Annotated in this window: 104 protein-coding genes and 1 pseudogene (1 of these 105 running past the window's edge); 61 read left to right on the top strand and 44 right to left on the bottom strand. The window is 55.3% G+C overall.

Annotated features, from left to right (window positions below):
- Positions 1-157 precede the first annotated feature (157 nt).
- The 8 genes from G7064_RS01255 to G7064_RS22055 form a co-directional block, all read right to left on the bottom strand.
- Positions 158-976 (bottom strand): 2,3,4,5-tetrahydropyridine-2,6-dicarboxylate N-succinyltransferase, encoded by an 819-nt coding sequence (locus G7064_RS01255; RefSeq protein WP_166072125.1) that lies wholly within the window; start codon positions 974-976, stop codon positions 158-160.
- 192 nt (positions 977-1,168) lie between these two features.
- On the bottom strand, positions 1,169-2,248 hold the full coding sequence (locus G7064_RS22065; protein ID WP_240935647.1) for a hypothetical protein: 1,080 nt from the start codon (positions 2,246-2,248) through the stop codon (positions 1,169-1,171).
- A gap of 8 nt (positions 2,249-2,256) precedes the next feature.
- Positions 2,257-3,852 (bottom strand): M14 family metallopeptidase, encoded by a 1,596-nt coding sequence (locus G7064_RS22060; protein WP_240935645.1) that lies wholly within the window; start codon positions 3,850-3,852, stop codon positions 2,257-2,259.
- 94 nt (positions 3,853-3,946) lie between these two features.
- Complete coding sequence (locus G7064_RS01245; RefSeq protein ID WP_166072124.1) at positions 3,947-5,332, bottom strand: PDZ domain-containing protein; 1,386 nt, start codon at positions 5,330-5,332, stop codon at positions 3,947-3,949.
- Entirely contained in the window at positions 5,329-7,275 is a 1,947-nt protein-coding gene (locus G7064_RS01240; RefSeq protein WP_166072123.1) for a PD40 domain-containing protein, read from the bottom strand. The genes G7064_RS01245 and G7064_RS01240 overlap by 4 nt, the downstream gene beginning before the upstream one ends.
- Before the next feature lie 126 nt (positions 7,276-7,401).
- Complete coding sequence (locus G7064_RS01235) at positions 7,402-9,750, bottom strand: ATP-binding protein (RefSeq protein ID WP_240935644.1); 2,349 nt, start codon at positions 9,748-9,750, stop codon at positions 7,402-7,404.
- 13 nt (positions 9,751-9,763) lie between these two features.
- A complete protein-coding gene (locus G7064_RS01230) occupies positions 9,764-10,768 on the bottom strand; it encodes a sensor histidine kinase (protein ID WP_240935643.1) in 1,005 nt (334 codons plus the stop codon).
- A gap of 17 nt (positions 10,769-10,785) precedes the next feature.
- Complete coding sequence (locus G7064_RS22055) at positions 10,786-11,958, bottom strand: hypothetical protein (RefSeq protein WP_240935642.1); 1,173 nt, start codon at positions 11,956-11,958, stop codon at positions 10,786-10,788.
- Between the two features lie 269 nt (positions 11,959-12,227).
- On the opposite strand from G7064_RS22055, the gene G7064_RS01225 reads away from it, so the two are divergent.
- The 6 genes from G7064_RS01225 to G7064_RS01200 all read left to right on the top strand — a co-directional run bounded on the left by G7064_RS01225 (position 12,228) and on the right by G7064_RS01200 (position 19,126).
- Positions 12,228-13,097 carry a glycerophosphodiester phosphodiesterase family protein gene (locus G7064_RS01225; RefSeq protein WP_166072122.1) on the top strand — a complete coding sequence of 290 codons (870 nt, stop codon included), beginning with the start codon at positions 12,228-12,230 and terminating at the stop codon, positions 13,095-13,097.
- A complete protein-coding gene (locus G7064_RS01220) occupies positions 13,097-14,260 on the top strand; it encodes a glycosyltransferase (RefSeq protein WP_166072121.1) in 1,164 nt (387 codons plus the stop codon). Before G7064_RS01225 ends, G7064_RS01220 begins: the two co-directional genes overlap by 1 nt.
- A 94-nt stretch (positions 14,261-14,354) precedes the next feature.
- A complete protein-coding gene (locus tag G7064_RS01215; RefSeq protein WP_166072120.1) occupies positions 14,355-15,365 on the top strand; it encodes a 3-oxoacyl-ACP synthase III family protein in 1,011 nt (336 codons plus the stop codon).
- A gap of 101 nt (positions 15,366-15,466) precedes the next feature.
- Entirely contained in the window at positions 15,467-16,126 is a 660-nt protein-coding gene (locus tag G7064_RS01210) for a metal-dependent transcriptional regulator (RefSeq protein ID WP_133272989.1), read from the top strand.
- A 132-nt stretch (positions 16,127-16,258) separates the two neighbouring features.
- Positions 16,259-17,647: a tRNA uridine-5-carboxymethylaminomethyl(34) synthesis GTPase MnmE gene (mnmE, locus tag G7064_RS01205; RefSeq protein ID WP_166072119.1), complete on the top strand. Its 1,389-nt coding sequence runs from the start codon at positions 16,259-16,261 to the stop codon at positions 17,645-17,647.
- 192 nt (positions 17,648-17,839) lie between these two features.
- Positions 17,840-19,126 (top strand): citrate synthase, encoded by a 1,287-nt coding sequence (locus G7064_RS01200; protein ID WP_133272990.1) that lies wholly within the window; start codon positions 17,840-17,842, stop codon positions 19,124-19,126.
- 87 nt (positions 19,127-19,213) lie between these two features.
- Here G7064_RS01200 and G7064_RS01195 read toward each other — a convergent pair whose 3' ends face one another.
- The 8 genes from G7064_RS01195 to lepA all read right to left on the bottom strand — a co-directional run bounded on the left by G7064_RS01195 (position 19,214) and on the right by lepA (position 26,330).
- On the bottom strand, positions 19,214-19,573 hold the full coding sequence (locus tag G7064_RS01195; protein WP_133272991.1) for a hypothetical protein: 360 nt from the start codon (positions 19,571-19,573) through the stop codon (positions 19,214-19,216).
- A 323-nt stretch (positions 19,574-19,896) separates the two neighbouring features.
- A complete protein-coding gene (locus tag G7064_RS01190; RefSeq protein ID WP_133272992.1) occupies positions 19,897-20,265 on the bottom strand; it encodes a hypothetical protein in 369 nt (122 codons plus the stop codon).
- 292 nt (positions 20,266-20,557) lie between these two features.
- Positions 20,558-22,150, bottom strand: a complete 1,593-nt coding sequence (locus G7064_RS01185) for an OmpA family protein (RefSeq protein WP_240935641.1) — start codon at positions 22,148-22,150, stop codon at positions 20,558-20,560.
- A complete protein-coding gene (locus G7064_RS22050; RefSeq protein ID WP_240935640.1) occupies positions 22,147-22,503 on the bottom strand; it encodes a hypothetical protein in 357 nt (118 codons plus the stop codon). The genes G7064_RS01185 and G7064_RS22050 overlap by 4 nt, the downstream gene beginning before the upstream one ends.
- Before the next feature lie 16 nt (positions 22,504-22,519).
- Positions 22,520-23,101, bottom strand: coding sequence for a 7-carboxy-7-deazaguanine synthase QueE (locus G7064_RS01180; RefSeq protein ID WP_166075000.1), 582 nt, complete (start codon positions 23,099-23,101; stop codon positions 22,520-22,522).
- A 220-nt stretch (positions 23,102-23,321) separates the two neighbouring features.
- Entirely contained in the window at positions 23,322-24,233 is a 912-nt protein-coding gene (locus tag G7064_RS01175) for a bifunctional 5,10-methylenetetrahydrofolate dehydrogenase/5,10-methenyltetrahydrofolate cyclohydrolase (protein WP_133272993.1), read from the bottom strand.
- Positions 24,234-24,249: 16 nt separating this feature from the next.
- Positions 24,250-24,438 (bottom strand): hypothetical protein, encoded by a 189-nt coding sequence (locus G7064_RS01170; protein ID WP_133272994.1) that lies wholly within the window; start codon positions 24,436-24,438, stop codon positions 24,250-24,252.
- 104 nt (positions 24,439-24,542) lie between these two features.
- Positions 24,543-26,330, bottom strand: coding sequence for a translation elongation factor 4 (lepA, locus tag G7064_RS01165; protein ID WP_166072118.1), 1,788 nt, complete (start codon positions 26,328-26,330; stop codon positions 24,543-24,545).
- A 308-nt stretch (positions 26,331-26,638) separates the two neighbouring features.
- Here lepA and G7064_RS01160 point away from each other — a divergent pair, with 308 nt between their 5' ends.
- From G7064_RS01160 to G7064_RS01065, 20 genes are all read left to right on the top strand, one after another.
- Positions 26,639-27,052 carry a GlcG/HbpS family heme-binding protein gene (locus G7064_RS01160; RefSeq protein ID WP_133272995.1) on the top strand — a complete coding sequence of 138 codons (414 nt, stop codon included), beginning with the start codon at positions 26,639-26,641 and terminating at the stop codon, positions 27,050-27,052.
- 146 nt (positions 27,053-27,198) lie between these two features.
- Positions 27,199-28,392 carry a formaldehyde dehydrogenase, glutathione-independent gene (gene fdhA / locus G7064_RS01155; protein WP_133272996.1) on the top strand — a complete coding sequence of 398 codons (1,194 nt, stop codon included), beginning with the start codon at positions 27,199-27,201 and terminating at the stop codon, positions 28,390-28,392.
- A 163-nt stretch (positions 28,393-28,555) separates the two neighbouring features.
- Positions 28,556-28,900 carry a carboxypeptidase-like regulatory domain-containing protein gene (locus tag G7064_RS01150; protein WP_166072117.1) on the top strand — a complete coding sequence of 115 codons (345 nt, stop codon included), beginning with the start codon at positions 28,556-28,558 and terminating at the stop codon, positions 28,898-28,900.
- Positions 28,901-28,990: 90 nt separating this feature from the next.
- Positions 28,991-29,437 carry a hypothetical protein gene (locus tag G7064_RS01145; protein ID WP_166072116.1) on the top strand — a complete coding sequence of 149 codons (447 nt, stop codon included), beginning with the start codon at positions 28,991-28,993 and terminating at the stop codon, positions 29,435-29,437.
- An 82-nt stretch (positions 29,438-29,519) separates the two neighbouring features.
- Entirely contained in the window at positions 29,520-29,873 is a 354-nt protein-coding gene (locus G7064_RS01140; RefSeq protein WP_166072115.1) for a hypothetical protein, read from the top strand.
- A 95-nt stretch (positions 29,874-29,968) separates the two neighbouring features.
- Positions 29,969-30,514: a Uma2 family endonuclease gene (locus G7064_RS01135; protein WP_166072114.1), complete on the top strand. Its 546-nt coding sequence runs from the start codon at positions 29,969-29,971 to the stop codon at positions 30,512-30,514.
- A gap of 494 nt (positions 30,515-31,008) precedes the next feature.
- Positions 31,009-31,350, top strand: coding sequence for a hypothetical protein (locus G7064_RS01130; RefSeq protein ID WP_166072113.1), 342 nt, complete (start codon positions 31,009-31,011; stop codon positions 31,348-31,350).
- Between the two features lie 75 nt (positions 31,351-31,425).
- Positions 31,426-34,923, top strand: a complete 3,498-nt coding sequence (locus G7064_RS01125) for a methylmalonyl-CoA mutase family protein (protein ID WP_166072112.1) — start codon at positions 31,426-31,428, stop codon at positions 34,921-34,923.
- Between the two features lie 76 nt (positions 34,924-34,999).
- The gene (locus G7064_RS01120) at positions 35,000-35,671 is read left to right on the top strand and encodes a DUF6000 family protein (protein ID WP_166072111.1); all 672 of its coding nucleotides are present in this window, start codon (positions 35,000-35,002) and stop codon (positions 35,669-35,671) included.
- Positions 35,672-35,922: 251 nt separating this feature from the next.
- Positions 35,923-36,471, top strand: coding sequence for an REP-associated tyrosine transposase (locus tag G7064_RS01115; protein WP_166072110.1), 549 nt, complete (start codon positions 35,923-35,925; stop codon positions 36,469-36,471).
- Between the two features lie 29 nt (positions 36,472-36,500).
- Positions 36,501-37,694 carry an MFS transporter gene (locus G7064_RS01110; RefSeq protein WP_166072109.1) on the top strand — a complete coding sequence of 398 codons (1,194 nt, stop codon included), beginning with the start codon at positions 36,501-36,503 and terminating at the stop codon, positions 37,692-37,694.
- Positions 37,695-37,880: 186 nt separating this feature from the next.
- Positions 37,881-39,008: an alpha/beta fold hydrolase gene (locus G7064_RS01105; protein WP_166072108.1), complete on the top strand. Its 1,128-nt coding sequence runs from the start codon at positions 37,881-37,883 to the stop codon at positions 39,006-39,008.
- Positions 39,009-39,162: 154 nt separating this feature from the next.
- Positions 39,163-40,962 (top strand): peptidoglycan D,D-transpeptidase FtsI family protein, encoded by a 1,800-nt coding sequence (locus G7064_RS01100; protein WP_166072107.1) that lies wholly within the window; start codon positions 39,163-39,165, stop codon positions 40,960-40,962.
- A 92-nt stretch (positions 40,963-41,054) separates the two neighbouring features.
- Positions 41,055-41,831 (top strand): DUF1349 domain-containing protein, encoded by a 777-nt coding sequence (locus tag G7064_RS01095; protein WP_205711154.1) that lies wholly within the window; start codon positions 41,055-41,057, stop codon positions 41,829-41,831.
- 128 nt (positions 41,832-41,959) lie between these two features.
- The gene (locus tag G7064_RS01090; RefSeq protein ID WP_166072106.1) at positions 41,960-42,379 is read left to right on the top strand and encodes a pyridoxamine 5'-phosphate oxidase family protein; all 420 of its coding nucleotides are present in this window, start codon (positions 41,960-41,962) and stop codon (positions 42,377-42,379) included.
- 250 nt (positions 42,380-42,629) lie between these two features.
- On the top strand, positions 42,630-43,034 hold the full coding sequence (locus G7064_RS01085; protein WP_166072105.1) for a hypothetical protein: 405 nt from the start codon (positions 42,630-42,632) through the stop codon (positions 43,032-43,034).
- A gap of 72 nt (positions 43,035-43,106) precedes the next feature.
- Positions 43,107-43,472, top strand: coding sequence for a hypothetical protein (locus tag G7064_RS01080; RefSeq protein WP_166072104.1), 366 nt, complete (start codon positions 43,107-43,109; stop codon positions 43,470-43,472).
- Between the two features lie 116 nt (positions 43,473-43,588).
- Positions 43,589-44,872 carry a M20/M25/M40 family metallo-hydrolase gene (locus G7064_RS01075; RefSeq protein ID WP_166072103.1) on the top strand — a complete coding sequence of 428 codons (1,284 nt, stop codon included), beginning with the start codon at positions 43,589-43,591 and terminating at the stop codon, positions 44,870-44,872.
- 60 nt (positions 44,873-44,932) lie between these two features.
- Complete coding sequence (locus G7064_RS01070) at positions 44,933-45,970, top strand: methyltransferase domain-containing protein (protein ID WP_166072102.1); 1,038 nt, start codon at positions 44,933-44,935, stop codon at positions 45,968-45,970.
- 487 nt (positions 45,971-46,457) lie between these two features.
- Positions 46,458-47,363 carry a glycosyltransferase family 2 protein gene (locus G7064_RS01065; protein WP_166072101.1) on the top strand — a complete coding sequence of 302 codons (906 nt, stop codon included), beginning with the start codon at positions 46,458-46,460 and terminating at the stop codon, positions 47,361-47,363.
- 44 nt (positions 47,364-47,407) lie between these two features.
- On the opposite strand, the gene G7064_RS01060 is transcribed toward G7064_RS01065, so the two are convergent.
- Together G7064_RS01060 and G7064_RS01055 are read right to left on the bottom strand one after the other, a co-directional pair.
- Entirely contained in the window at positions 47,408-48,184 is a 777-nt protein-coding gene (locus G7064_RS01060) for a cupin domain-containing protein (protein ID WP_166072100.1), read from the bottom strand.
- A gap of 36 nt (positions 48,185-48,220) precedes the next feature.
- Positions 48,221-49,462, bottom strand: coding sequence for a PmoA family protein (locus G7064_RS01055; RefSeq protein WP_205711153.1), 1,242 nt, complete (start codon positions 49,460-49,462; stop codon positions 48,221-48,223).
- Positions 49,463-49,681: 219 nt separating this feature from the next.
- Here G7064_RS01055 and G7064_RS01050 point away from each other — a divergent pair, with 219 nt between their 5' ends.
- The 7 genes from G7064_RS01050 to G7064_RS01020 all read left to right on the top strand — a co-directional run bounded on the left by G7064_RS01050 (position 49,682) and on the right by G7064_RS01020 (position 55,491).
- Positions 49,682-50,737 (top strand): OmpA family protein, encoded by a 1,056-nt coding sequence (locus G7064_RS01050; RefSeq protein ID WP_166072098.1) that lies wholly within the window; start codon positions 49,682-49,684, stop codon positions 50,735-50,737.
- A gap of 108 nt (positions 50,738-50,845) precedes the next feature.
- The gene (locus tag G7064_RS01045) at positions 50,846-51,673 is read left to right on the top strand and encodes a polysaccharide deacetylase family protein (RefSeq protein WP_166072097.1); all 828 of its coding nucleotides are present in this window, start codon (positions 50,846-50,848) and stop codon (positions 51,671-51,673) included.
- A gap of 142 nt (positions 51,674-51,815) precedes the next feature.
- Complete coding sequence (locus tag G7064_RS01040; protein WP_165963573.1) at positions 51,816-51,953, top strand: hypothetical protein; 138 nt, start codon at positions 51,816-51,818, stop codon at positions 51,951-51,953.
- Positions 51,954-52,233: 280 nt separating this feature from the next.
- A complete protein-coding gene (locus G7064_RS01035; protein WP_133273014.1) occupies positions 52,234-52,878 on the top strand; it encodes an FKBP-type peptidyl-prolyl cis-trans isomerase in 645 nt (214 codons plus the stop codon).
- A gap of 106 nt (positions 52,879-52,984) precedes the next feature.
- Complete coding sequence (locus G7064_RS01030; protein WP_166072096.1) at positions 52,985-53,152, top strand: hypothetical protein; 168 nt, start codon at positions 52,985-52,987, stop codon at positions 53,150-53,152.
- Positions 53,116-53,496 (top strand): hypothetical protein, encoded by a 381-nt coding sequence (locus G7064_RS01025; RefSeq protein WP_166072095.1) that lies wholly within the window; start codon positions 53,116-53,118, stop codon positions 53,494-53,496. The genes G7064_RS01030 and G7064_RS01025 overlap by 37 nt, the downstream gene beginning before the upstream one ends.
- 60 nt (positions 53,497-53,556) lie before the next feature.
- The gene (locus G7064_RS01020; RefSeq protein WP_166072094.1) at positions 53,557-55,491 is read left to right on the top strand and encodes a KUP/HAK/KT family potassium transporter; all 1,935 of its coding nucleotides are present in this window, start codon (positions 53,557-53,559) and stop codon (positions 55,489-55,491) included.
- Between the two features lie 81 nt (positions 55,492-55,572).
- Here the strand turns inward: G7064_RS01020 and G7064_RS01015 are convergent, their stop codons facing one another.
- Positions 55,573-57,384, bottom strand: a complete 1,812-nt coding sequence (locus G7064_RS01015; protein ID WP_240935638.1) for a M61 family metallopeptidase — start codon at positions 57,382-57,384, stop codon at positions 55,573-55,575.
- Positions 57,385-57,587: 203 nt separating this feature from the next.
- Between G7064_RS01015 and G7064_RS01010 the strand changes: the two genes are divergently transcribed.
- From G7064_RS01010 to G7064_RS01000, 3 genes are all read left to right on the top strand, one after another.
- Positions 57,588-58,169 carry a C40 family peptidase gene (locus tag G7064_RS01010; RefSeq protein WP_166072093.1) on the top strand — a complete coding sequence of 194 codons (582 nt, stop codon included), beginning with the start codon at positions 57,588-57,590 and terminating at the stop codon, positions 58,167-58,169.
- 713 nt (positions 58,170-58,882) lie between these two features.
- On the top strand, positions 58,883-59,326 hold the full coding sequence (locus G7064_RS01005; RefSeq protein WP_166072092.1) for a DUF2147 domain-containing protein: 444 nt from the start codon (positions 58,883-58,885) through the stop codon (positions 59,324-59,326).
- A gap of 126 nt (positions 59,327-59,452) precedes the next feature.
- Complete coding sequence (locus tag G7064_RS01000) at positions 59,453-59,923, top strand: DUF2147 domain-containing protein (protein WP_166072091.1); 471 nt, start codon at positions 59,453-59,455, stop codon at positions 59,921-59,923.
- Between the two features lie 26 nt (positions 59,924-59,949).
- On the opposite strand, the gene G7064_RS00995 is transcribed toward G7064_RS01000, so the two are convergent.
- Positions 59,950-60,417, bottom strand: coding sequence for a hypothetical protein (locus tag G7064_RS00995; protein ID WP_133273021.1), 468 nt, complete (start codon positions 60,415-60,417; stop codon positions 59,950-59,952).
- 123 nt (positions 60,418-60,540) lie between these two features.
- Here G7064_RS00995 and G7064_RS00990 point away from each other — a divergent pair, with 123 nt between their 5' ends.
- Positions 60,541-61,176 carry a hypothetical protein gene (locus G7064_RS00990; protein WP_133273022.1) on the top strand — a complete coding sequence of 212 codons (636 nt, stop codon included), beginning with the start codon at positions 60,541-60,543 and terminating at the stop codon, positions 61,174-61,176.
- Positions 61,177-61,243: 67 nt separating this feature from the next.
- Here the strand turns inward: G7064_RS00990 and G7064_RS00985 are convergent, their stop codons facing one another.
- Together G7064_RS00985 and G7064_RS00980 are read right to left on the bottom strand one after the other, a co-directional pair.
- Positions 61,244-61,711 (bottom strand): hypothetical protein, encoded by a 468-nt coding sequence (locus G7064_RS00985; RefSeq protein WP_166072090.1) that lies wholly within the window; start codon positions 61,709-61,711, stop codon positions 61,244-61,246.
- Entirely contained in the window at positions 61,699-63,282 is a 1,584-nt protein-coding gene (locus tag G7064_RS00980) for a M1 family metallopeptidase (protein ID WP_166072089.1), read from the bottom strand. Before G7064_RS00980 ends, G7064_RS00985 begins: the two co-directional genes overlap by 13 nt.
- Positions 63,283-63,444: 162 nt before the next feature.
- Between G7064_RS00980 and G7064_RS00975 the strand changes: the two genes are divergently transcribed.
- Both G7064_RS00975 and G7064_RS00970 read left to right on the top strand, forming a co-directional pair.
- A complete protein-coding gene (locus G7064_RS00975; protein WP_166072088.1) occupies positions 63,445-65,688 on the top strand; it encodes a gliding motility-associated C-terminal domain-containing protein in 2,244 nt (747 codons plus the stop codon).
- Positions 65,689-65,772: 84 nt separating this feature from the next.
- Complete coding sequence (locus tag G7064_RS00970; protein ID WP_166072087.1) at positions 65,773-66,189, top strand: TonB family protein; 417 nt, start codon at positions 65,773-65,775, stop codon at positions 66,187-66,189.
- A 75-nt stretch (positions 66,190-66,264) separates the two neighbouring features.
- On the opposite strand, the gene G7064_RS00965 is transcribed toward G7064_RS00970, so the two are convergent.
- From G7064_RS00965 to G7064_RS00950, 4 genes are all read right to left on the bottom strand, one after another.
- Positions 66,265-66,909, bottom strand: coding sequence for a heme-copper oxidase subunit III (locus G7064_RS00965; protein WP_133273027.1), 645 nt, complete (start codon positions 66,907-66,909; stop codon positions 66,265-66,267).
- 181 nt (positions 66,910-67,090) lie between these two features.
- Positions 67,091-67,609 (bottom strand): GNAT family N-acetyltransferase, encoded by a 519-nt coding sequence (locus G7064_RS00960; RefSeq protein WP_166072086.1) that lies wholly within the window; start codon positions 67,607-67,609, stop codon positions 67,091-67,093.
- Between the two features lie 3 nt (positions 67,610-67,612).
- Positions 67,613-67,945: a hypothetical protein gene (locus G7064_RS00955; protein WP_166072085.1), complete on the bottom strand. Its 333-nt coding sequence runs from the start codon at positions 67,943-67,945 to the stop codon at positions 67,613-67,615.
- The gene (locus G7064_RS00950; RefSeq protein ID WP_166072084.1) at positions 67,938-68,291 is read right to left on the bottom strand and encodes a hypothetical protein; all 354 of its coding nucleotides are present in this window, start codon (positions 68,289-68,291) and stop codon (positions 67,938-67,940) included. The genes G7064_RS00955 and G7064_RS00950 overlap by 8 nt, the downstream gene beginning before the upstream one ends.
- 108 nt (positions 68,292-68,399) lie before the next feature.
- On the opposite strand from G7064_RS00950, the gene G7064_RS00945 reads away from it, so the two are divergent.
- The 5 genes from G7064_RS00945 to G7064_RS00925 all read left to right on the top strand — a co-directional run bounded on the left by G7064_RS00945 (position 68,400) and on the right by G7064_RS00925 (position 72,672).
- On the top strand, positions 68,400-69,185 hold the full coding sequence (locus G7064_RS00945) for a hypothetical protein (protein ID WP_166072082.1): 786 nt from the start codon (positions 68,400-68,402) through the stop codon (positions 69,183-69,185).
- 220 nt (positions 69,186-69,405) lie between these two features.
- Positions 69,406-69,765, top strand: a complete 360-nt coding sequence (locus G7064_RS00940; protein ID WP_240935636.1) for a DUF4920 domain-containing protein — start codon at positions 69,406-69,408, stop codon at positions 69,763-69,765.
- A 158-nt stretch (positions 69,766-69,923) separates the two neighbouring features.
- Positions 69,924-72,089: an NAD-dependent DNA ligase LigA gene (gene ligA, locus G7064_RS00935; RefSeq protein ID WP_166072081.1), complete on the top strand. Its 2,166-nt coding sequence runs from the start codon at positions 69,924-69,926 to the stop codon at positions 72,087-72,089.
- Positions 72,090-72,262: 173 nt separating this feature from the next.
- Positions 72,263-72,403, top strand: a complete 141-nt coding sequence (locus G7064_RS00930) for a hypothetical protein (RefSeq protein WP_166072080.1) — start codon at positions 72,263-72,265, stop codon at positions 72,401-72,403.
- Positions 72,400-72,672 carry a rhodanese-like domain-containing protein gene (locus G7064_RS00925; protein ID WP_166072079.1) on the top strand — a complete coding sequence of 91 codons (273 nt, stop codon included), beginning with the start codon at positions 72,400-72,402 and terminating at the stop codon, positions 72,670-72,672. The genes G7064_RS00930 and G7064_RS00925 overlap by 4 nt, the downstream gene beginning before the upstream one ends.
- A 78-nt stretch (positions 72,673-72,750) precedes the next feature.
- On the opposite strand, the gene G7064_RS00920 is transcribed toward G7064_RS00925, so the two are convergent.
- Positions 72,751-73,941 (bottom strand): glycoside hydrolase family 2 TIM barrel-domain containing protein, encoded by a 1,191-nt coding sequence (locus G7064_RS00920; protein ID WP_166072078.1) that lies wholly within the window; start codon positions 73,939-73,941, stop codon positions 72,751-72,753.
- Between the two features lie 503 nt (positions 73,942-74,444).
- Here G7064_RS00920 and G7064_RS00915 point away from each other — a divergent pair.
- Positions 74,445-76,829 (top strand): glycosyltransferase family 2 protein, encoded by a 2,385-nt coding sequence (locus G7064_RS00915; protein ID WP_240935635.1) that lies wholly within the window; start codon positions 74,445-74,447, stop codon positions 76,827-76,829.
- Between the two features lie 117 nt (positions 76,830-76,946).
- Here the strand turns inward: G7064_RS00915 and G7064_RS00910 are convergent, their stop codons facing one another.
- Complete coding sequence (locus G7064_RS00910) at positions 76,947-77,855, bottom strand: polysaccharide deacetylase family protein (protein ID WP_133273034.1); 909 nt, start codon at positions 77,853-77,855, stop codon at positions 76,947-76,949.
- Positions 77,856-77,980: 125 nt separating this feature from the next.
- Here G7064_RS00910 and dapA point away from each other — a divergent pair, with 125 nt between their 5' ends.
- Positions 77,981-78,871: a 4-hydroxy-tetrahydrodipicolinate synthase gene (gene dapA, locus G7064_RS00905; protein WP_166072076.1), complete on the top strand. Its 891-nt coding sequence runs from the start codon at positions 77,981-77,983 to the stop codon at positions 78,869-78,871.
- An 81-nt stretch (positions 78,872-78,952) separates the two neighbouring features.
- On the opposite strand, the gene G7064_RS00900 is transcribed toward dapA, so the two are convergent.
- Positions 78,953-79,687: a (Fe-S)-binding protein gene (locus G7064_RS00900; protein WP_166072075.1), complete on the bottom strand. Its 735-nt coding sequence runs from the start codon at positions 79,685-79,687 to the stop codon at positions 78,953-78,955.
- Positions 79,688-79,821: 134 nt separating this feature from the next.
- Positions 79,822-80,679, bottom strand: a complete 858-nt coding sequence (locus G7064_RS00895; protein ID WP_166072074.1) for a hydroxymethylglutaryl-CoA lyase — start codon at positions 80,677-80,679, stop codon at positions 79,822-79,824.
- Positions 80,680-81,161: 482 nt separating this feature from the next.
- Between G7064_RS00895 and G7064_RS00890 the strand changes: the two genes are divergently transcribed.
- Positions 81,162-82,295: a M23 family metallopeptidase gene (locus G7064_RS00890; RefSeq protein ID WP_240935634.1), complete on the top strand. Its 1,134-nt coding sequence runs from the start codon at positions 81,162-81,164 to the stop codon at positions 82,293-82,295.
- A 112-nt stretch (positions 82,296-82,407) separates the two neighbouring features.
- Here G7064_RS00890 and G7064_RS00885 read toward each other — a convergent pair whose 3' ends face one another.
- The 3 genes from G7064_RS00885 to G7064_RS00875 all read right to left on the bottom strand — a co-directional run bounded on the left by G7064_RS00885 (position 82,408) and on the right by G7064_RS00875 (position 85,666).
- The gene (locus G7064_RS00885; protein ID WP_133273038.1) at positions 82,408-83,007 is read right to left on the bottom strand and encodes a hypothetical protein; all 600 of its coding nucleotides are present in this window, start codon (positions 83,005-83,007) and stop codon (positions 82,408-82,410) included.
- A 155-nt stretch (positions 83,008-83,162) separates the two neighbouring features.
- Complete coding sequence (locus G7064_RS00880) at positions 83,163-83,894, bottom strand: hypothetical protein (protein WP_166072073.1); 732 nt, start codon at positions 83,892-83,894, stop codon at positions 83,163-83,165.
- The gene (locus G7064_RS00875; RefSeq protein WP_166072072.1) at positions 83,891-85,666 is read right to left on the bottom strand and encodes a S8 family serine peptidase; all 1,776 of its coding nucleotides are present in this window, start codon (positions 85,664-85,666) and stop codon (positions 83,891-83,893) included. Before G7064_RS00875 ends, G7064_RS00880 begins: the two co-directional genes overlap by 4 nt.
- Before the next feature lie 255 nt (positions 85,667-85,921).
- Here G7064_RS00875 and G7064_RS00870 point away from each other — a divergent pair, with 255 nt between their 5' ends.
- Positions 85,922-86,728, top strand: coding sequence for an OmpA family protein (locus tag G7064_RS00870; RefSeq protein WP_133273041.1), 807 nt, complete (start codon positions 85,922-85,924; stop codon positions 86,726-86,728).
- A 246-nt stretch (positions 86,729-86,974) separates the two neighbouring features.
- Here G7064_RS00870 and G7064_RS00865 read toward each other — a convergent pair whose 3' ends face one another.
- The 4 genes from G7064_RS00865 to G7064_RS00850 all read right to left on the bottom strand — a co-directional run bounded on the left by G7064_RS00865 (position 86,975) and on the right by G7064_RS00850 (position 90,939).
- Positions 86,975-87,457 carry a 2'-5' RNA ligase family protein gene (locus G7064_RS00865; RefSeq protein WP_166072071.1) on the bottom strand — a complete coding sequence of 161 codons (483 nt, stop codon included), beginning with the start codon at positions 87,455-87,457 and terminating at the stop codon, positions 86,975-86,977.
- A gap of 295 nt (positions 87,458-87,752) precedes the next feature.
- Positions 87,753-89,150 (bottom strand): M20/M25/M40 family metallo-hydrolase, encoded by a 1,398-nt coding sequence (locus G7064_RS00860; RefSeq protein WP_166072070.1) that lies wholly within the window; start codon positions 89,148-89,150, stop codon positions 87,753-87,755.
- A gap of 177 nt (positions 89,151-89,327) precedes the next feature.
- Positions 89,328-89,885, bottom strand: a complete 558-nt coding sequence (locus G7064_RS00855; protein WP_166072069.1) for a histidine phosphatase family protein — start codon at positions 89,883-89,885, stop codon at positions 89,328-89,330.
- Between the two features lie 52 nt (positions 89,886-89,937).
- A complete protein-coding gene (locus tag G7064_RS00850) occupies positions 89,938-90,939 on the bottom strand; it encodes a DUF1028 domain-containing protein (RefSeq protein ID WP_166072068.1) in 1,002 nt (333 codons plus the stop codon).
- A gap of 181 nt (positions 90,940-91,120) precedes the next feature.
- On the opposite strand from G7064_RS00850, the gene G7064_RS00845 reads away from it, so the two are divergent.
- From G7064_RS00845 to G7064_RS00830, 5 genes and pseudogenes are all read left to right on the top strand, one after another.
- A complete protein-coding gene (locus G7064_RS00845) occupies positions 91,121-92,206 on the top strand; it encodes an ABC transporter ATP-binding protein (protein ID WP_166072067.1) in 1,086 nt (361 codons plus the stop codon).
- Positions 92,194-93,759, top strand: coding sequence for an ABC transporter permease/substrate-binding protein (locus G7064_RS00840; RefSeq protein WP_166072066.1), 1,566 nt, complete (start codon positions 92,194-92,196; stop codon positions 93,757-93,759). Before G7064_RS00845 ends, G7064_RS00840 begins: the two co-directional genes overlap by 13 nt.
- A gap of 396 nt (positions 93,760-94,155) precedes the next feature.
- Positions 94,156-94,928 (top strand): annotated as a pseudogene (locus G7064_RS22045) (DUF4394 domain-containing protein); the annotation flags it as partial.
- Positions 94,929-94,949: 21 nt separating this feature from the next.
- The gene (locus G7064_RS00835) at positions 94,950-95,690 is read left to right on the top strand and encodes a DUF4394 domain-containing protein (protein ID WP_410505560.1); all 741 of its coding nucleotides are present in this window, start codon (positions 94,950-94,952) and stop codon (positions 95,688-95,690) included.
- A 223-nt stretch (positions 95,691-95,913) separates the two neighbouring features.
- Positions 95,914-97,515 carry a DUF4394 domain-containing protein gene (locus tag G7064_RS00830; RefSeq protein WP_166072065.1) on the top strand — a complete coding sequence of 534 codons (1,602 nt, stop codon included), beginning with the start codon at positions 95,914-95,916 and terminating at the stop codon, positions 97,513-97,515.
- 77 nt (positions 97,516-97,592) lie between these two features.
- Here the strand turns inward: G7064_RS00830 and surE are convergent, their stop codons facing one another.
- Positions 97,593-98,447 (bottom strand): 5'/3'-nucleotidase SurE, encoded by an 855-nt coding sequence (gene surE, locus G7064_RS00825; RefSeq protein ID WP_166074995.1) that lies wholly within the window; start codon positions 98,445-98,447, stop codon positions 97,593-97,595.
- A gap of 139 nt (positions 98,448-98,586) precedes the next feature.
- Between surE and G7064_RS00820 the strand changes: the two genes are divergently transcribed.
- The 6 genes from G7064_RS00820 to G7064_RS00795 all read left to right on the top strand — a co-directional run bounded on the left by G7064_RS00820 (position 98,587) and on the right by G7064_RS00795 (position 105,712).
- Complete coding sequence (locus G7064_RS00820; RefSeq protein ID WP_166072064.1) at positions 98,587-99,288, top strand: hypothetical protein; 702 nt, start codon at positions 98,587-98,589, stop codon at positions 99,286-99,288.
- Between the two features lie 114 nt (positions 99,289-99,402).
- A complete protein-coding gene (locus tag G7064_RS00815) occupies positions 99,403-99,840 on the top strand; it encodes a DoxX family protein (protein ID WP_166072063.1) in 438 nt (145 codons plus the stop codon).
- 297 nt (positions 99,841-100,137) lie between these two features.
- On the top strand, positions 100,138-101,736 hold the full coding sequence (locus tag G7064_RS00810) for a DUF4394 domain-containing protein (RefSeq protein ID WP_166072062.1): 1,599 nt from the start codon (positions 100,138-100,140) through the stop codon (positions 101,734-101,736).
- Positions 101,737-102,017: 281 nt separating this feature from the next.
- Positions 102,018-103,760 (top strand): M14 family metallopeptidase, encoded by a 1,743-nt coding sequence (locus G7064_RS00805; protein WP_166072061.1) that lies wholly within the window; start codon positions 102,018-102,020, stop codon positions 103,758-103,760.
- Positions 103,761-103,993: 233 nt separating this feature from the next.
- Positions 103,994-104,890 carry an ABC transporter ATP-binding protein gene (locus G7064_RS00800; protein ID WP_166072060.1) on the top strand — a complete coding sequence of 299 codons (897 nt, stop codon included), beginning with the start codon at positions 103,994-103,996 and terminating at the stop codon, positions 104,888-104,890.
- A 54-nt stretch (positions 104,891-104,944) separates the two neighbouring features.
- On the top strand, positions 104,945-105,712 hold the full coding sequence (locus tag G7064_RS00795) for an ABC transporter permease (RefSeq protein ID WP_166072059.1): 768 nt from the start codon (positions 104,945-104,947) through the stop codon (positions 105,710-105,712).
- 88 nt (positions 105,713-105,800) lie between these two features.
- Here the strand turns inward: G7064_RS00795 and G7064_RS00790 are convergent, their stop codons facing one another.
- The 6 genes from G7064_RS00790 to G7064_RS00765 all read right to left on the bottom strand — a co-directional run bounded on the left by G7064_RS00790 (position 105,801) and on the right by G7064_RS00765 (position 111,425).
- Complete coding sequence (locus tag G7064_RS00790; protein ID WP_133273053.1) at positions 105,801-106,619, bottom strand: hypothetical protein; 819 nt, start codon at positions 106,617-106,619, stop codon at positions 105,801-105,803.
- Between the two features lie 44 nt (positions 106,620-106,663).
- Entirely contained in the window at positions 106,664-107,908 is a 1,245-nt protein-coding gene (locus G7064_RS00785; RefSeq protein ID WP_166072058.1) for a bifunctional 3,4-dihydroxy-2-butanone-4-phosphate synthase/GTP cyclohydrolase II, read from the bottom strand.
- Between the two features lie 187 nt (positions 107,909-108,095).
- A complete protein-coding gene (gene proC / locus G7064_RS00780) occupies positions 108,096-108,911 on the bottom strand; it encodes a pyrroline-5-carboxylate reductase (RefSeq protein WP_166072057.1) in 816 nt (271 codons plus the stop codon).
- A gap of 119 nt (positions 108,912-109,030) precedes the next feature.
- Positions 109,031-110,203, bottom strand: coding sequence for a glycosyltransferase (locus G7064_RS00775; RefSeq protein WP_166072056.1), 1,173 nt, complete (start codon positions 110,201-110,203; stop codon positions 109,031-109,033).
- Positions 110,204-110,214: 11 nt separating this feature from the next.
- Entirely contained in the window at positions 110,215-110,574 is a 360-nt protein-coding gene (locus tag G7064_RS00770; protein WP_133273057.1) for a glycosyltransferase, read from the bottom strand.
- Complete coding sequence (locus tag G7064_RS00765) at positions 110,520-111,425, bottom strand: glycosyltransferase family 4 protein (protein WP_166072055.1); 906 nt, start codon at positions 111,423-111,425, stop codon at positions 110,520-110,522. The genes G7064_RS00770 and G7064_RS00765 overlap by 55 nt, the downstream gene beginning before the upstream one ends.
- Positions 111,426-111,670: 245 nt before the next feature.
- Between G7064_RS00765 and G7064_RS00760 the strand changes: the two genes are divergently transcribed.
- Complete coding sequence (locus tag G7064_RS00760; RefSeq protein ID WP_240935903.1) at positions 111,671-112,516, top strand: alpha/beta hydrolase; 846 nt, start codon at positions 111,671-111,673, stop codon at positions 112,514-112,516.
- A 1,111-nt stretch (positions 112,517-113,627) separates the two neighbouring features.
- Positions 113,628-115,343: the 5' portion of a SusC/RagA family TonB-linked outer membrane protein gene (locus tag G7064_RS00755; protein ID WP_205711151.1), read on the top strand. 702 nt of this gene lie beyond the right edge of the window; the window shows 1,716 of its 2,418 coding nt (coding positions 1-1,716); its start codon is at positions 113,628-113,630; the stop codon falls past the right edge of the window.

Genomic DNA, 115,343 nt, shown 5'->3' with positions numbered 1-115,343 from the left:
ACGAGCAAGCGGCACGAAAGAAAATTACCGCTTCCTGCTCCTGCTGGCTCTGATTTAAATCATGGGTTTCTTTGATAGAAAGCACAAAAGCCCCCCAGAGCTATTCTGGGGGCTCCTGTGCTTTCCTCTCTTCGGAAGTCAGCTGACACTTATTAAGCTAAACGGCTACGTTGTGCTCGCGCAAAGCGTCATTCAGCGAAGTTTTCAAATCGGTGCTAGGCTTGCGCTGACCGATGATCAGGGCGCAGGGCACGTGGAACTCGCCGGCCGGAAACTGCTTGGCATACGAGCCCGGGATAACTACCGAGCGCGCCGGCACGTGGCCACGATACTCCTTCGGCTCAGAGCCCGTTACATCGATGATTTTGGTGCTGCCCGTGATGGTAACACCCGCGCCAATGACGGCTTCTTTCCCAATGTGGCAGCCTTCTACTAGGATGCTCCGTGAACCAATGAAAGCACCATCTTCAATGATGACCGGCGCAGCCTGCACGGGTTCCAAAACGCCCCCCAGGCCTACACCACCGCTCAAATGCACGTGCGCGCCTACCTGCGCACACGAGCCCACCGTCGCCCACGTATCGACCATGGTGCCCTCGCCTACCCAAGCGCCGATGTTCACATAGCTGGGCATCAGGATAACGCCGGGGGCCAAAAAGCTGCCGTAGCGGGCCGTAGCGGGCGGCACTACGCGCACGCCTTGCGCTTCGTAGCCGGTTTTGAGGCGCATTTTGTCGCGGTACTCGAAGGGCTTCAGTTCCAGCGTTTCCATCTGCTGAATGGGGAAATACAGGATGACGGCTTTCTTCACCCAGTCGTTTACTTGCCACTGGCCGTCAGCGGCGGGCTGGGCCACGCGCAGCCGACCTTTATCAAGATCCTCAATAATAGCGTGAATAGCCTCGATGGTGGCAGCGTCGCGCAGCAGGTCACGGTTGTCCCAGGCGGCTTCGATAGTGGTTTGTAGGTCGGTCATGTAAATTGGAAAGAAGGATTCTAGCCAGCAAAACTACACCATAGAGGTGTTTTGCGAAGCATAATGATCAACAAGAGTTGCCTTACAATTTGCAACGAGTTGGGAAGGCTAGGCTAGGCGAAAAGATGCATGTCGGATGCCGCACAAGCGCCACAGTGACTAGCCCCAGGTCGGCTCATTAGTATTCGGTGCCTATTCATCGCTTGGGGTTGGGCTGCCGGCCCGCATGAATTGCCCGAAAAAGATGCTGTTGAGAAAGAATTTATTGGTACCGTACCAGAACGCCCTGAAATTGGGATTATCAACTAAGGAAATAATTCGGCCAGCGCCCACGTCGGTAATATCGACGGCGGCCGTACTACGCAGCTTTAACTCATTCGCTTTTGATATAAAACCGCTGGCTAACGGCTGGGCCGTGTACATAAGCGGGTTAGCGTACGGGCTCGCCGAGCGTTCCATAAACAGTCTGTTGTCGCGAAACAGGTGCACATCGGGATTCTCATAGCCGTAGCCCAAAGGGTGAGTCAAATCGAGGCGAGCATTAAAAATGGCCCCCGATATTTCCTGGGCGCTAGCAGTGTTGCGCATACCCACGTATGGCTGCTGCGGTAGCAGGGTGGGACTAGGGGCGCTGGGGCGCGTTGAAGCCGAGGGAGCCGGCGCAGCATTCGGCTGATTAGCTGTTGCCGGAGGGGCTGCCGTTTCTGGGGCTAGGGGCGTGGTTGGGTTTCTAGCCGCCTTAAAGCGAGTGGTCGACAGGCCATTGTCAGCCACCCATTTGGCTCCTCCTCCAATGGCTAACAAGGTATTGCCGCGCTGCACCCAAGCCCGCAGCTTATCTCGACTCGCGGGCGTAATACCGCCATAGATGCCATCGGACACGACAATGACTGTGTAGCGGTCTATGTTCACCCGGTCTAATGCTTCGGGAGCTACTAAGCTGGGAGTCATGTCGAAGCGGTTATCCAATAAATGCCACGCCTCGCCTATATCTGTGGGGCTGACGCCCTGACCAGCCAAGAGCATAATCTCAGGCTTTTTCAACGCGATGAAGTTCACGCTGCCCAGCTTCAGACCCTGGGGCGACAAGCCCGTCGTGATGGCTACTACATCGAGCCCATTTTGCACCGCAACGCGCTGCATCAAAGCGTATAATGAATCGGGGGGCAGTGTCTGGGCGGCTACGGGCACCATGATGCTGCCATAGTCCATTTTGGTGTCGCCAATATAAAAGGGCTCCGTGGCGACCTTTACACTTACTTTTCGGGCCAATAGTGTATTCAGCGCTCGGGGGCATAGTAGCCATGCCAGCTAAAAGCATACGCGTAGGCACTTTTGTCCCCCAGAATCTTCCCTACTGGGAAACTAATGCTGTCCAGACGTTGCCCCAACAGCCCCGCCTTTGGAGCTTTCGTCACCGCCGCGGTGTTCAAGCCAAACGCGTAGGGCAAGGTCCAGGCAGAGATGTCGTAAAAGATGCTATCCTGAAACTTCGTGCGCGTCTCGAACATGGCTTGTATGAGTCGAAACTGCGGCTGGTCGGTGGGCACGACGTAGGCATTGGCGGGGCTAAACGTACGCCCCCCGACCGTGAGCTCGCTTTTGGGGCGATACACCGCAATTTGATGCTGCCGGATTATCCGGGCCAACTCATAGCTGCGAGCAGGGTCACGGTCGGTGCCAAATACGTAAGCTCGGACGCCCTGGTCACGGGCTTCGCCAGCGACTTTTTGGTAGAAGTCGCGCTGGTAAGCGAGCAGGTCTTGCCGCAGGGCCTGCACCGCCTCTATCGAAGACAGCGTAGTAACAACCTGATTGCGAATTGTGAAGGGAAAGCGCAATACTCCGTTGACGGTTTCCTGGGCATGCCCCCGCGAGCTGGCTTGCTCGAACAAAATGCCGACTGCCCCATTCACATCGGGATAAGTAGAGCCCTTGCCATAGTAAAAGTCGTCGTAGTTCTCCTCCGTAAAGTAGAGGGAACCGATTTTGTCTAAAGCTTTGGCGTGGTAATTACCGATGCTCTTGGTTAATTCGAAGTTGCGGTTTGGAGTGAGCGGGTGCTTTCGAGAAGGCACCCCCGGCTGGAAGAAAAACGAAGAGTTGCTGCTCATCTCGTGGTGGTCGGTCAGCAAGTTGGGCTTCCAGGCATGAAACTGCTGCAAGCGACCGCGCGATTCGGGATGCTGCAGGGGCAGCCAGTCGCGGTTTAAATCAAACAAATAGTGGTTGAAACGACCTCCTGGCCATACTTCGTTTTGCTCCACGTTGTAGGGGTCCGTAACGAGATTCTTGCCGCGCCGAGAATTTACCCAACCAGCAAAACGGCTCATACCATCGGGGTTGATGCTAGGATCTACCAGAATCACGGTATTGCGAAGCGTCTCGTCAATGGCTGGACCTTGAGCAGCCGCCAGATAATACACAGCCAGCAGCGAGGCATTGGTGCCACTGGGCTCATTGCCATGCACACTGTATCCCATCCAGAGCACGGCTGGCATCTTACTGATATCGAGTCGGCCCGATACAGCAGGGTCCGTTAGTTGGTGGTGCTCCGCCTTGATTTGCGCAATGTTGCGCTGGTTTTCGGGCGAGGTAATCGTCAGGAGTACTAGCGGCCGGTGCTCGTGGGTGCGGGCGTATTCCGTCAGCGTAACGCGGTCGGAGGCAGCGTCCACGGTCCGCATATACATGAGCAACTGGTCGTGGCTCACGTGCCACTCCCCCACTTCAAAGCCCAGCACCGAAGCCGGCGTGGGGATGGCTGGGTTGTACGTCACCGTCTGGGGCAGGTAATACGCCAGATTGGATTTGGTTTGGGCCAAGACCGGTAGCGTTGCCAGCAAGAGTAGCAGCAAACCGTAACACTTTTTCATAGTTGAGTAGAAAGGAAAGTGAGCGTAAAATCACCAGTGAGTTTGCACGTAGGGCGGGGGGCAAAATTTGCCCCCGCCCTACGTGACTCGTTCATTACTCTTTCCCACGTTCGGGGTATTGCGTTGGAATGGGCACGGCCTTGAAAGTCTGTTTTTTCAAATCTGCCATGATCACCTCCACGGCCTTACCAAGCTGCGGGTCGGCACCGTTTTGAGTCGCGTTGGGAAGTATATCCACTTCAATATCAGGCGCTACGCCTTCGTTTTCAATTTCCCATTTCCCCTCGGGGCTGTAGATGGCAAAGCTGGGCGAAGTTACCGTGCCGCCGTCCATCAGCACGGGGTAGCCCGAAATGCCCACTAAGCCGCCCCAAGTACGCTTGCCCACAATAGTACCGAGCGAGCGGCGCCGAAAAAACGCGGGCAGGGCGTCACCGCCCGAGCCCGCAAACTCGTTCACCAGCATCACTTTAGGCCCATAAATGGACGCGCCGGGCGAGGTAAACGCTTTTCCCTCCCGCGGAGCCCAGTAGCTAAGCAGCGGACGATTGAGCAAGTCAAGAATATAGTCGGCCACAAAGCCCCCGCCATTAAAGCGTTCATCTATAATCACCGCCTCTTTATCTAACTGGCTGAAGTAGTAACGGTTGAAAAACTCGTAACCCTCAGAGCTGGTGTTGGGCAAGTACACATAAGCCACACGCCCGCCCGTCAGCTCGTCTACTTTGCGCCGATTGCCTTCCACCCAGGCAATGCGGCGCAGGGTGGCTTCGCTGGCCACGGGCACCACCGTTACTTCGCGCGCACCGCGTAGCGTAGGCTTATCATTTACCGTGAGGGTAATCTGCTTGCCCACCGTGTTTTCAAAAAAGCTGTACACGTTATCTGTGCCCTTCAGAGGCCGATTGTTGACCGCCAGCAGATAGTCGCCAGCCGCCACACTTACTCCCGGCCCCGTGAGGGGAGCGCGTAGCCCCGGATTGAAGCTTTCGCCGTTAAACACTTTTTTGAAACGGTAGTGGTCATCTACTACTTCGTAGTCGGCCCCGAGCAAACCCACGGGGCTGGCAGTCAGAGCAGGGAGGTCGCCGCCGTTTACGTAGTTGTGGCCGACTACCATTTCGCCCATCATCTCGGCAAACAGGTAGTTGAGGTCGGCGCGGTGTGCTACGTGGGGCAAGAAAACAGCGTACTTCTTCTTAGTCGCGGCCCAGTCCAGACCGTGCATCTTGGGGTCATAAAAATAGTCGCGCTCCAGGCGCCACACTTCATTAAACATCTGCTGCCATTCGTGGCGCGGGTCGATGTACGCATCCAAGGCAGTGAGCGTGAGTTTGCCATCTCCAGCCGCGGGCTTGCCAGCCGCTTCCACAATGCCATAGCTATCCTTGGGCCCCAGGTAGAGGATCTTTTTGCCGTCGGCGCTCAGGGCGTAGCCTTTCAGGTCGCTAAGATACACCTCATCTTTGCGGTCCTTCAAATCGAAGCGGTGTAGGCGCTGGGTTGGCTCCGGAGCAGTAGTCGAGGGCCCAGCGGCGGCGCTGGGGGCATTTCTTCCAGATAAAAGAGTTTGTCGGCGTCGGCAACCTGCACGTTGCTCAGTTCGCCTACTGCCGAGCCGGGCACCACCAGCACACGCTGGCTCAGCCCCGCCGTGTCGATTACAACCTTCACAGCATCAGGCTTCTTGCCGCGCAAATCCTTCACGGCTACTTTTGGGGCGGCGCGGTTGCCGGTGGGCTTTCCCACTGCTACCGAGTCGGGTTTGTTCATCGCCTCCTTTTCTTCGTCGCTCTGGGGGGCAAAAGGCGAGTCGTCTTTCTTATTGAGCACGGCCACGTACAAGGTGCGCTTGCTGACGCGGTCGTAAGAGCTCATATCGAGCCAGGTGGTGCGCAAGCCTACATCGGTGCTAGCCGTGAAGAAGAGGTATTTGCCGTTCCGGCTAAACGCGGGCGAGGTAGCATCGCTGCGGCCGTCACTAATGGGGAAGCGCCGACCCGTGGGCAGGTGGTACACATACACAGTCCGCAAGTGGTTCGGCATCTGGACAGAGTACGCTAGCCACTGCGCATCCGGCGACCAGGCTGGTGCCATCACCGACTCGTCCAGCAGTGGACCATACGCATCGGCGGCCACCCGCACCGGCTTTTTCTTATCTAAGTCTAAATACCATAAGTTCAGCTTTTTGTCGGTATAAGCAATCTTCTTGCTGTCGGGCGACCAAAGCGGATGATAGTAGAACGAAGGCGGACCCAGCGAGTAGGACTGCGCCGGCTTGATGCCGCGCTGATCATGCACCTGCAACTCGTACTCGCCCGAAGCATCCGACACATAAGCAATCTGCGTCCCGTCCGGCGACCAAGCGGGGTAGCGCTCGTGCGCACCATCCGAGTGGGTCAGGTTACGACTTTCTCCTTTCTTGGCGGGCACCGTAAAAATGTCGCCGCGCGCCTCTACCACGGCCCGCATACCGGTAGGAGAAATGGCGGCCGAGCGCACCATCGATGCCACGTTGCGGTATTGAGGCCGCAAGGCTAATACCTCGGGTGAAATACTGATTTTGATACTTTTAGCTTCGCCCGAAGCGGTATTGAGCAGGTACAATCGGCCGGCCTGCTCATACACGAGCTCTGAGCCATAGCCACCCAGCGACTTCACATCATAATCGGTGTGGCGGGTAAGCTGCTCTACTTTTTTCGCGGCCACATCATACACAAATACGTTGTTGGTGTGCTGCCGGTCACTGAGAAAGTAAACTTTGCCCCCCAGCCAGAGCGGACTGGTATCGGTGGCATTTTCGTGTGGCACTTCCTCCGTGGCCAGCGTTTTCAGGTCCGTGAGCCAGATAGGACCCGTGCGGCCGCCCCGGTAGTGCTTCCAGGTAGCGGTTGCATCCATAATATGGGTATAGGCCAACCGTTGGCCATCAGCCGAATAGCTGCCCTTTTCGCCCATGAGCAACGGCAAGCGAGTAGGCAATCCACCTGCCACCGGCACCGTAAACAGCTGTAATGGCCGTGCATAGGCCTCCTGCGAGCTGCTGAACAAGATATTCTTACCATCGGGCGTCCAGTCGCGCACCACTTCGGCCGAAGGGTGCCAGGTAAGCCGCCGAGGCTGCCCCCCATTGATCGCCACTACATAGATATCAGAGTTGCGGTCATAGTCGCCGGTGTAGGCAATCCACTGGCCGTCGGGCGAGAAGCGCGGACTAGTTTCCACGCCCGGTCCCACCGTTAGCCGCTGCGGGTTGCTCCCATCGCGGTTCGCCGTCCAGATATCACCGGCGTAACTGAAGGCTAGCTTATCACGACTTAGCGCAGGTTCGCGCAACAATAGCGTTTCGGCCGGGGAAGTTTGAGCCTGCGCAGCACCGCTGAGCAGCACTGCTACAGACAACAGTTTGTAGGGTTTTGGCATAGAGTAGTGTTCAGGAACTTGGCGAGGTGAGAAACTATATCAGAGCCTTTAATATAGCAGGTTGGCAGATGTATCAGTAGTGAAAATAGCAGCTGCAGGCCCTGCACACTTAGTTCTGGGCACAAGCTAAATGGGCAGGGTGATAATTAATGTTGTGCCGTGGCCTTCTTGGCTGTCGACGCTGAGCGTACCACCATGACCCTGGGCAATAATGTCATAGGAGAGCGAAAGCCCCAAGCCCGTGCCCTCCCCCGTAGGTTTAGTAGTGAAAAAGGGCTGGAAGATTTTGGCCTGCACATTCTCGGGCATACCGGAGCCGTTGTCTTCTACCCAAATTTCCACATGTTTCCCCACGTGCTTTATACTCACCCGGATCGTCGGCGTAAAGTCTTGCTTGCCCTCCTGCTGCCTCGCATGTAGAGCGTAGAAGGCATTACTGTAAAGGTTCAGGAGCACGCGCCCAAAGTCGGCGGCTACAAGGTTTACCAGTGGTAGCTGGGGGGCAAAATCAGTGATTAGTTCGGCCTCAAACAACGGTGTTTTCGTGCGCTGCCCCTGATAGGCCAAGCGCAGGTACTCTTCGCACAAAGAATTGACGTTGGTTGGGGTTCGCTCGCCGGTGCTGGGACGGGCGTGCTCGAGCATGCCGCGGATAATGCTCGAGGCGCGCCGCCCGTGCTGGCGAATTTTGGTCAGATTCTCGGTTACGTCGCCGGCCAGAGCACTCACCTCCTCTCCATCTCCCGCCTTTTGAGCTTCTTGCAGCTCCAGCATCAACTCCACGCTCACGTCCGAGAAGTTGGTGACGAAGTTCAACGGGTTCTGAATCTCATGGGCGATACCGGCTGTCAACTCTCCCAAACTGGCCATCTTTTCTTTCTGAATTAACTGGGCCTGGGTCGTGCGCAGCTCTGTCAAGGAGGTGTCGAGCTGGTCGCGTTGGCTTTGCAAATCCTGCTTCTGCTCGGTGACCAGCCGCTTGAGCCGCTCGGAGCGACGGAAGGCGTAGTAGAGTACTCCGGCTAAGCCTACCAGCAACGCGGCGCCACCCAGCACGGCCCACAACACCTGGCGCTGACGTCGTGCCCGGGCCGCGTCCTGTTGTTGGGCTTGGCGCAGGCGGGTGATGCGCGCCTGTTGGGCGCGGTCGGCCCGCTCAAACTCGTACTGAGCTACGCGAAAGGCTCCGGCCTTGGCCTCGAGCGAATCTGTTAAGGCCAGCGCGGCCTGGGCGTAGCGGCCAGCCGGCGCGGCCTGCCCTTGCCGGGCGTAGAAGTCAGCCAGCCCGCGCAGATAAGCCAGCTGCAAGGGTACGCGCTTAACCTGCCGGGCTTTCCGATAGGCCGTGCGCCAGTAGGTTTCGGCCCGCGCCGGCTCGCCCCGAATGGCATAGTAGCGCGCCCAACTGGCATCCAGCTCTAGGTTGCCGCCTACGGTGTTGTAGAGGGCCAACTGGAGCGAATCGGCCAGCTGCTGCGACCGCGCTAGTAGCGGCCGGGCTTCACCCAGACGGCCAAGGTCGAGCAATAGCGCACCTTTAAGCGCCAAGGAGTGGGCGTAATCCGCTGGCCGGCTGGCGGCGTAGCTGCGAGTCGTGTCGGTGGGGGTGCCTATTAGAGCCAGGCTGGCATAGCGCAGGGCGGCGGGGTATTTGTGCAACTGGCGGTAGGCCTGGGCCATGCCGCGGTAGGTGTAGTTTGCCCTGTCGTACCCGTTGCGCCGGGGCACGGCCGCGCTCACGGCCAGAGACTGACGCAAGAAGTGCAGGGCCTTAGTTGGGTTGCCCCAGTCCGCGTATGTGCTGCCCGCAACTTTTAGCTCGTTTGCCTGCTGATAGCGGCTGAAGGTGCCAGCCAAGTCGGCGCCGCGCAGCAGGTAGCTGATGCTTTGGTTATAATCTCCCTGGCGCACATAATGCCCCCCCAGGATACGATAGCACATGTACAGGTTCTCCCGCGCGCCACGCCGTTGGTAGAACGCCGCCTGGGCTTGAACGAAGGCTAACAACGCCTCCGGTGGCTGGAGTGTCCTCATCAGCTGAGTTATCCCAAATAGCACTCCAGGCACGGGCCGTCCCACCTGGTCAAACGCAGCGAGGGTTACCCGGGCCGAGTCGAGTTGTTGGGCCGGCGGTGCTTTGGACTCGGATAAGGTTAACCAAGCATAGGACAGCCGATAAGCACCGGCATCGGGGCGCTGGAGCCGGCGCGTGAGCTGCACCAATTCCTGACTTAGCTGCATGTACTCGGCCGAGGTAGAGTTTCCTAGGTCGTACAGGTGCATCAAGATACGCAAGCGAGCCGTGTCGGCGTGTTGGGTGGCGAGCACCTGCCGTAGAGAATCGGCGTTAGCTTCCCAGTAGCGGCGCGAAAAGGTTTGGGCCGCTAGCGGACCGCTGGATAGGAGTAGAAACGTTAGCAGCAGGCTCAAAAGCCCAACGGCCTGTTTCAGCAGAGGTAGCGGAGAAGTTGACATAGATACTAAAGAACTAAGCGGGCAGGATAATAGTAAACGTCGAGCCTCCACCCTGCTTACTTTCGACGCTGAGCGTACCGCCATGTCCCTGAGCAATAATATCGTAGCTGAGCGAGAGACCCAAGCCCGTGCCTTCGCCGGGGGGCTTTGTGGTAAAGAAGGGCTGGAAGATTTTCTCGCGCACCGCTGGGCTCATGCCCGTGCCATTGTCTTGCACCCGAATATGCACCTGCTCCTCCACTCGCTGAGTTGAGACCCGCACCGTGGGCTGGTAGCCGGCCTCGCCCACCTGCTGACGCTCGCGCACGGCATAGAAGGCATTAGTAAATAGGTTGAGCAACACCCGGCCCACATCCGGGCCCACCATGGTTACGGGCGTTAGCTCGGGTGCGAAGTCCGTAGTCAACTCTACGTTGAAGGCTTTGTCTTTGGCCCGCAGCCCCTGGTAAGCCAGGCGCAGATACTCCTCCGTTAAGCCGTTCAGGTTGGTAGGCCGACGCTCACCGGCGCTGGTTTGGCTGTGTTCAAGCATGCCCTTGACGATGCCCGCCGCGCGCCGCCCGTGGTGGCCGATCTTATCCAGGTTCTGGGTCAAGTCCTCGAATAGCTCCTGCTGTAAGGCCGCATCCGCAGTTACGCCTTTGGCCTGCTCCTCGCGCAGCTCCGCTACCAGTTCGCTGCTCAGGTCCGAGAAGTTGGTCACGAAGTTCAGAGGGTTCTGAATCTCGTGCGCTATACCAGCCGTCAGTTCGCCCAGGCTGGCCATCTTCTCCTTCTGAATGAGTTGAGCCTGCGTGGCGCGCAAGTCCGTCAGGGAGCGTTGTAGCTGCTCGGTGCGCTGCTGGACCTGCTGTTCCAAGGTCTCGTTCTGGGCAGCTAGCAGGGCTTGCTTTTCCTGCTCCTGGGCCAGAGTTTGGGCTGAGAGGTGCTCGACTTCGCTTAGCTTGACTTGCAACAGCTGACTATCCAGGGCAAACTCGCGGGCCAGGTACAGCGAAATGCCTAGCGCCGGGGACAAGAATATCAGCAATACCACTAATCCCCCCAACCACTCCGAAATACTAGGGGTGTGGGATCGGGAACATTCAGTAGGGCGCTGACCACCACGAGCCCCAATATGAGCACGAATATCAAGAGCATCACGGCAAACCCAGCCCCGATTATCCAGGCCCCGCGGTGCTGCTGGCGCAGGGCCCGCCCGGTCAGGCGCAGCAGCTCGACAACACTTATGACCATGAGGGGTAGTGTGGCAAATCCAAAGTAGCTACCTCCATATATAGAAAGTAATACTACCCCAAAGAGCGCCCACAACCCCCGATATACCCAGCCGGGCCGGAAGCCGAACAAAGCATAAACCGCCCGCACGACCCACGGGTACGCGCTCAGGATTAGGGGATTCCTAATCCACCCCAGGAGCAGCCGCGGCGCTGGGGTCGAGAAGGCCAGTGCCCACTGACTAAAGGCGGCCAGAAAGCCTAACGCAAATGTGCCGGTGAAGAAAGCAAAGTACAGGTTGGCCCGCTGGGCCGGGTAGTAGCGAAAAAAGACCAGGTGCAGCAGCGTGAGTAAGCCAAATATCCCGCCCATCATACTTTCCCTTAATACAACCTTCACCCGTGCGTCCACCCGCTGCTGCACCTGGGCTTCGCTGCGCAGGTACACGTTCAGCAATTGCTTCCCACCAGCCAGCCGCAGCAATGGCGAATGCCAGGGCGCGAAGCGGATAGCCAGCACCTGCTCGGCGGGGCCACCACGCGGTACGACCACCGGCGGGAGTTTGTCGGAGTCGGGAACGTAGGTGGGGTTGGCCTGAACCCTACCGTGGCGTTGTAGTAGCCGCCCGTTGAGATAAATTTCCCAGGCCCCGTACCCAGCTACTTGGAGCATTATCGCCCGTTGGCGTAGGCTGTCGGCGAGGCGAAAGCGCAGGCGCAGCCAGCTGATGTCGGTACGTAGGCGGGGGGGCAATTCTTGCCTCGGCCGGGCGGGGTTGATGGTGTCCCAGGCGCTGTCATCAAAATCGGGTCGCGCCCACTGCGAGTTGTCACCCACCTGGTAGCGCCAGCCATTTTCGAGGAGCAAGCCGCTTTGGGAGCCCTTTGGAGACAAGCTGTTTACGCGTAGCACGGCAGTGTCGGCGGGCAGCGGGGCGGCTGCGGCAGACAAGAACAGCAGCCCGCAGGCCACCAGCAAGAGAAGAAATCGCATAGTAGAGGAAAAACCACGCAGCGAACTACTTCTCGTGGCTGGAATTAATCCAAGTTATAGTTGGGCTTTAAGGGAGCAAGCTAAGCATTTACTTACTGCTAATCAGTAGAATAAACACCTATTTAAAGCCCTCGAATGTTGGCCAAGAATAAATGTATAAGCGGGCTAAAAGCGGGCAAAGCGGTACACAATCTCCATATTTGGGCGCGCGTTTAGTAGCTAGGCAGGCTCCCCTTTGGCCGCTTACAAAATTGCATCCCTTATTGATCATGAAAAAAATCAGCCTGTTTGTTTTCGGTCTATCGGCTCTCCTGACTGGTTGCCAGCCCAAAGCCGACACCTTCGCCGGCCGCCTATCCGTAGTCGAGACGCCGCAGGTATTCCGGTATCGCCCAGGCCTACCGGCCCGCGTGAGTGCTCACCGAGGTGGCGGCAACTACCCCGGCTACCCCGAAAATGCGGTGGAGTCCTTTGCTTACCTGGTTGGTCAGACGCCCATGATTATTGAGTGCGACATCGACCTCACCCGCGACAGTGTGCTGGTGCTTTTGCACGACAAAACGCTAGACCGCACGACCAACGGCACCGGCCCCCTTATCAATAAAACGTGGGCTGAATGCCAGGAATATCGCCTGGAGGACAACTTCGGCACCGCCACAAATTTCCGCATTCCGACCCTCGAGCAAGCCTTGCGCTGGGGCAAAGACAAATGCTTGTTTACCCTGGATGTGAAGCGTGGGGTGCCCTTTACGAAGGTGGTAGACATGATTCATCGGACCAACGCGGCCAGCTATGCCGCCGTTATTACCTACAATGCGCCTGATGCGGCTACTGTGTATCGGCTGGATCCTCAACTGATGATTTCGGTGTCCATTGGCGGTCAGGAAGACTACGAGCGACTACGCGCGGCCGGTGTGCCCGACCAGAACATGATAGCCTTCGTGGGAACCGCCGAGCCCGATCCGGCGCTGTATCAGTTTTTGCATACCAAAGGAATTGCCTGCATCCTGGGCGTTTTGGGCAACCTCGATAAACAGGCCGAAGTCCGCGGCGACCAACAGTATCGCACCTTCGTACAGAACGGGGCCGATATTCTGGCCACCGACCGCCCCCTCGAAGTCGCCCAGGCGCTGCGTTGATGCCCACATCAATCTCAAGCGGCCGAGTGGTGCTGCTGGCCTCCGTGCTTAAGCCGCTGAATGACACCCGAATGCTGGGCAAATTTGCCCGCACCCTGCTCGCCCACCCCGGCGTAGTGGTGCACGTAGCGGGCCGGCGGGCAACTGCTCCCAAAAAAGCCCCCCACAACCTCCACACTCATGAATTGCTGGCTGGTTCGCGCCTGAGCTGGCAACGGTTACTAGCTCAATGGCGTTACTGGCAGCTCCTGCGTCGCCTCCGCCCCAACCTTGTTTTCGTGCACGCCCCCGAACTGCTGCCGCTTACGTTGCTGTGGCAAAAGCTGACGCCTGGGGGGCTTTTTATCTATGATGTGCGTGAGAACTACGCGCTCAATATCCAAACGCAGGCCGTGTATCCAGCCTGGGTTCGCGATTCGCTGGCTGGCCTCGTGCGGCAGATAGAAACCTGGGCGGCGCAGCGGGCTTCCGCTGTTGTGCTGGCCGAGCGCAGTTATGCTAATGAGCTGCCTTTTGCCCAGTCGAACCACACCGTTATTCTGGAAAACAAATATCAGCCTGCCCAAGCCGAAGCGTCCAAATTTGCCCCCCAGCCTCTGCCCCAGCCTGGCCAAGAGCTACGACTGCTTTACTCAGGCACCATTTCGGAGCTGAATGGCGTGATTGACGCCTTAGAGCTGGCTCGCCAGCTGCGGATCATCTGGCCCCAAACCCGGCTAACGATTATCGGATTTTGTCAGCAGCCGGAATTACTTCAGCGCCTACAGGAGGCTATTGCTGCCAGCGGCGACGGCGTCGTGTTGATTGGCGGCGATACGCTGGTGCCCCACGAGCAAATTGTGGATGCCATTCGCCAAAGCCACCTTGGGCTGCTGCCCTACCGCCCCCATGCCAGCACCTGGCGTTGCCGCCCGACAAAGCTTTTTGAGTATCTGGCTCATGGCCTTCCGGTGCTGATTCCGCCTAATCCACTTTGGGCAGAGCTGGTTAATCAGCACCAAGCCGGTGCGGTAATTGACTTTTCTAAACTTACTGCCTCAACCGTGACAGATACCATTCATACGATGGCCGGCCACCGGTTTTATCCGAATGGCATTCCGACGGAAGTATTTTGGGACACCGAAGCCCAAAAACTAAATCAGGTGATCGATTCTATTTGGTAACTGCTGACCTTTGCGCCCCGTTTAGGAAACCGGGACCTATTTTTTTTAACTTCGGCCCCTTTTTCTCCGTTCTTCGCCCAAAATCCCCCTTCCTATGAGCACCCTCCGCCAAACCGAAATTGCCGGCGTCGGCCACTACGTACCCGACCGTGTGGTAATGAACGCTGAACTCGAACAACTCATGGAAACCACCGACGCCTGGATTCAAGAGCGCACGGGTATCAAGGAGCGCCGTTGGTTCGAGGAAGGCAAAGATACTACCGCCAACATGGGCGCGCAGGCCTCTCGCCGCGCTTTGGAGCAAGCTGGCCTGCAGCCCGACGACGTGCAACTCATCATTTTCGCCACGCTCTCCCCCGATTATATCTTCCCTGGTTCCGGCGTGCTTTTGCAGCGCGAATTGGGTATTAAGGATAACATTCCGGCGCTCGACGTGCGCAATCAGTGCTCCGGCTTCGTGTATGCGCTTTCAGTAGGCGACCAGTTTATTCGCACCGGCATGTATGATACCGTGCTCGTGGTGGGTTCCGAGATTCACTCCTCCGGTCTGGATAAAAGCACTCGGGGTCGCGCCGTATCCGTCATTTTCGGCGATGGCGCTGGTGCGGTAGTGCTGCGCCCTTGCACACGGGAAGGCCATGGCATTCTGAGCACCCACTTGCATGCCCAAGGCGAATTTGCGGAGGAGCTCATTGTGAAAGAGCCCGGCTCGAACCGCGAAGACCGCGTTCGGGTAGCCATGGAAAACCAAGAGGAGATGTATCCTTACATGAACGGCACCAACGTGTTTAAGCACGCTGTGGTCCGTTTCCCCCAGGTCATCAACGAAGCGTTGGCGCAGAATGGCTTACAGCCCCAGGACATCGACATGCTGATTCCGCACCAAGCCAACTTGCGCATCACGCAGTTTGTGCAGCAGAAAATGCAACTGCCCGACGATAAAGTATACAGCAATATTCAGCGCTACGGCAACACTACCGCCGCTTCTGTGCCTATAGCTTTGAGCGAAGCCGTGGGCGAAGGCAAAATCAAACGCGGTGACCTGGTGTGCCTGGCTGCTTTCGGAAGCGGCTTCACCTGGGCCTCTGCCCTAATTCGCTGGTAAGCTGAGCTACGAACCAGGAAGTGGGAAGTAACCATTTCCCGTTTCCTGGTTCGTAGCTCATTTAATATTGAGTTAAACCTTTCATTCTTCAATCGACCAAAGTGCCCAGTCACACCGAGGAAAATTATTTGAAGGCCATTTATAAGCTGTGGGAAGCGCAGCCCGGCGTGGAGGTGAGCACTAACCGCATTGCCGAAGTGCTCCAAACTCGCCCCGCCTCGGTGACTGATATGCTGCGCCGCCTCGGCGAAAAAGGACTGTTGCACTACGAGCGGTACCGTGGCGTGTCGCTTACCCACGACGGGCGGCGCGTAGCCCTGCTCACCATTCGCAAGCACCGACTTTGGGAGGTTTTCCTGGTGAATAAGCTAGGCTTCAATTGGGACGAGGTGCACGACGTTGCTGAGGAAATGGAGCACTTGCAGTCTCCGCTCCTCATCCGTCGCCTTGATGAGTTTCTGGGCTTTCCCCAATTGGATCCGCACGGTGACCCTATCCCGGCCGAAGACGGTGCGATAGTTCGGCCGCAGCATCGGCTGGTTTCAGACCTCCAACCTGGTGAAGAAGGGACTGTAATGGCTGTTAAAAACACCTCTGTCCCCTTCCTCCAATACCTCGACAAAGCTGGGTTAAGTCTGGGTGCTAGAATTGAAGTATTGGATAAAGTAGCATTCGATAATTCATTAGAAATCAGAATAAACAGCAATAAGGTTACACTGATCTCTAATGAGATAAGCTGCAATTTATTTGTAGCTGACTAAGCCAGTACTGGCACTTCGTGCAGCCACTTGTGTGTTAGCAGAAACGCCCCTAGTCACCAGTGACGCGGCCTGAACTATCTGGCATCAGCCTGCGGAAAGCAGCGCTAAAATTTGCCCCCAGTACTCCTATTTATGCTGCTTCCCCCTTCCCTTTCCGATACTATTATTGCCTTGTCTACGCCGCCGGGCGCCGGGGCAATTGCAGTCATTCGCCTCTCCGGGCCAGAGGCATTCTCTCTCACCAACGGCTTATTTCGCGGCAAAAATCTCGCTGAGCAGCCCAGTCACACCTTGCACTACGGCACCTTGCGCGAAGCGGATGGTCGCATTCTTGACGAGGTAGTCGTTTCCTTGTTTCGGGGGCCAAATTCCTACACCCGCGAAGACGTCGTAGAGATAAGCTGCCACGGCTCCGACTACATTGTGCAGCAGGTGCTGACCGCCTTTACGCGGCGCGGTGCCCGCTTAGCCGAGGCGGGCGAGTTCACCAAGCGGGCCTTTCTGCACGGCGCCTTCGACCTAGCCCAAGCTGAGGCCGTCGCGGACCTTATTGCCGCCGATTCGGCCTTATCGCACCAGGTAGCCATGCAGCAGATGCGGGGTGGCTTTTCGCGGGAGCTGCGCGACTTGCGCGCCCGCCTAGTGCAGTTTGCTGCCCTGCTAGAACTGGAGTTGGACTTCGGTGAAGAAGATGTAGAATTTGCCGATCGAAACGGTTTGGTAGTTCTGCTACAAGAAGTACAGGCATTGGTTCGCCGCCTTCTCCGTTCATTTGAGTTAGGCAACGTTATCAAAAACGGCGTTATCACCGTCATTGCCGGACGGCCTAATGCGGGTAAATCGACTCTGCTGAATGCCTTGCTGAATGAAGAGCGGGCCATCGTATCGGCGGTAGCTGGCACCACCCGCGACCTCATTGAGGATGAGGTCAGCATTGAGGGAATTCGCTTCCGGTTTGTCGATACGGCCGGCCTGCGTGAGACCACCGATGAAGTCGAATCTATCGGAGTAGAGCGTACTCGCCAGCGTGTACGACAGGCGGCTCTTCTAATTTATCTATTTGATTTGACGACTAGTATTCCTAGTGAAGTTCAAGCAGAGATTGAAGCATTGAATCCTGGGGGGCAAATTCCGATGCTGGCGGTTGGCAATAAACGCGACGTTGCTTCTGCGGCTCAGTTACAGGCCTTCCGCAATCAGCCCAATACCGTTCTGATTGCGGCTAACACGGGCGAAGGTCTTGAGGAGCTACGCGCTGATTTGTTGGCTCGGGCCCGCGGCACTGGTCTCGATCAAACAGATGCCTCGACTATTGTCACCAATTTGCGCCATGCCCGCAGCCTTGAAAAAACCAATACCGCGTTAGACGCCGTGTTGGTAGGGCTGGCTACCGCCGCAGGTACTGAGTTAGTGGCTGCTGATCTACGTCAGGCCTTGGCGGCGCTGGGTGAGATTACCGGAGAAATATCCTCCGATGATTTATTGACCAGCATTTTCACCCAGTTCTGTATCGGCAAGTAGTGGCTTATTCCCGCGCTTTTTGGTTTCGAAGCGCTAAATTGAATAAAACCGCGTCTGGGGGGCAAATTCCCCGTTTTCACCTGAACAACATAAGTCGCCAAGTTGTAGTATAGTGTTCAAACATCGATTATCCTTTCTGGCTTGCTAGTTATTCTTTAGTTTCGCCCCGCAACCACCCTCTAACCCACGCTTATGGCAGAGTCTGCTGAACTTATCCTCGACGGTAAATCCATTTCCTTACCCGTCATTGAAGGCACCGAGAACGAAAAAGCATTTGATATTGGCAAGCTGCGTGATCAGACGGGTTACGTAACCCTCGATTCAGGCTACAAGAACACCGGCGCCACCAAGAGCGCCATTACCTTCCTCGATGGCGAAGAAGGTATCCTGCGCTACCGCGGCTATCCTATTGAGCAGCTCGCCGAGCGGTCGAATTTCCTGGAAGTAGCGTATTTGCTGATCTACGGCTCTTTGCCTACCCAAACGGAGCTAGACAACTTTGCCCACCAAATCACGACCCACACGCTGGTGCACGAAGATGTGCGCAAGATATTCGACGGTTTCCCATCGGCAGCCCACCCCATGGGCATTCTGTCCAGCCTGATTTGCTCACTGACTGCTTTTTACCCCAAAAGCCTCGACCCCAATCAGAGCCCAGAGGAGACTAATCTGAATATCATTCGTCTGATTGCTAAAATCTCGACGATTGCGGCTTGGTCGTATAAGAACTCGGTGGGTCATCCGCTCAACTATCCTCGCAACGACCTCGACTATTGCTCGAACTTCCTATACATGATGTTCGCCTTCCCAACGGAGAAGTATGAGATCAATCCAGTGGTTGTAAGCGCTCTGAATAAACTGCTGATCCTGCACGCCGACCACGAGCAGAACTGCTCTACCTCTACGGTACGTTTGGTAGGCTCGGCTAATGCTAGCTTGTATGGTTCGGTTTCGGCCGGTGTGAACGCTCTATGGGGCCCACTGCACGGCGGAGCCAACCAAGAGGTGATGGAAATGCTGGAGGCCATTCAGCAGGACGGCGGCAACACCCAGAAGTGGGTGGATAAAGCCAAGGACAAGAACGACTCTTTCCGCCTGATGGGTTTTGGCCACCGCGTGTACAAGAATTTCGACCCACGCGCTAAAATCATCAAGAAGGCTGCCGATGACGTACTCAAGGCACTTGGTATTGATGATCCACTGCTCAAGATTGCTCAGGAGTTGGAGCAAGCAGCCCTCACCGATCCGTACTTCGTGGAGCGCAAGCTGTATCCGAACGTTGACTTTTATTCCGGTATTATATATCGCGCTATCGGTATTCCCACGGAGATGTTTACAGTGCTCTTCGCAATGGGTCGCCTGCCCGGCTGGATTGCTCAGTGGAAAGAGATGCGTGAGAACAAGGAGCCTATTGGTCGTCCCCGCCAGATTTATACCGGCGAGTTGGAGCGCGATTATGTCGGCATTGAGCAACGCTAACTGATTCGAGTTCACTAGCCACAAAAAAGCCCCCAGACCTATCTGGGGGGCTTTTTTGTGGTTGCTTGGTAAGAATAGTTGGTAGCTTTAATTCTTCACAGCCGTCATTGTGGCTTTCGACTGATTGTAAGCTACCATTTGCTTTGGCCATAGGATGGCAGCCAGATCCCACTCATAGTGCGACTGTACCTCCGCCAAATACTGGTCAAGAGCAGCAGGATCAGACGATAGGCGAGTCTTGGCCTCTTCCATTTCGGCGAGCATCTGCAGATTCAAACGTTTGATCTTCACATACTGACCTTCGTCGAGGCGAACCTTCTGCGCCATCTGACGGGTAAGTTGCGTAGCACGGGCATTCAGTGACGTTCCATTGTCAGCTAGCGCGGTAACGGACAGCGCGGAAGCTAAGCTGATCATGACACAAACCAGAGTATAGATTCTTTTCATAAAAGGAGGGATTTAGGAGTGAAAAGAGAACGGTTGATTACTACTATTCTGCCATGGCCCGAAATGCTATTAAGTGCATATCACGCCGACAAGAATTAGAACACCTAAATATAAACTGATTTAGATAAAAATCAACACATTTTATTGATTAATTACCATTTAATAAATTTAAATATAAATTTTACTATAAAAACAAATCTTTAAATGAGTGAGCATCACACTTAGCTTAAGTAGTAGATAAGCTCACAGATGCCACTTAAACCCTAAAATAGACCGGTATAATCAGGCTATTTTAAGGGAATAAGAATAGTCTAAAACCTAGATTAATTAGAGGCATTCATTAGTGCAGTCATAGTACTCCGCGACTGCTGATACATAGCAAACTGATCAGTACGCATCACTCGGGCAAGTGCAACATCATAGTCAATCTGAACTTCCGCCATTTTCTGATCCAAGCTCAAGGGATCGGCAGCATAGCGAACTTTCAAATCGTCCATATCCGAAAGCATTTTCACATTGAGCTGCTTCACCTTTAAGTATTGACCTTCGTCCAGTCGTGCTTTATTAGCAATAGCGCGAGTGAGCGTAGTTGCGCGAGCTTGAATGGCTGTAGATCCATCAGCAGCCAATACAGTGGACGATGCCCCCTGCAAGCACAGGATTAAACAGGCAAAAAAATATACTTTTTTCATAATGGTAGGTAAAAGAAGGTAAAGTGGAAAAGAAACATTTGATGGGTTTTGCAAAGTGTCAGCCTCACATGCTCAAGCGGATCACAGTTACATCACGTCTCAAATGTATATGGAAATATTTAAAAAAAAACATAATTTTTATCACTATTCTACTTCTTTACTTTTACCACAAATAGATAATTCATTCACTGGAAAGCTTTTAATGATTCTATAAGCAAGAAATACTACAACACAAAAAACCCTAGATTTTATAAAATCTAGGGTCGTTTTTGAACTATTTATACTTAGAGTGCTAGAGTATTCGGAATTCGATCCTTCTATTTTGTTGGCGATGAGTATCAGAATCATTTGGCTGCAATGGCTTGGTTTCGCCATACCCTTTGAAACGAAGTCGGCTTGCTTTCACTTCATTTGCCACCAAATAATTATACACAGCTTTTGCTCGGTTTTGCGACAAAACCATGTTGTCGCTGTCTGCTCCTACATCATCGGTATGCCCTGAAATCTCTACTTCTATATCCTTATACTGCCGCATAAATTGGATCAGCCGATTTAATTCTGTTCGGGATTTAGGCTTGAGGTCATACTGATTGGTATCAAAAAACAAGTTATTCAGCACAATACTGCGTCCTGCCCGCACAGGCTCCAGATAAATATCTAGGGTCAGCGGGTCGAAGCGTCTCTTGTCAGTGTAGTCAAAGCTTAAGCTCTTCATCAAATACTTGTCCGCGACGGCGTACATCGCGTATTGCCGCCCTTCGTTAAGCACTACGGTATAGTCACCCGATTCGCTATCAGACGTTACGTACTGCACCAATTCATCCGTTTGCAGATCATAGAGCTGCACATCAGCCCGCAACGGCTTTTTGGTTGTCGCATCGAATACACGACCTTGAGTGTAGGTACTGGTTTCACGGGCTCGAACTTCTGCGGGAACCTCAAACCCGAATAATTCTACCGGCCGGTCGCGCTCCTGTTTTACGCCCGGCTCAGTAGCGCGTGAGCGGGAGCAGAAGCCACGACGATTGTCGGAAGTAATAAAAAGGGACGCTTCATTTTCGAAGGTATTTAGTGGGTAGCCAAGGTTGCGGGGCTCACTCCAACGGCCGGGCGCCTGCATCTCACAGCGATATACATCTAGGCCCCCCATGCCAACAAGGCCATCCGTGACATAATACAGCGTGGTTCCGCTGGCATGAATAAAGGGTGCCATATCCTTGCCGGGCGTATTCACAGGCTCTCCCAAGTTGCGAGCAACACTCCACGTATCGTCGGGCTGCAGAGTGGTCACGTAAATGTCTTCCTGGCCTTGTCCTCCCCGGCGGGTAGAAGTGTAGTAGAGAGTGCGTCCATCGGCCGAAAGAGTAGGTTGTGAGTCCCACTCAGGCGAGTTAACGTTGCGGCCTAAGTTCTGTGGCTTGCTCCAGTTGTTGCCCGTTCGACGCGAGATATACAAATCGCAACTTCCCACGGAACCAGGTCGGTCGCAGGAGGTGAAAACAAGGGTCTTGCCATCGCCTGAAATAGTGCTGGCTCCCTCCTTGTACTGTGTATTAATGAGGGGAGAAATAGAAACTGGCTGCCCGAAAGACCCATCATCATTACGCTTAGCAACAAAGAGATTTTCATCGCCTGCATCCTGAATGGTATAAAGCAGAAAGCGGTTGTCAGCCGTCAGAGCAGGAAAATACTGATACCGAAACGTATTCAGTGGCTCACCCAGCCGCTCTGGTGACATACCCACGGGATTGGCTATGGCCTTGAGGGCAAACTCACAATTCTTGAGTTGGCGCTGGGCCCGGCTGACATTGCGTTGGCCTTTGGGGGCCATTTTCACATAATTTTTGTAACCAGTGGAGGCTGTTTTGTAATCACCAAAGGTCATCGCCAATTCCCCCAAGGTATAATAGTCAGCGTAACGCGTAGCGCTGGGGGCAATATTGCTAAGCCGGCCCGGTAAGCCTCAAAAGCCGCCTGGTTTTCCCCCATGGCTTTGAGCAGAGAGCCCTTTAAAAGGAAGGGTTCACCCTGGGATGGAAACTTATCATTGAGAATCGAAAGCGTCTCAAGGGCTTTTGTAAAATCGCGCTCTTTGGCCTGCTCCTGGGCTTTCTCAAACAGGTGGCGGGCCTTCGTATTCGTCGTGGAGAGTTTGGCTTGCGCCAGCGCAACGGTTGTAGGGAGGATGGCACCTACTAACAGCATCAACAGCACGAAAACAGGTAGCAAACGGCGCATAAGCAGAAGCTGAAAGCTACGGTATATCGAGATACTTATGCGTCTGTAAAGACACCTGCCACTGCGGATTTTGCTTCACATAGTCCACGATTAATGGGGTCATCTGTGCGGCACGGCTCCATTCAGGCTGCAGATAAAGGCGAGTGTGCGTACCTACTTGCGCGGCGTGCTCTTCGGCCCATGCAAAATCACTCTTGTTGAACACAACTACCTTCAATTCATGGGCCAACTGAAGCACGGAAGGCAGTGGTGCCTTAAATTTCTTGGGCGAAACACAAATCCAGTCCCAATCGCCGGTAAGTGGATACGCACCCGATGTTTCGAGCCAAGTTTGGCAGCCGGCATCTTTTAGGTTGGCCGTGAGCTGAGTTAAGTTGTGCATCAAGGGCTCTCCACCCGTCACCACCACGTTGCGGCCCGGATGCTGCTTCACAGCCGCGACCATGTCAGTCAGTGCCACGGGCGGATGTTGACTAGCATCCCAAGATTCCTTCACATCACACCAGTGGCAGCCTACATCGCAGCCGCCCAGGCGAAGAAAATAAGCAGCCCGACCAGTATTATAACCCTCTCCCTGAATGGTATAGAATTGCTCCATCAGGGGCAGTGAGGCATTGAGATATGCCGCCGCCGCCGAGCCGGCTATAAGGGGAATTGTATGCAGCAAAACAGTAGAATATGGTAAAATAAACAGTAAGCGAGGCCCACGGCCCGGATCTTCAAACGCTATAGCGCTCGACTTCCGTTCCGCGTACCCACTTTTTAAAAGTAGTCGAACTACCCGGACTTTAAAAGCTTTATTTCGGCTGAATAGGATTCTACCGGGCGTATATGTCTCCTTTAGCGGCGCGCAACGTATTAAGCAAGAGCATGGCAATAGTCATCGGGCCCACTCCACCAGGTACAGGTGTGATGTAGGAACACTTAGGCGCTACCCCTACAAAATCAACGTCACCCTTCAGGGTAAAGCCAGACTTCTTGCTAGCATCGGCCACCCGGGTAGTACCTACATCAATAACGATGGCACCGGGCCGTACCATGTCAGCCGTCACGAATTCAGGTCGGCCAATGGCAGCCACTACGATATCGGCCGTGCGAACAATCTCAGCCAGGTTGCGCGTGCGTGAATGACACAAAGTAACAGTGCAGTTACCCGTATCTAAGTTCTTGGCAAGCAATATACTAACCGGAGTCCCTACGATGTTGCTGCGGCCAATCACTACGCAGTGCTGCCCGCTGGTTTCAATGCCGTAGCGGCTTAGCAATTCCACTATACCGGACGGGGTAGCTGGCAACAAAGCAGGTAAGCCAGCCACCATGCGCCCCATATTCATTGGGTGGAATCCATCAACATCTTTCTCCGGCTTGATGGTTTCGATAACCTTATCAGCCGAGATGTGGGCCGGCAGTGGCAGCTGCACAATGAAGCCATCTATGCGGTCGTCGTTGTTGAGTTCCTCCACCTTGGCCAGCAACTCAGCTTCGGTGATATCATCCTCGTAGCGCAACAGGGTTGACTCGAAGCCTACCCGCTCGCAGGCCAGCACCTTGTTACGCACGTAGGTTTCAGAGCCACCGTCGTGGCCCACCAGAATGGCGGCCAAGTGGGGAATTTTGCCCCCCGCGGCCTTTATTTTTTCAACCTCGGCGGCAATTTCTACTTTGATGTCTTCGGCAGTTTTCTTGCCGTCGATGAGTTTGTAGCTAGTAGCTTCGGGGGCAGTGGTCATGCGGGTATCAGCGATATTATTCGGAAGAAGTGGTAGTGGTCTTACGTGCCTCATTATGCGCAGCAATAGCAGCGGCGCCGGATTCCTGTAGCTCTTTCTCCATCGTGGGCCAATCGTCGCGCCAACGAAACTTGCGCTCTTGTCCTTTAATGATCTTGTCTAACTGTACTTCGGTCGTACAGTTCTCGGTGAGTTTGTTAGCCATTGGTTTGAGGTAGTCATACAACGGCTTGTCAGGAAGTGTATGAGGTGAAAAAAGTAAGACAAGCATAAAAAAACGCGCCCCAAGAGGCGCGTTTCAATCTTTAATCAATCGAGTTTCAACACTGCCAGGAAGGCTTCCTGTGGGATTTCCACGGAGCCTACTGAGCGCATCCGCTTCTTGCCTTCCTTCTGCTTTTCAAGCAGCTTGCGCTTCCGGCTGATGTCGCCGCCGTAGCACTTGGCAATTACGTTTTTGCGAAGGGCTTTCACTGTTTCGCGGGCGATGATCTTCTGGCCTATACTGGCTTGAATAGCGATGTCGAACATCTGGCGCGGTAAGAGCTCCCGGAGCTTTTCGCAGATGCGCTTGCCCCACTCATAGCTTTTGGAACGGTGCACAATGGCCGACAGGGCGTCGACCTTCTCACCATTGAGCATAATGTCGAGCTTTACCATGTCCGACTCGCGAAAGCCAATCAGCTCATAGTCAAGGGAGGCGTAACCGCGGCTGATGGTTTTAAGCTTGTCGAAGAAATCGAACACGATTTCTGACAGGGGCAGCTCAAAGTTCATCTCTACCCGCTCGGAAGTTAGGTAGCTCTGGCCTTTGATAATGCCACGCTTTTCCATGCACAGAGTGATGATAGGCCCTACATAGTCAGCCGCAGTAATAATCTGCGCTTTAATGAAGGGCTCCTCAATGTGCTTAATCAGGTTCGGCTCCGGCATTTCGGAGGGAGCGTTGATGGTCAGCAACTGATCCTTGGTGCCAGTGGCGTGAAACTGAACGCTGGGCACGGTAGTAATCACCGTCATGTTGAACTCGCGCTCCAGACGCTCCTGCACGATTTCCATGTGGAGCATACCTAGAAAGCCGCACCGGAAGCCGAAACCCAGCGCCGCTGAGGTTTCGGGCTCCCACACCAGCGAGGCGTCGTTGAGCTGCAGCTTCTCCATGCTAGAGCGCAACTCCTCGTACTCCGTGGTATCGACGGGATAAATACCGGCAAATACCATCGGCTTTACGTCCTCGAAGCCGACAATAGCCTCTTTCGTGGGCCGCGCTACGTGGGTGATTGTGTCGCCTACTTTTACTTCCCGAGCCTCCTTGATGCCTGAAATCAGGTAGCCTACGTTGCCGGCACCCATTTCCTGGCGAGGCTCCTGGTTAAGACCCAGAATACCAATTTCATCGGCGCCGTACTCCTTGCCGGTAGCCATAAAGCGCAGCTTATCGCCCTTGCGCATGGTACCGTTCTTGATGCGGAACAGAACCTCAATGCCGCGGTAAGAATTAAAAACGGAGTCGAAAATCAGGGCTTGCAGCGGGGCTTCTGGGTCGCCTTTGGGAGCCGGTATCCGCTCGCAGATGGCGTTCAGAATGGCCTCGATGCCGATACCGGATTTGCCGGAAGCCGGGATAATATCCTCCCGGTCGCAGCCGATGAGATCCACGATCTCGTCGCTCACCTCTTCCGGCATGGAGTGTGGCAGATCGATCTTGTTCAGCACTGGAATAATTTCCAAGTCAGCACCAATAGCCAGGTACAGGTTAGAAATCGTTTGAGCCTCAATGCCTTGCGAGGAGTCGACAATGAGCAGCGCGCCTTCGCAGGCGGCAATGGAGCGACTTACTTCGTAGCTGAAATCGACGTGGCCGGGAGTATCAATCAGGTTGAGCGTATACATTTCCCCTTTGTAGGGGTACTGCATCTGGATGGCGTGGCTCTTGATGGTGATGCCCCGCTCCCGCTCCAGATCCATGTTGTCGAGTAGCTGAGCCTGCATGTCGCGCTTGGCCACAGTGCTGGTGAACTCCAACAGGCGGTCGGCCAGGGTGCTTTTACCGTGGTCGATGTGGGCGATGATGCAGAAATTGCGGATATGCTTCACTGGCGAGGGTTTTACAACTACAAAGGTAGGCAACAAGGGGCGGAAAAGCTATCTGAGTGATGCCGCCGCCCTTAACTGAGGCAGAGAATGCGCTGGGGGGCAAATTTTGCTTCAAGCCCAACCGTATGAGGAAATCCGGCTTCTCCGTTTCGCTAGTGCTAATCATACTGGCACGCAAGCAAAAGTCTACCCTGCTATCCTCTCATTTCATACCCGCATCATCTCATTCTAGTTCACTAGGTATGACAAATGGCCGGAAATGCTGTTGTTGAAGTACTCAAACTAATTTTAACCTCAACACCTCTCCCATGAGCATTACCCTGAAGCAAGCCCAACGAGCCCTCACCGCCGCCCACGAAGCAGCCGTGGCGCACAACGTGAAAATGAATATTGCCATTGTAGACAGCGGCGCCAACCTCGTGACGTTTCTGCGCATGGATGACGCCTGGCTTGGCTCCCTAGATATCTCCATTAAGAAAGCCAAAACCGCTCGGTTTTTTGATATGAATACTGGCGAAGTTGGTAAGCTTTCCCAGCCCGGCGGCCCGCTTTATAACATTGAGCACTCCAACGGCGGCCTCATTACCTTCCCCGGCGGCATCCCGATTCGCAACAATCAAGGCGCTGTCATCGGGGCTATTGGCGTATCGGGCGACACCGTGGAGAATGACCACACCGTAGCCCAAGCTGGCGCCGACGCAGTGCAGGCCGTGAAGGAGTAACACTCAGCTCGATCTAGTAAGCCAGTAAAAAAGCCCCCCAGAGCATGAAATAGGTACACTGGGGGGCTTTTTTTACTGATTGTTGATGAACCCACACCGGCGCAACGTTTCTGGCGCCTTTCCTCCAACCACAACCTTATCTAACTATGGCAAACAATCGCGGCGTCGTGTACTTGGGGCCGGGCAAAGTAGAAGTGCAAAGCATCGACTTTCCCGAACTAAAGAACCCCAAAGGACGCAACATCACTCACGGAGTGATTCTGAAAGTAGTGTCAACCAACATTTGTGGATCCGACCAGCATATGGTGCGCGGCCGGACCACGGCTCCCGCCGGCCTCGTGCTAGGCCATGAAATTACGGGCGAGGTTATCGAAGCCGGAGCTGACGTCGAGTTTTTAAAGAAGGGCGACTTGGTATCGGTGCCCTTCAATGTAGCGTGCGGCCGCTGTCGTACTTGTAAGGAGATGAAAACCGGTATCTGCCTGACTGTGAACGAAGGCCGCGCCGGCGGCGCCTACGGCTACGTGGATATGGGCGGCTGGGTAGGTGGCCAGGCCGAGTACGTGATGGTGCCCTACGCCGACTTCAATCTGCTGAAGTTTCCGAATAAGGATCAGGCCATGGAGAAAATCCGCGACCTGACCATGCTGAGCGACATTTTCCCGACGGGTTTTCACGGTGCCGTGAAGGCTGGCGTCGGTCCGGGCGCTACGGTATATATAGCAGGCGCGGGGCCTGTAGGCTTAGCCGCGGCAGCTTCGGCGCAGCTCCTGGGCGCGGCCGTGGTTATCGTGGGCGACATGAACAAGGCTCGTTTAGCTCACGCCCGTTCTTTTGGTTGCGAAACCGTGGACTTAACGCTTGATGCTACCCTGACCGAGCAAATCACCCAGATTCTGGGCGTGCCCGAGATTGACTGCGCCGTCGATTGTGTGGGCTTCGAAGCCAGCGGTCACGGCACCGACTCGAAGAAGGAAGTGCCGGCTGCCGTTCTCAACTCCCTTATGGAAATCACCCGCGCGGGCGGCTCCATCGGCATTCCGGGCCTGTATGTAACCGAAGACCCCGGCGCCGAGGACAAGGCCGCCCAGAAAGGCAGTCTATCTATTCGCTTCGGCTTGGGCTGGGCCAAAAGCCACTCCTTTCACACCGGCCAAACGCCCGTAATGAGCTACAACCGCCAGTTGATGCAGGCAATTCTCTACGATAAAGTGCAGATTGCCAAAGCCGTGAACGTGGAAATTATCAGCCTCGATGACGCTCCCAAAGGCTACGCTGAGTTTGACAGTGGCGTGGCTAAGAAATTCGTCATCAACCCCCACAACATGATTCCGGCATGACCGCCTTTTCTCTAAATACAATTACACTGTAGTTAGAAGAATAGAAAAAGGCCCGCCAGGATACTCTGGGGGGCCTTTTTGTGCTTGGGAGAATAAGTAATGCAACTGTACCCTACTCCACTTCTATCTACAATGTAAATGATACTCAATTTCTACAAAGTTTATGTCCTTTCCCTCTTATCCTCACCTTATTGCGTCCTTATTATTCGTGCTTGTAGCACCTTCTATTGCCTCAGCCCAAAGCGCTTCACCTGGTCGCGTGACCAACGCTGCGGGCGAACCATTACCCTACGCCTCGGTGGGCGTACTGGGGAAACCCATCGGGACAGTAGCCAATGGCAGTGGCTCGTTTTCTCTAGCGCCCTTGGCCACCGCTGCGGCTTCCGACACAGTTGTCATCTCCTGCGTTGGGTATCTGCCTCAGCGTTTGACCGTGGCTCAGCTTGGCAATTTGGCTGAAGTGAAACTTGTGCCTCAAGCCCATACGCTGAAGGAGGTAAAAGTGTGAGCCACCGACCGGAAACGTCACCGCATCGGCAACGATGGCAGCTCCAGTCTGACTGCCTACAATTTTCAACTTCGTCAGGATGAGGACCCGGTGCATAAGCCTGGGCGCGAGGTGGGCACGGTGCTGCGCGTGAAAGCCAACAGCCAACTGGAGGACGCCAATTTTTATATTCGGCACAACCACTTCCGCGACCTGCGCTTTCGGCTCAATGTGCGCGCCCTGGACGACAATGACCAACCCACGACTTCTCTGCTTACCCGCGACGTACAGTTTGGCGTAGCCGATGGTGCCACCGGCTGGCAACACATCGACCTGAAACCCTACGATGTGCAGGTGGGCAACAATCAGCGGGTAATCGTAACGCTTGAGTGGCTGCAGGGAAGGCCTGACAGCAAGCACGATTGGTACTTACTTACCATTCCGGGCCCCATATCACCCTTGCACCGCACCATGTTTCGGGATAAGTCGGAGGACCGCTGGATCACCATGCCCGCCAGCCTGAGCATGTACGTGACGGCCCTGAGTCTACGAAGCTGAGCATGAACCTCGCAGGGTGGCGTGCGTAGGTATTGGGGGGCTTTTTCGGCCGCGCCTTATTTATCTACCTATCTCTCTAGCTATGAGCCTTACCCTGAATCCGACCGCTGTTACCTTTGCCAAACATCTTATTGAGGAAGGCAAATTCAAAAACGACCAGGGCCACTGGGGCCAGCACAATCCCCATACCTCCGCCCAGAATACCTACCTCAGCAAGCATGAGATGGAGGAATATGGGCAATGGCACTTGGGCCTCGATATGAGCAAGGCCGAAGACACCAAAGGTCGCTACCACTTCCCTTACGGCGACTTCAAAACCGTGCACCGCGACGGCCTGATTGCCGCCAAGGAGCGCGCCGCCCAGCAAGGCTACACCGATATTGAAGAGGCCGCTGATAAGTTGCTGCAATTACTCGAAGAACAGACTGACAAGTAAGCGGGGGCTTTTTCAGCGCATAATTGCTACTTTTAGACTATGCAGAATCTATTCGAATCCGGCGGCATACTTCTGGGGGCTCTTACTTAGAGCGCATGACCGATGACGAGTTTTTCGACTTCTGCCAGCAGCACCCCCAATTGCGCATCGAGCGCACCGCCAACCATGAAATCGTCATTATGTTGCCTACCGGCAGCCGCTCAGGTAAACGCAACTTTCGCCTCAATCTTCAACTTGGTAAATGGTGGGAACAGCACCAGTCACTTGGCGAAGCTTTCAATTCTAACACTGGCTTCACCCTCCCCGACGGCTCCGTACTGTCGCCGGATGCTTCCTGGGTTTCAGCTGCTAAATGGAACGCGCTGACCGTAGAGCAGCAGGATAAGTTTGCGCCCGTGTGCCCAGAATTTATAGTCGAGCTGAAGTCTGCCACTGATTCGACCAAAATGCTGCAAGCTAAAATGTTCGACTGGCTGCGCAACGGCGCGCAGTTGGCGTGGCTTATCGTGCCCGAAACGGAAACGGCTTATATCTATCGTCCCAGCCAGTCGGAGCCGGAGTTGGTGCAGGGCTTTGACAACGAGCTTTCCGGTGAAGCGGTGCTGCCGGGGTTTCGGCTGCGGCTGGCGGAACTGCGGTAAAAACTTTAACTAGCTTATTAACTATACTTATGCTTGACTTTAAGCTCTGGCTGGAATTCGAACACTTTGATTCATCTGAATGGGATGCACAGAATGAGTTCTGTAATATTAAAGTAGAGCTTTCCACTGGCCAGACCTACGGAATCAATGTCTGAACTTATGCTTTGTTAAAAACTGCCGTTAGTCACGATTTCAAGGCAAATAATAATTTAGATGGAGCTTACATCATGCCTCCTGATCTGTTTGTAAAGGAGTTAACCAGAGAATGTATAGAGGCAACCATAACAGACTTACTAAGCATAGGACAGTTAGATAAAGTGCTTAATCCTAGTGTGCTGATTAAACAGTCAGCTTAGCTTTGCACCTCACCAAAAAGCCCCCAGCATGCCGCGCCAGGGTTTCGGCGGCTGACGGCATTGTGAGAGTGTTTAGATTTAGTTAGAACAAGAGCTATTCTGATAAACTTAAACAAGCATCCAATACCCTTAACAATTATGTCTGGCATAAAAACCATAGGCTTTTCTTTACCTGACTGGTATTTAGCTCTGATGAGCCATAAGCACGAAAAAATCTATGATTTTGAGCAAGAGGAAGGAAAGTATTTACACTTATGGCCGATAGCTGAGGTTTCAGAAATAAATCAGGGGTACAATGCCGATGAAAACTTCCCAGGTTTCTTCTTGGTAGGAACTTATGAAATTGGCGAGGCCTGTGCTATTGAAAAGGAAACAGGCAACATTTATACTGTTCCGTTTATTGGTGCTATTCCGGATGATGCGATTTATGTTGGTAAAACCTTAGAAGAGCTGACAGCATACTTGCAGGAACCTTGGTAACAAAAAGCCCCCCGCTGCTGCGCCGGGGCTTTTTTCGTACCTTAGCCCCACGTACCCCACCCCATTCCACCCGCTATGCAAGTTGCTCCCGTAGCTCCCTATAAACCCCAGCATCATATCCGCATTGTGACGGCGGCGGCCCTGTTCGACGGCCACGACGCGGCCATCAACGTGATGCGCCGCATCATTCAGAGCAGCGGCGCCGAAGTCATTCACCTGGGTCACAACCGCTCAGTACAGGAAATCGTGGACTGCGCCATTCAGGAAGATGCTCAAGCTATTGCCATTACCTCCTACCAAGGCGGCCACAACGAGTACTTTAAGTACATGCACGACCTGCTGAAAGAGCGCGGCGCGGGCCACGTGCGCATCTTCGGCGGCGGCGGCGGCGTGATTCTGCCCAGCGAAATTGCTGAGTTGCAAGCCTACGGAATCGAGCGCCTCTACTCGCCCGACGACGGCCGCGCTATGGGTCTGCAAGGCATGATCAATGACCTATTGCAGCGCTGCGACTTCCCCACCGGCCAGAACCTGAACGGCGAGGTGAGCCACGTAAAAGAGAAAGACGCCCGCAGCATTGGCCGCCTGATTTCGGCCGCCGAAAACTTCCCCGAGGAGTTCGAGCGCGTGAAGAGCCAGTTGGTCGCGGAGTTTCAACAGCAGGAAAAAGCTCCCCACAACGGCAATGGCGCTACCCAACAAGCTGCTACCGGCGATACGGAAGTCGCAACAAGCTCCGCTCCTATTCTCGGCATTACGGGTACGGGTGGCGCGGGCAAGTCCAGCTTGGTAGATGAGCTGGTGCGGCGCTTTTTGATGGACTTCCCTGAGAAGACCATTGCTATTATTTCCGTAGACCCCAGCAAGCGCAAAACCGGCGGAGCCCTGCTCGGCGACCGGATTCGGATGAACTCCATCAACTCGCCGCGGGTGTACATGCGCAGCCTGGCCACCCGCCAGAGCAACCTCGCCCTGAGCAAGTACGTGCAAGACGCCGTAGACGTGGTGCGCGCCGCCAACTATGACCTGATCATCCTCGAAACCAGCGGCATCGGCCAGTCCGACACCGAAATTATCGAGCACTCCGATGCCAGCCTCTATGTAATGACGCCGGAGTACGGCGCGGCCACCCAGCTCGAGAAAATCGACATGCTGGACTTCGCCGACGTTATTGCTCTCAACAAATTCGACAAGCGCGGCGCCCTCGACGCCCTGCGTGACGTGCGCAAGCAGTACCAGCGCAACCACGGCCTCTGGGACCAGCCTCTGGACTCGCTGCCTGTGTTTGGCACCATCGCATCGCAGTTCAACGACCCTGGCATGAACCGCCTGTACCGGGCCGTGCTGAGCATGTTGGAGAAGAAAACGGGAGCCACTTTTGCCTCCCAGCTGGAAACCACCACGGAGGATTCGGAGAAGATTTACATCATTCCGCCCCACCGCACGCGTTACTTATCTGAAATCGCTGAAACCAACCGCAACTATGATATTTGGGTACAGAAGCAAGCCGAAGTGGCCCAGCAGCTTTACGGCCTCGACCAAAGCCTCAACGCCGTTAGAAGCCTCCAGTCCGGCGGATCTGGTGGAGGCGGCGGGAGCAGCAGCAACGGAACCGACCCCGGATCACTCGTGGCCGGCTTGGAGAGCACATTCCAGGAAATCAAGCTCCGGCTCGATGGTCAGAACTGGAAACTCCTGGAGACCTGGCCGCAGAAAGTAGCCGCCTATAAGGCCCCCGAATTCGTCTTTAAGGTGCGCGACAAGGAAATCCGTATCCTAACGCACACTCAAAGCCTGTCGGGTCAGCAGATTCCGAAGGTGAGTATGCCGCGCTTCACGGCTTGGGGCGACTTGCTGCGCTGGCAGCTCCAGGAAAACGTACCCGGCGAGTTTCCTTACACGGCTGGCGTGTTTCCGTTTAAGCGGGAGGGCGAAGACCCCACTCGTATGTTTGCGGGCGAAGGTGGCCCCGAGCGCACCAACCGCCGCTTCCACTACGTGAGCATGGGCTTGCCCGCCAAGCGCCTGAGCACGGCCTTCGACTCGGTGACGCTCTACGGCGAAGACCCCGACCACCGGCCCGACATCTACGGCAAAATCGGCAACGCCGGGGTGAGCATCTGCTGCCTCGACGACGCCAAGAAGCTATACTCCGGCTTCAACCTGGCCAACCCTAGCACGTCGGTATCCATGACCATCAATGGTCCGGCCGCTCACTTGGCTGCGTTCTTCATGAATGCCGCCATCGACCAGCAGTGCGAGCTCTATATAAAGGAGCACGGACTGGAGCAGGAAGTGGAAGCCAAGATCAACCAGATTTATCAGGACAAAGGCGTGGTGCGCCCCAGCTACCAGGGCGAGCTGCCCGCCGGCAACGATGGCCTCGGCCTGATGCTGCTGGGCGTAACCGGCGACCAGGTTTTGCCCCCCAATGTGTATGCCACAATCAAAGCGCGCACGTTGAGCCAGGTGCGCGGCACCGTGCAGGCCGATATTCTGAAGGAAGACCAGGCCCAGAACACCTGCATCTTTAGCACCGAGTTTGCCCTGCGCCTCATGGGCGACGTGCAAGAGTACTTTATTAAGGAGAAGGTCCGCAACTTCTACTCAGTGAGTATTTCGGGCTACCACATTGCCGAGGCTGGCGCCAACCCTATCACTCAGTTGGCCCTCACCCTGAGTAACGGCTTCACCTTCGTGGAGTACTACGTGAGCCGCGGCATGGACGTGAACGACTTCGCGCCCAACCTGAGCTTCTTCTTCTCCAACGGCATCGACCCCGAGTACGCGGTGATTGGCCGCGTGGCGCGCCGCATCTGGGCCAAGGCCATGAAGTTGAAGTACAACGCCAACGCCCGGAGCCAGATGTTGAAGTACCACATCCAGACGTCGGGCCGCAGCCTGCACGCTCAGGAAATCGACTTCAACGATATCCGCACCACGTTGCAAGCCCTCTACGCTATCTACGACAACTGCAACTCTCTGCATACCAACGCCTACGATGAGGCCATCACCACGCCCACCGAGGAATCGGTGCGCCGGGCCATGGCTATTCAGCTCATCATCAATCGGGAGTTGGGCTTGGCTAAAAATGAGAACCCGCTGCAAGGCTCCTTCATCATTGAGGAGCTAACTGACCTGGTGGAAGAAGCGGTGCTGCTGGAGTTCGACCGCATCACGGAGCGCGGCGGCGTGCTGGGCGCCATGGAAACCATGTACCAGCGCGGCAAGATTCAGGAGGAAAGCCTGCACTACGAGATGCTCAAGCACACGGGCGAGTACCCCATCATCGGCGTGAACACGTTCCTCTCCTCCAAAGGCTCGCCCACGGTGCTGCCCGCCGAGGTTATCCGCGCCACGGAAGAGGAAAAGCAGTACCAAATAGCGATGCTCAACAACCTCCACGCCCGTAACGAAGGCACCACGGAGCAGCGCCTGAAGCAGCTACAGCAAGTAGCCGTGCAGAATGGCAACCTGTTCGAGGAGCTAATGGAAACGGTGAAGTTCTGCTCGCTGGGGCAGATCACGAATGCACTGTTTGAGGTTGGGGGGCAATATCGGCGGAATATGTAATTGTCTTTCGAATCAAAATTTGAAGGGCACTATCTTGCTGGGATAGTGCCCTTTTTAATGCTTCATAAACTATTGTATGACAGGTTCGAGCCTTTGGAAAAAGCTATTTAGCCGCATCGACGAAGCTACCGAGCTTGCTTTGCATATGGCGGGTGCGACAGTTCGACACAGAAATCCTTTTGAACAGCTTGAAGCGTTTAGAAATGATGAAGAGCTTTCGGAGGAGTTTATTGAGAAGTGGGTACTGAAGTTTTACATGACCTCATTAAACAAACTCGATGCTCAAACAATGGAAGCATTTGTCACAGCTTCCAAGGAAGTTACCCCAGATGTTGTAAGACATTTACTAGGCGACTTTGATTGGCGGCCAAGAATTGTTGGTGCCTACTTCGCTGCAATCAAAGGTTATACTGAGCTAACCGATATTATAGGTGTTCATCTCTTGAAAAGTGAAGTGTGTTATGCAGGTTCAGGATACGCCTTGGCCTTAGCTACGTTTGGAGGAGACCAGTCAATCGAATACCTAAAAATGTATCTTGACTTTTATCTAAACCGAAAAGATTTGTGGTTTGACCAAGGCTCAGTTCTAGCTGCGCTTTATACAATCTCTCCTACTGAACATAATCAATACTTAAATAACTGGCGTAAGTATAAAAGTGATAAGCCTTATTCAAACTTAGATAACTCAATCGCGCATATGATACGCAGCAAAGAGGTTGTTAAACAGCTTGGCGAAGCTTCAAGCTAATCTCTCAATGACCGTTAAACTGGCGCGAGCTTGTAGTTCGTGTCTAGCCTTGAGGTGGAGGTTGTACCTCCACTGCCGCAGTAGCGGCAAACTCTGACCGCGCCGCCTAGGTAATCTGGGCGGCGTTGTCGTTCTGGCGGGGGAGGCGCAGCCTCCCGGCATGGCTGGTCACGAGTTACGCTGCGCTAAACTCGCGCCAGTGGAGAGTCATTGCGTTATGTGGTGTTTGGATAATCCTGCATCTTGCTGGCATGAGTGAGAAGTATAAGATTCAGGATTCGCAGAAGCTCTACTTTGTTTCCTTCGCTACCGTTAACTGGATTGACGTGTTTACGCGGCGGCTTTACAACGACATTTTCGTGGACAGTCTGCGTTATTGCCAGCAGCACAAAGGGCTGGAGCTTTACGCATGGTGCCTGATGACTAATCACGCTCACCTGATTATCAGCAGCGCCCATGATAACCTGTCGGCTATTCTTCGTGATTTGAAGCGCCACACTTCTAAGAGTATTCTGAAAGCTATTCAGGAAAACGACCAAGAAAGTCGCCGCGAGTGGATGCTGTGGATGTTTAGCCGAGCGGGGCAGCGCAATGCCCACAACGAGCAGTATCAATTCTGGCAGCAGGACAACCACCCTATCGAGCTACACTCCAACCAGCTTCAACAACAGCGCCTCGATTACTTGCACCGCAACCCAGTTGTAGCCGGTTTTGTGGACGTGCCGGAGGATTTCCTCTACAGCAGCGCCCGCAATTATGCCGACCGGCTCGGCTTGCTGGATGTATTGTTTATTGGTTAAAAAAGCCCCCAGATTCCACCCACTCCCCTATGCCCCGAATTCTACCCGTCATTGTGCTGGCCCAGTTCTTATGCACCTCACTCTGGTTTGCAGGCAATGCCATAGCGGCGGATTTGGCGGCCACCTTGCAGCAGCCACCCACCTTTGTAGCCCATCTGACCAGCGCTGTCCAGCTAGGGTTTATTGCCGGCACGCTGGTATTTGCCTTACTAGCCATTGCCGACCGCTTTTCGCCGTCGCGGGTGTTCTTCTTCAGCGCCTTAGCTGCCGCGCTGTGCAACCTGGGTATTAACCTCCCCGGTGTGGAAGCGGGCAGTTTGCTCGCCTTCCGCTTTTTGACTGGCTTTTTCCTGGCGGGCATTTACCCAGTGGGAATGAAAATAGCCGCCGATTACGCGCAGACGGGCTTGGGCAAATGGCTGGGTTTCTTGGTGGGGGCGCTGGTGCTGGGCACTGCTTTCCCGCATCTGCTAAAGAGCGTTACGGCGCAGCTGCCGTGGCAGTTTGTGGCGCTGGCTACCTCGGGCCTGGCGGTGCTGGGCGGCCTGGCCATGCTGCTGCTGGTCCCCGATGGCCCGTACCGCCGCACCGGGCAACGCTTGCAACTCACCGCTTTTCTGAGCGGCTTTCGGTTGCCGCGGTTCCGCGCCGCCGCCTTCGGGTATTTCGGCCATATGTGGGAACTGTACACCTTCTGGGCCTTTCTACCGCTGATACTGACGACCTATAACAACGCCCACCCCGGTGCCAATTTGCCGGTGTCCTTCTTGTCGTTTTTGCTGATTGGAGCGGGTGGTTTGGCGTGCATGGGCAGCGGGCTGCTCTCGCGGATAGTTGCCCCCCGCACGCTAGCTACCACGGCGCTGGCCTTGTCGGGGCTGTGCTGCTTGGTGTCGCCGCTGGTGCTTCGCAGCCAGTCGGGGGGCTTTTTTCTGAGCTTTTTGTTTGGTTGGGGAATGGTAGTCGCCGCCGATTCGCCTATGTTCTCCAGCCTAGTGGCGCAAAGCGCGCCGGACGCTTCTCGCGGCACCGCCCTGACCATCGTGAACTGTATTGGCTTTGCTATTACTGTAGTCAGCATACAATTCACGAGTTGGCTTAGTGGCTTTGTGCAGGTCCAGGACCTTTACCTGCTGCTGGCTGTGGGGCCGGCGTTGGGGTTGCTGGCGCAGCTGAGCGGCAGGGCGAGGCTAGCTCCGGCTCCAACTGGCACAAAATCGTAGCACTCAACTATCCTCTTGAAGAGACTACGTTGCCTCTGCTGCACTAGGGGCATAATAAAACCGCACCGCTTGAAGCAATCTGAGTATCAGTTATTTTCAGGCAACGCTAACGGCGCTACTTCCATCTTGCGCTGTAGTAATTGCTGTGGCTTCCATTGCCTCTGGGGGCTTTTTCACTTGCCTTGTATGAGAGTTTCTTTCCTTATCCGAAGCTTCGCGGGTCTGCTGGTACTGCTGCTTAGCGGAACTGCCTCTTTCGGCCAGAGCAGCCCACCCGACCCGTATGCCAAAGCCCACAAGATCATAGCCGACCGGGACTCGATTGTGGCGCCAAACGGGGTGCAGGAGTCGTACGCGGTGCCGGTAGGTGGCGTGCAGCAGTGGGTATACGTGCGGGGGCAGGATAAGCGCAACCCCATCATCCTGTTTGTCCACGGCGGGCCGGCCTCGCCCATGGCCCCGGTGACGTGGATGTTTCAGCGGCCGTTAGAGGAATATTTCACCATTGTGCAATACGACCAGCGTGCCTCGGGCAAGACTTACGCCACCAACGACACCACCGGCCTTGGCCGCACCATTCGCGTGGAGCAGTACGTGCAGGATGCAATTGCGCTAGCCGAAATTATCCGCAAAAAATACGGTCAGCAGAAGCTCATTCTGATGGGCCACAGCTGGGGCACTATCGTGAGCATGCACGCCGCCCTCAAGCGCCCCGATCTGTTTTACGCCTACGTGGGTATCGGGCAGGTTATCAACTCCCAGGACAACGAGCGGCTGAGTTTTGAGTACGCTCTGCGCGAGGCTACAAAGCAGAAAAACGAAGTGGCCTTGCGGGAGTTGCGCTCTTTTGCCCCCTACCCTGGCAACCAGCCCATCACCCGGGAGCGAATTATTATTGCCCGCAAATGGCCACAGTACTACGGGGGCTTGTCGGCGTACCGGGCCAATTCTGTGTACTACTTCAACGCCCCGCTCCTTTCTCCAGCTTACACACCAGTTGAGGTTGAGGCCATTGATAAAGGCAGCCTATTTACGCTAAGCCGCCTGCTGCCGGAGTTTCTGCGTGTTGACTTCAAGCCGGTGAAGTCATTTCCTATCCCCGTGTTTATGCTCATGGGTCGCCACGATTATACGACACCCTCGGAGCCCACTGTGAACTGGCTGGCCGCACTAAAAGCCCCCCTGAAAAAAGGCATTTGGTTTGAGAACTCCGCACACTTACTGCCGCTGGAAGAGCCTGGCAAACTGCTGCTTACATTGGTGAATGAGGTCAGACCGCTAGCCACCTTGCCGGCAAACAGCCGCAAAAAGTAGCTACCGGGCGTAGAACGCGTACCGAGAGCACGCCAGAAGGTTGTCGCTTATGAAACCGACGAGGAGCGCGGCTGTCGCGATAAGCACGTCTAATTGAGGGGCAAATGCGTACATTACCCTGATGCGCAAATTTTTAAATACTTGTATTTGGGAAATGAGTTTACTAGCCATGCTTTTCGTGCTGGCTGCCTGTTCTTCACCCGAACAGCAGACGAGCATACAGACTCAGGAACCAGACACGAGTGCGCGCTACATTCGCCAGCGCGTGGTCTTGCCGGACGTGCCGCAGCGGGGGCGGGTGCTCGACCGTAACGACTCGGTGCTGGTAGCCACGCGCACCCAGTATCTGCTGAAGCTGCCGCGCAAGCCCCCACTCGATACGGTAGCGCTAGGCCAATTGCTCGGCTGGGGGCCGGTGGCTACGCGTAAGCGCATTGCCGATGCCCTGCCGTATGAAGATATGCCGGCCGGCTACCCAGTTGAGCTTAGCCTCACGGCAGGCGAAGCCAAACGGGTGCGCCGCCAACGCAAAGACTGGCCCCAGCTAACCCTGACGGAGCGCCCCCAGCGCACCTACACCACCAGCGTGGGTGCCCACTTCCTGGGTTATATGGGCGCAGAGGCCCAGGCCTTTTACAAACAAGCCAAGCGCTACCGGCGCGGCCGCTTTTATGAGCTTCGCAATGGCGGACTCGAAACCTACTATAATGGCCTGCTCAACGGAAACCGGGGCTACCTGCATCCCTTAGTAGATTCGTTGGGCCAGACGCACGGCAATTGGGCTCCCGACACAGCTTTTCAGCAAGGCCAAGACTTAAGGCTGACCATCGACGTGAAACTACAGGCCTACGCCGAACAGATGATGGGCCGCCGCAAAGGCTACCTTGTTGCGCTCGACCCACGTACTGGCGAAATCCTGTGCTACGTGTCGGGGCCCACTTACAGGCCGGCTACTATCACCGCGCCCGACCAGGCCCTAGTGCGAGGTAAACTGCTGGAGCACGAGAAAATGCCGCTGATTAATCGGCCGTCTACACTGGCTAATCCGCCCGGCTCGGTATTCAAGCTGGTGAATGCCGCCGTAGCCTTGCAGTTGGGTGCCATCACCCCCGCCACCTCGTTCCGCTGCGACCAGACGCTGCTTAGCTGCGTGCATAAACATCCCCAGCCCAAAAACCTGACTTTGGGCTTGCAATACAGCTGCAATCCTTATTTCTACCAGGTGATGCGGAACGTTATTAACTACGTGCCCGACAGCCTTGCTCAGGATTCGGTGGCTGCCCGCCACGTAAACCTGGCCGAGTGGCGCCGCTACGTCCGCTCGTTTGGGCTGGACTCCGTAATGGGCGTGGACTTACCGCGCGAAGCTCCCGGCTTTCTGCCCAACCCGGAATATTTTGATAAGGCCCGCGGCACGACCAAATGGACGTATCGCTCCATCTATTCCCTCAGTATCGGGCAGGGCGAAATCAACCTTACGGGCCTGCAAATGGCCAATATGGCGGCCATTATTGCCAACCGCGGCTGGTACTACACGCCCCACCTGGTGCGGAACGTAGGTGACGGCGGGCCGCTACCCCGCTTCACCGAAAAACACCACACCCTCATCGACAGTGTACATTTCGAGGCGCTGCTGCCAGGCATGATAGCCGTAATGGAGCGCGGTGGCACTGCTGAAACCTCCAGCCTGGCTGATGTAGGCATTACGATAGCCGGCAAAACCGGCACGATAGAAAATGATGGCGACGACGACCACGCCGCCTTCGTGGGTTTCGCGCCGGCCGAGAATCCTGAGATAGTTGTAGCGGTTTATCTGGAAAATGCGGGGTTTGGAGCTACGGCCGCCGCGCCCTACGCCGCGCTGGTGATAGAGAACTATCTGGTTGGCAGGATTGCGCCTAAGCGCAAAAAATGGGAAGCACGCATTCAGCAGCGGGCCCGGCGCGGGTATTAAGCGTAACGGCGCGTGCGTTATACCCTCGCTTGCGCTTCAGCAGCACGTCGGTATGGCGCTAAACAACACAGCATTTTTCCTAACTAGTGTCTATGAAACCCAACCTTACTGTTTTCCCGGCGATGCTAAGTATGCTTCTTCTTGGAAGCTGCTCCGACAACAAAACGCCTGATGTTGCGGCCACGGATACGTCGTCTGCATCAGCCTCACCGAGTGGCGCGGCCGGCGACTCTGCGCGGGTGAGTGGCGAGCCTTGCGATATCAAGCTGGCCAATATCCACTTTACCAAAGCCGTGAATGGGGCTGATACGTTGGCGAAGGTGGATCCAAATGGTAAGATAGCCTTTCGGGTTGGGGCCAAAAAAGACTTCTTCAGCGACCCCAACGATAACAAGCTGTCTAATAATACCGCCCCTATTCTGCTGGCCAGGGTGGATAATACCAAGCCCTTTACATTGGAGTCGAAAGTCATGCCCGGCTTCACGGCGAAGGGGCTGTATAATGCTGGGGTGCTGTATATCTACGTGAACGACAGTTTTTGGCAGAAGCACTGCTTTGAGCAGGATGAGCGCGGCAACCAGCGCATTGTGTCGGTGCGCACCATTGGCACCTCCGACGATAATAACCACGACGTGGTGAAAGGCGGCTCGGCCTACATGAAAATATCGTCGGATACGCGCACGGTGGCCAGCTACTATTCGCTCGACAAGAAAACCTGGCAACTGGTCCGGCTCTACAAAAACAACTATCCCAAGGAAATCTGGATGGGCGTGAGTGCGCAGTGCCCCGTTGACACGGGCACGATAAGTCATTTTGAGGAGATAAGCCTTACCCAAAATAGCGTAAAGGATTTTCGGCTGGGCAACTAACGTATCGCTGTCGTGTCGGCTGGTTGGGCAGACGGACAGAGTGAAGCAGCGCCAAGCAATCCGGGGGGCATTTTAACAACTACTACCCTGACTGCGCGTACTATAAGCTCATCTATTTACCTACTCCCATGGCCACCAAAACCCTCAAGGAGATTGCTACCAAAATGGCGAATCTCGACATTGCCATGCTCACGACGGAAACCAGTCGGGGCCAGCTGAGCAGCCGCCCGATGAGCAACAACGGCGACGTGGAGTACGATGGCAACTCCTATTATTTCACTTTCGAGCAGTCGCGCACGGTGCACGACATCAGCGAGAATCCGCACGTCAACCTTGGCTTCAGTGGCCCGAAGGGACTGTACGTATCCATTGTGGGCACGGCGCATCTTATCCGGCACAAGCCCACCATGCAGCAACACTGGCTTCCTAGCCTGAAACAATGGTTTCCGGAGGGAGTAGATACGCCCGGCATTGTGTTGGTGCGCGTAGAGGCTAAGCGTATTAAGTACTGGCAGCAGGAAGACGAAGGCGAGTTACACGTTAAATAAGCCCCCCACAAGCTTTTGCAAACCGCCCCGGCCACTACCTTGGCTGGGGCGGTTTCGTTTTGAGGTAGTTACCAATTGGCGTGTGATACCTACACCTGCTGGGCTGAATTAAGAAGGACTGGTATTTCGGCCTACGAGTTTGTATTGAGTGTCGAAAAAGCCCCCCAGAACTATCCAGCCGTTCCTGCGTTATTTGCAACCTACGGCTCTCAGGAAGCTGGGAGCGGCTTCCCACCCTATCTCATAGTTTATGATTACTACGCTGCGCCGTGGCGACGGCAGCACTTACCTCACGGTGCGCTACGACCAGAGCGAAAACTGGATTCATGCCCATTGGATTGGCCGTCAAACGCTGGGAACTATCATGGACGGCGGCCTGACTTACCTGGAAATGCTGCGCCACCAACCCTGTCCGAAGCTATTGAACGACCACCGCGACCTGGTGGGCACGTTTACGGAAGCCAACGACTGGATTCAGCAGGTTTGGACGCCGCTCATCATGGCCGCCGGGCTGCGTTCCTTCGCACAAGTCGTGTCGCCGGACGTCTTTGGCCAAATATCCATCGAAGACCTTCAGCACCGCATCAGCGACCAACTCGATATTTATCTGTTCGACGACCTCGACGCGGCCCAAAGCTGGCTGCGGGCGCAGTAAGATTTGCCCCCCAGACTTGCTTAGGTGGATAGTTAAGCAAGCACCTAATAACGCGTATGTGAAATTAGAATCATGGTTCTAGAGCTTCCTAAAGGAATTCAAATTATCGAGTTACCACATGCTATGCGATTTAAAGGAGATGCGGCTAGTATTGAGCGTCTAGAGTCAGAATTGCGCATAATTCAACATAGCTCTTTTGAGCAGAAATACACTTTAGGAAGTATTACACTGATTGTATCTGATGAGCTGCCTTATGCGCTTAGGAAAGGCACTTACCAGATGCCGAGAGACGCTTGGAATGTATTAGCATCAAAGTTCATGGAGGTGGCTATGAGTTTGGAGGATAGCCCGTTCGATTTTAATGACTGTGGGTATCTGTACCCTCCTTTGGAATTTGATTTAGGTGTTGAGTTAGTAGTCAAACCAAATCCTCATTAGCACCATATGTAACCTAGTGACCAGTTCATCCCTGAATGTATCAAGTGAGATAATAGCCTCAATTAAGCCGCAGCTTTATCTTTCGTTTCTGTCCCCAAACTCCCTTACCACACACCATGAAAAAACTCCTACTTGCCTCCGCCCTTCTCTTTTGCTTCGCTGCACAAGCTCAAAAGCTTACCAGCACCGAACGTAAGATTGTAGCGTCGGTGCAGCAGAATATGCCGCAGAGTGAGAAGCTACTGGAGGAGGTGGTGAACATCAATAGCGGTACGCTCAATTTGAAAGGCGTGCGCGATGTGGGCACGGTCTTTCAGAAGGAATTTGACGCCATAGGCTTCAAAACTGAGTGGGTAGCCATGCCTGAAACCATGAACCGCGCAGGTCATCTGGTGGCCCAGCGCAAAGGGAAGAAGGGCAAGAAGCTGTTTCTCATCGGCCACCTCGACACGGTGTTTGAGCTGGACATGCCCTTTACTAAGTACACCCGCCTGAACGACTCCACCGCCACCGGGCAAGGGGTAAATGACATGAAAGGCGGCAACGTGGTGATTCTGGCGGCACTCCAAGCCTTGCACGCCAACGGATTGCTGAAAGACGCCACCATCACCGCTTACTTCACCGGCGATGAGGAGCGCGGCGGCAAAGGCCCCGAGAGTCGCGCCGACTTTATTGCTAAAGCCAAAGAGGCCGATGTAGCCTTGGCGTTTGAAACGGCAACCAATCTTCACACCGTTGCCACGGCGCGGCGCGGCAGCAGCACCTGGCAGCTCAAAACATACGGCACGGCGGCTCACTCCTCGGGCATTTTTAAGCCCACAGTAGGCTATGGCGCCATCTATGAGGCAGCCCGCATTCTGAATTCATTTCGGGAAACCCTGAGCAAGGAGCAATACCTCACCTTCAACCCCGGCTTGATGGTAGGCGGCTCGGAGGTGAACTACGACGAGGCCAAAGCTCGCGGTGAAGTGGTAGGCAAAACCAACATTATAGCTCCTACCGCCTCCGTAACCGGCGATTTACGCTTTCTGACTGAGGAGCAAAAGGAAGCAGCCCGCACGAAGATGCGCGCCATCGTGGCCGAGAATCTGCCCCAAACCCGCGCCGAAATAACCTTTACCGATGGTCTGCCAGGTATGGCTCCTACCGCCGGCAATCAGAAGTTAGCGACCCTCGCCGACCAGGTGAGCCGCGACTTAGGCTTCGGGCCCGTAGCGGCCGGCGACCCTGGCTCCCGCGGCGCCGGCGACATCTCCTACGTGGCGCAGTACGTCGATTGTCTGGATGGCCTGGGCGTGTCGGGCAAGGGTGCGCACGCGGCGGGCGAAACCATCAACTTAAAGGAGTTTCCGATGTTAGTGGAGCGCGCCGCCCTGATGATTTACCGACTCACGCGGTAACCGCTGTCAAATTTGCCCCCCACGGCGTTCGTGAAAGCATTTATCCTATCTACAATTCTCATGGAGCAACAGATTCAGCAGCAGGTTCAGGACTACTATGGTACGCAGTTGCGCACTAATCAGGATTTAAAAACCAATGCCTGCTGCACCGACGACATCCCGACGGCTCACAAAAAGATACTAGCCACGCTGGAGCCGGAGGTGCTCGAGAAATACTACGGCTGCGGTGTATGCGTGCCCGAGGCCGTGCAGGGCTGCACCGTGCTCGACTTAGGCTCGGGCAGCGGCCGCGACGCCTTTTTGCTCTCCCATTTGGTAGGTGAGCAGGGCCACGTAATCGGGGTGGATATGACGGAGGAACAACTGGCGGTGGCCCGACGGCATGTAGCAGCTCACACCACTCGGTTTGGGTACACCCAGCCCAACGTGGAGTTTCGTCACGGCTACATTGAGGATTTGAGCAGCGCTGGCCTCGCCGACAATAGCATCGATTTGGTGGTAAGTAACTGCGTATTGAACCTGAGTACCGATAAAGCCGCCACCTACCGCGAGATATTCCGGGTACTGAAGCCGGGTGGAGAGCTGTACATCGCGGATGTGTTTTCCGACCGCCGCATCCCCGAAGCGCTGCGCCACGATCCGGTGCTGTACGGCGAATGCCTGAGCGGAGCCATGTATATTGAAGACTTCCGCCGCCTGCTTATGCAGCTTGGCATCCGCGACTACCGCCTCACGGCTAAGCGCGTCCTGACCATCGACAACCCCGAAATTCAGCAGAAAACGGGCAATATCGTTTTTTACTCGCTCACTATCCGGGCTTTCAAACTCGACTTAGAAGACCAGTGCGAAGACTACGGACAAGTGGCTACCTACCTGGGCACAGCCGACAACCCACACCGCTTCGTACTCGACGACCACCATGTTTTTGAGGCGGGCCGGCCACAGCTAGTGTGCGGCAACACCGCCGATATGCTCAGCCGCACCCGCTATGGCACCCATTTTCGCGTCGATGGCACCAAAGAGCAGCACTTCGGCCTGTTTCCGTGCGGTCCGGCCCCTGCGACTGCCCCGAGTGCGACAGCCACCAGCTGCTGCTAAAGTAGCCGCTGGTTTTGTGAATACAAGTGGATAACTGACAGTTGAATTTGCCCCCCATACCCATCCCGAGCGTCTAAAATGCTACCAGTTGCTATTCGCCAACGGCTAGGGTTAATAGCTATTCATGCAGGCGCTAGAGGTTTTGTCTTGCAGCGTAATTACTGTTATACTTTAATGTTGTTTTAATTTTGTCAGAACTTAAATGCTGCCTACGCTGTAATTTGAGAGGGCAATAACAAAAACTACGCTTGTGGAGCTTAGAAATGACTTCGATCAAGGCCATTTCTAGGTGGCTTTTCGCTATTATGTATATTAATCTGTAATCCTCAAATTAACCTGCTGCTTTTATCCGTATTTATAGCAAACAGGCATGCTTATCCTATTAAATTAGATCGTGTTGCAGGCGCAGTGAGTTATGCGAATCCCAACCTCTCCTCCCATAATCGCACCTGTTGCAGGCAATGTAGCCCGACCCTTATGGTCGGTGATGATACCCACTTATAATTGTACCGGGTATCTGAAGGAGGCACTACTAAGTGTTCTAGCGCAGGATCCGGGGCCCGCCGCAATGCAGATAGAGGTAGTAGATGATGCCAGTACAGACGCAGATGTGGCTGCCATGGTAGCCTCGGTGGGCGCCGGCAGAGTGCTTTATTTCCGGCAGCCAGTGAATGTGGGCAGCCTCCGTAACTTTGAAACCTGCATCAATCGGGCGCAGGGGCACCTGGTTCACCTGCTGCACGGCAACGACCGCACCGTGACGGGGTTTTATGAGAAACTTACGCAGCTTTTTGAGCAGTATCCTGAGGCGGGCGCGGCTTTCACGCACTACGCTTCTATCAACGAGCAGGGGCAACGGCAGCATGCTCCGCCACCCGTAGCAGAAGTTGCCGGCATTCTGCCCAACTGGCTTCTGCGCATTGCCGAGTACCAACGCCTGCAGTATGTGTCTATTGCAGTACGCCGGGCAGTGTATGAGAAGCTGGGGGGCTTTTATGGTACTAGTTATGGCGAAGATTGGGAAATGTGGGTGCGCATTGCCGCCCATTATCCTGTAGCTTATATACCGGAAATTCTGGCTGAATATCGGGGCCATACCAACTCTATCAGTTGGGAAAAAGCCCGCTCTGGCGAAATCATACCGGATCTGATGAACGTGATGGCGCGTATTCAGCAGCATGTGCCCAAGTCGGACCGACACCGCATACTAGCTTTATCCAAGCGCTACTATGCCAATTTTGGTATTGGCACTGCCTACCACTTGTTACACGAGTCACAGAATTGGTCGCAGGCGCATTTTCACTTGCTTCAGGCACTGAAACTAAGCAAGCATCCGTCTGTCTATTATCATATTCTAAAGTTCTACGTTAAGTTCTTACTTAGAAAAACGTAAGCTCTGGCTGTCTACTTGAGCCCCCTAGAACCTATTATATGCGGCTACTTTTCCGCATTGCTGTGCCATTGAATGGCAAAATAGCCGCAAGGTCCTTTACCGGTGTTAGTGAAGGCGTGGGGCACATTGGCTTCTAGAAAAACCACGTCGCCCGCCGCGGCTTTGTGCGCTTTCCGATCGATTAAAATTTCGCCGCTGCCTTGTATCATCAGGATAATTTCTTCGGTGCGGTGCGTGTGCGGCGGATGGCTGGCAATGCCGGGCATAAGCATCGTGGCATGCACATCAAACCGCCGGAACATGGTGGAAGGCCGGTCGAAAACGGGGCGCGTTTCCTTTTTATCGGTTTTCACGACTGTAAACTGGCCCCAATCCTTCATAAACGAGCCGCCACCCGCCCTGGCCCGCTGCCGGTCAATGCCGTCTTTCGACTTGTACCGCAGCACATAATAGGTGGCTGGCGCGCCAGATACGTTGCGGAGGCGTTGTTTGTCGCCGGCCCTAATAAGCATGACGCCGCCGGGCCCGAGGGTTTCAGTTGAATCCTGAATGGTGGCGGCTAGGCTTCCCTCCTTCACTACTATTAACTCTTCCGCATCGGTGGCGGCTGGCTGAGCTTGGTTTACTTGTCCGGCTTTTAAGGTGAAGGTATACACCTCCAGCTCCGTCAGGTCGAGGGTGCTGCCTTTCATGAATGAAACCCGCTCTCCGCCTTTTTCCGTGGTTTGGGCAGTGCCTCTATACACCGCTGAAGTCAAGTCAGTCGTTAGAACAGAACTGCCCAGAAACAGGGCTCCCATAAAAAATAAAGCAGTTTTCATAGGTTAAGATTTCAAATTTGGCCAAGCTAATAACAGCTACTTACGCTTCACGGAAACGGTGGGTGGCTGGCTGAAATACTGCCAGTTGGCTTCCGCTTGCTCCTTCGTGTAGTGGCCATTAAACACGAGCAGCCGATAGCGCAGCGTGTAGGTTTGGCCGGGGCTCAGAAGCCAGTCTTTGTTCTTGGTGGGCGAATAATTCACGAACACGTCGCCCGTACCATTCTGCGTTTCGGGCCACACGCGCAGCGGCTCGGGGTGGTTGTAGTTGGTGGGAGCTGACAGCATCACCATTCCGCCGTAGTCGCTATCCAATTGGCCCTGCACGATGCACCAGCGGGCAGTGGAGCCGTCGGCATCTTTGCGGGATTTGCCCCCCGAAGTAAGCACTTCGCTGTTGTCCTTGTTCCACTTTTCGGTAGCTCGCCAGCCAAAGCCGCCGTACCGGTAGGTGAGCAGACGCACCGGGCTGGCACTGGCGCACGTGAGGTTGATGGTGACATCAGCGATGTAGTAATCGGCATTGCTGGGCTGATACACCCGCACCGATTGCAGTTCGTTCAGGGCTACTTTCTCTTTCCCATCCTTTTTAAACGCGACGTGCTCCTGCTTTACCAAGTACTCGGTGAATACTGGCCCGTTGGTTTTAGACACTAAGCCCGTGAAGCGCACGGTGCCCTTCCGGTCTTTCAGGTTCCAGAAATCTACGGTGTCGCCTTCGAATAGCACGTGCGTCCAGGGGTTCCAGATGCCGTAGTGGTGGTAATGGTCGGGAGCCTGAATGCGGGTCAATACCTGTCCGTGGGGCGACCAGAGCGGATGAATAAAGCCGCTGCGCTTAAAGGCTGTGTCAATGCCAGCGGGCGGGTAAACCGTTTTGTAATTATACTGGAGCAGGTTCTTCGCGCCGGCCTGCACAAGCAAAGCCCCGTTTTTATCGATTGTTTTGATGGTGGGGGGCGTTTTTTCCTTAACCCCAAGCCTGAGCTCGTAGGTACGCTTGGTGGTTGTAGTATCAGTATTTGCAACGTTCCAATGAAGAATACGATCCTTGGTTTTCTCAATTTGGTGAGGCACCGGGATACGGGTATTGCCCCTCACTTCTACTAGGCTCAGGTTTGAATCTGACAGGGAAGTAAGGCCATCTAGCTTCACTTGAACCGGCACGCTTTGGTTGTTGGTAGCGCGCGGCAGAGTGACTTCCAGCGTTGCAATACGCTGCCCAAACCCACTGGTGCTGAGGCAAGTGAAACCCAGAATCAGCCAGAATTTCATCATCTTCATACTGCTGGAGTTGGAGCAAGGGGTTGAGGAATCAGGCAAAAAAGCCCCCCACCCAAGGAGGACCAGACGATTTTTCGGCTATTGATGTCGGGGGCGCAGTATACTAAACTTGTGGTAGTGGTGCGTTAGAAGCAACTTATTCATGCTCCTCACCTTCTTATGGAAGCTTCGTATTTAAGCCTAAAAGAATACGCTAAACTCAGGTATACAGGCATGAAACTCAGTTTTTGGTGTGCCATACTTGCCCTGGTGCTTGCCGGGCCCGTGCAGGCTCAGTCGCTGGCGGGCGAGTGGCAGGGCGTCGAAACCGACCCCTATGAAGAAGGGAACTGGCCGGCTGTGCTTCGCTTGCAGCAAAACAAAGACGACAAGATATTTGGGGTCCTGTATCAGGAGGTGGGTGGTAACCCGACTATGACGGTTACGTTTGAAATGCAGGGCGCCCGCACCGAAAACGGGGCAGCCCTCACCCATACCCGCAAGCTTAGCGAAACCGGCCAGACACCCTTCAACTATTGGTGTGATGGCTCCATCACGTTTACCTACGACCCAAATCAGGAAAAGCTAACGGGCAATGCGGCCTACCGCCCCGTGGGCGACTGCGACATGGGCACGTTTACCTTGTACCGCATCAAGCTAAAATCGCCCTCCACGGTGCCTACTAATACGGAAAGCACGATACGGGTATCGGGCCAGGATGTGCGCTGGTACGCCGACCCAGACCTGAAGCAGCGCGTGGCCACCGGCAACACCTACCGCACCAAGCTCAGCAAGACCACTACCTTCTATCTGAAGCAAGGCTATTTTGCGACCAGTGAGAGTTCCGTAGTGCCAATCACTATTAATGTAGGTAACTCTGAAGCGCCGAAACCAGCCGCCGCTCCCGCTCCTGCACGGGTTGATACGGCACGTCCAGCGGCACCCATTCTAGCCCCTTCCGCCAAGCCAATCGTATTGCCCACGGTGTTGTTTAAGCTAGGTACGCCCGATTTGCTGCCCACTGCTATTCCGGCTCTCGACCAGCTAGCTGCCGAGCTAAAAGCGCGCCCTACGCTGAAACTGCGGGTATCTGGCCACACCGATAAAATTGGAGAGCCCCAGAAAAACCAGGTATTATCGGTGCAGCGCGCTGAGGCAGTAAAATCTTACCTGGTAAAGTCAGGAATTGCGGCCGAGCGCATCAGTACCGCCGGGTATGGCGACAAGCGTCCGCTTTATCGCTCCCCCGACGCCCGCAACCGACGCGTGGAGGTGGAAGCCACCCAATAATTCGCCTAGACGCTCATTCTGAGTCGGTATTTCCAGGCCCGAATGTGCTAAACTTAGGCTTTGGTTGCCCAGGCAATGCGGACACCGTCAACTTTTATTATTCAGCGCATGCGCTTTCTTAAAATTCTCGGCCTAGCCACTTCTATAGGGCTGGCAAGCCAATCGGCAGTTTTCGCCCAGGCGGCTGGCACTTGGAATAACAAGCAGTGCGCGGTAGTGCTGACGTATGACGATGCTATCGACGTAGACTTGGACAACGCCATTCCGGCGCTCGACTCGTTGAAGCTGCGGGGAACATTTTACCTCATTGGCTCTTCGCCGGTAGTAGGTAAACGGCTCAATGAGTGGCGACAAGCGGCCAAACGGGGCCATGAGCTAGGCAACCACGCCCTCATGCACCCCTGCGACGGCAGCCTACCCGGCCGCAGCTTCGTGACGCCCGATAACGACCTGAGCAAGTACACGGTGAGCCGCGCGGTGAGCGAAGTGCGAACAATGAACACGCTCCTGACAGCCATCGACGGTAAAACGGCCCGCACCTTCGCTTACCCCTGCGGCGATCTGCAAATTGGCGGTGTGAAATTCTATGACCAGCTACAAAACGATTTTGTGGCCGCTCGCGGCGTTACCAGTGGGCTGCAAACGGCCGCGCAGGTGGACTTAACCAACATCGACAGCTACATGATTAATGGCCAATCGGGCGACTACTTGATTGACTTGGTGAAGAAAGCCCAGCAGTCGCGCACGGTGCTGGTGTTTTTGTTTCATGGCGTGGGCGGCGGGCACAGCCTGAACGTGGATCTGAAGGCGCACCGCCAGCTGCTGCGCTATCTCAAAGCCAATGAGAAGGATATCTGGGTGGCTCCGATGGTGGAGGTAGCGGAAAAGATTAAAGTCAGTCAGCCCGTCGAATCATCTAAGAAGCCACGCGGATAAAACGGGACTGGACATCGGAAGCTACAGCTGAGCTTGGGATAAAGGCGGCAACAAATTAGTTATGCTTGCATAACATTTTTGTAACACTTACGTATTACCTTTGTAGTCAACAAACTGATAGAGTACCACATACATCATTGACATGAAAAAGAGCACTGCCACCGTTTCGTCGCTTTTACTGCTGGGAGGCCTAGGTTCCTTGGGCTATCTGGCCGCGCAGGTACGGGAGTTTAACTTGTTTTTCGACCTGCGGGACGAGGAAGAGTGCTATTACTGCTAAGCTTCTCAGCCGCGTATTTCGGCGTCGTTTTTTTATTGATTGAAACGGGTCCTGCTGCATAGCGGGACCCGTTTTGTTTTGCCCTCGTTAGAAAGCATCAGTCAAAATCAGGGAGTTAGTGGAGAAGAATAAAAAAACCACATCCATTCGAGCCGGTTTTCGGTACTTCACTGTAGCAACGGCCTCCGCCGGGTCGTTCATCTCCCCTTCCACCGCCGGGTTGGCATTTCATTTCACCTTGGATCTGTGAAATCTGCTCAATCAGCATAACATGTAATTTATGAACTTAGAAAGCCTCAAGGAGCAAATCAGCTACATTATTGGGCGCGATTTGGCTCGCAACTTCGCCCAGCAAGGCCTTGATCTGGACATTGACGTGCTGGCCAGCAGCATGAAAGAAGGCTTGGCCGGACAACCCAGCCGCCTGACGCAGGATCAGATGCGCAATGCCATGGAGCAGCTGCAGAGCCAAATGCAAGACCAAGACGACCAACAAGGTGACGGCAACGGCACCGTAAACGACCCAAATGCTATGAATAACAAACAAGCTGGTGAAGATTTTCTCGCCGCAAACAAGAACAAGCCCGGCGTAACCACCCTGCCCAGCGGCCTACAATACGAAGTGCTGACAGAAGGCTCGGGCCCAAAGCCCTCGCTCACCAGCAACGTAACCACACACTACCACGGCACGCTCACCAACGGTACGGTATTCGACAGCAGCTACCAGCGCGGCCAACCCGCTTCTTTCCCAGTGAATGGCGTAATTGCTGGCTGGACAGAAGCTCTCCAACTCATGCCCGAAGGCTCTAAGTGGCGCTTGTACATCCCCTCGGATTTAGCCTACGGAAAGCGTGGCGCCGGTCGCGACATCGGCCCCGACTCGGCGCTGATCTTTGATGTGGAACTACTGAAGGTGAACAAGTAAGCTTGGCTCCCAATTGAAATTGCCCCCCAACTGCTCGTAGTGGCCAGCTGGGGGCAATTTATATTTGCATCTCCAATACAATACAGGTCAACCCGGTTCAATAGCTATGCTTCCCTCTGATGAACCTACGCTACGTAGCGCCAACGGTCGCCTGGTCCTGACGGCTGACGCGCTGGAAGTGGATGGACAGCGCTTTGCCCTCCTGGAGCTGGACGCCGTGGAGCTCAAGCCCATTCGGTGGCTGCTGTGGTTCCTGCTGGGGGCATTACCTTAGCGGGCTTTGCTTTGGCCTTTTTGCAGAACTGGCTGCGCACCGTGCCGGCCGCGCTGGGCCTGACGGCGGGGGCATTGCTGCTGGCTTACGGCAGCCGTGGTACTAATCGGCTGCGCTTGTACCGGGCTGGTCGGGAGGCGCTTCACTTCGCTTTGGCTGGCGACCCGCTGCCCTGGCAGAAGCTGGCGGCTGAAACCAACCGGCGGATCCGGCGGCGCCACGAAGAAGCGGCTGCCGCAGCCGTGGCCGCCTGGGCCCTAGATTTGCCCCCCACCGAAGCCGACACAAACACCGGTTCGGGGCTACCGGCTCTTCCACCCAATGGGGTAGAGCCCACGAACTGATTTGCCTTACATTTGGGCGTTTTTTACCTGGCTTAGCTTTATTACATCCCCCTCACTTTCATGGACGCTAAACACTCGCATACTGCCATTTCTACCGGCGGCTTGCTTATCGCGCTGGGTATTATTTACGGCGACATTGGAACGTCGCCACTATACGTAATGAAGGCCATTGTGCCGGGCAATATCGATCCGCGCCTCGTGTACGGTGGTATTTCCTGCGTCTTCTGGACCCTGACGTTACAGACTTCTATCAAGTATGTGCTGCTCACTCTCAACGCCGATAACAACGGTGAGGGGGGCATTTTTTCGCTCTTTGCCTTAGTGCGTCGGCGGGCAGCCTGGCTTACCGTACCCGCCATTATTGGGGGTGCGGCTCTGCTCGCCGACGGCATTATTACGCCGCCTATTTCCGTCTCATCAGCCATAGAAGGGCTGGAGGCCGTGTATCCGGATATTCCGACGGTGCCGATTGTAATTGCGATTCTGGCGGCGCTTTTTCTAATGCAAAGCTTTGGCACTCAGATAGTGGGCAAGGCATTTGGGCCCATCATGTTTGTGTGGTTCAGCATGCTGGCCATCTTGGGTGTCTCCTGGATTGCGGAGCATCCTGGCATTCTGCAGGCTGCCAACCCCGCCTATGCCTACGATTTGTTGGTGCGCTTTCCGGGCGGATTCTGGCTGCTGGGAGCCGTTTTTTTGTGCACCACCGGAGCCGAGGCCCTGTATTCTGACCTTGGGCACTGCGGGAAAGGCAACATTCGTCTCAGCTGGATTTTCGTAAAAATCTGTCTGTTGCTCAACTACTTCGGGCAAGGTGCTTGGCTAATCGAGCATCAGGGACAGAAGCTCAGTGGCCGCAACCCGTTTTATGAGCTGATGCCCGAGTGGTTTCTGCTGATCGGTATTGGCATAGCCACTATGGCAGCTATTATTGCCTCTCAGGCTCTGATTACGGGCTCCTTTACGCTGGTGGCCGAAGCTATTCGCCTGAATATGTGGCCTAAAGTAAAGCTGAACTACCCAACCGATATGAAGGGTCAGCTTTACGTACCCAGCATGAACCGGCTCTTATTACTGGGCTGCATTGGGGTGGTGCTGTATTTCCAGCGTTCCGAAAACATGGAAGCGGCCTACGGTTTGGCCATCACGCTCACCATGCTCATGACGACCACGCTACTGGTGGTGTGGCTCCGCTCGCGCCGGGTGGCCATGCCCATCGTGGTGCTGTTTGCAGTGGTATATGGCCTGATTGAAGGAGCTTTTTTGATTGCTAACCTTATCAAGTTTCCGCACGGCGGCTGGGTATCGCTGGCTATCGGACTGGCGCTGATTGGGGTGATGTATGTGTGGCTGAAAGCGTTTTATATTAAGCGTCGCCTCACAGAGTTTGTGAAAATAGAACCCTATATGCAGGCGCTGAAAGACCTCAGCGACGACGATTCTATTCCTAAATACTCGACCCACCTGGTGTTCATGACCTCGGCCGAGCGCACCACGGAAATCGAGTCCAAGATTATCTATTCCATCTTTCAGAAGCGCCCCAAACGAGCTGATATCTACTGGTTTGTGCACGTAGACACCACCGACGAGCCCTACACGATGCAGTACAAAGTGGTAGAGCTGGCCCCCGACGATGCCTTCCGCATCACGTTCCGGTTGGGGTTCCGGGTGGAGCAGCGCATCAACCTTTACTTCCGCAAAGTGGTGGAAGAGATGGTGCGCAACAAGGAAGTGGACATCACCTCCCGCTACGAATCCTTGAGCAAGCAGCACGTAACCGGCGACTTCCGTTTCGTGGTGCTGGAGAAGTTTCTTTCGGTCGAAAATGAGTTTCCTTTGGTGGAGAAGCTCGTGATGCAGGCCTACTTCTACATCAAGCAGTTTATTGCCTCCGAAGACAAATACTTCGGACTGGATACGAGCTCGGTGAAAGTGGAGAAAGTGCCGCTGGTGATTACGCCCGTTCGGGAAGTGGCGCTAGAGCGTATACGTTAACACTCGCCTAACCATAGCTCGTATCAAAAAAGCCCCCCAGCCGTAGTTGGGGGCTTTTTTGATACTGTAAAAATAATAAGGCTACTGAGCCGTGCGCAGCCACTTGGCTAATACGGCCTGTTGGTCAGCGCTGGGGTTTGGCAGCTTTTCCACGCGGAAGCGGCGACCAGCAGCGGCCAGCAGCGGGAAGGTCAGCTCTTTCATCTGGCCATCGCGGGCGACCAGCAACTTTACTTCGGTGCCGGCGGCGCGGCCGTTTAGGGCTTTGTTGGGGTCGTCGGAAAGGCGGTTGCCATCGAGGGCCAGAATTTCGTCGTTCACGTTCAGGCCGCCTTGCCAGGCGCTGCCATCGCGCAGCACGCTACTCACGGTCAATTTGCCCCCCGTGGTGCTTACGTTGGCTCCCAGAATGCCCGCGTTGGCGGCTGCCTGCTCAGTGGCCAGCGTCAGGCCGGCGTAGCCTAAGGCCGTGGTGTAGTCGAGGGTTTGCGTGTCGTACACGCGGGTGCGGAAAAATTCGTCGAACCGGCGGCCGGCCACTTTTTCCACGGCATCCTGAAACTCCTCGTCGGTGAAGCCACGGCGCTGCTGCTCGTAGTAGCGCTGGTACAGGAAGCGCATCACGTCATCGAGGCTTTTCTGCCCTTTGGTTTCGTTGATGATCATCAAATCCAGGACGGTGCAAATCAGCTCGCCCTTGTCGTAATAGCTGATGGTGGAATTGGACGAGTTCTCGTTGGGCCGATATTGTTTAATCCAGGAATCAAAGCTCGACTCGCTGGCCGATTGCAGCTTATTGCCCGGCTGGTTTTCGACGCGAGTAATGCGATTGCTCAGGCTCGCCAGGTAGTCGTTGGGCGTCACGAAGCCGGCCCGCTGCACAATGATGTCGCCGAAGTAGCTGGTGCCACCTTCACTCAACCAAAGCATACGCGTGTAGTTTTCTTTGTCGTAATCGAACGGTCCCAGCGCCACCGGGCGGATCCGCTTCACATTCCAGAGGTGAAAGTATTCGTGACCAACCAAGCTCAGAAAGCCTTTATAGCCCGCATCGGTGCTATAGGCATTGCGCGACACGGATAAAGTGGTCGAAAATAAATGCTCCAGGCCACCAGTGCCGCGCTCAATGTTGTGAATGATGAATACGTAGCGGTCCAGCGGGTTCTTTCCTACCACGCGGTGCGCTTCCTCGCATACCCGCTTCATATCGGTGAGCAGCTTGGCTTCGTCGTAGCGCGCATTGCCAAACATGGCAATGGTGTGAGGCGTGCCGTTGGCTTCAAACGATAGTACTTTATGCGTGCCAATCTCGATGGGCGAGTCGGCCAGCTCGTCGTAATTGGTAGAGCTAAAAGTGAACGGCGCCCCGCCGGCCACAGGCTTCAGGCTGGTGGTCACCTGGTTCCAGCCGACAGCGGGCTGCACGGTGAGCGTGCTCGCCAGATCTTTGCCTTCGGATGGATACATGAACACGCTGGTACCGTTAAGGTAGCCGTGGGCGGCGTCCAGAAAGCTGGTGCGCACGCTCAGCTCGTAGGCATACACGCGGTAGCGAACAGAAAAATCTTTGGTGCGCGGATGATACACGCGCCACGTGTTCTTATTGATCTTCTCAGTGCGCAGCTTGTTTGTGCCGGCCGTGGCCTCGAAGCCCTCTACGTGCCTGGCAAACTCCCGCACCAAGTAAGAGCCGGGAGCCCACACGGGCATTTTGACATCGGTGAACTGTTTACCAAAGCCTCCCAGCGCCATTTCCACTTCATAAAAATGGGTTTGGGGAGCGGGCATGGCTAAGGTGTAGCGCAGGGTGGGCGCCGCCAAAACGGAATTGAATTGACAAAAAAGTAGCAGAAGTGCGGCAACCAGCACCAAGCGAAAACGATAATGAGGCATGAAATGGAAGGGTGTGAGTGAACAAAGGAATACCTGAACGGCTAGACTCGGGAAAGCCTCCAGAGTTGCAAAGTAACGCCGAAATTTGCCCCCCAGCCTCCTTTTAGCGCATGCCAGTACTTGGCTCCTCGGAACCCGCGCCCAACCTGCGCCGTTAAGGCGCTCAGGTAGGCCGTTCACCCCACGGCTTGCCAGACTTACAAATGCGCTACGTCTGGATCACCTTTATCGGCTTAGCTGCGCTGATGCTCAGCTTGTTGGTTTGGCAGCACCAGCCCTCTAAAGCTCCAGCTGAGGCAGCTTCCGTGTACGCCCCTAATACTCCAGCCACCCAGGCTCGGGCCCGGGCCGCCGTATGGGTCAGCAATAAGCCTGTGCCGCGCGCCGATAGTGTGGTGCGATTTGCCATGGAGCAGCTTGGCACCCCGTATGTGTATGCGGGCGCCACTCCTACCGCCGGCTTCGACTGTTCCGGCTTTGTGATGTACGTGTATGGCCGTTTTGGCATTGATGTTCCTCACTCCACAGCCATGCTTATCAACACTGGTCGCCCCATTCCGCGCAGCCAAGCCCGGCCCGGCGACCTCGTTATCTTTACGGGCACCGCGTCAGACGCCACCGAACCCGGCCACGCGGGCATTATCATCTCCAAACCTGGCGAGCCCATCCGCTTCATTCACTCCTCCTCGGCCCGCCGTCAGTCAGGTGTTAAAATAAGTGCGGTAGACGAAACCGGTTACGCACGCCGCTTTATGGGTGTGCGCCGCGTGTTGGATGCTGAGTAAGCTCCTATCGAATTAACAAAAACAAAAAAGCCCCCAGATACATTTCTGGGGGCTTTTTTTATGTAAGAAACGTTCTTGCCGCACTTCGTGAACGCAGAGCGAAATGAACCAAAAAACGATGCCCGGTCGCCTGTGCAGAACCTACTAAAAGGCTGCTGGGCGAACCGGGCATCTAATCCTTCAAATCTTACCAAGCGACGAGTCTGGGGTTCAGCCCCGTCATCCTATGTGTAAGACCTTGCCAGAATGCGGGAAAAAGCTGAGTTAAAGCGTATTTCCGCGCGAAAGCTGTTGTTAAGCGCGTCCGGCGGTGAAGCGGACTACATTCGACAGGCTTGGCAGGACTTGGTTGGGACTACTAGACATTTTGTACCTCCTTTCTTTAGATCCGACATCCCTCAATCGCGTTTCCCAGCACCTTAGGGACCCTTGAAAGAGGTCGTAGCACTCACTACTGGTCGGTAAAGTTAAAAGACCCTCGGATGGTTCAAAATTAAAAAGCCTTTTTTTAGCGCGGGAGCTAATATTATTGGCCAGATGGCTGAGGATCAGGCAGTTTTTTATCCAATAAAATTTGGGCCTTGCTCCTGCCACCTCCCAAAATGTTGCTGGCCTCAAAGTTGCAAAGCCCAGCATTAACAGAACCTCTTGGGTGATTACCATAATTCAGGAGTTTTCTTCTATCTTTTCCCACAAATCCTACCCATTAACACATGAAAAAAACCTTGTTCCTCTGTTTAACCCTCCTGTTGGGTTTCTCTGGATTGGCTTCGGCCCAGTCACTCTCGCCCTTGGGCACGTGGACTAACTCTGAAAAGAAGGCCACATTCGAAATCTACAAATGCAACGGTAACAAGCTGTGCGGCAAAATCGTGTCGCTGACTACTCCCAACGATCCGGCCACGGGCAAGCCCAAAACCGACTCGATGAACCCCGATCCGAAGTTGCGCTCCAAGCCCCGCTTGGGCCTCGTGTTCATGCAGGGCTTTGAGTACGATGAAGGCAATAAGTGGGACGATGGCAAGATCTATGACCCCGAGACGGGTAAAACCTACTCCTGCTACATGAAGATGGAAAACGCCAACACCATGGAGGTGAAAGGCTACATCGGCTTCTCCATGATTGGCCGCTCCCAGACTTGGACCCGCGTAAAATAAACTGCACCTCCCCTTAGCACGTACAAGCGACGCTCCCAACCGGGGCGTCGCTCTTTTTTGTACCTTACTGCTTCCAAAACTCAGGTAAGCTATGTGCGGCGGGTTCTTCTTTACACTTCCTTTTTCTTGAAACACCTCTTCCTTACGCTGTTGCTGTGCCTGGCAACCATAGGGGGCGCAGCCGCCCAAACCCACTCTCCGCTGGGCGTGTGGAAAGATGACGCGGGCGAAACCCACGTCGAGATTTATCGGTGTGGCAACTCGAAGCAGCTCTGCGGGCGGTTGGTATGGCTGAGCGAGCCACAGGATTCGACCACCAACTTGCCTAAAACCGACCGTCGCAATCCCGAACCGGAAAAGCGTGATCAGCCCTTGCTCAATCTGGTGGTGATCCAAAACCTAAGCTATGACCCCGATGATGAGCGTTGGGAAGACGGCCGAATCTATGACCCGATGAATGGGCGCACCTATTCATGCTACCTCAACATGGTCAGCAAAGACCGCATGGAAGTGAAAGGCTACATCGGTTTCTCCCTGATTGGGCGCTCCCATTACTGGTCGCGGGTGAAGCCGCAAACAATAGGGGCCACCAAATAAGTAGCGCCTATTATCTAACGCCGCTCTTAATAAACCGCCTGCACTTGATACGACTTACCGCGGAAAGAGAAAGCCGCGCCGGGCCGGGCAGTGGTCATTGCTTGAAAGATGGGCGAGAAGGCGGAGATAACGCAGTAAGGCTGCCCTTCCACTTTTATCTCTCCCAGGCTCAGAGCGATAAAAAAGGTTTGTGTATCGGTAACCACTACGGAGCCTAAACTGGGCTTATCCGTAGAAGGACGCACGTCTGACACACGCTGCAACACTTGTAAGCCAGTAAGGGCCTCGTCTAGCTGGCGAGCAAACAGGTCGCGCTGAATGTGGCAGGCCTCCCGAAACGACTCGAACTTATCTTCAATGGCGCCCTGCGATTCATTGGCGCTTTCCTGCACCAGGAGCATAGCTTCACGGGCGGTATCCGCTTTTTGCTGTTGGGCCCGCCGACATTCGGCTAATAATTGCTGACGCAGCGCAGTGCGTTGTTTGGCAGTCATTTGCATAGAATAGCTGAAGGATAAAATGATAAATGATGTTGATTTTGAGCCGCACGTTGCACCTCACCGAAAAAACTATTTCAGACGGGTAATGTTGCTCCCTATAATCCCTCTCTATCGCTCTTGTTTACTTTTTTAAAACAGCTATTAAGTCAAAGCTCGGCTCCTACCCGGACCGACTGGCAGCCGGCCGTGCGCACGCCGGCCCAGGTGAAACGACACGAGCAATGGCTCGCTGATCGGGTTTACTTGAATTGGGCTGGCCCTTACTTTAAAGCGTATCACTTTCGCAAAGCCGGGGTAGGCAGCAGCCAGGGCCTGCGCGTACAGCTGATCACGGATTGCGGTCGACAGGGGGCTATTTTTTTCTTCGATCCCAGCATTGGACCGGGTAATTTTCGTCACTTCTTCGACTTCACCCGCGACCGGGTGCTACAGCTCGGCTACAACCTCTCCACCTCTGACCTGCGCACCCTGGAGCACCCCACCTACACCGAAACGATTGACAAGCACTTTCTGAAGCCTCAGCCCAATGACTGCTCAGAAACAGGCCGGTGCAATCAGCGCTACGGCAGCATTACCATCGATCTGATCAGCATTAATGGGCAGCCTGGCTTCATTCGGTTCTTCGCCAATCCGTATCACGACGACATTTTCACGCCGGCACGTTCGTTCGACGAGCTAATCGCGGCCGTGTACCAGCTGCCGCCCGCTGATGAGCAAGTGCAAGCTCGTATTGCAGAGTACGCTCGTCAATAGGTACTTAATGTCATAAAAAAGCCCCCCAGCTATACACTGGGGGGCTTTTTTATGACATTATCAACTATTATTCACGAACAAACCGTAGCCGTTTTTGCTCGCCCGTACTACTGGTCAGCAACAGATGATACAGACCGCTAGCCAATGGGCGCGTATGAAGTTGGCTAGCGGCTGGACTTACCTCTTGGCGCAGCACCTGCCGCCCCACGCCGTCTATCACCAAAGCTTCCACTGGCTCTGACAGATCAGCCAACTCAAGATAGTCGCGGCAGGGATTAGGGAAAGCGCTAACACTTGCCAGAGCGGGTTCTTCATTTCCAATATTGACCAAAGCGGTGTTGCGCATAATAGGGCCCGTTGCGTTCAGCACCCATTGGTCAGGGTCGAGCTCGATGCCGGTAACGGTACCCACAACTGGCACGCTAAAGGCTGAAATTAGCTTGCTCTGGCGTAATCGCACCATTTGGCTAGTACCCGTATCGAAGGTGATTTTATAATCCAGCTCGGTCTCGAAGAAAGGCGTCACGTTGGGCACAGAGGTAGTTTCAGTGGTTTGCAGCAACAAATTGCCCCCCACCTGATTCCAGCGGACGCTGAATATTGGATAGCCTTCGCCGGCGTACCATTGCTGAAAAAAGCCCCCAGCGAGCGGCCGGCCTCCACCTCAAACACGCGCTGTAAATCGGCGGTGCGGGCCGTGCGGCCCGCATACGTTGCCTGAAAGGTGCGCAGGGCCCGAAAGAACTTGGTATCATCGTGGAGCAGGTAGCGGAGCATGTGCACCACCGCCGCACCTTTTTTGTAGCTCAGGCGCTGATCGAATATGCGGCCGACACTGGTGGTATCGGGTACGCGTACGCTGCCACCGGGCGTATTAGTGAGCACACCCGTGATCGGATCTATCCGAAACTGCACCTGCTCATGTGCCCGATCCATCCATTGGCGAGCAGATTGGGGCGTGGACAAGGCCTGCAACGACAGGTATTCGCCGTAGGACGCAAAGCCTTCGTTCAGCCAAATATCTTCCCAGGAAGCGCAGGTTACGTTGTTGCCAAACCACTGGTGAAACAGTTCGTGGGCGGTGAGCGTGAAGTTGAAGCCATCCTGAGTGGTCATGGTTTGATGCTCCATGCCCCCGCCGATGGGTGCCATGCTATGCCCGTATTTCTCATTGGCAAATGGATACGTCCCTACCAGTGCAGAGAAGTTCTCCAGAAAACCAGGCGTTCGGTCTATTTCCACTCGGTTATCATTGAGCGCCGCCTGGTTGTAAACGTAGTTGACAATAGGAACCCGCACGGCGTTGGGCAAATTAGCATAGTTCACATACTCCAAATAAGGCGCTACGGCCACTGAAACGAGGTAGTAAGCAATGGGATGGCGCGACTTCCACTCGTAGCGGCTACGATTATCGGGCAGTGGCACTACACGCGTCAGCACCCCATTGGAGCCGACTTTATTGGGGTTTTTGGTAGTAATCCAGACGTCGGTGGAGTCAACTTTATCGGTGAGCACCTGCTTGCAAGGCCACCACTCGTAGGCGTGGAAAGGCTCGCTTAGGCTCCAAGTTACGTTCACATCGTAGCGGGAAACATAGCGCGTGTCGAGGGCATTGCCGATGGCGGCGGAGCTACCGTTGGGAGCCGTGCCGTGGTAATAAATAACGGCATCGAATAAAGTGTTGGCCGCTATTGGCTGCGGTAGCGTCACGCTCACGTCGCCGGCCTCGCGGCGGGGCGGGGCAGTGCGGCGCCCGTTCACCAGCACCGAGTCAAGCAGCAGCGCCGGGTGCAGTTCAAAAGCCAGCACATCCAGATTTTGCCCCCCAGTGCGCGCCCGCAGCCGCACGGAGCCGCCCACGGTGCGGGCGTTATTTTCCAGGGCAAGGTCCAGCTTGTAGTACTTCACATCGTAGCGGTCCATGAGGCGGCGGTGGGCTGGCGTGGTCAGCTCCTGCCTGGTACTGGTCCGCAAGTGTGTTTCGGCGCAGCTACGGGCCGCCGAGCCATTCAGATCGGCGGCTACCGGGCGGTAGGCAGAGCGTTGTGCCTGGGCATTTTGCCCCATTAGTAGCAAGCAAACCCAGAAAAGCAGAAGGCGCGTCATGGTGGAAAAGGAAAGATAAAGGGCGCCTAAAGCTGACACCCTTTTCGGAGGACCAAGATAGTCGCGGGTATGCTAAAAACTCTGGGCTGAGAAAGTGGGTTCCAGGGCCGCAAGTTGTATATTTAAAGACAACTCCGCTCTGATTACCAAGCTATTCGACTAATGCTTACACCTCTACGCTTTCTTACTGCTGCTAACCGGCTGCGGCTTGTGCTGCTTTTGGCTTGCAGCTTTATTGCCCACAAGGCCGCAGCTACCCATATTGTTGGCGGTGAGCTGGATTTGCAGTTTCAGGCGGGCAGCACGTATCGCATTACGTTGAACCTGTACTTTGATGCTCTAAACGGCAATCCTGGCGCACTGGACCAGGATCTAACGGTTAGTATTTTTGAGAAAGGCACGAACCGTCGGTTGCAAAATGTAGTGCTGCCACTTACTTCCAACACCTTCGTAGCCTATACCAATCCGGCTTGCACCCAGCCTTCATTAAGCACCCGCAGCTTGGTATACAGCCGCTCGATTGAGTTGCCGGCCAGTATTTACAACAACGCTAGCGGCTATTATGCAGTGGTGGAACGCTGCTGCCGCAACAACGGCATCAATAATATCGTGCTCCCCGGCAATGCGGGTCAAACCTTTTATCTGGAGTTTCCGGCCGTGGTGCGCAATGGGCAGCCCTTTGTCAATTCCACGCCCCGCATTTTTCCTCCCCTAAGCGACTACGCCTGCCGAGGCGACTTATTCTACTACAACTTCAGCGGCCAGGACGCCGACAAAGATTCCTTGGTATATGAGCTAGTAACGCCGCTCAATGGCAGCTCTGACCCCGCCGATCCAAAGCCGGCTGTAGCGGCACCAGCGCCGTATGCTTCCATAAATTGGAACCCTGGGCTCGGCACCCTCAACCAGATTCCGGGCACTCCAACGCTGAGTATTGGGCGTTTTACGGGTCGGTTGGAAGTGCGGCCCACCCAAATCGGGCTGTTCGTGTTTGGCATAAAATGCTCCGAGTATCGCAAGGGCGAGAAGATTGGGGAAGTACGCCGCGATTTTCAGCTGAAAGTGCTGAACTGCCCCAGCAATATTCCGCCTGAAATGGTAGTACTCGCGCCCAATAGCCGGCGCACTTATCAGCCCGGCCGCGATACGCTACGCCTACAACCCGACTCCGACCGCTGCGTTGGCCTGCGCTTCACCGACCCCAACCCTACCTCACAGCTGACCTTATCGCTAAATCCCGTAAACTTTACTGGCCCTCTCCCCACTTTCGCGAGTATTACCCAAGGCCTAGTGCGTTCTCCAGGTGCCCCCGATACATTAGTGTCGCGGTTGTGTTTCCCAGCTTGTCTGGACACAAAGGGCAAAGTATTTTTTGTCGATGTAATTGTGGCGGATGATGGTTGTGCCCTCCCCAAGCGCGACACAGTTCGGGTAGCGTTTACGTCGGCGCCGGTGCCCAATGGCGCGCCGCGCATTACTACTACTGCCAGCCAGCTCCCCCTGCGCGCCCGCCCCGGCGACCTGATAACGTTTGATGTAGCCGTCACGGACCCCGAAAACGACCCAATTACGCTTACCATGGCCGGGCGCGGCTTTCAGGCGGCAGCAGTCGGAGCCCAACTTACGCAAGCACTGAGCGGAAATCAGGTGCAAGGCCGATTCAGCTGGCGCGTACCCTGCCCTACCACTAATCAACGCCTTTTCGAGTTTGAGCTGGCCGCGACGGGCTCGCCCTGCGCCGACCGCCAGACCACTTCCATGGTGATACCTGTGCAAGTGCAATACGATAATCGGCCGCCCACGCTTACCTCCGATTTTCCGGCGGCTCTCAGCGCCGAGCCAATAGTCATTCGTCGGGTGCTGGGGGGCTTTTTTGAGGCGACGCTGGAAGGCCTCGATGCCGATTCGGACCAGCTTACGCTGACAGCGGCGGGCAACAACTTCGATTTGGCGGCTGCGGGCATGAGCTTCGTGCCTACCAACGGGGCGGGGCGGGCTACGGGCATATTCCGTTGGGAGCCCAACTGCGACCAGACCACGCTGGATATTCCATTGGAGGTTACGTTTCAGCTGCGGGAAGCCACCTGCTCGCCCGTGGGGCAGCAGCGAACGGTGCGTTTTGAGGTGGCCAGCGCGGATACGCTGACCTTTTTGCCCCCCAACATCTTCACGCCCAATACCGACGGCACCAACGACTACTTCGAGCTGCGCGATTTGCCCCCCAACTTCTGCAACGCCGAGTTCTCGGATATCAAGATCTTCAACCGCTGGGGCAAGCAGGTGTACTCGTCCACAAGCCGCACCTTCCGCTGGGACGGCAGCAATATGCCCGCTGGGGCTTACTATTACCTGATTGTGTATACCGACAAGCGGCGCTACAAAGGCAACGTTACCATTGCGAGGTAGCAGCAGCAAAGCGGTGCTGATAGGGTGAGCCGTACTCTAGCATTACTTTTGTACGACTCTACCCGTCTTCCTCTTTGCTTCGATATGATTTTTACCAAGAATGCTGGCCTTGTGCTGGCCCTGCTTTTGGCCGCTACCGTTCCCAGTTTGGCTCAAACCAGTACAAAAGCTGCACCTGCGAAGGCTCAGGCGGCGGCGCCGGCCCGCAAGGCTACCCCCTTTGATGGCCTGCGGAAGTATATGGCCGAAAATACCCGCTACCCCGAGCAGGCCCGAGCTAAAGGCGTCGCCGGTACGGTGCACGTGCGCTTTGAGCGCAACGATGCCGGCCAAATCATCAATCCGAGCATTGCCAAGTCGTTGGAGCCCAGCTGCGACGCCGAGGCCATCCGCGTGATTAAAACCATGCCGCCGCACTTACTCAATGTGTTTCCGCCTGGCATGAGCATGCTGCTACCAGTCGTTTTCCCGGCTCCCGGCACCGAAGCCCCCAAGCAATAACCGACTAGCATCAGAATTGAACCAAAAAAGCCCCCCAGATACATTTATGGGGGGCTTTTTTTTAGATATTCAAGCCTAATATAAGAACAGAAACAACGCAAATAACGCTACCCACAAGCCATCCAAGAAATGCCAGTAGAGGCCCAGCATCTGGATTTGGCGGCGGCGGTAAGGATTGCGAATGAACACCAGCGTACGGACGCCGTCGCGGGCTGCGTGCGCGGTGCGCAGAAACAGAATCATCAAAAATAAAACGCCCCCCAGCAGGTGCAGAATGTGCAGCGCCGACAACAGATACACATACGTACCGCTGGCTTCACCATTGAAGAACACGCCCTGCGCAATCAGTTCGCGCCATCCCAGCCCCTGCAAACCCACAAAAATGGCCGCCAGCAGCAGCGTAGCACCCAGGCAGCGGGTAAGCATCGACACATCGTCCTGCTGATAAAGCCGACGGGCTTGGCTAATCGTGTAACTGCTGACCAGCAACACGATAGTGCTGATGGAGAAATAGCGCGGAAACGGGTGCATGCCTTGCGGCATGGCACTGTTGAAGCGCGTTTGGGCATAGGCCGTAGCAAGCACCACAAACAGTACCGTACTGGCTATCATACTCAGATACAGCAGCATCTGCATGGGTGGCATACGCTCCATGCGGGAAAATGTGGATGCTGGCCGGCCCGCGCCCACTTTATTTCTAGGGTCTTTATCGGAATTCATTAGCTGAAGATGACAGCGTGTGCTTGGGCAAACCAATCCGGCGGCCTTTAGTTCCGGGAATACGGGTCAAAAGCTGCTGCTTGGTGTATTCAAGATACGCAAATCAGCCGCCGCCGACCAGCCTTTTTTAGTGCGAATTTTTGGTACTCTCTACTCGTCACTGGACCGAATCTTTTTACCCCTATAACGGCGCATGCCAGGCCATGGGAATGTCAGCCTCGAATTGCCCCGGCACTACGGACACGCGCCCCAGCAAGCGGCCTTCCTGTTGAAAACCAAGCTTTTCGTAGAGGGCAATTGCGCGGCCATTGCTTTCGCGCACCAGCAGCTCTACGCGCTGAACGTGAGGGTATTGCCGCCGAGTGTTAGCCAATAATGCACTAAACAAACGGTACCCTAGCTGCTGCCCCTGAAACTGAGGGTGCACGGCTACGGTCAGCTCGCCCAGCACGTGCGCGAATATTTGCAAGCCGCTCGAGTAAGCATGAATTTCACCGGCCAAACCGACGCCATCCGGCCGCTCCACTACCAAGGCGACACCCGTAGCCAGACTGCGCGTCAGAAAAGTATGCACGTAGTCAGTCGTAATCTCGGCCGGCTGCCGCGCCAAGCCCCCACCTTCCTCCGCTACCCTGATATAGAGAGCCTGAATGGCGGCCGCATCAGCAGCTACGGCCGGACGAATCTGTAGCTCCGACATGAATCAGTTCCCCCGGAAGAATGACCCGATTTTGCCGAGCACCGCGTTGAAGTGAATTTTGGGAGCACCGCCAATGCCAAACGTAACGTGGGTTTTGCCGGCTACCCGCAACTCCAGCACCAAGCCCAGCGTGCGCGCCAGATTGTGAAGTTGCTGCAACGGATCGAAGCCGGGCGGCTTGGGCTTCTTAGGGCCGGGCGGACCGCTGGTGGCCGCGTCGAGCACGCGCTGATTAGGAAAATTGACAATCAGGTAATTGCCCGTTCCCGCCACTTGCACGTGGTCATCATTATAAGAGATGACCAGGCGTGCGTCTATTTCCAGGCCCTTAACCAAGATTGGAAGGGTTGCTGGGGGGCAATTGTTGGCCACCGGTGGGGTTTTCGCCGCGGGTGCGAATTCGCAAAGAGCCATTCAGGCGCCAAGTAGCGGCAGGAGCTGCGGGGTTCTGGGCGTTGGGCACTTGCAATTCTATCTGGTCGAAAGCGCAGGAAAGCTCAACGCCACCTGAGAGTTTGGAAAGCAGCGAGGCAGCGGTATCGGCCCAGTTTGGGGCGTTTTGCGAGGAAGAGTCAGCCATGAGTTGGTTAGAATAAGGGTAGGAAATACGGCCCGACACGCGAGCCCAGTTGCTAAACGTGCGAGTTGAGGCACGGTTTTGATTGGGTTCGAAAGCTACCACCTGCCAGGGGCAAACGCAATCTTGTGCATTCGGCTATCATCTGCTATATTCAATATAACGTATGAAATCTCAGCTGTAGCTGCCCTGGTTATCTAAAACCTTACTCTCATGCCCTATTCCTATTGCTCTTTACTAAGCTCCTGTGCCCTAGTTTTGGCGGGCCTAACCGCCCAAGCGCAGGATTCAATACCTACCCCGGCTACTTCTTCCTCGCTCGACTGCACTCATCCATTCGGCCTGGCTAGCTACATGGAACTGGTGTATTCTATCACCGATGACCGCGGTAAGCCTGCGGGCACCATTCGGCAACGCGTGGTAAGCCTGGGAAGTCAGACCAACAAAAAGAAAACCATCACAACCAATACAGCTTTGGTCAAAAGCGGCTTTTACGATGTTAGAAACCGTCTGATCCGCATGCAGGATCTTACTTACGGCTGCCGCCAGGATACAACTTTCACCGACGGCATGAGTGAAATAGAGTTCAAAAACCTCTCTTCCTTCCGCGACCGTCGTTTGGCCTATACCCCCGTGGGGCTGGCTTGGCCTAATCAGCCTACTGTGGGCACCATGCTGCCCGGTGGCGGCGTATCCGTGCAAGTCAGCAGTACAGCCGTGAACATCGCGCAGGTAAATACCACGGTGCGCCGCCGCCGGATCGTCAGTGGGCCGGCTCCGTTGGTCACTCCGGCCGGCACCTTTCAGTGCTACAAGGTAGAGTCGGAGCGCGAGGCCAGCACGGCGCCCCGCGAGGATATGGTGATGCGTACCCGAACCCGCGTGGTCGATTATTACTCCCCAGCCGTGGGCATCGTCAAAACGGAGGTTTACAACAAGAACGGTAAGCTAGCCGAGACACGGCTTCTCACCGCCCGCAATGCCGGCAATCAGCCGTAAGCCCTATATTCGGGGGCTGTTTCTGACCTTTAACCCAATCCGTTATGTCTAAGTCTTTTCTGTTGCTAGCCAGCGTAGCGATACTGGCTGCCTGCCAGTCCTCCCCTACTTCCGATGCCAGCACCGCTGTGTCGGCCCCGGCTACTGATGAGAAAATGCCCCCAGCGCCGCAGTTGAGGGTGGCAAGACATATGGGGCGCCAATCACGGCCGCCAATGCTGTGCCCGTCGCGCAGCTCACCCAATTGCTGGGCACCAAAGATTCGGCGCAGGTAAAGCTGGTTGGCAAGGCTACTGAGGTGTGCCAGGCGAAGGGCTGCTGGATGACCATAGCCATTGCCGACGGCAAGCAAATGCGCGTCCGCTTTAAGGATTATGGTTTTTTTGTACCGAAAGACATCAGCGGCAAAACAGTGGTCATCAACGGCTGGGCTCACCGCGAAATCGTCCCCGTAAACGATTTGCGCCACTACGCCACCGACGCCGGTAAATCAGAAAAGGAAGTGGCCGCGATTACCAAGCCAGAGCAACAGCTTAATTTTGAGGCCGATGGCGTGTTAGTGATGGAAAAGAGTCTTTAAGTTTTAACTTAAACTAACTGAGGCGTTAAGGTCAGGCATGCCTGACCTTAACGCCTTTTTTTCATGCCGTTGGGTCATCCACAAGAACTCAGGAGCAGTTTAAGAGGAAACGGCATTTGCTCAAATTCGTAGCTTGCAAAGCCAACGCACTACCTTCCATGACTGCAATACAAGACCAAATAAAGGATCTCACTGAGCGCCTCCACCACCTCAATTACCAGTATTACCAAAAAGATATATCTGAAGTTCCGGATCAGGAATTCGACCAGATGCTGGCCGAGTTGCAGCGTTTGGAGCAGCAGCACCCAGAGTTTGCGCTACCTAACTCCCCTACTCAGCGCGTGGGCGGCACCATTACCAAGCAATTTCCTACCGCTCTGCACCGCTACCCCATGCTTTCGCTGGGCAACACTTACTCGGAAGCCGACCTACGCGAGTTCGATGAGCGAGTGCGCCGTGGCCTCGGCGGCGACGATTTTACCTACGTCTGCGAGTTGAAGTTCGACGGCGTAGCCATGAGCCTGACGTATACCGATGGCCAGCTTACGCAGGGCGTGACCCGCGGCGACGGCACCCGCGGCGACGTTGTCACCAACAATGTGCGCACCATTAAAAACTTGCCGCTTCACCTGCGCCCTGCCGATAACCAGCCAGCCGAATTTGAAGCTCGTGGGGAAGTATTTATGCCGCTGCCGGTATTCGAGGAGTTGAATAAAGAGCGCGAACAAAACGGGGAAGCATTGCTGGCCAATCCGCGCAACGCGTGCAGCGGCGCCCTTAAACTGCAAGACTCGGCCCTGGTAGCGGCCCGACGCCTGCGGTTTTTTGCCTACGGATTTCTCAGTTCCAGCCGGGGGGCTTTTCCGACTCACAGCGCTTCGCTTGAAGCTTTGCAAAGCTGGGGTTTGCCCGTATCGGATAGCTGGCGGCGGTGCCATTCAATCCATGAAGTGCTTGACTTCATTCATGAGTGGGAGAAAAAGCGCTTTACCCTTCCCGTTGCTACCGACGGCATTGTAATAAAGGTCGATAATTTCCGGCAGCAGGAAGTGCTGGGCTACACAGCTAAAAGCCCGCGCTGGGCAATTGCCTACAAATACCCCGCGGAGGCTGCCCGCACCCGGCTGCGTGAGGTGCAATATAATGTAGGCCGGACCGGCGCCGTTACGCCCGTAGCCCTTTTGGATCCGGTTCCATTGGCTGGCACTGTGGTCAAACGCGCCTCCGTGCACAATGCCAACCAGATTGCCGCCCTCGACCTACGCCTCGGTGACATGGTCTTCGTGGAAAAAGGCGGCGAAATCATTCCTAAAATAACCGGCATAGATTTAACTGCCCGCCCCACCGATAGCCAGCCAATCAGCTTTCCGGCTACTTGTCCGGCTTGCAGCACCCCACTTATCAGGCCGGCCGGCGAAGCTCATTTTCGCTGCCCAAATGAACGCGGCTGCCCGCCTCAACTGAAGGCTCGCCTGGAGCACTACGTATCGCGCAAAGCCCTAAACATCGATGGTTTGGGGGCCGAGACTGTAGGGCGATTCTTCGATCTGGGCCTCGTAACGACGCCCGCCGATATTTACGACTTACCCCAGCGTCGCGAGGAATTGGTAAAGCTGGAGCGCATGGGTGAAAAGTCCATTCAAAATCTACTGGCCGGCATTGAAGCCAGCAAGCAGGTTCCTTTTGATCGGGTACTGTTTGGGTTGGGTATCCGCTACGTAGGTGAGACTGTGGCCGACAAGCTGGCCGCCCATTACCGCACCATTGATGCGCTGGCCGCAGCCTCCTCCACAGAGCTGGCCGCGGTGCCCGAAGTAGGCGGTGTAATTGCGGAGTCGGCAGCGGCATGGTTCCAGGATGATTTTAACCAGCAAATCGTAGTTCGCCTGAAAGTCGCCGGAGTTCAGATGGCGCTGACAGGTGAAGCGCCAAAGGCTGTTAGTGACCGACTCGCTGGCCTGACCTTCGTGCTATCTGGAGTGTTTGAAGACCATAGCCGTGAGGAGTTGCAACAACTGATTGAGCAGCATGGTGGAAAAGTGACGGGTTCAATTAGCAAAAAGCTCAGCTATCTGGTGGCCGGCGACAAAATGGGTCCGGCCAAGCGGGAAAAGGCACTTGAATTAAAAGTGCCTATTATCAGTGAAAACGATTTAATAGCCATGTTACCGACTCCGGAAACGATTGCGGAGCCAGACATTTTTGTATCTTTGCCTCTAACCCCGCCGGCCAACGAGCCGGTGGAGCCGCCGACTTATCCCGCCCCTGCTGCGCCTTCACCGGCGACGGGCGGCGGAGCAGGTCAACAGGGTTCGTTGTTTTAGCGCTTGCGCTCACGCACCCAGCCGGCTCCCGGGCCGCCTTGTATTTACTGTGGGTCGCATTGGCCTTCCACCCGGGGCCAGGACCTTCCCACCCTAGCCCACAGTTATACAAGGCGGCCCGGTCGAGCTGGAGTGTGCCGCGGGCCACTCTTCTTCCTTTTTGATTTTACGTTATGAAAATTCTCCCTCGGGTATTTGGCCTGCTGAGCGTTCTAACCTTCACAATGCCTCTTGCATTTGCTCAAAAAGCCCCCAGCAAGTTTCAACGACCGTATCGGGGGCAGTGGATGCCGCTACGGCGGCTAGACTTATGAAGCAGCCAAATGTAGTAGTACTGGACGTTCGCACGCCTGCCGAATACGCAACGGGCCATGTTCGGGGGGCAAAAAACGTCGACTTTCGGGCTCCTGATTTTGCTCATCAGCTAGCTCAGCTCGATACCACCAAAACGTATATGGTGTACTGCGCTTCTGGCAATCGGAGCGGGCAGGCTAGCAAGCTTATGAAGGAAAAAGGCTTCCCTAAGGTGGTAGATGCAGGCGCGTTCAAAGCTTTGCAGGCCGGTGGCTTGAAAACCGAATAATAAAGGCCTGATGTAAGCGCCCGGGATGAGACACAGTTGACTTCTAGGCTGCCGGTTGTCTTTTTATAATAAAAGCCCCTAGTGTATTCCAGGGGCTTTTTTCTTGAAAGTGCCCTGTGTAATAGCCTCTAGATCGGCCGCGGTAAACTCTCCTACATAAAATGGGTAGCTGTGAGTTGCTACGCTGCCGTGTCCATCATTCGCCGTTACCAGCAATCGATAAGGGCCTTTTTTAGTCGGCGCTTTGACCAGCGCGCGGGCTCCTTTCGCCTGTAAAATAGCCGCTGGCAACGATTCGCGCGCTGTGCGGTGCTGGGGAAGAATAAAGTTCTCGTTGACATCGGGCACCACTTCCCACTTTATATCAAGCGAGTCGCCTTCAGGATCGGAAGCAACTACGGTAGCCTCGTAAGTATTACCCGCGCGCAGAAAAGTGTTGCGTAAAGGCGACTTGCCGGCCAACCGCATAGACCTTAGGCTCGGAGCCTTATTCGGCATCGATTTGCCCGTCCACAAATAGTGAATCATGTCCACTACAGCAGTTTTGTCGCCGCTCTGTGTGAATAAGCTAAACCACATGGACGTTTGCTCGAACCGCTGCCCCCAGTACAAAATGTAACCGCCCAGACAGTAGTCCTTGTCGCCTACCATCGTCTTTTCATAGCGTGTTCGGATATACTCCGCCTTCGTATTGCTGCTCTGATCTAGCGGCGCTCGCCATTTGGTTTTGGGCGCTTCGCCTACCCACCAGCCCCGCGCTCCATACTCACCGAGGATGTAAGGCCCTGTCCAACCATTCCCTACCAAGTGGGACCGGATTCGTCCCATCTGGCTAAACACGTTAACCGTCAGCACATCTAAATCGGGGCAAAAGCGCTCCACTGCTGTCACCATATGCAGGCTACTGGTCATCGTAGTAGTAACGGGATGATAAGGATCCAACTCATGGATCATCTTCACCACGTCGTTTAGAATCTGGAATGCGCGTGGGTTATTTGTGTGGTTATCTAACTCATTTCCCACATTCCACATTAACAGCGCCGGATGGTTGCGAAACCGGAGAACTTGTCGGCGAATCTCCTCGTTCTGCAACGCCACCGCTCTGCGATCATAATAATCGAAGTCCTCATATTCAGGCTTCATCCACAACCCCAGCATTACCGTCAGGCCTTGTGCATGAGCCTTGTCCATGATAGCATCCGCATAATTAGTTGTGTAGAGGCGAACAGAATTGCCCCCCAGTTCCTTCACCCGGTCCAATTGTTGCAAGCCGGCTACTCCTTTGATAAAGTAGGGTTTACCGCCTCGTAATAGCTGGTACCCTGCTGCCGTTTTTTTTATCTGTACCGGCAAGACTCCGGCCGGTACTTCAGTCAATGCATCTGCCTTATTACCCTCTGAGTGACAACTTAAGAAGATGACACTGATGCAACTCAGCCATAAAAAAGTATAAAAACGCTGGGTAATGGATATCCTCATGAATTTTGTTTCTAATCTCACTTTGTATATAACAAAAGATATTACTTGAAAGTAAAAGGCGCTATGAAGCAATTATCTTTGTACAAAAATAAACCATAGCAATTGTATTTATCCCGCTACTGCTAAGCTTTACAAGGGATTTTAGCACTAGCAGAATTGATTAGAGTTGATTATTCATGCTCCTAAACACCACCCGCATCACACCTACATCTGTAACGCCCTTAATGTCAAAGCTCGTCCCTATTCCTGAGGATCACAAAGTTAAATACAACTTTGAAAGAGGAGTGCGGCAAATGCGCCTTTTAGTTTTAATAGGGGTAATCCTGACGGGCCATTTCCTGTGGTGGTTTGCCGACTCAGACCATATCGGTTACCCACTCTTATTCTGGCTTCTGACCATATCTTTAGGCTTCAAGCTGCTGCGCATGCTGCACGAGTGGTATCACTATGTGCAAGTCAGCAAGCCGCTTAAGCCAGCGCACACCAACCACCAGTACACCGTTGATGTGCTCACTACGGCTTGCCCCGGCGAGCCGCTCGATATGATTGAGCGTACGCTGCGGGCGATGCAGGCCATCCGCTACCCTCACACCAGCTACCTCTGCGACGAGGGCGACGACCCGTATCTACGCCAGATCTGTCAGGAGTTAGGCGTCATTCACGTCACTCGAACCAAAAAAATCAACGCCAAAGCCGGCAATATCAATAATGCGCTCCGCCAGGCTACGGGCGAACTGTGCGTGGTATTAGATCCCGACCACGAGCCGACACCTGACTTTCTGGATAAGGTGGTCGATTACTTTGCTGACCCAACAGTCGGCTATGTGCAGGTAGTGCAGGCCTACGGCAACCAGCAGGAAAGTCTGATTGCCCGCGGCGCGGCAGAGCAGACCTATCACTTCTATGGCCCCCTGATGATGGGCATGAACGCCTACAACACGGCGCAGGCTATTGGGGCCAACTGCACATTCAGACGGGCCGCCCTGGACAGCATTGGCGGACACGCGGCCGGGCTGACGGAAGATATGCACACGGCTATGCGACTGCACGCCCAGGGCTGGAAGTCGATATATGCACCGGTGATTGTGAGCCGCGGACTAGTTCCAGCTTCATTAGCAGCCTACTATGCGCAGCAATTGAAATGGGCTCGGGGAAGCTTCGAACTGCTTTTTCGGGTTTATCCAACGCTCTTTTCGCGCTTTACCTGGCGGCAGCGCCTTCACTATTTCACGCTGCCCCTGTACTTCTTTTCTGGCATTGTTGCCCTCATCGATCTACTGGTTCCTATCCTGGCGCTGTCTCTGGCTGAATTTCCCTGGCATTTGTCGCTCCCACAGTTCGTGCTGCACATGACGCCCATCGTGGCTATATCCATGCTGATTCGCTACAATGCACAACGCTGGCTTCGGGAACCGCACGAGGCCGGATTGCATCTGACGGGGGGCTTTTTGCGGATAGGCACCTGGTGGATTTATTGCCTGGGCCTTCTCTATACACTGCTTAGGGTCCGCGTTCCTTACATTCCTACGCCCAAAGATGGCCATGCCGGCAATGAGTGGCTGCTCAGCCTTCCTAACCTGTTGATGGCTATTATATGCGTAGCCGCCGCCCGTTATGGGCATTATCTCATGCAAACGCCCTATGCGCTGCTCATGATGGCGCTGGCCATGGGTAATGCGGCTATTCTGGGAGTTTCAGTGCTAATGGCTCAGCATAATCTTCTGAAGGGAATAATGCGCTTTGCAAACTCATTTAGCCCCGTTCGTTGGATTGTAGCTAAAAGCGAACAAATGCTTACGGGGCGGGAGAATGAGCTTTTTCCACGCTTACGCACCGCTGCCGTCTACATTGCCTTCTTTGTGTTCACTGCCCACTCTTTTATCAGCCTGGCAGTAGGCTTGTGGCTGGATCGCACCTCTCCTTCTCCTGATCTCATCTGGACACGCTCGGGTGTAGGTGAAGTGCGCATGGGCTACGCCGCTACTTCCTCAGCTACCATGTGGCCAGCGTCTACCTCCTTGCCCTCTCATACGGGTGCCGACATAGCTTCTCCCATTCAGGAAATTCGCTTAACCTCGGCACTAGGTCCGCAGATATCGACTGAGGTGCTTAAGAAAACCGCTATGCAGGGAAGTATACCTCTTCTAAGTTGGGAAGTAGAAAATGGCTCCTTTGATGACGAGGCCTGGAAAAAAGCCGTAACCGCTATTCGGGACCATAACCACCCCGTAATGCTTCGCCCTCTTATCAGAGCCCGTAATCCCGCAGCATATCGTCGTACCTGGCAACGGTTGGTTACGCACTTTAGAGCCTCAGGCGATACCAGCGCGGTTTGGGTCTGGACTCCTCCTGCCGCCGATTCAATTGCTGCGTATTTCCCTGGCGCCACGTACCTCGATTGGGTTGCCGCCGACTGTATGACTACGGGGTCGGACGCAACAGCCAAATCGTTGCAGAAGTATCGTTCTCTACGCCTACAGCTTGCTGAGCGAGCTGAGTTAAACAGTATGCCTATCCTGCTGCTGGCTCCTTTACAATCTGGCCAATCGGTACAGGCCCAATCCCGGCATCTAACCAGTACATACCCTGAAATCAAAGCTCTTCTTTTTGGTTCGACTTCCTCTCACGGCCGTCCCAATTCACTAAAGCTTAGCGCATCACTTCCAATCAACAGATGACAAATCATCTGTAACGCTCCTGAATAGCCCTAGTAGATGCCGTTCAAGCAACAGCAATACCTAAAAAAGCCCCCCAGATGCATCTGGGGGCTTTTTTAGGTATTGCTGTTAAGGCTGCTAGAAGCTGTTTTTCATGCTGTTATGCAGCGTCCGGGGCGACCAATAGCCGCTAGCGATGATACGACGAATGGTAAACAACGGATCCTGTTGGTCACGCTTCTCGGCCAGCACGAAGGCGCTCACAAAACCACGTTTTTTGAGCTCAGGAATGGCCTCGGGGTTCCACAAGCCAAAGGGATAGGCGAAGTAATTGATTTTCTTGCCCGTGATTTCCTCGAGCGTCTTGGTAGGCTTCTCAATCTGCGTTACCCAGTCCTCACCCTGATACTTCTTCACGTTGTGATGATCCCAAGTGTGCGAGCCGATAACGTGGCCTTGGTCGGAAAGCTCCTTTACCTGCGCCTTGCTCATGTAGCGAGGGCGGCCCAACGAGACGGTCATAATAAAGAAAACCCCCTTGAAGCCGTGCTTGTCCAACTCGGGCTTGGCCACCGTGAACTGGTCCAGGTCGGTATCGTCGAAGGTGAGCATGACGGGCTTGGACGGCAGCGGAGCGCCAGTCGTCAGGTACGCGTACAGTTGATCAGGCAGAATGGTGTGGTAGCCGCTGTCGGCCAGCATCTTCATCTGGTCGCGAAACTGCGCCACCGGTACGATATAATCCTTGGCACCCTTGGAGTCCTTTGGCTTCCAATCCCGAACCTGATGGTAGCAGAGAATGGGCACTTGCGGGCGCGCTAGAATCTCGGCGGCAGCGGCGATTTTAGCAGCCGGAATGGTCTTGGGATCGGGAGCCGGGGCGTTCGGGTTGGCTGGGGCAGCAGCGGCTGGTACGGTCTCAATATTCTCAACTGTAGCCAGTTCCTTCGACTCCGAGGCGGCAGCCGATTTGGTTTCGCAGCCGGATAAGGTAAGCGTGGTGGCCAATATGCCGGCCACAAAAAGCGGGGTACGGGTAAGCTTCATTCGGGGAGTAAGCGAAAAAGGAAGTCGATATTTTTAAACGAAAGAAAAGTCTGAATAAAGCATTTGACGGTAGTCACTTACCTTCACGCAACCATTCCAATTACAAAACAACGGCTTATTCCCGCATGGACCAACAAGATTCTCACCTTTCTGCCCTGCGTGGCACCGGGGTCGCTTTAATTACTCCTTTTACCTCCGCCCCCGACCATGCCGTGGATGTTGAGGCCCTGCGCCGCCTGGTTGATTTTATGGTTGATGGCGGCGTTGAGTACCTGGTAATCAACGGCACAACAGCCGAGTCGCCGACCGTAACGGCACCTGAGCGCGCTGATATTCTGCGCATTGTGCGCGAGCAAGTGGCTGGTCGGGTGCCGCTCGTGTATGGCATTGGCGGCAACGATACGGCGGGCGTTGAAAACCTGCTCCGCATTACCGACCTGACCGGCGTGATGGCGATTCTCTCAGCCAGCCCCGCTTATAATAAGCCTTCCCAGGCCGGTATCGTAGCCCATTATGAGCGCCTAGCTGATGCCTCTCCCCTGCCAATTATTCTCTACAACGTGCCCGGCCGCACCAGCTCCAATATGACGGCCGCTACGACCTTGCGCCTCGCTCAGCACTCCAATATTATCGGCATCAAAGAAGCTAGCGGCAACCTGGAGCAGTGCATGGCCATTGCCGCCGGCCGGCCCGCCGGCTTCCTGCTCATCAGCGGCGACGATATGTTGACCGTCCCCATGATTTCCTTCGGCGCTGAGGGAGTTATTAGCGTGCTAGGCAACGCCTTTCCCGACCGCATGAGTCGTATGACGCGAGCCGCGCTGGAAGGCAATTATGCCGAAGCCAGTGAGTTGTTGTTTGGCTTTTTAGAGCTGAATCCTTTGATGTATGAGGAAAGCAACCCAGTAGGCATCAAAGCGGCACTCGCGGCGCTGGGCCTTTGCTCCGATGCCGTACGCCTGCCGCTCGTTCCTGCTTCAGAAAGCCTGACGGAACGAGTACGCAGATCGATTTAATGAATCCATAAGTACAGAAAACAAAAAGCCCCCCAGGTAGTATCTGGGGGGCTTTTTGCTTAAAATCAAGCGTAAGATTATTTACCAGCCGCTCGCCAGCACATCGGCTACGTGCAACGTTTGGATTGGCTTTTTCTCTCGCCGAATGTAGGCATCTAGGTGCATCAGGCAGCTTGTATCGGTGCTCACGATATAACGCGCACCGGTGGCTAGAGCGTTTTCAACTTTCTGCTCAGCCATAGCTACCGAAATAGCCTCAAACTTCACGGCAAACGTGCCGCCGAAGCCACAGCAGGTTTCGCTCTCATCCATTTCCAAGCGCTCCAAGCCCTTTACGGCATCGAGCAGCATACGCGGAGCGGCTTTGATGCCGCATTCGCGCAGGGCAGAGCACGAATCATGGTAGGTGTATTGGCCAGAAAGCTGGGCGCCCGGAATGGCAGTAATGCCCAGCACATCCACTAGAAACTCGGTCATTTCAAAAATGCGCCGCTGCACGCCGTGATAGCGGGCCTGATCAGCGGAACCTTCAAACAGTTCCGCATAGGCATTGCGCACCATGCCCACGCACGACGCCGACGGGCTCACGATATACCGATTTTGCCCCCCAGCCGGAAAATCGTCCAGAAACTTGGTGGCCACCTCGCAGCTTTCGGATTTGTAGCCAGCATTATAGGCCGGTTGCCCGCAGCAGGTTTGGTTGGTGTTGTAGTGTACCTCACAGCCCACGGCCTCCAACACCTTCACCATGTTCATGGCGGTTTGGGGGAAAAGCTGGTCTACGAAGCAGGGAATGAATAAATCGACGATGGGCATAGCGAAGGATGAAGCGCAAATCGAGGAGGAAGCCAAGTGGCGCTTGGCTCAGTGAGCGGGCAGGGCGTGGGGGCTTTTTATAAAATAAAACCGCCAGCCGAAGCAAATTCAGACCTCAAAAACCTCCGTTCGAATTACTTTTTACCAAAACCGAAGACTTCCCCGGCCGCTACCTGAGCAATCCGGAAGGCGTCCCGATCAAGGTCCAAATCTACGCCAGTCTCATCAAAGTAGGCTACCAGTTTTTCGGTGGGCATGTTGCCGGTAAGCTTATCGGTTGCCATTGGGCAGCCGCCCACGCCACCAATAGCCCCATCGAAGCGGCGGCAGCCAGCCCGGTAAGCCGCATCAACTTTCTCGCGCCAATATACCGGCGCCGTGTGCAGGTGCGCGCCAAACTCGATCTGGGGAAAGGCCGGAATCAGCTCACCAAATAAGGGCGTGATGGTCGCGGGCGTAGACGCGCCAACTGTATCGGAAAGGGCCACGATACGCACGCCCATATCGGCCAGCTTCTCAGTAAAATCGGCTACTACTTCCGGGCTCCAAGGGTCGCCGTACGGATTACCAAAACCCATCGAAAGGTAGGTTACGAGCGTCTTGCCAGCCTTTTCGCACACATTGTGCATCTCGGCCAGTTCCGTCATAGCTTCCGCGATGGTTTTGTTGGTGTTGCGCCGCTGAAAGGTTTCGGACACTGACAACGGGAAGCCGATATAGCTAATCTGAGAATAGGCAGCCGCTGTTTCGGCACCGCGTAGGTTAGCCACAATGGCCAGGAGCTTCGTGCGGGTGTTGCTCAAATCGAGGCCGGCCAGCACTTCTTCCGTATCCCGGAGTTGGGGAATTGCTTTCGGCGATACAAAACTTCCAAAATCCAAGGTGTCGAAACCAACGCGAAGCAGAGTATTGAGATAGGCGATTTTGGCGGAGGTGGAAATAAACTCGGGCAAGCCCTGCATGGCATCACGCGGGCATTCTATAAGCTTCATAAAGGAAAGAGCAGAACTAGGTGGGTGACCTAAGGTGGGCGGGAAACAAAAGTAGGAGGAAATCGGTGGGATTGACGCGAAAATACACGCCTACGCTTTAGCTGATAAGGCTGGTCGAAGCCAATTAGTTGCTAATCTGAACGGAATAACCCCGCATCTCCAACCTGAGCATGCAGTCACTTCTTGATTTCGTGTGCTGAGCCTGCTACCGAACCACTCGGCGAGCAATGGGGTTATTTATATAACTCGTAATTCTAACCTAGTCCGATGCCTATACGCTCCGTGCGCACGCCGTTTTATCTGTTATGCTTTTTACTGTTGCTTTCTGCCTGTAGCAAGCAACAGACGCTTCAGGCAATCTTTCAGAAAACTACCCCCACGAAACCTACGCGCGCCGTCTGCGCCAAAGCGGCCTCGACCAAACGGCCCTGGGCCGCGACTGGCTCGCCGCCGCCGACCGCGCCCTGCGCGACTCGTTGGTGGTGACGTTGCCCTTTCAGGAAACGGGCTTTTTTCGGGCCGACCAAGCCCGGGCGGCCGCTTACCGCTACGCCGTGCGCGAGGGCGAAACCGTGCGCATCAGCTTGACGCTGGATACCGGCGCCGATGTGCGAGTTTTTCTCGATGCCTTCGAACTTAGCCCCGACAACGCCCCTCCCCGCCTCATCACCTCTGCTGATACAGCCGCGGCCACGTTTAGCTACGTGGCTGAGGACGACCGCCAACACCTATTGCGTGTGCAGCCTGAATTACTGCGCACCGGACGCTATACGCTACGTATTCAGCGCGAGCCTTCGCTGGCTTTCCCAGTACAGGGCAAAAACGATGTGGCTGTAGGTAGCTTCTGGGGCGTAGACCGTGACGCTGGCGCCCGTCGCCACGAAGGCATCGATATTTTTGCCAAGCGCGGCACGCCCGTAGTAGCAGCTGCGCCGGGCCTGATCACTCGGATAGACGAAACGCCTAGAGGCGGCAAAGTAGTCTGGCTCGCCGACACCGAGCGTGGTCAACATATCTACTACGCCCACCTCGATCAGCAGCTCGTGCAGGCCGGCCAGACGGTGCAGATAGGTGATACCTTAGGCCTCGTGGGCAATACGGGCAATGCCCGCACCACGCCGCCCCATCTGCATTTCGGTATTTACCGTGGAGGCCGCGGAGCCGTTGACCCCTTCCCTTTCGTGCGCCGCGCCGATGCACTGCCGGCGGCCCCTTCTACCAGTGCTGAGCGCCTCGGTCAATGGGTACGCGTGCGGGAAAAGCGCGCGGACCTGCGCCTCAGCCCCGTCGCGAAGGGCGCTATTACCGTAGCAAACTTGGTGCGTGATACCCCACTGCTAGTAGTAGGCAGCCAAGCCGATTATTACCGCGTGGAGCACCCTGGGGGGCAAATTGGTTACATCGCCGCCCGTTCAGTCGTGTCAGCCGCTGCGGAGCCGCTGCGTCGGGAGCTGTTGGCCGCCGCCACCGATTTGATAAAGCTACCCCAAGCCGGGGTTGCTCCCTTCGACACTTTGCCCGCCCGCACCAGCGTTGCCGTTTTAGGCGAAGTGGGTGAGTTTCAGTTGGTGCGCAGCGCAGCGGGCGTGGTAGGCTGGGCCGCCAAAGCGGGGTAATTAGTAGGACGCTTGCTGCTGTATCTCCTGATCCTGTTAAAACCATCCTTTCGAAAATCAAAAAGCCCCCCGGAATACCTCCGGGGGGGCTTTTTGATTTCTAACGGAAAGCTTACTGAGCTACCACCACTGCACGCTGCAATTCTTTGGCGTAGGCAATACGACGCTCACGGCCACCAGCCCCGATATAATCGAAGCCCACTGCCTTTGTATCGCCCTGAATAGCGGTCCATACCTGTGGCTCTACGCCCTCAGGCTGGTCAGCATTGCGCGGAATAGCAGGCTGCGTGAACCGGTCGCTGCTAAAAAAGGTATTCATAGCCTTCAAAATAGCTATTTCTTTATCGCGCACCGTGGCCGCGCTAGGGTTTTCCAGATCCCGGTCGCTGAGCAGCGCTGTGGCGGGCATTACCTCATTGCGGATGGTATCGCCGGTGGCATCAATGATAATAAAGCGAGCCTGCGCGTTCAGAATTTTAGGCCCTTGCAGCAGAAGCACGAAGGTATCCTTCTGCTTGTTGCTGGTGAAGTTATGGCTGGTCCGGACTGTGTTCAGGATGCTGCGCTCGGTGAGGCGGGCGCGCTGATTAGGAGGCGTTGGGGTAAATATTTTACCATCGCCTTTAGCAGTAGCTGTTTCGCGCTCAGTCGTTATACACGATGCTTGAAACAGTAAAGTAGCCACAGCGGCAGAGAGGAAAAGTTTTTTCATTATAGGCTAAACAAGTATGCAGAGTTAGTTCGACGGCACTACGGAATTGAGGTACATAGCGACCAAGTTTACAGCTAAATTTGTACCAAAGGAGGGTTTCAATAAATTTTACAACATAAAAAAAGCTGGATTTATCTTAGAATCTGAATATTTAGTTAAAACACCCCCAGTTCTACGCCTACCACTAGCCGTGGAAATTCGGGATAACGAGGGGCATCAGCTAGTTCTTTGAAGGTGTCGGCGAGCCGGTAACGCGCCACCAAAGCGTAGCGACCCGAGCCCAGGCGCGCCCCCACCCCGTACGACCAGCGGTTTAGATAGTTCAGCTTACGCTCCGTTACTTCTACCCGCCCGGCGCCATTGGGTCCGGGTTTGTCGACGTAGTGATGCGCAGTGCTGATAATCCAGCCACCCCAGCCCGTGAGGTCGAGGTAGCGGCCTACCACATTGCCACGGCGCCCCATGTTCAGGCGGCCATATACTTCGGCCTGGGCCTGAGGCAGGGCGATGGTTTCGCGTTGATGCTGATCAGGAGTAGGCAGAATTTTCTGATCATTTTGGGCCAAATGATACACTAGGCGGGCGTAGCGCACATCAAGGCCGACAGCCGCTGCCTGCGACAACCGATATTTCTGTCGCATTCCCACAAACATCTCCCCCGACCGACCGTAGCGCAGCTCTGCCCCCGCGTTGTCTGCCTTGCCTACCACCGCCGCGTAGCCCAGGTAGAAATGGCTAAAGAAAGCCCGATTGGGGCCGGTGTTGGAGCGGAGCGTATCGGCGGCCACATTGCCGCGCAACAGCACATTTTGAGCCTGAGCCGCAGGAATACCCAGGAGCCAAGTCGTTGCAAAGGCCCCGATTGTTAGCAAACGCAGAAGCTTCATTGGGCAGAGTAAGTAGAAGTGAACCCCCGATAATGCACCTGCACTGTGTCGCCGGCTTGCAGGTTGCGCAGCGATATTTGCAACACGGCGCGCTGTTTCACGTCCAGCACTTCGTAGGTGCGCAACACGCCCCGGCGGTCAGCTATGTGCCAGTACAAGTAGCTGGGTGGGGCGGGCAAAGTAGGTATGGCATCGGCTGGGGGGCTTTTTTCGGCACTTTCAGCTACGGGCGGCGCCAGTTCTTCGCGGCCCACGGCGGGTACGTCGGCAAGCTTAGTACTGCTAACAGGCGCCTTCACATCCACCGAATCGGAATAGAGCGGCAATGCCCGGGCGGCCACCTCCCCAACCCCTGGCCGAATAATTACTGCCAGCATACTATCGGGTTGTACTACAAAATCGAAGGTAGCGGCCGTGGGGGGCTTTTTTGGGCTATCTGCCGTAAACCAGGAAGCGCGGGGCATGCCATACCCGTGGGCATAGTCGAAGTAAGGATATAAGTTGGCCGAGGCCTGAAGCTTTTCAAAGAGCTGCATCGCCGTCAAGTCGCGGTTTTGCTGCCACGCGCAAGCCGCAAAGCCCGCCAGCAGCGGACTGGCAAACGACGTACCTTGGGTGCGCACGTAGCCGCCCGGCGCGGCCGCCAACACCGTTCCGTAGGCAGTTACATTGGGTTTCAGGCGTCGGTCAGCCGTGGGGCCGTAGCTGCTGAAGCCGATATGCAGGAAGCTATCTGGGTCGAGACCACCCACAGCCAGCACGGAGTCGCCGTCGGCGGGCGTACCAATGGTGCGCCACTCCGGGTCGAGGCCATCGTTGCCGGCCGCATTTACAACCAGAATACCCTTGCGTACGGCCATGGCCGCCGCGCGGGCCACGAGGCTATTACGGCCATTCATCTGTTCGGGAAAATAGCGGCGGCTGGTGTAGCCCAACGAAGAATTAATAACATCAACTCCCTGCCGGTCAGCCCACTCAGCGGCCGCCAGCCACGCCTCTTCCTCAGCAAACTGCTCGCGGTGCAGCTGCTCGGTGCGGGCCAGCAAAAACTCGGCTTCGGGAGCTAATCCGAGCGCCGTGCCATCGGGCAACTTGCCTGCTATGCACGAGAGCACCTCCGTACCGTGGCTACCGCCCGCGTATACATAAGGCTGTTTTTTGAGAAAATCGTAGGTCGCCAGAATACGCTCACCAGCGCGCAAATGCTGAAATGCCGCGTGCTGATCGGCGCCGGAAAAGCCCACATCGAAGATAGCGATGCGCAGTCCCCGGCCGTCGAGCTTGGCCCGGCGAAAGTCGGCCGCCCCCAAACTGGCGGTTTGACTGAATGCCAGCTGATGATCGGCGGCGGAAATTTCCGGGGTTCCACGCTCTGGCGCTCCGGGTTGTGCAGCGGGCAGCATAGTAGCAGTGGGGCGGCTTTCTACGCTTCGCACGCCTGGCAGATGGCGCAACGCGGCCACCTGAGCGGGCGTAGCACGGCAGGAAACAGCATTAAACCAGCGACTTACAAACACGACCGAATCGACGGTAGCCTGCACTTGTCGCAGGTAATCGGGGCGCACAGGGAAATCGGTGCTGTCGACGAGGGGCAGTTGCTGGCGCTGGCGGCGCGCCAGCGCCTGGGGGGCAAAATACGTGGCTGGATTGAAGCAGACGCCGCCTTTATCGCGCAGCACCACCCAATAGCGGGCCGTAGGCGGGGTGGCGGCGTGAGAAGGTTGGCTTATCCCAGTCAGCCCCAGGCCAAACAGCAGAAAAAAAGCCCGCATGAAGAAACAATGAATACGCACGTGATGCGGCCGTAATATGGGTAGCTAAAGCAACCGCGAAGGTACAACTGCGGCGCAAGGTGCGTGCTGTCTGGGGGGCTTTTTTCCTTGCCCAAACGAAACCGATACAAGGCTTTGTGCTGAAAGTAGCGCGAAAAGGATTTCCCGCTACCTTCAACCCCGCAAGCTTAAGGGTCGCGTGTATGATGCGGCGGAGCTTATGCTGGTCTTTGTTCTCTCCTAATCCCATTTTTTATGAACTCTACCCTTTCTCGGACCGCGCTGGTGACACTTTGGAGCGCTGGCACTCTGCTGCTCGGCGGCTGCAACAAGAAAGAAATAGCGGCGCTACAGCAGCAAAACTCAGAATTACTCAGCTCCCGCGACCAGCTGCAAGCCCAAAAAACAGCTTTGGAGCAAGAGAAAGCCAAAACTGAGGAAGATTTGCGCTCCAACCTGCTAAGTAAAAATCAGGAAGTCAATCAGTTGAACCAGAACTTGGGTACCACCAAGGAGCAGTTGCAGGATCGTGAGCAGCGTATTGCTGAGCTACAGCGCGTGCTCGATCAGAAGGAAGCTGCCGTGAAGGCCCTGCGCCAGAAGGTGGGCGACGCCCTGCTGGGCTTTAATGCCAACGACCTGACAGTAAACGTAAAGAACGGCAAAGTATATGTATCGCTATCTGAGCAGCTGTTGTTTAAATCAGGTTCAACTGTTGTGGATCCGAAAGGACAGGAGGCACTGAAAAAGCTCGCCGCTGCTCTCAAAGGCAATCAGGATGTGAACGTGCTAGTGGAAGGCCACACCGATAATGTGCCCATCGCCCGTGGCACCGCCGGCATGAAAGACAACTGGGATCTGAGCGTGTTGCGGGCCACCGAAATCACTCGCATCCTGACTACAGCCGGCCTCACTCCTGCGCAGGTCACGCCCTCAGGACGGGCCCAATATCTGCCCATCACAGCCAATGCCACCCCCGCCGAGAAGGCCCAGAATCGTCGCACGGAGATTATCCTGACGCCCAAGCTCGACGAGCTTTTTCAAATTCTGGAAGCCAATTAAAACGGCCGTCTGCTTCGGATTTAGTTTAGTTGCAATCGGCGAAAAGCAGTTAATTTCATCCATCGTTGCACCGTTAATAATTGCTCAAAAAAGCCCCCAGCAAAGCGGCCGCTCCGAGTGAGGCGACCGCTTTGCTGGGGGCTTTTTTGATCTTGAATGAGCAAGCTCAAAAGAGGTTAATAATTAATCATCAGCGTCTTTTAGCAGCTATAAACCATTCATTGTGAAATACTTTTAATTCGCTATTTAACCCTGCTGTTTCAAAGGGAAATCTTCTATTGGGAGCCAATGCTGGCCATCATGCCGAAAGAGCTGTAAGCTAGTGGCGAGAAAGGTTGCGGAGTAGGAACGCGCTTGAAAAAGCTGGCGCATTGCGGGCACTTGGCTGGGGGGCAAATCGCGGGTGGCCAGGGTCATGTGCGGGGTAAAAGGCCGCGTTTCGAGGGGGATATTTTCCAGCCGCGATGCGCACCAACCCATAAGATCTGCGTGGAAACTCTGCAGGTCGGCAGCCTCCGTCACGCGCACAAACAAGGTGCGATTACCAAACCAATCGAAACCCTGTAAGCCAACGCTAAAGCCCTCCTCCAAGGCGGCAAAATCCCGTAGCTCGGTGCGCAATGTTTCCTCCGCTCCAGCCGCTTGCCGCCACGGCGGAATGAGCGTAATGTGCGCCGGCAAACGCACCGCATTGCGACTGCCCGTCAGCGTGTGCACCTCCTGCTTCATCGCCCATACCTCGGAAGAAATTGGCTCGGGGGCAAAATGGCGACTAGGTAAAGCGGTTCCATATTCCCCCTACGTATAGGGCCATACTACCGATTGAAGTTGGGAGATGGATTCGCTTCTGATTGTAGGATGGTAGTCGTTTACCATCATTCAGTTGCCATCCTGAAGCACGAAGTACCTTCTGCCAGTGGAACAAATCGTTCTTCTGATAGAAGGTCCTTCGTGCCTCAGGATGACGAATGGGCGGAAACCGCCGACTCAACGCCTGCGACGACTAAGACGCGAATACGCGTCTTTACAAACCGTATTTGCTCAGCAAATACACCAGCGCGGCCATGCTGGCCCCACCCAGCTCCAACTCACGACGGTTTACTTTATCAAACGTATCGGCGGCGGTGTGGTGGATGTCGAAGTAACGCTGGGAGTCGCAGTCGTAGCCGATAAGCACTTTTGCCTGGTCTTTCAGGGGGCCAATATCGGTACCTCCGTGTCCGACCACAAAGTCGCCGCTGCCGTAGGGGGCAAATAATGAGCTCCACTGCTGAATCCGAGTCACGGTTGCCGGATTCGTCGTTTCCAAGGCAAAGCCACGGGGCGTAAACCCGCCCCCATCCGATTCCATAGCGGCTAAGTGCTTCTCGTTGGCGGCTTTAGCCAACTCAGCATACTTGATGCCGCCCCGGTTGCCGTTTTCCTCGTTCATAAACATCACGGCCCGGATAGTGCGCTCTGGCCTCAGGCCGGTGGCTTTCAAAAGCCGCAGCACTTCCATGCTTTGCACGCAGCCCGTGCCATCGTCGTGGGCGCCCTGCCCCAGATCCCAGGAGTCGAGGTGGCCGCCCACGGTGATAATCTCGTCGGGGTATTTCGAGCCTTTTATTTCACCTATTACATTGTATGATTTAACGTCGGGCAAGGTCTGACAGGCCATTTCCAGCTCGAAGGTCAGGTTTTTGTCAGCTTTGAGAAGCTGACTAAGGCGGTCGGCGCCATTGGTGCTGAGGGCAGCAGCAGGCACTTTGGCCACGTTATCCTCGTAGCGCATGGTGCCGGTGTGCGGAAAGTCGTCGTGGGCAAGGCTCAGGGAACGCACCAAGGCACCCACGGCCCCGCGCTTGGCGGCGGCAGAGGCTCCGGCGCGGCGCTGGTCGCCAGCTTCGCCGTAGGCCTTGCCGGTTTCCACGTAGGTGGGGTTCATGGGGCGGTTGAAGAACACGAATTTGCCCTTCACTTTTTCCTCGGGCAAAGCCGCCAGCTCATCCAGGCTCTGCACCTCAATTACCTGAGCGCGCAATTTGCCCCCCGTACCCACCGAACCGCCCAAAGCGCATACCGGCACATCTACACCCTTGCCCTTGGCGGCCCTGATCTGACCTTTCTCCTTGGCCCCCCGTACCCAATGCGGCACCATTACTTCCTGCAAATACACGCGGTCGAGGCCCAGCTTTTCCATCGTCACTTTCGTCCAGTCGACTGCCTGTTGGGCCTGGGGCGAGCCGGCCAAGCGCCCGCCAATCTGGCCGGTGAGGTGGCGCAGGTTCTCGTAGCTCTCTCCCCGCAATAGCGCTTCATCATACAAGCGACGAATGTTCAACGAATCAGTCTGGGGGGCTTTTTGGGCCAGCGCGGGTGTGATTAGCAATAAGGAAGCAACACCCGCCAGCAGCGGGTAGCGGGAAACGAAAGAAGGCATAAAGGCTAACATGAAAGGTAAAAGCAGTCTGAGTGGCTAAAGTACAAGGAAACGCTAAACGGGTTGCAACGACAACCTTTGGCGCTAGCAACAACGCCCCGTCATCAAATGACGGGGCGTTGTTGCTAAGTGAGTTTTAAAACTTCAGGTTTGGATGGCTTACTTCATGAGTATTAGTTAATGCTCAGCCCCATACCGATGGGTTATTACCGTGGCGGTACCCGTGGGGGGCACTTTTACCTCGAATAGGTAGTCATATTCCGCATCCTCCACAGCCGTTATTTCAGAGGTAGCCCCCAGCGCCGAAACGATGGGCAAAATGGTATTGGAGTGGCCTACCACCAGCACAGTTTTGCCTTTATTTTCCTGAATAATGCGCGCAGCGAGGTCAGCGGGCTTGTCGTAAACTTGGGGCGTGCGTTGCAGAGCAGTAGCCAAAGGAGCCGCCGTAGCCCGGCTACGCGCAGTGTTGGTGACGTACACGGCCTCCACGTTGCGGCTGCCCAGGGTATCGCGCAGGGTGAGGGCACGCTGCTCGCCGGCGGGCGTAAGCGGCGGGTCCGTCATCGAGGGGTCGGTTTCTTTTTCGGCGTGGCGCACCACGTAAATAGTGGTAACAGCGGCGCTGGGGAGCTTTTCCGCAGTAGAATTTGATGAAGCCGGCCGTTCCGATGAACAGCCGACGGCCGCACTCAACAGCAGAATAACAGAGGGAATCAGGGGTAGAAAGCGCATAGAGAGTAGGGAAAGTGTGAAGCAATAACGCCGAGCTTAGCGCCAGGTTGCACTATTTGAGCGCCATGATCTGCTTTAGCTCGGCCTCCGTCACCGTTAGCAGGCCTACTTTGGGCAGACGCCCGGTGAGCGTGCGCCAGTTGGGGTCTTCTCTGAAAACGGGCTGAAGCAGCTTTAGCGCGGCAGGCACCTGCTTGTTATTAGCCAGGGTTATGGCGTGCCAGAAGCGCATTTCCAGGTTCTCCGGAAACATCTTCTCGGCGGTTTGGTACTCGCGCATTGCGCCGGGCATATCGTTTTTCTCCACGGCCAAGTCACCGGCATTCATGTGGTTATAGGCGCGATGCAGGCGCAGCAGCCGGTCTAGCTCCTTGAGTGGGGCGGCGTTGTCGTCCACGCGAAGGTCAATCAGCCGGTCTTCCCAGGGGGCCTTTGTTGCCTGCCCGCGCACCACCAGCAGGGCCGCCGACTGCCTGCCCCGAATGTCGCCACCTTCGGCCTGGGCCGCGTTTAGCGCCGCCAGCACCCGTTCAGCCAAGGGCAGACTGGCGTTTTGCTCAAAGGCTTTCGCCATAGCCGGCCACACGGTTGCTTTGAGCATCATATTGGCTTGCACCGAAAATTCCTTGCCCGTAATGTGGCCCGCGTAGTCGATGCATTTGTCGCCAGTGTGGGCAGCCACGTTGCCCTTAGCATCCAGAATGGCTACTTGGCGCACGGCCTTGCCTTCATCGGTGCTCAATAGTTCGTCGAGGGCTTGCTGGGCGGTTTTGCCACTTTTCAACAAGGCCAGCCCCCGCATTCCGAATGATTTGTTGGTGAACGATTGCGTTGCAATAACGCCCACGCCGGCTTCGCCCCAGCTCACCGAGGTACCCACCGAAAACCAGTGCGTTTGCACGGCCACGGCCATTTCACCCGTTTTGGGGTCGCGGGCCACAATGGAAAACGTATGAGCCAGCGGATCGGTGGCCGAATAAACCTGGGCAGAAGTGGCCGGCAACAGGCCCACTAACAGCGGCAGAAGCAGGAAAAGGGTACGTTTGAGGAGCATGAAAAAGTAGTTTTGGGTGATTAGCGGTTCAAGATAAAGATGTGCTGGCTAGATCTGTTTCCTTTAGGAGTTGTGGACACGAACTACCCGGCGGTCAGAGCCCCGATACTTCACGCCCCGTACTCAGGATCATCAAATTAACCTAGCTTTCACCGGTCAAGCCGGCCTTACTTTCTTTCCCTTGAGCATAGCCCCGCCCGTTATTCGCGTCCGTGACCTGAGTAAGCACTACCCTGGCCACGCCGCTGTGCAGAACATCTCCTTCGACTTGGCGGCGGGCGAAACACTGGTGCTGCTGGGCCCCAGCGGCTGCGGCAAAACGACGCTGCTCAAAATGCTTAACCGCCTCATCGAGCCCACGGCGGGCACGGTCGAAATCAACGGGGTAGCGGTGGATCGGCAGCAGCCGGAGGTACTGCGCCGCGGTATTGGCTATGTTATTCAGCAAGTGGGCCTGCTGCCGCACTACACCGTGGCTGAAAATATAGGCGTAGTGCCGCGCCTGCTGGGCCACGCCCCTACTGCTATTGCGGAGCGAACCGACATGCTGCTTACCCGTCTGCATTTGCCCCCCAAGCGCTTTGCCGGGCAGTACCCACACCAGCTTAGTGGCGGCCAGCAGCAGCGGGTCGGGCTGGCCCGCGCCCTGGCCGCCGACCCGCCCATTATGCTTCTCGATGAGCCCTTCGGCGCCCTCGACCCGGTGACGCGGGCGGGCATCCGGCGCGAGTTCAGGGAGCTGGAAGAGCTCCGTAGCAAGACTATGGTGCTCGTCACCCACGACGTGACCGAGGCCTTCGAGCTAGCCGACCGCATTGCCCTACTTGACGGGGGGCAAATGCAGCAGTTGGGTACGCCGCATGAGCTACTCTTTCAGCCCGCCAACAACTTCGTTCGGGACTTCTTCGCCGCCGAGCGACTGGCCCTACAGCTACGCACGTTGCGCCTCCGCGACTTGCTACCATTTTTGCCTACCAGCGCAAAAAAAACCCCCTCAAACAAACTTATTTTTGAAAAAATAAACAACTCGTTATCAATCGATAAACCCATTTCATATAATCACTCAGTTCAGGAAGCGCTGGAGCTACTAACTGAGCCACGAGCAGACGGTGTGCCTTCAAATCGGGAGGCCGCAGAGGACGAAGCACGCTACCTTATCATGGTAGAGTCAGACGAAAAAGCCCCCCAGTATCGGATTGATTTGCCACAGTTGATGGCCGCTTTTGCCCAGGCCATTCACCAAGCCGAAACCACATGGAAGTCCTGACCGAGCTGCTGGCTTTCTGGCAGGCTCAGGCCGGAAAGCTCGGCCATCAAACCTTGCAACACATCGGCCTGACGGCGGCTTCCCTCCTGCTGGCGGTGCTGGTGGGTGTGCCGCTGGGGCTACTACTCACGCGGCGGCCGAGGCTGGCGCCCGCCGTGCTGGGCTTTACGGGCGTGCTCCAAACCATCCCGAGTATCGCCCTGCTGGGCTTCCTGATTCCGGTGCTCGGCATTGGTCCGCAGCCGGCCATTTTCGCGCTGTTTCTGTATTCCCTGCTGCCCATCGTGCGCAACACGTTGGCTGGCGTGCAGGGCGTGAGCCCGGCCGTGGTGGAAGCCGCCCGTGGTCTGGGCCTTACCGATGGGCAGGTGCTGCGGCGGGTAGAGTTGCCGCTGGCTTTACCGGTGCTGTTTGCAGGTATTCGCACGGCTACCGTTATCAACGTGGGGGTGGCTACGCTGGCGGCCTACATTGCGGCGGGTGGACTGGGCGAATTTATTTTTGGCGGTATTGCCCTGAATAATCCGGCCATGATTCTGGCCGGCGCCATCCCGGCTGCCGCATTGGCCTTAGCTTTCGATGCGGCGCTGGCCCGCCTCCAACGCCTCAGTGCCCGCCGTCTTACCCGCGTGGGGGGCTTTTTACTGGTGTTGCTGCCGTTGCTCTCGGGCTTGTACCTGTTGCCCCGCGCCACGGGCAAGCTGCTGGCCGGCTTCAGTCCGGAGTTCGTGGGGCGGGCCGATGGGCTGCCGGGTTTGCAAACCAAGTATGGGCTACGTCCGCTGCCCAGCGTGATTCTGGCGCCGGCGCTGGTGTATGAGGCCGCCCGTCACCGCGACGTGGACGTTATCGACGGGTACTCCACCGATGGCCGCATTAAGGCCTACGACTTACGTGTGCTGCGCGACGACCGGGGGGCTTTTCCGCCCTACTTCGCCGCCCCCGTAGTACGCCAAGCAGTGCTGGCGGCCCACCCGGAACTGCGCGCCGTATTGGAAAAGCTCGCTGGCCGGATCTCCGACTCGGTGATGACGGAGCTGAACTACCGCGTGGACTATCGCCACGAAACGCCCCGCGCCGTGGCCCACGATTTTCTGCGTCGGGGTGGCCTGTGGCGGGCACCACAGCCTGCTACTGGCGCTACCCTGCGGCTGGGCTCCAAGATTTTTGCCGAGCAGTACATTCTGGCGGAGCTTTATGCGGCCCTTATTCGGGGCTACACCAACTTGGATGTTGTTACCAAAACCGGCCTGGGCGGCACCAGCATCTGCTTTGAGGCCCTTCGCACCGGCGAAATCGATTTGTATCCGGAGTACACCGGCACGGGCTTGCTGGTGTTGCTCCAGCCTACTCCGGCGACCGTCGATTCGCTGGCGGGCAATCCGCAGGCAGTGTTCGACTACGTGCAAACCCGTTTCAGAACACGCTACGGGCTGGAGTGGCTCAGCCCCTTGGGCTTCAACAACACGTATGCCCTGCTCATGCGCCAGCAGCAAGCGGAGCAGTTGCACATTGCCTCTGTGTCGGAGTTAGGCACTTATCTGCGCCGTTAAAGTAAACGCAGGCAAAAAAGCCCCCCGCAACGTGTATAGCGGCTGTGGGGATTTTTTTTATGCCTGCAAGGCTAAATGCGTTCATTTGCCAGCCACTAAACCGATATAGACACCTCGATTATTCAGTGATTTTCGCTCACGGCTTAACAACCGCGAGTCTGCAATGAGTAAAATTCAATCTACTCAACAGCCCAGGCCCTATAATATGATTCAAACCAAACTACTGTTTATCAAACAACTACACATAAGCACTAGCCACATTTTTATGCTAAAGGATTAATCCAGGATTAAATCGTGGCGGAATCTCAGATGAGGCAATCCGGTCGAGTTGGCACATCGTAGCTAACCTCAACCAAATACTAGTCTTTCATCTTTTTATCCCAAACACCTACGGAAATGAGAAAACCGTCTTCCCTCGTCAAGTTAAGTGCCTTTGCTCTTGCCTTAGCCTCTCTCACCAGTTGCGAGGATGTGCTGGAGCAGTATTTCCCCAAAAATGGCAATGGCGACGACAAGCCTGTTTCCAGCCAGGATATTCCCTTTTACGCCTTATCAGGCGGAGTAACTCTGGACCTATACTCTACCAAGAACCCCGCCCGCAGCTCTGCCTCAACCGCTATTTCAGGGTTGCAGAGCGGAGAAAAGCTACTGGGCATTGATTTCCGCCCCGCCACTGGCCAGCTGTATGGCATCGGCAGCACCAGCCGTCTATATGTCATTAATCCCGTCACCGGCGCAGCCCGGGCTATCGGCAGCGGACCAATCACGCCCGCCCTGGAGGGTGATATGGTGGCTTTCGACTTTAACCCCACCGTAGACCGCATCCGCGTAGTAACCAGCACGGGCCAAAACCTCCGCCTGAACCCTGAAACCGCGGCCGGCACTATCGTCGACGGGGCATTAACGGAGTGCCCGGCGCCGGTATTACGGGTGCCGCTTACACGAACAGCGTAGCCGGCGCCAGTGCTACGGTGCTCTACGACCTCGACCCCGCCACGAATACTCTGTATCGTCAGGATCCGCCCAACAACGGCACGCTGGTGGCCGTCGGCGAACTAAAGCTGGACATCAGCGGCAACGGCGGCTTCGATATCGATGCCAAAACGGGTACCGCCCTAGCCCTGTACGACGTGAACGGCAAGCCCACGCTCTTCACTGTTGACCTAGCCACTGGTAGCACCAAAACGCTGGTGAAATATGATAATAACGCAGCGTATACGGGCCTCGCCATTCCTACCCAGCCGGTAGCCTATGCCGTGAGTGCCAACAACCTGCTGATTTTCAATCCGACTAATCCGTCAGCCGTTGTAACCAAACCGATTACCGGCCTGGCCGCGGGCGACAACGTATTGGGTTTGGATTTCCGTCCTGTAAACGGTCAATTGTATGCTTTGGGCAGCGGCAGCCGTCTGTACACCATCAATGCCTCTTCGGGCGCGGCCGCTACGGTTGCTACTCTTAGCACTACCCTCGCGGGCACGAGCTTTGGCTTCGACTTCAACCCCCTTGTCGACCGGATTCGCATCATCAGCAATACGGGCCAGAACTTGCGCGTGAACCCCGCCGATGGCGCAGCCACCGTGGATGGCAGCCTGAATCCTGGCTCGCCCAACGTAAGCGCCGCCGCCTACGAGAACAACTTCGCCGGCACCACCGCCACCAACCTATTTGTGATTGATTACACCACCGACAAGCTCTACCTGCAAAACCCACCTAACAATGGTACCCTAGTAGAAATTGGCAACCTCGGCATCAACGCAGACGCTGCGAATGGCTATGATATCGGCGGCACCAGCAACACCGGCTACGCTATCCTCACGGCCAGTGGCGCTACCAAGCTCTACAGCGTAAATAAGTCCAGCGGCGCAGTTACGGCCCTCGGCGACTTTGGCAGCACTGTCAATGGCTTTACCGTCGGCCTAGGCTTCTAAGGTTTCTTCCCTTATTATAAAAGCCCCCAGAGTTCTTCTGGGGGCTTTTTATTTTACATCACACAAAATATACTTAGAATATATGGTGTAAGATAGCCTAGGTATAACTAGGATAATTTCATTTCGAAAAAATAGAAATAGGAACATCTAAATAGTGAGGAGCTACGTATGGCAAGTAGTCTAGTCCTATTATTTCTTTTTTCCATCCTATCTTCTCGGTTCTATGCTAAAACCCTCTTCCCTCGCCAAGTGGGGCGTGGCTGCGCTGTTATTATCCTCGCTCACGAGTTGCGAGGATATCTTGGAGCAGTACTTCCCCAAACCCAATCCTACCCCACCCACCATCCCCACCTTCCCGCCCCTGGGTCAGGACATCGCCTTCTACGCTTTGTCAGGGGGCACGCGGCTCGATGCGTATAATACGAGCAACGCGGCCAGCCGCACTAGTTCCGTCGCCCTCACGGGCCTGGGCAGCGGCGAGACGCTCCTGGCCATCGACTTCCGCCCCGCCACGGGCCAACTCTACGGGGTGAGCAGTGCCAGTCGCCTCTATGTGATTAATCAGAATACGGGCGCAGCTAGGGCTATTGGCAGCGGCGCCTTCACGCCGGCCGTAGCGGGCAACTTGGTGGGCTTCGACTTCAACCCCACCGTGGACCGCATTCGCCTGGTCACCTCAACTGGGCAGAACCTGCGCCTGAACCCCGAAACCGGCGCGGTCGCCGCCACCGATGGCAGCCTCAACGGGGCGGCCGGCGCAATGGTAACCGGGGCCGCCTACACCAATAATACAGCCGGGGCCAGTACCACCGCCCTGTACGCCATTAACACCCAGAACCAACAGCTTTACCTAGTCAACCCGCCCAACGACGGCACGCTCGTGCCCGTGGGCAGCTTGAACCTGAACATCAGCGGGGATGGAGGCTTTGACATCGACGCCAAGACGGGCACGGCCCTGGGCTTGTATTCTGTGCAAGGCAAACCGACCTTGTTTACCGTGGATCTAACGACGGGCGCCGCCCGGCCCCTAGCCGAATATGCCACCAATTCTGGATATTCAGGCATTGCTATTCCTACCCGGCCAGTTGCCTACGCGTTGAATCTCGCACAGGGTATAAGAGGAGGAACCCTGAACGATCTGTATATAATCGACCCAACCAATCCATCAACCTCCGTCTATAAGAGCGTGACAGGCTTGAAGGAGAATGAGGGAATCGTGGGTATGGATTTCCGCCCCGCTACGGGCCAGCTCTATGCCCTCACCAATACCAGTGAGCTGTACGTGCTTAACCTCGCCACGGGTGCAGCCACCAAGGTGGCTACGCTAAGTGTTCCCTTAGCGGCAGGTCCGGTAGGCGTAGCCAATGGGAGAGGTTTTGACTTCAACCCCGTTGTTGACCGCATTCGCATCGTGACTGCTTCGGGTCAGAATTTGCGGGTGAATCCTGCGGACGGTATGACCACCGTAGATGGCCGCATTAATCCGGGCACGCCTAGTATTTTGGCGGCAGGGTATGATAATAATTTCGCGGGGACAACGACAACCACCTTGTACGTTCTTGATGGCAATGGTAAATTATACCGGCAGAGCCCACCCAATGACGGTACTTTAGTAGAGATAGGAAACACGGGAATTCCTAACGTATCGAACTTTGATATTGGGGGCAGCACCAATACGGGTTATATATACACGGCCACCGGTGGTGGTGGCACCGCTATCCTTATTTCCACCATTAATGTAACGACGGGAGCGGTTACATCATCCACCCAGGGCTTTAACGCGGGTGGTTTTCCTACGGCCTTTGCCGTTGGATTAGGTTTTTAAATAAATCAAAACACCAAGCATTTTGTTACAAAAAAGCCCCCTAGCGCAGCATTGGGGGCTTTTTAATGATGTTTACTTTACGGATTAACTACGCCGTAGTCTTCCGGCTCCACGGGGTGAGCAACCGGGATACTGGTGGGCGCGGGCTGACCAGGCAATTGCATCTCCCAACCTTGCTGCATCTGCGTAAGACCGGCGCGGGCAGTAAGGTCGAACTGGCAGGGCACGATGGATACAAAGTTGTGAGCCAGCGCCCACTCGTCGGTATCGTTGCCCTCATCGAGGTTCACGAAGCTACCGATCAGCCAGTAGTAGGGGCGCTTGTGTGGGTCGTGGCGCAGGTCGAATTCCTCCTGCCACTTCGCGCGGGCCTGACGACACAATTTGGCCCCCAGAATCGGTGTCTCCGACTTTTTAGGAATGTTCACATTCAGGGCCGTACCGGCCGGAATGCCGTGCTCCAGAGCCTGGCGCGTAACGTGCTCTACCCACTCTTCGGTATGCGAAAAGTCGGCCGAGTGGCCGTAGTCGCACAGGGAGAAACCGATGGCCGGGAGCCCTTCGATGGCTGCCTCAATTGCCGCCGACATAGTACCCGAATACAGCACATTTACCGACGAGTTAGAGCCATGATTAATACCCGACACCACCAGATCAGGCTGGCGGTCTTTCAATACATGATGCTTGGCCAGCTTCACGCAATCAGCGGGCGTACCGGAACACTCGTAGGCTTCGATGCCCTCAAAAATGGTGCTCGGGTCGAGCCGCAAGGGGTGACCAATCGTAATAGCATGGCCCATGCCCGACTGGGGCGAGTTGGGTGCCACTACCACTACTTCACCGATGCGGCGCATGACGCGCACCAGCGTAGCAATGCCGGGGGCCGTGATGCCATCGTCGTTGGAAATCAGAATCAGGGGTTTGGAAGGTATAGCAGCCACGAGAAACGAAATTTGAAGTGAGTAACCGAGCCGCAAAGGTAGGCAAGCCCGGCGGCTTCCTCCACTGCGGCTGAGTTAAGTGCGTAGGAAGTCAACGAGCAGCGCGCCGCTACCGTATGGCATCGGTACTATGTTCTACTTCTCTGCTTCCGCTCGGGCCGCAGCACTGCTATTGGCCCTGACTGCCGTTAGCGCCTGCGACTCTTCCACGACTCAAACCCCCGTGGATTCGGGCGGCGAACAGCCATTTCAACCCTCAGCCCCGCTTACGGCCTCGGCTCCGTCGGCCACGTCGCCCCCGCCGCCGGGCACCCCCGAGAAGCCCGTATCGGCCGCCAACCCCACTACCCCCGATTCCCTACACCTGCTCAGCTCCGACCGAGTTGGGCGCCTGCGCCTGAATACCAGCGAGCAGGCCGTTCTGCGCCTGATTCCGGCCCGCCGCCGCCGTAAGTCTACCCGCACCGCAGAAGGAATTACGTACCCGGTGTACGAGGTAACCGATGCGCAGCAGCCTACTGCGCCCCCTATTTTATTGGAGATGAACGGCAACGAGCAAGACGGCTTCCGGATCTGGCGCATCCGCGTTACCGACCCGCAGTATCGCACCGCCGATGGTATTGGAGTAGGCTCACCCTACGGTGCTGCCCGGCAGCAATACGGCATCACAACCATCGAGAAAACGGACGCGGGCCTAGTAGCCGTATCCGATGCGGTAAAGATGTCATGGGTGCTGGATGAGCAATCTTTGCCCCCCAAGCGTCCCAGCCAACTACGTCCTACCGACGTGCCCACAGCCACGCGCATAATTGGGGTGTTAGTGTCGCGGTAGCGCAGAAAGCGAGTAATTGCATTACGCTATATTTACTGTACTTTGGCAGTGTCGAGCTACCTACTGGTTCCGCCGCCCGTATTCACCCCTGCTTCTATCTTCTAGTAATCGTCTATGCTTCTGTTCGAAAACACCTACCGTACGCGTGACTTTGGGCTGTTGGTACTACGGGTTGGCTTGGGAATGATGTTTACCATACATGGTTATCCGAAGCTGATGGGTGGTCAGGCCGCCTGGACGGAAGTAGGTGGTGTGATGAAGCTGGTCGGACTTGATTTTGCTCCTACTGCCTGGGGGCTTCTTGCCGCCGTTGCTGAGGCCGTTGGGGGGCAATTATTAGCCGTCGGGTTGTTCTTTCGAATTACATGCGTAGCCCTACTTATTACGATGATCATGGCGGCTATCATGCACATCAGCAAAGGCGACGGTTTTGCCGGTTATTCCCACGCCGTTGAATCAGCATTCGTGTTTCTGGGGCTGCTTTTCATCGGGCCTGGCCGGTATAGCCTCGATAGGCTCCTGTTTCCAGGTCCGCGCAGGTTATATCAATAGCCGGCTGCAATACAACTTAATTCCAAAAAGCCTTGACTCATGAGTCAAGGCTTTTTCTTTTGCCAAAATTTCCACTTGAGGGCGTATCCATTTATAGAATGCTATAAATATAAATAATAGACAGTGTACATTTTGATATATAAATCATTGTTTAACAACATTATACAATCCATACTATATGTTTAGCAAAACTTATTTTGATAAAACTAGACTTCTAACATCTGATTTAGAAAAGGTAACGTAAGTTCAACAATAGAATTATATTCATTCTTCTTTCCATCCTATCATCTCGTTTCTATGCTAAAACTCTCCTCCCTCGCCAAATGGGGCGTGGCTGTACTATTATTGTCTTCGCTGACCAGTTGCGAGGATATCTTAGAGCAGTATTTCCCCAAACCAAAACCTACCCCCACGTTTCCTTCCTTAGGGGTGGATATTCCTTTCTACACCTTATCGGGCGGCACCAAGCTCGACGCCTACTCCACCGCTAACCCGAGCACACCTATTGGTTCGGTCACCATTACAGGCCTACAGGCTGGGGAGACGCTTTTAGCTATTGACTTCCGGCCCGCTACGGGCCAACTCTACGGCGTGAGCACCATGAGTCGGATCTTTGTCATCAATCAGAATACTGGCAGAGCCCACGCCATTGGTACCGGGCCATTCAATCCTACTGTGCAGGGCAACCTAGTTGGCTTTGATTTTAACCCCACCGTTGACCGCATTCGCTTAATTACTTCAACCGGGCAGAATTTGCGCCTCAATCCCGAGACGGGCACGGTGGCCAATACGGATGGTAGCATAAATGGAGCCGCTGGAGCAATGCTAACAGGGGCTGCCTACACCAATAATACTGCAGGTGCTTCAACCACGGCTTTGTATGCCATCAACACCCAGAACCAGCAACTCTACTTGGTCAATCCGCCCAACGACGGCACCGTCGTACCGGTGGGCGATTTGAACCTAAACATCAGCGGCGATGGGGGTTTTGATATCGATGCCAAGACCGGCACCGCCCTAGGCTTGTATTCGGTACAAGGTAAGCCCACCCTGTTTACTGTGAACCTCGGTACCGGTACAGCCCGACCTTTAGCTGAGTATGCTACGAACTCCGGGTATTCGGGCATTGCCATCCCGACGCAGCCAGTGCTTTATGTTGCCACCGTTAGCACAGCTGCTAATGGTCAGATAACCAACTCGCTCTTTATTTCTGATCCTACCTCATCAGCGACTGCCGTGCAGAAGCCGATTACGGGAATTACAGCAGGACAAGTGCTTTTAGACATAGATTTTCGGCCTGCTAATGGGCAGCTCTACGCCATTGGTCGGACGCCTGAAGTGGATGGTCAGCCCAGAAACGCCCAGCTTTATACTCTCAATGCGGCTACCGGTGCAGCCACTCCTATTGGTTCCTTAAACGTAGCTGGCATAGTGACCACCAATGTTTTTGGTATGGATTTCAATCCCGTCACCGACCAACTCATATATGCTGATTTTGATAATGTACTTTTTGCCGTAAACCCTACAACCGGCGCTACGACAAGGGGCGTGGGGAATGTCTTTCTCGCTGGGAGGCTTTCGCCAACTGTTGCCGCAATAGCTCATGATAATAACTACGTTGGTGCTACAACAACTAACCTGTATTTCGCAAATATTCAATCAAGTGGCGTATTTGCCAACGTTCCCACCACTAACGGTAGGATCACTGACGTGGGATTTAATACGCTTGATGTAGGTGGTAGAAGTAACCTAGGGTATGGCCTGGACAATAACGATGTAGTTAGGACAGTAAACTTAACTACAGGTGAAACGAAGAATTTAGGTGCGCTACGCCGTCCTGAGGGTAGCGATCCGAATGCCCGAGTTACTGGCGCAACTATTGGCCTGGGTTTCTAAACTGCATTGCTTCAATTAAAGAAGGTCCAGGCTTCCTAGTCTGGACCTTCTTTGTTTCTTGACCCTCATTAATAAGCCCCAAAGCAATTGCATGAAAGTGTTTATTGTCACTCCCCAAAAGCATACACTATTATGGATTTTGGGAGCTTAATCTTTAGATTCCCAAGTGACTCAAGCTTTGATGGTAGCTAAACCAATCGTTGCCAAATCATACCCATGCAGCTAGGCTTGTCGGAGTTTTCTTTTTTTGGCGTTGATTGCAGAAAATTCACCGCCGCTGCATGCTCGCTCTTCTCCTCTCTGCCTCCCTGCTTTTCACGGCGCCTGCCGACTGGCGCACGCCTTTCGAGAAAGGCAACGGCAATACCACCGCCACCTACGCCGAGTGCATCGACTACTATAAAAGGCTCGACGCGGCCTACCCTGAAATTACACTGCGCGAGGCCGGCACCACCGACATTGGCCAGCCGCTGCACGAGGTAGTCGTGTCGCTAGACGGGGACGCGGACCCGGCTTCAGTGCGAGCAAAAAACCGGCGCATCATCTTTATTCAAAACGGTATTCACCCCGGCGAGCCCGAAGGCATTGATGCCAGCATGATGCTCGTGCGTGACTACGTGCAGAAAAAAGAGCTACGGCGCCAGCTTGAAAATATAACATTGGTGCTCATCCCAATCTACAACGTCGACGGCTCCCTGAATCGTAACAGCACTACCCGCGCTAACCAAAATGGCCCCCAGGAATACGGCTTCCGCGGCAACGCCCGCAACCTCGATTTGAACCGCGACTACATCAAGCAGGACTCGCGCAACGCCCGCAGCTTTGCCCAGCTTTTCCAGCGCTGGCAACCGGAAGTATTTGTTGATACACATACCTCCAATGGCGCTGATTACCAGTATACCATGACCCTGATTGATACGCAGCGCGACAAGCTGCATCCAGCTATGAGCCAATACATGCAGCAGCATTTGTTGCCGGCATTGTACGCAGGCATGGAAAAGAAGAAATGGCCTCTCACACCTTATATCGATTTTGAAGGCCGGACGCCCGAGAGCGGCCTGCGAGGCTTCCTGGAAACGCCGCGCTACTCTACAGGCTACACGACATTGTTCAATACGCTGGGCTTCGTGACCGAGACGCACATGCTCAAAGAATTTGCCCCCCGAGTGCGCGTCACCTACGATTTTCTGGATTTGCTGATTCGCACAGTGAACAAGGATGCAGCCCAAATTAAGCAGGCCCGCACAGCTGCCGACCACCAAACCCGCACCCAAACTGACTTCCCTCTGACCTGGAAACTTGACACCACGCAGGTAGACAAATTCAGCTTCCGGGGCTATGAAGGCCGCACCAAAACAAGCGAAGTGAGCGGGCAGCCGCGCCTTTATTATGACCGTAAAGCTCCTTTCACACGGCCCGTCAACTACTACCACACCTACCGCCCCACTACCACCGTGCGCCGGCCCGTGGCTTACCTTATTCCCCAGGCTTGGGGCGAGGTGCTGGAGCGCCTGCGCCTGAGCGGCGTACAGCTTCAGCAGCTTCGACGCGACACCACACTCACCACGGAGGTGTACTATGTGGAAGATTATAAAACGTCGCCGCGACCCTACGAAGGCCATTACATCCACTCGCAGGTGAAGCTGCGGCCTGAGCAGCAAGCTGTAGCATTTCGAAAAGGAGACTACGTGGCAGTAGTTGACCAGGCGGCCGTCCGCTACCTTGTCGAAACGCTAGAGCCACAAGCCACGGATTCCTTCTTCAATTGGGGCTTTTTCGACAGTATTCTCCAGCAGAAAGAACACTTCTCCGACTATGTGTTCGAGGACCTCGCCGCCGAGCTACTCCGCCGCGACCCACAGCTCCGTCAACAGCTCGAAGCCCGCAAAAAAGAAGATCCAGCCTTTGCCAAAAGTGCCAGCGCTCAGTTGGACTTCATCTACCGCCGCTCCCCACATTACGAAAAATCTTACTTGCGCTACCCCGTAGCCCGCTGGCTGGGGGGCAAATTGCCGGTTGAATAGTGCTTCTGGATATCAACCTGTACGTCATACGAGGCGAAGCATATCGCCTTAGATTGTCAGCTATCAGCCCGTCATGCAGAACGCAGTGAAGCATCTCGCGTGCTGACATGAGGTTGCTAACCTTACTAGACATGCCAGCCGCTTCCCTACCGCTCTGCCTGACAAACGCGGGTATTGAGTTGAGTTCTCAGTATTCTTTCAAAGTCCATTACCTCCAAATCTAAGTTCCCCACATGCCTATCCTTGAAATCGAGAACCTCTCCAAAAGCTATGGAAGTACGCAGGCACTCAAGGGCCTGAACCTGACGGTGGAGGCTGGTAGCGTGTACGGGTTATTGGGGCCAAATGGCAGCGGCAAAACCACTACGCTCGGCATTGCGCTGGGAGTGCTCCAACCATCGGGGGGCAGCGTGCGCTGGTTTGGGGGGCAAATTTCGAGTGCCAGCAAGCGCCGGGTAGGCGCTTTGCTGGAGACTCCCAACTTTTTTCCCTACCTCTCCGCTCGCCAAAACCTGCAGATTGCCGCCGAGGTAAAAGGCGCCGACCCATCCACCATTGCAGAAGCGCTGGAAATAACCGGCCTAGCCGCCCGCCAGCACGATGCCTTTCGGGGCTACTCGCTGGGCATGAAACAACGACTGGCGCTGGCGTCTACATTGCTGGGTCGCCCGGAGGTATTGGTTCTCGATGAGCCCACCAACGGTCTTGACCCGCAGGGCATTGCCGAAGTTCGGGCGCTGGTGCTGCGTTTAGCGGCCGAAGGCAAGACAATTATTCTGGCCAGCCATCTGCTAGATGAAATTGAGAAGGTATGCACCCATGTGGCCGTGCTTCAGCGCGGCGAGTTGCGCGCTGCGGGCCCCGTCAGCGACATTCTGGCCGTGGCCGACCGTGTTGTGCTGCGTTTGGCTCCCAATGCCGCGCCGGCGGCACTGCTGGAGGCCCTGGGGGGCTTTTCCTGGGTAACGGATATCCGTCCCGAGCCGGGTGGTGCGTTCAGTGCGGTGCTAGGTGCTGGGTATCAGCCCGCCGAATTGAACCAAGCACTTTTCCTGCAAGGCTTGGTGCTCAACAGCCTGGAAGTGCGGCACCGCAGCCTCGAAACGCAGTTTCTGGAGCTCACCAAGTAACGCCCGTCAGGCTAATTTACCATCTCAACAACTTCATTTTCTTACTCTTGCCTCATGCTCGTACGTGCTGAACTCAGAAAGCTCCTGCCCTACCGCACGGTCTGGATTGTGCTGGCGCTCTTTGTGGGGCTGCTGGCTTTCTTCGTTTCGGTGGGTGGCAACGTGACTATCAATGGGCAGACCATGGGCAGCACCCTGTATGCGTTTCCGGGTTTGTGGACCAAATTGGCTTACGTCGCTAGCTATTTTCATTTGCTGCTGGGCATTCTGCTCATCATTCTGATTACCGACGAATTTCAGTTTCGCACCTTCCGCCAACAGCTCATCGATGGGTTATCGCCGGCGGGGCTGATACAGGGAAAAATAGCCGTATCGGGGCTGCTTACGCTGTTTGGGATGCTAGTAGTGCTGTTGGTCGGGCTTTACTTCGGCCTTAGGTATGCCACCGATTCCAGCACTTCGCCCGCAGAAGGATTGTTCGACGCGCTGCTTCGCTACGGTGTGCAGGCGCTGGCCTACCTCAGCTTGGCCGCTCTGTTTGGCTTCCTGATTCGCAAGAGCGGACCCGCCATTCTGCTTTTTCTGCTCTATTCGTGGGTAATTGAGCCCCTGCTGCGCCTGCCCGTCGATGATCAGATTGATCGTTATTTCCCCACCAAAGTATTTTCCAGCCTTACACCCAACCCCTCGCAGGCTGTTCTCGAAACCATGACCGGCCCCACCAGCGCCCTCAGCGCCGCACAGGCCGTGCCGCTTGCCCTCACCTATGCCGCTCTCTTCTGGCTCGGCAGCTACCTGTTGCTTCGTTACCGGGATTTGTAGGTCTGAGGCCATCTAACAAAGCTGCCAACACAAAAAAGCCCCCCAGATGATATCTGGGGGGCTTTTTTCCTAAAGTGTATAGTAGAAACTACGGTTGCTTTTCTTCCGACAGCGAATTGGCGTAGTTCACAATAAAGGCCAGTTCGCGGGCGATAGTAAAGTTCAGGTTGTTCTGCTTGGCATACTTCTCAATCTGGCGGGCCTGCTTTGGGTAAGCAGCCAACAAATCCTTTTTCGGATTGCGCAGCGGAATAATATTGCCCGTGGCCGTACCCAGATAGAAATTGTCTTTTATCTCCGAATACGAGCCAGCATAGCGCGCAGGCCCCGCCGGATACCCACCGTACGCACCGCCATACCCATATGGGCCGGCAGCGTACACCGGCCGCTCCACTAGGGCTTCACGGCGCAACAACACGGTAGGGCCGCTACTCAACTGCTCAAAAAACGCCGGCGATTTGTAGTCGCTGTAGTCGTTGTCGCGGTTCCAGCGGTAGGTTCGAAATACCCGCACCAAGCTCGTATCAGGCCGCTCCCGGCGCTTGGGTAGCGGTCCGTTGAAGAACGCTGGGCTGCCGTAATAGTAGCCCCGGCGTGCATCGTAAAAGTCGTCGTAGTAATACGCGTCGCGGCGACGATCGAACTGCTCACCTTTAACCGCAAAGCTTTGCACCGCCACTGCCGAGAGCGTACTGATGGTATTATCAGGCATGGTCATGCGCACCACGTCCTCGTTGCGGTGCAGCACCAAAGGGCCTTCCAGCGTGTCGCCGTTGGCCAGCAGAATGGTGCTGCCCGCAAACTCCTGCACGAAGTTGCTGCGCTGCGCTAAGGCAACCGAAACGGGATACAAGCTGAACACCAGGGCGGCCGCGCCGGCACTCAAAACGGAACGCAGGATCTTCATAGCCAGAGTAATATAGCCAAAAAACGCGTTTTCCGGCCTTTGGGCTACAATTCTTTTTCGGCTTCTACCGTCGTTTTACCGGGGTGCGGCTTACTCAGAATCATATGGCCGAGCTTATCACGCTTGGTGGTTAAATAACTCTGGTTATGTTGGTTGGGTTCAATTTCGATGGCTACGGTTTCCACAATTTCGAGTCCGTAACCCATCAGGCCAGTACGCTTGCGGGGGTTGTTAGTTAGCAAGCGCATCTTGCTAATTCCTAAGTCGCGCAGAATAGAAGCGCCCACGCCATAATCGCGCTCATCCATCCCAAAACCCAGCTCTACATTGGCCTCCACCGTGTCGCGGCCTTGCTCCTGCAACTTGTAGGCTTTCAGCTTATTAAGCAAGCCAATTCCCCTACCTTCTTGGTTCATGTACACCACCACACCCCGACCAGCCTTGTCGATCTGCTCCATGGCGCGGTGCAATTGCGGACCACAGTCGCAGCGGCAAGAGCCGAAAATATCACCGGTTACGCAAGAAGAGTGCACCCGTACCAGCGGTGGCTCAGAGCCAGTTAGGTCTCCTTTTACTAAGGCTAAGTGCTGAGCACCATTGGAGCGCTGGGTGAAAGCATAAAGGTCGAAATCGCCCCATTGCGTGGGCAATTTGACGGTGATGTCACGCGTAATCAGGCTCTCTTTAGCCAGCCGATACTTGATCAGGTCCTGTACCGAAATCAGCTTTAAATTCCAGCGCTGGGCCACCTCCTCTAGGTCGGGCAGGCGGGCCATTTCACCGTCTTCCTTCAGAATCTCCACCAGCACTCCAGCCGGCTCAAACCCCGCCAAACGCGCTAAGTCAACAGCGGCCTCGGTGTGGCCGGCACGACGCAACACCCCTTCCTTACGCGCTTTCAGCGGAAAAATGTGCCCCGGCTTACCGAGCTCTTCCGGCTTGGTAGTGGGGTCAATGAGGGCCATGATGGTCTTGGAGCGGTCAGAAGCGGAAATACCCGTCGTGACACCGTGGGTCAGCAAGTCAACCGATACCGTGAAAGGAGTCGCGTGCAAAGCCGTATTGCGGCCTACCATTAGCTCCAAACCCAACTCCTCGCAGCGGTCTTCAGTCAGCGGTGCGCACACCAAGCCGCGGCCGTGAGTGGCCATAAAATTTACAATTTCGGGGGTAGCACAGCGGGCAGCACAGATAAAGTCGCCTTCGTTTTCGCGGTCTTCGTCGTCGACCACGATAACTACTTTGCCGGCGCGGATATCGGCAATGGCGTCTTCTATAGAATTAAGCATGAACGTAGGTGAAGCAGATTAAAAAATGTTGCGGGGGGCAAATTTGGTCGCAAAGCTGGCAGAACAACCACCAACGGCGCCACGAAGTTACGACAGGCAAAATTCTCGAATGGCGAACCGCTATATAAGCGAGTTGAGCCAGAGTTTAACCTGTTAAAGGGCACTGGAGGAACGCGAATGCCGGCCTCTATTCTTTTGCCAACTCGGTAGCGCGTTGCTGAGCCGCTTTTATCCCATCTACCAGCGTTTCGGCTAGGTGACCCGCCCGGAAAGTACGCAACGCTGCTTCCGTGGTGCCGCCTTTGGACGCCACATTGGCAATAAGCTGGTCGATGCTTTGGTCGGAATTGTTCAGCAAATGAAAGGCCCCCAGCATCGTCTGCTTTACCAGCAGCCCCGCCACCGACTCCGAGAACCCCAGCTCCTGCCCAGCTCGCATCATAGCCTGCACGATGTAATAAAAGTACGCCGGCCCACTGCCACTGACGGCCGTAACAGCATCGAGCAGGCTCTCATCTTCCATAAAAATAGACCGCCCCGTAGCATTAAGGAGGTTTTCGACCTGATGTAACCGCGTACGGCTTACCTCTGAAGACGCCGAAAAACCCGTGATTCCCATGCCCAGCAACGCCGGCGTATTCGGCATCGCCCGCAATATCTGCCGATGGTTCAACTCTCGCTGCAAACGCGAAATCGGGATGCCAGCCATGATGGATACCACTACCTGCTCGGGTTGTAGCACCTGCCGTAGCCCATCAGCTACCCGGCCAAAATCCTGAGGCTTCACCGCAACTAATACTACATCGTAGCTACCAACCTCGGCGGATAACAAGGCCGTTGGCATACCCAGCTGGCTGGCATTCAGGCGCTCACAATGCGCGTCGTCGCGGCCAAGCAGCAGCATATCGGTGCGCGCCACAAGGTTGTACTGCAGAAACGCTTTCGCAAAAGCCTGCCCCATGTTGCCGCAGCCCAGAATGGCGATGCGTAAGTTCTTATTCATGCGGATAAAGTCAATTCATGATTAGCAGAGAAGCTCATTTCATTGCTACTCTGCTCAGCAACTTCGCCGGCAGTCCCCGTTGCTATTTAAGCTAAATTCAGGAATGCTCCGTGCTTATCCTAGGCCTTTTCAAACAGGCGCTCCAATCGGCTGGTAGCCGTGGCCCAGTTGTAGTTTTCGCGCACAAACTCAAGCCCCCGCTGGGCCAATGCTTTGGCCTGTTCAGTCTTCGCGAGCAGGTCGCTGATGTGCGCTGCCAGTTCGGCCGCAGTTTGGCCAACTAGTAAATGTTCTCCTACTGTTCCGCGTAAGGCATTGTTTGCTAGCGGGGTTGTAACACACGGCAGGCGCATGGCCATGGCTTCGAGCAGCTTGTTCTGCAAGCCCGTGCCCACACGCATGGGCGCCACAAATACGCCGGCCGCCGCGTATGCCTCCCGAATATCGGAGAGCCAGCCGCTAACTGTGACGGCGGGTGAGGCCAGCGCCAGTACTCGGGGCGCCGGCGTGGTGCCCGCAATCAGCAGACGAGCCTGCGGATGACGCTGCCGCACCAGGGGCAAAATTTCCTCGGCCAGAAACACGGCGGCATCCACATTCGGGTGGTAGTTCATGTTGCCGCAAAACAGAATCTCGTATTCTTTTTTGCTCTGTACGGGCCGGAAATAGCTGGTATCAATACCGTTCAGCACCACCTCAATCTCGGCCCGCCGCGGGTGATCGATAAGCTGGCGGTCCTGGTCGGAAATGATGGTGTGGTGGCGAAACCACTCAAATGCTGCCGCCTCGTAAGTGCGCAGGCGTTGGGCTTCGAGCTGAAACACCGGTCGCTGCCACTGGGGGGCTTTTTCGGCCCGGCGCTGCATGCCCGCCGAGAATACATCCATGTAATCGAGGGTGCAAGGCAGCCGCTCCGCGTGCGGACGCAGGTACTCAGCCATGCGGATGAGCTGGCAGTAAGCGTGGTCGGGCTGAAACTGCGCGATTAGCTGGTCGAGGCAGCGCTGGGCCTTGGCATCGTGAAAGTAACCCACCTGCAATGGCAGCCCACTAGCCAGGGCGCGCGTCATATTCAGGCCGATGCGAGGCCGGCGCAGCTGATGAATGTGTAGTCCACCCGCACAGAGTGGCGTTACGGCCGCCAGCGCAGATGGCGACACGGGTTCATCAGTGAGGGCAAACAGGCAAATCTCGTGGCGCTGAGCTAAGTAGCGAAGCTGATGGAAGGCACGCAGCTTGTCGCCTTTGTCAAGCGGATAAGGAAACCGGGACAGCAGGACGAGCAGCTTCATGGGGGGCAAAGTTAGGCGCCGGGGGCAGCCAAGCTGCGGTACAAGTCTACAAAGTGGTTTACAACCTGAAGATTATCGTACGTGCTCAAGATAGTTTTGCGGGCTGCCTGCCCGATTCGGGCCTGATCTAATTCGCCGTTGTAATAGCTTGCAATACGGTTAATCCACTCGCTGGGCTCATCACAAAGCACAATATCGTGGCCGTTGCGTACGCTGATCCCTTCGGAGCCTAAGCCCGTGCTAATGATACACTTGCCCAGCGCCATGCCCTCAATAATCTTGATGCGCATGCCGCCGCCGCTCAGCAAGGGCACTATCATGATTTCATAGCGCTGCATAAACTCCGCCGCCGACTCAACGAAGCCGTGCACGAATACATTGCCCCCCGCAGCCGCAAGATGCGCTCAGGCGTATCCTTACCAGCAATGTGAAGCTCCAGCTCCGGCATCTGCTCGTGCACATAAGGCCACACATTGGTCAGAAACCAGTCGAAGCCTTCCAGATTGGGTAGCCAGTTAAGCGAGCCAATCATAAACAGCGTTCTGGGCTTGGGCTGAATAGCCGCATCTATTTGAAACCGCTTCAAGTCCACGCCGGCCGGAATAAATACCACCGGCTCCGGGCAGCCCATGGTCCGTAGGCGGCGCTGATCAGGCGCCGTAATGGCGGCCACGGCATTAAAACGGGGCAAATACTTTTCCTCGAAACGCTTCAGCCCGTTCGCCAGATGATGCAGATACATGGCTTTGATCGGGTTGCGCTCCCGCTCCGCCAACATTTTCCAGATCGTATGCTCCACGTTGTGCGCGCGCAGCACTACTGGCAGGTTGAGGACTTCGGCCCGAATAATATCCACATACCACGCCACGAACGTGCCCTCCACCTGCACCACGTCGAAGCGCTCCGTGCGGAGCAGTTGCCTCAACTCCGTCACCATCTGCGGGCTTATAAACCGCTCAACATTATAGGGCACTTTACCCAAAAGCAGGTTTTTCAGCGCCTTTACGGGGTTCAGGCGCGTATCAATGGGCACCGTGAGTAGGCGTACGCCAGGCAAGTGGCTCAATACATCCGCTGCCTGCTCGTGTTTGGGCGTGTTGGCGGCCAGTACAGTTACGCAGTGCCCCGCACGGGCCAGGCCAGCAGCAACGTCGTACATGGCAATGGCGCCTCCGTCATGAGGCGGAAACGGCACGCGCGGACAAAGCTGCAGGATATGCACCGGTAGTATTATAATAAGTATATATTATTCGGGAGTCGCAAAGCTACAAAGAACACACAGGCGACCAAGCCCTAGCTATACACGAACTATGGCAGCAGTTAAGGAACAGCGCCGCGTTATGTAAGCCCCCGTTTTATAGTTATGCGAGGCGCCTCGTGTAACTTCAATCGACACGACTGACTTTTAACCCATCAAACGCAGCTACTCACATGAACCGATTTATTCTTTTCCTGTCGTGCGTTTTGGTGTGCTATCATGGCGCGGCGCAGCCCGGCAACCAAACGGTCCTGGGCCACACGGACAGCCTCCGGTCCACGATACTGAAAGAAAACCGAAAATTTTATGTCCACGTGCCCGCTGGTGCAGCAGGCCAGGCGGCCACACAACGCTACCCGGTGGTGTACTTATTCGATGCCGACGCCCAGTTTGCCGCGGCGACGAGCATGATTCAATACCTCAGCACCAACTACAACGCGCTGTGTCCGCAAATGATCGTGGTCGGCCTGCTGCATCCAGACAGACGAAAAGATTTGACCCCCACACACGTGGTCGCCGACCCACCTTTTTGGGCGCCGGGTGCCAGCAAAACGACTGGAGGGGGCGAACCATTTATTGCGTTTATCGAACAGGAATTGATGCCATATATCGACGCGCACTACCCGACCCAACCCCGCAAAATGCTGATCGGCCACTCTCTTGGGGGGCTTGCCGTGATGCAAATTTTTGTGCACCACACCCGTTTGTTTGATTCCTACATCTGCCTTGACCCAAGCATGTGGTGGGACAACCAAGCCCTGTTGAAAGAAACAAAACGGGCGCTGGAAACCAGGCGTTTTCACGGAACCTCCCTCTACCTAGGCATTGCCAACACGGCGGACGAGGGCATGGACGTAACTACGGTGCTAACGGATACCACAATGGCTACCCTGCACATGCGGAGCGCCTTACAATTGCAGCGATATTTTGAGCACAACCAGCAAAATGGGTTGAAGTACCGAGGAAAGTATTACCAAGACGACAGCCACATGTCGGTTCCCTTTATTGCAGAATACGAAGCGCTGCGTTTCCTGTTTGGCGCAGAGCGAAAGTAGCACGATGCCACGCTGCACGTAACCGCGCCCGCGCTACTGTGTCGCTCATTTACGACAGAACTGCGGCCGCGAGAAGTAGAAAGGAACCAACAAAAGCCCCCCATCATAAAGACTCGAATTGTCAGGTGGAAAGCGACATAAGCAGGTAAGGCACCGACCTACGGCCACGCCTGCTGGAGTCAAGTGCTTGCAAGCCCGATTCGGTTCAGTGAAACGGTGATTTAAGCGGCCACCGTATTTTAGATAGGGTTTGAGCAGGGCCAGTTATTGCGGTTAGGCAAGTGTCAAAATGGCTGTAGAATCAGTTCTGAGACCTCTACAACAGCCACGTAGGTTATACTTGAAGAGCTCGTCGCATGTACGCCGCTTGGTGGGCCGAAGCTCCGCTAGTTTTGATTACCTCTACAGCATATATATGTCCTTCCCCGGCTAACTTGTTTGCACCACTAACTCCCTGCAGGCCAACGGAGACGGAATTGGCAACCATGCCAAAACATTATAGTGAAATAAATAGATATAGTTAAAAAAAATGAATATACTTCATTCACACCACGCCCTACCAAACGGCAGCAGGGCAGCGTGAGAATGGATTTACTCACTCAGGCGTATGGAAAAAAAGTTCTACTGGCTTGTTTTTCTGCTTATTAGCGCCCTTACACGCGGTGTACAGATCCTTCTGTCCCGACCTGCCATCAGCTTATCCCTAAGTGGGAGTGGGACTCGCGGCTACGCTTTCCCTACCCTCCAGGATTATATCGCTACTCCAGTTCAAGGAAACGACCTGATGAGCTTGGGCATGGATGCCCACATGGTTCTCCTTTACGCAGCTAAGTCCGCCTGCGGAAAGTGTGACAGTCCCTTACTTCCTGCCTTTTTTCGCTTACCCTGTGCCAAGAGCCTTACGTGGTTAAAGGGGTACCAATCAACTGGCTGATGTTATGGGCTGAGGAGCAGATCCTTAGCCATGCACTAACACCTGTCAACCAGACTACATACACATCACGCTTACCAGTACTTTTTGCCTTACGCTTTTGTCGGGTTTCGTCGCGATTGTTGCAGCACTTTTCGGAGCCCGGGCCTTTAAAATTCCCACCATTTCACTTTTTCACTTATGAACAACAACTTGTACCAACAGTACACATTGGATGAGTCAGGGGACGCCGTTCCGGCTGGCGCCCATCAGCCGACCTGGCTACGGGTGCTAATCGTAGGCTTCCTCCTCCTGCTGTTTCCGATTCTGAGCCAGGCACAAGCTACTCGGTCCGTTTCGGGCAAGGTGGTAGATGCGCAGTCCGCTGGCCTGCCGGGCGTGACGGTTATCATTCCGGGAACGACCACGGGAACTAGCACAGGCGCGGATGGCACCTTTGAATTGACCGTGCCCGAGGGTACAACGACCCTGTCCTTCTCCTCTATTGGCTATAGCTCCCAGCAGGTTTCTATTGCGGGCAAGTCTACAGTGCAGGTAGCCATGCAGGAGGATACCCAGAAGCTGAACGAAGTCGTTGTAACGGGCTACGGCACAACGCGGAAACAAGATTTGACCGGGGCGGTGGCAGTAATTGGCGAAAAGGAATTCAACAAGGGAACGTTTACTTCCCCGGACCAGCTTCTTCAGGGTCGCGTGTCGGGGGTGCAGGTGAGCAACAACAGCGGGCAGCCCGGCGGACCGTCCACTATCCGAATCCGCGGCAACTCCGCCGTAACTGGTACTGGCCAGCCTCTCTACGTGATAGACGGCGTGCCGCTTGATGGTCGCACGGCACGGCCCGGCCTGGTGGCCTCGGCCGACGTGGGCGCTGGCGCCGACAGCAACCCGCTTAACTTCCTCAACCCCGACGATATCGAGACCTTCACCGTGCTCAAGGATGCCTCGGCCACGGCTATCTACGGCTCAAGGGCCGCCTACGGGGTAGTGCTTATTACCACTAAAAAAGGCCGCACGGGCGCCCCGACACTCAGTATTGGGGCCTCAACCGGCTTCTCGACGCTGCTGCGCCGGCCTGAGTTTCTTGACGCCGGCCAGTACCGGGAGGCTCTCACCTACTACGGGGCACCAGCCACCAACGACAAGGGAAGCGACGTGGACGCGCTGGAGGAAATTCTGCGCACCGGCTATTTGCAAAATTACAACGTAGCCATGAGCGGGGGCGGTGAAACCGGCCGCTACCGTATTTCCCTGGGCTACCTCGACCAGGATGGCATCGTACGCAAAACCGGATTCAAGAAGTACAGCGCCAACCTCTCCACCAACCTGCAATTCTTGGAAAGCAAGAAGCTGGGCGTGGACGTAAACATCGCGACCAGCCAGTTCCAAGAAGAGCTGGCCAACATTACGACCGACGCCGGCTTCCGGGGCAGCCTCATCGGGCAGGCGTTGCAGTGGAACCCCACCCAGCCCCTGCGCAACCAGGACGGGTCGCTCTTTATTCAGGCCGGCGACGTGGTGAATCCCTTGGCAGCCCAGGAGCTTTACAACGATGCCTCGCGGGTGAATACCATTCTAGCCAGCATTGCGCCTTCGTATAAGTTTACCAGCTGGCTCGAATACCGGATGCTGCTGAGCGTAAACTACAACAGCGGCGAGCGGCGCACATCTATTGACCAGCGTCTGATAAACTATCCCGGTATTGAAGGGCAGGGTTTTGCAGCCATCAGCAACAATGAGCTCGTAACCCAGCAGATCGTTCACACGCTTAACTTCAACCGAGAAGTAGCAACTGACCTGAACCTGAATGCAGTGCTGGGCTACGAGTACACAAAGTTTAGTAATTCAGGCTCCAACGTGAATGCGTTTGGTAATCGGGATGAAGGCGGCTTCGGCAAC

Source organism: Hymenobacter sp. HDW8 (assembly GCF_011305775.1).
Lineage (GTDB): Bacteria > Bacteroidota > Bacteroidia > Cytophagales > Hymenobacteraceae > Hymenobacter > Hymenobacter radiodurans.
Note: the sequence above shows the minus strand (reverse complement) of the source record. Positions and strands in the feature narration are given on the sequence as shown.

Excerpts from the sequence above, each read along its gene's own strand:
- G7064_RS01185 (WP_240935641.1), bottom strand. The coding sequence starts at position 22,150 with ATGACCTTTGGTGATTACAAAACAGCCTCCACTGGTTACAAAAATTAT.
- G7064_RS01060 (WP_166072100.1), bottom strand. The coding sequence starts at position 48,184 with ATGAAAACTGCTTTATTTTTTATGGGAGCCCTGTTTCTGGGCAGTTCT.
- G7064_RS01180 (WP_166075000.1), bottom strand. The coding sequence starts at position 23,101 with ATGGAGCAATTCTATACCATTCAGGGAGAGGGTTATAATACTGGTCGG.
- G7064_RS01125 (WP_166072112.1), top strand. The coding sequence starts at position 31,426 with ATGCAAGTTGCTCCCGTAGCTCCCTATAAACCCCAGCATCATATCCGC.
- G7064_RS00915 (WP_240935635.1), top strand. The coding sequence starts at position 74,445 with ATGCGCCTTTTAGTTTTAATAGGGGTAATCCTGACGGGCCATTTCCTG.
- G7064_RS00850 (WP_166072068.1), bottom strand. The coding sequence starts at position 90,939 with ATGCTCCTCAAACGTACCCTTTTCCTGCTTCTGCCGCTGTTAGTGGGC.
- G7064_RS00855 (WP_166072069.1), bottom strand. The coding sequence starts at position 89,885 with ATGCGCTTTCTACCCCTGATTCCCTCTGTTATTCTGCTGTTGAGTGCG.
- G7064_RS00785 (WP_166072058.1), bottom strand. The coding sequence starts at position 107,908 with ATGCTTAATTCTATAGAAGACGCCATTGCCGATATCCGCGCCGGCAAA.
- G7064_RS00970 (WP_166072087.1), top strand. The coding sequence starts at position 65,773 with ATGATTTTTACCAAGAATGCTGGCCTTGTGCTGGCCCTGCTTTTGGCC.
- G7064_RS00980 (WP_166072089.1), bottom strand. The coding sequence starts at position 63,282 with ATGACGCGCCTTCTGCTTTTCTGGGTTTGCTTGCTACTAATGGGGCAA.
- ligA (WP_166072081.1), top strand. The coding sequence starts at position 69,924 with ATGACTGCAATACAAGACCAAATAAAGGATCTCACTGAGCGCCTCCAC.
- G7064_RS00965 (WP_133273027.1), bottom strand. The coding sequence starts at position 66,909 with ATGAATTCCGATAAAGACCCTAGAAATAAAGTGGGCGCGGGCCGGCCA.
- G7064_RS00975 (WP_166072088.1), top strand. The coding sequence starts at position 63,445 with ATGCTTACACCTCTACGCTTTCTTACTGCTGCTAACCGGCTGCGGCTT.
- dapA (WP_166072076.1), top strand. The coding sequence starts at position 77,981 with ATGGACCAACAAGATTCTCACCTTTCTGCCCTGCGTGGCACCGGGGTC.
- G7064_RS01045 (WP_166072097.1), top strand. The coding sequence starts at position 50,846 with ATGCGCTTTCTTAAAATTCTCGGCCTAGCCACTTCTATAGGGCTGGCA.
- G7064_RS01225 (WP_166072122.1), top strand. The coding sequence starts at position 12,228 with ATGAAAAAAATCAGCCTGTTTGTTTTCGGTCTATCGGCTCTCCTGACT.
- G7064_RS01150 (WP_166072117.1), top strand. The coding sequence starts at position 28,556 with ATGTCCTTTCCCTCTTATCCTCACCTTATTGCGTCCTTATTATTCGTG.
- G7064_RS00880 (WP_166072073.1), bottom strand. The coding sequence starts at position 83,894 with ATGAAGCTTCTGCGTTTGCTAACAATCGGGGCCTTTGCAACGACTTGG.
- G7064_RS00830 (WP_166072065.1), top strand. The coding sequence starts at position 95,914 with ATGCTAAAACCCTCTTCCCTCGCCAAGTGGGGCGTGGCTGCGCTGTTA.
- G7064_RS01050 (WP_166072098.1), top strand. The coding sequence starts at position 49,682 with ATGAAACTCAGTTTTTGGTGTGCCATACTTGCCCTGGTGCTTGCCGGG.
- G7064_RS22060 (WP_240935645.1), bottom strand. The coding sequence starts at position 3,852 with ATGAAAAAGTGTTACGGTTTGCTGCTACTCTTGCTGGCAACGCTACCG.
- G7064_RS01035 (WP_133273014.1), top strand. The coding sequence starts at position 52,234 with ATGAACTTAGAAAGCCTCAAGGAGCAAATCAGCTACATTATTGGGCGC.
- G7064_RS01255 (WP_166072125.1), bottom strand. The coding sequence starts at position 976 with ATGACCGACCTACAAACCACTATCGAAGCCGCCTGGGACAACCGTGAC.
- G7064_RS01190 (WP_133272992.1), bottom strand. The coding sequence starts at position 20,265 with ATGAAAAAAGTATATTTTTTTGCCTGTTTAATCCTGTGCTTGCAGGGG.
- G7064_RS00870 (WP_133273041.1), top strand. The coding sequence starts at position 85,922 with ATGAACTCTACCCTTTCTCGGACCGCGCTGGTGACACTTTGGAGCGCT.
- G7064_RS22055 (WP_240935642.1), bottom strand. The coding sequence starts at position 11,958 with ATGCGATTTCTTCTCTTGCTGGTGGCCTGCGGGCTGCTGTTCTTGTCT.
- G7064_RS00775 (WP_166072056.1), bottom strand. The coding sequence starts at position 110,203 with ATGAAGCTGCTCGTCCTGCTGTCCCGGTTTCCTTATCCGCTTGACAAA.
- G7064_RS00945 (WP_166072082.1), top strand. The coding sequence starts at position 68,400 with ATGCCCTATTCCTATTGCTCTTTACTAAGCTCCTGTGCCCTAGTTTTG.
- G7064_RS00820 (WP_166072064.1), top strand. The coding sequence starts at position 98,587 with ATGTTCTACTTCTCTGCTTCCGCTCGGGCCGCAGCACTGCTATTGGCC.
- G7064_RS01235 (WP_240935644.1), bottom strand. The coding sequence starts at position 9,750 with ATGTCAACTTCTCCGCTACCTCTGCTGAAACAGGCCGTTGGGCTTTTG.
- G7064_RS00885 (WP_133273038.1), bottom strand. The coding sequence starts at position 83,007 with ATGAAAAAACTTTTCCTCTCTGCCGCTGTGGCTACTTTACTGTTTCAA.
- G7064_RS01170 (WP_133272994.1), bottom strand. The coding sequence starts at position 24,438 with ATGGCTAACAAACTCACCGAGAACTGTACGACCGAAGTACAGTTAGAC.
- G7064_RS01195 (WP_133272991.1), bottom strand. The coding sequence starts at position 19,573 with ATGAAAAGAATCTATACTCTGGTTTGTGTCATGATCAGCTTAGCTTCC.
- G7064_RS01005 (WP_166072092.1), top strand. The coding sequence starts at position 58,883 with ATGAAAAAAACCTTGTTCCTCTGTTTAACCCTCCTGTTGGGTTTCTCT.
- G7064_RS22050 (WP_240935640.1), bottom strand. The coding sequence starts at position 22,503 with ATGCGCCGTTTGCTACCTGTTTTCGTGCTGTTGATGCTGTTAGTAGGT.
- G7064_RS00790 (WP_133273053.1), bottom strand. The coding sequence starts at position 106,619 with ATGAAGATCCTGCGTTCCGTTTTGAGTGCCGGCGCGGCCGCCCTGGTG.
- G7064_RS01040 (WP_165963573.1), top strand. The coding sequence starts at position 51,816 with ATGAAAAAGAGCACTGCCACCGTTTCGTCGCTTTTACTGCTGGGAGGC.
- G7064_RS01055 (WP_205711153.1), bottom strand. The coding sequence starts at position 49,462 with ATGATGAAATTCTGGCTGATTCTGGGTTTCACTTGCCTCAGCACCAGT.
- G7064_RS00840 (WP_166072066.1), top strand. The coding sequence starts at position 92,194 with ATGGAAGTCCTGACCGAGCTGCTGGCTTTCTGGCAGGCTCAGGCCGGA.
- G7064_RS01220 (WP_166072121.1), top strand. The coding sequence starts at position 13,097 with ATGCCCACATCAATCTCAAGCGGCCGAGTGGTGCTGCTGGCCTCCGTG.
- G7064_RS01090 (WP_166072106.1), top strand. The coding sequence starts at position 41,960 with ATGGCCACCAAAACCCTCAAGGAGATTGCTACCAAAATGGCGAATCTC.
- mnmE (WP_166072119.1), top strand. The coding sequence starts at position 16,259 with ATGCTGCTTCCCCCTTCCCTTTCCGATACTATTATTGCCTTGTCTACG.
- G7064_RS00895 (WP_166072074.1), bottom strand. The coding sequence starts at position 80,679 with ATGAAGCTTATAGAATGCCCGCGTGATGCCATGCAGGGCTTGCCCGAG.
- G7064_RS01115 (WP_166072110.1), top strand. The coding sequence starts at position 35,923 with ATGAGTGAGAAGTATAAGATTCAGGATTCGCAGAAGCTCTACTTTGTT.
- G7064_RS00875 (WP_166072072.1), bottom strand. The coding sequence starts at position 85,666 with ATGCGGGCTTTTTTTCTGCTGTTTGGCCTGGGGCTGACTGGGATAAGC.
- G7064_RS01100 (WP_166072107.1), top strand. The coding sequence starts at position 39,163 with ATGAGTTTACTAGCCATGCTTTTCGTGCTGGCTGCCTGTTCTTCACCC.
- G7064_RS00930 (WP_166072080.1), top strand. The coding sequence starts at position 72,263 with ATGAAAATTCTCCCTCGGGTATTTGGCCTGCTGAGCGTTCTAACCTTC.
- G7064_RS01080 (WP_166072104.1), top strand. The coding sequence starts at position 43,107 with ATGGTTCTAGAGCTTCCTAAAGGAATTCAAATTATCGAGTTACCACAT.
- G7064_RS01010 (WP_166072093.1), top strand. The coding sequence starts at position 57,588 with ATGCGCTACGTCTGGATCACCTTTATCGGCTTAGCTGCGCTGATGCTC.
- G7064_RS01110 (WP_166072109.1), top strand. The coding sequence starts at position 36,501 with ATGCCCCGAATTCTACCCGTCATTGTGCTGGCCCAGTTCTTATGCACC.
- G7064_RS00815 (WP_166072063.1), top strand. The coding sequence starts at position 99,403 with ATGCTTCTGTTCGAAAACACCTACCGTACGCGTGACTTTGGGCTGTTG.
- G7064_RS01015 (WP_240935638.1), bottom strand. The coding sequence starts at position 57,384 with ATGCCTCATTATCGTTTTCGCTTGGTGCTGGTTGCCGCACTTCTGCTA.
- G7064_RS01130 (WP_166072113.1), top strand. The coding sequence starts at position 31,009 with ATGTCTGGCATAAAAACCATAGGCTTTTCTTTACCTGACTGGTATTTA.
- G7064_RS00860 (WP_166072070.1), bottom strand. The coding sequence starts at position 89,150 with ATGCCTTCTTTCGTTTCCCGCTACCCGCTGCTGGCGGGTGTTGCTTCC.
- G7064_RS00910 (WP_133273034.1), bottom strand. The coding sequence starts at position 77,855 with ATGAAGCTTACCCGTACCCCGCTTTTTGTGGCCGGCATATTGGCCACC.
- G7064_RS01075 (WP_166072103.1), top strand. The coding sequence starts at position 43,589 with ATGAAAAAACTCCTACTTGCCTCCGCCCTTCTCTTTTGCTTCGCTGCA.
- G7064_RS01175 (WP_133272993.1), bottom strand. The coding sequence starts at position 24,233 with ATGACCACTGCCCCCGAAGCTACTAGCTACAAACTCATCGACGGCAAG.
- G7064_RS01095 (WP_205711154.1), top strand. The coding sequence starts at position 41,055 with ATGAAACCCAACCTTACTGTTTTCCCGGCGATGCTAAGTATGCTTCTT.
- G7064_RS00810 (WP_166072062.1), top strand. The coding sequence starts at position 100,138 with ATGCTAAAACTCTCCTCCCTCGCCAAATGGGGCGTGGCTGTACTATTA.
- G7064_RS01120 (WP_166072111.1), top strand. The coding sequence starts at position 35,000 with ATGACAGGTTCGAGCCTTTGGAAAAAGCTATTTAGCCGCATCGACGAA.
- G7064_RS01020 (WP_166072094.1), top strand. The coding sequence starts at position 53,557 with ATGGACGCTAAACACTCGCATACTGCCATTTCTACCGGCGGCTTGCTT.
- G7064_RS01135 (WP_166072114.1), top strand. The coding sequence starts at position 29,969 with ATGACCGATGACGAGTTTTTCGACTTCTGCCAGCAGCACCCCCAATTG.
- G7064_RS00805 (WP_166072061.1), top strand. The coding sequence starts at position 102,018 with ATGCTCGCTCTTCTCCTCTCTGCCTCCCTGCTTTTCACGGCGCCTGCC.
- G7064_RS01140 (WP_166072115.1), top strand. The coding sequence starts at position 29,520 with ATGAGCCTTACCCTGAATCCGACCGCTGTTACCTTTGCCAAACATCTT.
- G7064_RS01085 (WP_166072105.1), top strand. The coding sequence starts at position 42,630 with ATGATTACTACGCTGCGCCGTGGCGACGGCAGCACTTACCTCACGGTG.
- G7064_RS00960 (WP_166072086.1), bottom strand. The coding sequence starts at position 67,609 with ATGTCGGAGCTACAGATTCGTCCGGCCGTAGCTGCTGATGCGGCCGCC.
- proC (WP_166072057.1), bottom strand. The coding sequence starts at position 108,911 with ATGAATAAGAACTTACGCATCGCCATTCTGGGCTGCGGCAACATGGGG.
- G7064_RS00925 (WP_166072079.1), top strand. The coding sequence starts at position 72,400 with ATGAAGCAGCCAAATGTAGTAGTACTGGACGTTCGCACGCCTGCCGAA.
- G7064_RS01070 (WP_166072102.1), top strand. The coding sequence starts at position 44,933 with ATGGAGCAACAGATTCAGCAGCAGGTTCAGGACTACTATGGTACGCAG.
- fdhA (WP_133272996.1), top strand. The coding sequence starts at position 27,199 with ATGGCAAACAATCGCGGCGTCGTGTACTTGGGGCCGGGCAAAGTAGAA.
- G7064_RS00800 (WP_166072060.1), top strand. The coding sequence starts at position 103,994 with ATGCCTATCCTTGAAATCGAGAACCTCTCCAAAAGCTATGGAAGTACG.
- G7064_RS00795 (WP_166072059.1), top strand. The coding sequence starts at position 104,945 with ATGCTCGTACGTGCTGAACTCAGAAAGCTCCTGCCCTACCGCACGGTC.
- G7064_RS01215 (WP_166072120.1), top strand. The coding sequence starts at position 14,355 with ATGAGCACCCTCCGCCAAACCGAAATTGCCGGCGTCGGCCACTACGTA.
- G7064_RS00900 (WP_166072075.1), bottom strand. The coding sequence starts at position 79,687 with ATGCCCATCGTCGATTTATTCATTCCCTGCTTCGTAGACCAGCTTTTC.
- G7064_RS01160 (WP_133272995.1), top strand. The coding sequence starts at position 26,639 with ATGAGCATTACCCTGAAGCAAGCCCAACGAGCCCTCACCGCCGCCCAC.
- G7064_RS01200 (WP_133272990.1), top strand. The coding sequence starts at position 17,840 with ATGGCAGAGTCTGCTGAACTTATCCTCGACGGTAAATCCATTTCCTTA.
- G7064_RS01240 (WP_166072123.1), bottom strand. The coding sequence starts at position 7,275 with ATGCCAAAACCCTACAAACTGTTGTCTGTAGCAGTGCTGCTCAGCGGT.
- G7064_RS00865 (WP_166072071.1), bottom strand. The coding sequence starts at position 87,457 with ATGAAGCAGGAGGTGCACACGCTGACGGGCAGTCGCAATGCGGTGCGT.
- G7064_RS01105 (WP_166072108.1), top strand. The coding sequence starts at position 37,881 with ATGAGAGTTTCTTTCCTTATCCGAAGCTTCGCGGGTCTGCTGGTACTG.
- G7064_RS01065 (WP_166072101.1), top strand. The coding sequence starts at position 46,458 with ATGATACCCACTTATAATTGTACCGGGTATCTGAAGGAGGCACTACTA.
- G7064_RS01030 (WP_166072096.1), top strand. The coding sequence starts at position 52,985 with ATGCTTCCCTCTGATGAACCTACGCTACGTAGCGCCAACGGTCGCCTG.
- G7064_RS00995 (WP_133273021.1), bottom strand. The coding sequence starts at position 60,417 with ATGACTGCCAAACAACGCACTGCGCTGCGTCAGCAATTATTAGCCGAA.